The sequence below is a fragment of the Paenibacillus sp. FSL H8-0079 genome, from assembly GCF_037991315.1.
Lineage (GTDB): Bacteria > Bacillota > Bacilli > Paenibacillales > Paenibacillaceae > Paenibacillus.
On record NZ_CP150300.1, the window covers coordinates 4,266,443 to 4,381,785 of the forward strand.

Genomic DNA, 115,343 nt, shown 5'->3' on the forward strand with positions numbered 1-115,343 from the left:
GTTCAATAACGGTCACACTGTTACCTTCAGTCCGGCAGATAATGAGGATGGTGTCATCTCCACAGATCGTGCCCATGACTTCATTCCACTCAATATTATCAAGTAAAGCTGCAATGGAGTTGGCTGTTCCCGGCAAACATTTCATCACAACCAGATTGTTCGTGTGATCAATGTGCAGGAAGTTGTCCACGAGTGCACGCTTCAACTTTTGAATCGGATTATATCGTTGATCTGTCGGTAAAGAGTACTTGTACCGTCCGTCATCCATCGGTATCTTGATTAACAGAAGTTCCTTGATATCCCGGGATACCGTCGCCTGAGTCACCTGAAAACCTGATTGGCGCAATGATTCAACCAGATCATCCTGGGTCTCAATTTCATTTTGACTAATGATTTCACGAATCTTGATGTGTCTTTGTCCTTTCATACATGCCTCCAGTTAAATGTATTGCAATAAAGCAGCTAGTGTAGTTCGCCGCAGATTTCGCCAAACCATGGTTTTTTACTTTATTAGTCCAGATCATCCCCATCATACACATCTTCCTGGTAGTCCATGAGCCTGATTAACTTAATATCGGAATCTTCCACGTCAACATACAGTAGTCCTTCACAGCCAGGGTATAACAACAGATAGTTGAGGAAGCGATCCCTTAGCGCAGGTCCAGTCAATTCAAGCGGTTGTCTGCGACGCGATGTCTTGACCAGGTATCTGAGATCCTCACGTTCTGCAACATAATCGATAAATAATCTGCTGTAAAATACGGATTCGTTGGTCTCAAAAGCCAAGGGGACTTTCATTTTGCCACCGATGACTTCGTAACCCTGAGCTTCAAGCAAATCCAATGCAGGGGAATCCTTAATCTTCACGTTCAGTTGCATTCCAGACAAGCTTACCGGCATCGGTCGGTTCACCCAATTACGTAAGCCGAAGAACAGCCACAAGATCAAACAGACAGCAAGTACACCTATAACGATTGTGTCATATTGTCCATCCATTATCGCTCACCTCGAAGACATATTCGAGGTTCAGTAACGATTTCCCTTTACACTAATCATCTTTCCAGCGAAAAGAAACCCATCTTATGATGAGTTTCCCGTAAATGTATGAGCCGCTTCCTTCGCAACTTGCTCCGCAAGTGCATCAAGTGAAGCTGGATCGTTCTCTGGTTGTGTTGCATCTGGTTCTTCCAGACGCCAATGTGCGAGAAATTCTATATTACCTTCTCCACCGGTTATGGGGGAAAAAGTTAAACTCTGCAGATGCAAACCAAGTTGACTCGCAAAATGGAGCATCGTCTGCAATACATCCTTGTGTACCTTCGTATCACGTACCACACCGGATTTGCCTACTTTTTCACGCCCTGCCTCAAATTGAGGTTTAATCAAAGCTACGATATCTGCAGGTTGTTTCAAAAGGGCCAAGAGTGGCGGCAATATGATTCGCAATGAAATGAACGACACATCAATGCTGGCAAAGTTCGGCACAGGTCCCGTCAGATCTTCAGGAGTCACATAGCGAAAATTGGTTCTTTCCATAACAGTAACCCGCTCATCATTACGCAAAGACCAGTCAAGCTGATTATAGCCCACATCAATAGCGTAAACGTGAGACGCACCATGCTGTAGTGCACAATCCGTAAAACCACCGGTGGATGAACCGATGTCGAGCATGACAAGTCCATTCATATCAAGGGCGAAATGACGGATCGCTTTTTCGAGCTTCAATCCGCCTCTGCCGACATAGGGATGTACCGAGCCTTTAACTTTCAGCTCGGCTTCCCTTGGAATTTTCATACCCGCCTTTTCGATCGGCTCATTATTGGCATACACCAGTCCAGCCATGATCGCTGCTTTAGCCTTCTCACGACTTTCATAAAAGCCCTGCTCAACCAGCAGAACATCAATTCGTTCTTTCGGGAGTGACATGTATTTCTCCTATCATGTAAATTTACGAAGGAAAACGTGTTTTGGGTATGCCGTAAGAAGATTGAACGGCCATGTTGCGCAGTTCAGCACATACATTCTCAACGGTAAGACCCACTTCCTCACGTTGTTCCTTGATACTGCCATGCTCGATGAAGCGATCCGGAATCCCCATCAGTTTTACATGTACATCATGCAATCCCTGTTCTGCGTAGAACTCCAGAACCGCACTGCCCATGCTACCCGCTTGAGAAGCTTCTTCAAGTACAATCAATTTGGTGCCTCGAACAGCCAAATCACGCAGCATTTGCTCATCCAAAGGTTTGAGGAAGCGAGCGTTGATTACGCCTGCTGTAATGCCTTCCCGCTTCGCCATCTCTGCTGCTTCTTCTGCAAGCTGCACCATTGATCCTGAAGCGATAACAGCATATCCTTCGGATGGACGCAACTGCTCCCATGTTCCAATTGGTATCGGAACAAGCACATCATCCAGAGGTACCCCCACCACATTGTTTCGTGGATAACGGTAAGCAATTGGACCTTCATTATAATCAAGCGCCGTTTTCATCATATGACGCAATTCATTTTCGTCTTTTGGCATCATCAGAACGATATTTGGAATATGGCGCATAAATGCCACATCGTATACCCCTTGATGTGTTTCCCCATCTGGACCAACAAACCCGGCACGGTCAATGGCAAACATCACGTTGGCGTTATGACGACAAATATCATGTACAATCTGATCATATGCACGTTGCATAAAAGTAGAATACACGGCAAAGACCGGCTTCAAGCCTTCCATAGCCAGTGCAGCACACATGGTCGCCGCATGCTGTTCTGCGATACCCACGTCAATCATGCGATCCGGAAATTCCTTACTAAAAGGAATGAGACCTGATCCCGTAGGCATTGCCGGCGTTACAGCTACGATCCGCTTATCCTGCTTCGCAAGATCAATCAGCGTTTGACCGAACACTTCCGTGTACATCGGTTTCCCCACTGCCTTCAACACTTGACCGGATTCAATTTTGTACGGAGAGATTCCGTGCCACTTGTGCGAATCGGCTTCTGCTGGCTGATAACCTTTGCCTTTGGTTGTAAGCACATGAACGAGCACAGGACCATCCACGTTATCCGCCTGTTTGAAGGTTTCAATCAATTTGGGAATATCATGCCCATCAATCGGTCCCAAATACGTGAAGCCCAGTTCTTCAAAAAGAACACCTGGTACCATCATATATTTGACACTGTCTTTGATCCAGCTTGCCGATTTGGCCAAACGGTCCCCAATAGCAGGGATTTTTTTGAGCATGCCCTCGACATCATCTTTCGCTTTCAGATAATGACGATCCGAACGAATCTTGCTCAAATATTTATGCATAGCCCCAACGTTTGGGGCTATGGACATTTCATTATCATTCAGAATAACCATCAGTTTTCTCTGCTCATGACCAATATGATTGAGGGCTTCAAATGCCATACCACCTGTAAGCGCTCCATCACCAATCATCGCGATGACTTGATTATCTTCACCCTTCAGATCACGCGCAAGGGCCATCCCCATCGCAGCGGACAGTGATGTACTGCTGTGTCCAGCTTCCCATACATCATGTTCACTTTCGTTGCGTTTGACAAACCCGCACAGGCCATTATGTTGACGCAATGTATCAAAGCGATCCATACGCCCTGTCAGGACTTTGTGCACATAAGCCTGATGCCCTACATCGAAAATCATTTTGTCTGCTGGACTGTTATAGCAGTAATGCAGGGCTACCGTGAGCTCAACCACTCCTAAGTTGGGTGCGAGATGCCCCCCTGTAACGGACAGTTTCTCAATCAGAAACTGCCGGATCTCTGCCGACAATAGCGCAAGATCATCCTGAGACATCGACTTTAGATCACTGGGTTGTTTAATTTGTGGAAGCAGCACGAGAATCTCCCCGCTTTCCTAGATTGTTTGATTGTTGTTGTAAATCCATATATACATTATGAATCAAATGACATTAAATCATTATAACATAAAAGAACAAGAATCATAATTTACTGCACTATACTCCCGATAACGAGCATTTTCGCCAGCAAGTTATATAGAATCCTTCTCCATATGTATTTCCGCATCCACTCGGAACAGACTTTTTCCATCCACTCAGAAAAAGGACATTACATTCATTACACGGTTATACAGGTTTTGAAACAGCGCGCACCGTCAGAATCTAATGGTCTCGACTCATCAGATAATCCGCAATTTCCATTAATCTGGATGCATCAGGTAACTCGGCTCTTTCAAGCGCATCTTTTGCAGATTGAGTAAGGGTTTTTACCTCAGCTACAGAAGCTTCCATGCCAATAAAATAAGGATATGTTACCTTCTGCTGATTCACATCGCTCTGTGTTTTCTTACCCATCTTCTGCTCGTCGCCCGTCAGGTCGAGAATATCATCCTGAATCTGGAACGCCAGCCCCAGATCACGGCCGAACACACGCAGTGCTTCCAACTGTCCTTCTGTTGCTCCACCAATTCGTGCTCCAGCAATGAGGGAGAAAACAATCAGATCACCCGTTTTGTGCAAATGAATATATTGGAGCTGTGAAAGATCGGTCATGCCTTGCTCGCCTTCCATATCAGCAACTTGGCCGCCGACCATCCCTCTTGCTCCAGCAAGTTCGGACATGTCCTCTACGATGGACAGCAACGCATCTGCCGTCACACCACTGCGGCGACCCGCTTGAACAATGCTATAAAAAGCATGAGTTAGCAACGCATCTCCCGCCAATATGGCAGTTGCTTCACCATATACCTTGTGATTCGTTAATTTTCCCCTGCGGTAATCATCATTATCCATAGCAGGCAGGTCGTCGTGGATCAGTGAATAGGTATGAACCATCTCCACGGCGCAGGCTACCGGCATTGCAGCTGTACGCTGTGCACCGAAGGCTTCCGCCGCAGCAACGACCAGAAGAGGACGAAGGCGTTTGCCTCCGGCCATAAGTGAGTACTGCATCGCATCCGTCAGCGATTGGGGTACATCCCAGTGATCGGGAAGAGTGTGTTTCAACTCTTCTGTCACCTCAGCTGTGATCTCCTCCAGGTATGCTTGAAACGAAGGACGATTACTCATGGATTTCACCGCTCTCATCGTCAGCAGTTCCGAAGGGCTTCTTGCGAAGCTCTCCATCTTCTTCTACGATCATCTCGATCTTGCGTTCCACTTGTTCCAGCTTCAGACCGCAAAGTTGCGAAAGTTTCATCCCGCGTTGAAACAGATCAATGGCCTGTTCCAACGGAACATCACCATGCTCAAGCTGACCTACGATGTCTTCCAATGCCGCCATTGCCTCTTCAAAATTCAATTCCGGTTCATTCGCCATGGGTATTGTCGTCCTCCTTCATTCCCCAAACCTGACAGTCCAGCTGTCCGTCTGTTAATTTAATCTTAATTGAATCTCCAGGCTGTACATCCTTCGTAGACTTGATCAATCGCTGTTCCTGCTCATCATAGACAAGGCTGTATCCACGTGACATGACTTTAAGCGGGCTAAGCGCATCCAGATGCCGCACAGATGATTTCCACTGTTGCTGCTTCGATCTGGTTATGGACCTGATCGCAAGTTCCAGTTGTCTGCGTGCTGCCGCATTTTCACGGCGTGCTGCATTGACTTGATCACGAGGATTGAATCGTTGCAGCGCGGCCCGCAGACGTTCCTGCTTCTCTCCCGTCCATTTCATACGTGTATCCACTGTTCTCAAAAGCCGTTGGTGCATCATATCCAGTCGTTCCGTATGCTGCATCAAGGTACGTCTTGGATGAACAAGCACTGGCGAACGCTGTAATCTCGCGAGCCGTTCACGATTATGAACAGCACGCTGACGCAAGCTGTGCTGTAATTGGCGCTGACGTTGTGCAATCTGATCGAGCAACTCAGCTCGATTGGGTACAGCCAGTTCAGCAGCTGCTGTAGGTGTAGCCGCACGCAAATCCGCCGCAAAATCAGCAATGGTGAAGTCCGTTTCGTGCCCAACCGCAGAAATGACAGGAATATCCGAAGCGACGATTGCTCTTGCCACAATCTCCTCATTGAAAGCCCACAACTCCTCCAGTGAACCGCCTCCGCGTCCAACGATAAGTACATCGGCTTCTCCCATCCGGTTCAGGTTGCCAATCGCTTTGACAATGGAAGGTGCTGCACCCTTGCCTTGAACCAGAACAGGATATAAAACAACTTTGGCAGAAGGGTACCTGCGCTGGAGTGTGATCATGATATCCCGCACTGCCGCTCCCGTCGGTGAAGTTACAACCCCGATGGTCTGTGGATAACGTGGGATCTGTCTTTTTCGCGAAGGTGAAAATAACCCTTCATCCTCGAGCTTTTTCTTCAGCTGTTCGTAAGCCAGATACAGACTCCCAATCCCGTCCGGTTGCATATGGGTAGCGTAGAATTGATACTGCCCATCCCGTTCATACACCGAGACATTACCACGAGCAATAACCCTTGCACCCTCCTTCGGTACAAAGGGTAATCGCTGGTTATGGGATGCGAACATAATCGACTTAATCCGGCTGTCCTTATCCTTCAATGTAAAATACATATGGCCGCTGGAGTGATGTGTGAAATTCGAAATCTCCCCGCGCAGCCAGACGTCCGACAGGACCTGATCCGATTCCAGTTTCATTCGAATGTATCGGTTCAGGTCTTTGATGGAGTAGATCTTTTGATCTGCCACAGACAAAACCCTAGGCCAATCCGTGAGCGCGCTTGGCAGCGATCAATGTATTTTGCATCAGCATTGTGATTGTCATCGGACCAACACCGCCAGGAACGGGTGTAATTGGACCAGAAACTTCTTTCACACTCTCGAAATCAACGTCTCCTGCCAGTTTGCCATTATCCAAACGGTTCATGCCGACATCGATAACAACAGCACCTGGTTTCACAAAATCAGCATCCACAAAATTAGCACGGCCGATGGCTACAACTAAAATGTCCGCCTGACGTGTAATTTCTTTCATGTTGGCTGTACGGGAATGACACATGGTTACCGTCGCATTCTCACGTTGGAGCAACAGCGATACCGGTTTGCCAACGATGTTGCTTCTACCGATAACCACTGCATGTTTACCGGACATTTCCAGTCCAGTACGTTTGATCAGTTCAATTACACCCGCTGGGGTACATGGAAGCAGACTATCGTCTCCAATTACGAGATTACCAACATTGACTGGATGGAATCCGTCTACGTCTTTATCCACGGCAATCGCATCAATAACCGCTTTCTCTTCGATGTGTTTAGGTAGTGGAAGTTGAACCAAAATTCCGTTAATGGATTGTTGATTGTTCAGCTTGTCCACCAGCGCAAGCAGATCTTCTTGGGACGTATCTGCATCCAAGCGATGCACTTCGGAGTAGAAACCGAGGTCGTGACATGCTTTTTCTTTATTACGCACATATACTTGGGATGCCGGATCTTCCCCGACGAGCACAACAGCCAGACCAGGTACTACCCCCTGTTCGCTAAGCTGTTTTACTTCTGTTGTCATGCTTGCGCGGATCTCTTGGGATACTTCTTTACCGTTAATAATAGATGCTGTCATTGTACTCTCTCTCCCTTATGTGAATATAAATTTAGAGGTTGTTCAAAAAGCCCGCTTTTGATTACGAAGGATACTGAAAACCGGTCTTTTTGAACACACACTATAATTAATCATAACTTAAGATAATTTTGCTTTAATCGCGTCAACTTCCTGAATCATGCGTCCAAGTACACCATTGACGAATTTACCGGATTCTTCTGTACCAAAATATTTGGACAGTTCAATCGCTTCATTGACCGATACCTTTGCCGGGATGTCATCACGGAATACCATTTCATACGTGGACAGTCGTAGAATCTGGCGATCTACACGTGACAGACGGCTGATCTGCCAACCTTTCAAATAATCCACGAGCAGCCCGTCAATGGCTTCCTTATTGTTCCAGGCTCCTTGTACAATCTCAGTAACATAAGTACGCATTACATCTGCATCGCGGATAACCACTTCGGTTTCGTTATCTTCAGCAGCTTCATTGATTAACATGTTTACAGCTTCTGCTGCACCTACCTCATTCATTTCCATCTGATACAGACTTTGTACTGCAATTTCCCTTGCCAAACGTCTTTTCATGTCCTGCCTCCTGCAGCGCTCCGTCTGGAGCGTCATCATGCTTATTTTAAAATCATGCAACCATCACATCATATCCTGTGTCGGATAGATCAATGGCTTCCATGGTATTGTTATTGTTATCCCTTTTCACAAAAAAACCTGCAATACGTTTCCTCCAAAAAACGGGCAACCTAAACTACAGCTCTATTTTCGGAAGAAACATATTGCAGGGTTCAGGTAGGTCACTTAAACGGACGCCAGCGATCGCCAAGCCATTGTCCCCACTCCCTCCAGGGAATGGACGAACCCAACTTCGAATCGCTTCGTCTGCCTAACGTATAACCAATGAACACCAAGAGTGCAAAGAACAACATATCCCAAAAACCGATCCATACATAAAGAAATCCAAAAAAGATGCCGCCGATAATTCCGGTAATTCGGCCTCTGTGACTATCCCAAATCTCTTTCCACAGCATCAGTGAAACTCACCTCATTCCACTCGACTCTTGTAGTTAGGCGACTGGGTTACATTAGCGATATACACCGTGACAAAAGATACCGGGATGCCCGTAATCTCTTGCACATGATCATGAATCGCCTTTTGCAGATCAGAAGTCAGCGCAGGAATAGGTGTCTCACCATCCACTACCGCACGGATCATAATCTCCAGTCCTGACTCAACCACCCGTATGCGTGCCTTGACATCACGTACTCCCCGGAAACGGGAAGTCGCCTTCAAACAGAGATTCTCAATCGTCTCCATCGAAATCTGTACATCACCAAACTCAGTACGTTGATCCACAGACGGCAACGATGCACGCTCACGCCGAACCGAGATGTAGAAAAATCGCAAACTCAGGATAAACAAAATCGCTGCTGCAATAACCGACGCAACAATAACGTTTTGTTCCTGCTGGTAATTCAATTCGTAAGGCAGCACACCGCTGATCAGAAGAATGACGGCTGCCGATATTGCTCCAACGCTTATGCTGTATATAAACAACAGAAGCCGATCCAGTATTTTAGCCACGAACTGCACAGCCTCCCTTGCTCACTAACATTACTTAACCTGTTCACTAGCAAAAAATCAGATCCTCATCTAGCTTTCGCTATAATGAAGACCTGTCCAAGACGGGATAACCCCCGGCAGATGATGCCGGGGGAATCTGTCTTCTTTTATTTTACGCGCTGACTGTTCAGGTCGATCTCTTCCACTTTCTCGGTGCTCTTGAACTGAACGTCATGAATGTGCACATTCACTTCATTCACATTCAAGCCTGTCATGTTCTCGATGGAACGTTTCACGTTCTGTTGAATCTCTGTAGCCACCTGTGGCAGACGGTATCCGTACTCGATAATTACGGAAACATCAACTGCAGCTTCACGTTGGCCTACTTCAACTTTAACGCCTTTGGAAAGGTTTTTGCGACCAAGCAATTCAGCAAATCCGCCAGCGAATCCGCCACTCATGCCTGCAACACCTTTCACTTCAAGGGTCGCCAATCCAGCAATCACTTCAATAACTTCAGGTGCGATCTGGATTTCACCGATATCCGTTCGTTCAAATTCAGTCGGTAGTGTACTCATAACTGTTCAACACACCTTTCGCGAGATAAGTTTGCGGCCATCCGTCAGGGCGCTGGACTCAGGTCAATCGACCTTCAGAACCCTTCCGGTCCGGCTTTACCGGAACTCCTGCAAACATCCGCGAGGTGCGGGCTTATCCTTTGCAGGAGACATGCGCTCTTATTATTCATACTATATCATTTGGGCTACATTATGACAAACAAGCCCAATATACCTTTTAAATCTCGTTTTCCTCAAGGAATTTGATATCAAAGTCCCCACGAATGAACGTTGGGTGCTCCAGCAATTTTTGATGGAAAGGGATTGTTGTGGATATGCCTTCAATGGCAAATTCCCCAAGCGCACGCTTCATCTTGGCAATCGCCTCTTCACGATTCGCTCCCCACACAATCAATTTTGCAATCATGGAGTCATAGAAAGGTGAAATGGTATAACCCGGATAAGCAGCACTATCTACACGGACGCCCGGTCCTCCAGGTGCAAGGTAGAATCCGATTTTGCCTGGTGATGGCATGAAGTTACGATCCGGATCTTCTGCATTGATACGACATTCTATGGACCAGCCATTGATAACCACGTCTTCCTGACGGAATGAAAGTGGGTTGCCTTCAGCTACCGAGATCATCTCACGAATCAGATCCACGCCAGTAACCATCTCGGTTACCGGATGCTCTACCTGAATACGCGTATTCATCTCCATGAAATAGAACTCGCCATTCGGGCTAAGCAGGAACTCCAATGTACCCGCTCCCGAGTAATCCACGGCAAGGGCTGCCCGTACCGCAGCTTCCCCCATCAGTGTACGCACATCTTCAGAGAGAATTGGACACGGAGCTTCTTCTACCAATTTCTGGCGACGACGCTGAACCGAGCAATCACGCTCTCCCAGATGAGCTGCATTTCCGTGTTTATCAGCAATGATCTGGATTTCCACATGTTTCATGCCTGTCAGGAATTTCTCCAGATATACACCTGCATTGCCAAATGCCTTTTGTGCTTCCTGCTGAGCAGCTGTAATCTGCTTAATCAGCGTTTCTTCATCTTCGGCAATACGAATTCCCTTACCTCCGCCACCAGCAGTAGCTTTAATAATGATAGGATATCCGATATCTCTAGCAATCATGATGGCTTCATCCATATTTTCAACGAGGCCGTCTGATCCAGGAATAACAGGTACTCCTGCATCTTTCATCGTTTGTTTGGCAACAGCCTTGTCTCCCATTTTGGTAATGGCTTCAGGTGAAGGCCCGATGAATGTAATGTTGCAGGAACCACAGATTTCTGCAAAATCAGCATTCTCAGCCAAAAAACCATATCCAGGGTGGATTGCATCACATTCCGTCAGTGTGGCTACACTCATCAGGTTGGTGAAGTTCAGGTAACTGTCCTTGGACAGTGTCGGTCCGATACAGTAAGCCTCATCTGCAAGACGAACATGCAGAGAATCCTTATCCGCTTCTGAATAGACAGCTACCGTTGAGATGCCGATTTCGCGGCAGGCACGAATAATACGTACCGCAATCTCTCCACGGTTCGCAATCAGTATTTTTTGAAATTTCATTTCGTTTTGTCCTCCTTCGAAGCTCATGCGGTTAGCTGTTAACCAGCTATAACGGTTATTCCGGTTTCACCAGGAAAAGGGGCTGCCCATACTCGACCAGCTGTCCGTTCTCAACCAGCACTTCAACGATTTCTCCCTTGATGTCAGCATCAAGCTCGTTCATCAGCTTCATGGCTTCGATGATACATACCGTTGTTTTTTCAACAACTTTATCACCTGCGCTCACAAAAGGACCCGCTTCCGGCGAGGAAGCTCTGTAAAAAGTACCTACCATCGGAGATACAATTTTATGTAAATGACTTGTAGTATCGACCTGCGGTGCAGCTTCACTTACCACTGCTGCCGGCTGTACTTGCGGAGCAGCAATCATTTGCGGTTGCACAGCAGCTGCTTGAACATACTCCGTTTTGCCCGGTTTGCGGATCGATAACCGTGATCCTTCATTTTCAATTTCCAACTCTTGAACGGAACTTTCATCTACCAGTTTGATCAGTTCTTTGATCTCACTCAATTTAAACATTTCCATTATTCACTCCTTCGGCATCATGCCAGTCTCACTAGGACGGTCATATGGCTTTATGTATTATATCATAATCGTTAAAAATGGAAAGAGCCCGAGAGTACAACCAGCTCCCGGGACTGCATTTCCATGATTTGAATTACTGTTCTGTAACGTATTGAACACTGATTTTATTCTGGGAAACAGCCAATTCTTTCATCACCAGATCCACAATGGATACCGCCTGTTTTACATCCAGTTTGTCACTGAGGACCACGACTTTATACTTGTCGGCATCTTCTTGAACGATCGCATTAGCGAACTGTTGAGAGAGTGTCTCCTCAATGCCAGTGATTTTAGCTTCTTTTTCTTCCAGTGTACGGAGTTGCTCCGTTGCTTTCGCATTCTCCTCTGGCGTTTTGCTCAGATCACCTGCCACAGTCATCAGTTCCTCATACTTACGATTGTTGCTTTCCTCACGTTGCCACTGGTAGTTCTGGAACTGGCTGCTCGCAGATGCTGTCGTATTCTGCTCTTCCATTTCCTTGAGGACTTCCTCGTCCGTCTTCGTTGCAGTGCCTTCTGTCTGACCTTCCGTCTCTGGTGTGGTTGCTGCACCTTTGTCGGTTGCTTTGTCAGCTTCTTTTCCTGCTTCACCCTTATTCTCGCCTGGTTCGACAGCAGGTGTTTTCTCTGTATTTCCAGTTTCTTTACCTTCCGTAGCCACCGGATCTTCAGCAGTGCCAGCCGCACTTGGATCACTTTCAACTTCGCCGCTATTCACCACTTCATTCACAACCAAACCTTCTGTAGGATCAAGAATGCCTGCTGTCTCCTTTGCTTCCCCTTGCTTGATTCCATCAACTTGCTGACTATCAGCCACCGGCGCATTGACTGGACCAGAATCCTCAGTGAACAGATAATACGCGGACAAAATGACCATCAGACTCAGCATGGAAACGAGCCATACCGTTTGACGTTTGTTATTCATTAGAACTTCCTCCTCAAATTGGCTTCAATCTATGAGAATTGAATCTTGTGATTCAACTAACCAAATTAGTCTTGTTTGCGCGGTACAACCGAGATTCGGTAGGCTGCCACATTCAGTCCTTTTTCCACAGCATCGGTTATCAGGTCCTTTACAACCTTGTTCTCTGCACCTCTCGCAACCACAAGCACACCACGGATCTGCGGTTTGAGCTTTTTGGTCACTATCGGTGTCTGATCCCCTGATATTTCGTACGTAATAATCTCGCCATCGCGGGTATATTGCGTCATATGTCGCTTGCCCCCGTTAGCATCCGTTTCTTCGGTAAGTTGCTGAGAATCCTTCACATTCCGCTGAACGACCAGTTCCTCTGTGGAATCCACGGTAACCATTACATCGACCGTTCCCACACCAACAATGTTTTCCAGCACACCTTTGATTTTGTCCTCAAATGCCATTTCGATTGCCTGAAAAGGGTTCTGATCCATCGGATCACTCTGTATGGATGCCATGGATGTTGCCGGGTCCGGTGGTTCCCGACCGATATTTTCGGAATCAATTTTTTTGACATTGACGAAGGAATTGAACAGCATGATTCCCACCCCGATCAAACCGAGGATAATCAGCCAACGAAAGGTTTGGCTCCGCCTTGCCCCGCCTTCTCCGCCACCCATCCAGGTTTCCATCTTTTTGAACCATTGTTTCATCGGACACCCTCCTTCTCAGAGCACTTCAGCACTTTTCGGTTCTTTCACTTGAACTTTGTTCGCATCAACATCCCACTTTTCAGTCAACAATGTAATAATCTGCACCGCATGTTCAGACCTTGCGGATGTCTCACCTTGCTGCTTCGTCTCATCCGCCTGATCTCGTATAACGGGTTCGGAAGACGCTTCATTTCCATCATGTTGACTTTTACTCACATCAACCTGTACATCAGGCACTTCTATCTGACCAATCTGGATGGGCTGCTGTGTTTGCTGCGATTCATTCTTCTCTGACTCTGTATCTGTTCCGAATATGGGCTGTGTATTTGCAACAACTTCTTGCTGGCTTGATTTCACTTCTCCTCCTGCATTCTCTCCCGCCATCTCGACCACTACACGCTGGATCACAGGTAATTCGACTGACGAGGCGGCTTCCATTTCCGTTTCATATTTACTCATTGCCAGCTGTACCTCTACGGACCGAACCTTCGCTCCTGTTGTTTCTTCAATCTGGCCTTTCATGACATTAGCCAGTTCTTTAGCTGTCCATTGCAGCGATTGTTCCTGTTCGCCCGCTTGCAGTCGCTTACCCTGAGCCAGAATCTGTTCGAGCGTTGCATTTCCATCCGAGGGAGCATCCATTGCCGTCATTGCTCGTTTCAGTTCCCCAACCGGATCACTTCTGAGCAGCTTTGTTATCGGTGATAAAAGGGTTAGCAGAATGAGAAGGCTCAGCACAAGCTTCACATAACGTTCCATGGATCGATTGGGCAACAACATATCCACGAACGTCGCCAGTAGAACGATCATAATCAATTCCTGGAGCCAGTTGCTCAGCCACCCCATCCTTTCCATCCCCTTTCTTGACAACATACATTCAGCGCATCATTACAGTCAGATTCCCCGCAGTCAGCAGGATGGTGATCGCCAAGAAAAACATCAGCCCGACGGCTGCCAGCGCCGCAAATACGTAGATCATGCTCTTGCCAATGGCCTGCAGACATCCTACGATCGGGGTGTCTCCGAGCGGTTGCATAATGGCACCAGTAACGTTGTATATCAGGGCAAGAGCCAGGATCTTGAGTGCCGGAAAGGCACATAGAAACAGAATGATGATCACTCCAGTGAGTCCAATTGCATTTTTGACAAGTAAAGAAGCTGTAATTACCGTATCCGTCGCATCCGCAAATGTTCTGCCTACAACTGGGACAAAGTTGCCTGCGATGTATTTGGCGGCCTTCAGGCTGACTCCATCCGCTACGGAGCCCGATGCTCCCTGAACCGAGATTACGCCCAGAAACATCGTCAGCAAGATACCCAGCAGCGCCACGCTAATATTGCGCAGGAGGTCTGCCAGCTGTGTCAGCTTGTACTTGTCAGATAATGAACTGACGAGATGCAGTACAGCTGAGAAAAAGAGTAGCGGGAATACCAGCATGTGAATCAATGTACTCACCAGATGGATCATGAAAATGATGAGTGGATGAGTCACAGAGACGGTGATGACGTTACCCATGGACGCGAGCAGTGTGAATAACAAGGGAACCATCGCCATCATGAAGTTGATCATGCCCGTTATGGCATCCTTGGCGTATCCTATCGCCACACTGAAGCTGTTGATCGCAATGATGATGATGACCATATAACAGATGGAATAGGCAATTTTGCTAATATTATTTTTCTCAAATGCGGTCTGAAGGGTCTCCAGAATCATGCTCAGTACGCTTAACATCACAATTGTGACCAGAAGCTTGCCGTTATATAAAATTTCATGCAGCATGAAGGTTCCTATGGCTACAAATACCGATTTCAGGCTGAACCCTTCATTGCCGGGGATTAACATATCCATGAAGGAAGGGGTCTTCCCATCCGGGAAGAAACCACCGTATTGTTGCATCAGTTGATCCCAGTATTTCTCCACCTGATCCTTGGGAAGCTGATCGGCCTGCTGCTCCATCCACTCACCGGAAGGCGAGGTTGCAGTAACCTGTCCCAGGATACCAAACAGAAAACAGAGCATCAGCACAACCGTAAGGCGCCACTGCGGCTTATGATGCATTGATTTCATATGAAGTCCGCACGCCCTTTCTACACCGGCATCAGCTTCATGACGGTTTCGATAATAATGCTGATGATCGGTATAGCAAGTACAAGGATCAGTACCTTACCAGCCAGTTCGATTTTGGAAGCAATGCTTTCCTGGCCTGCATCCCTTACAATCTGTGCACCAAATTCAGCAATGTACGCTATGCCAATAATTTTCAGCACCGTTTTCAGATAAATACTCTCCATGCCTGAATTCTCAGCAAGCCGCTTCAACACCTCGATGACTGCACCGATCTTGCCAATCAACAACATGAAGATGACGATGCCAGTCGCGGCAGCAATCAGAAAGGCAAACATCGGCTTCTGTTCCTTAATGACCAGAATGAGCACTGTTGCGATGAGCGCCAAACCTACAACTTGTATAATTTCCACAGGTCACCACCATCCGGCTTCATGACCGTTTTTCATTGAAAAAGAAATATCGATTTGATCTCTTGTAGCAGGCTGTCCAGCATCCGGACCACCATGAACAAAACAACGACAAATCCGATTACGGTCACCCAGTGAGCCATATCTTCCTTTCCCATTTGTTTCAGTACCGTGTGAATCATGGCAATAATGATTCCGATACCCGCAATTTGAAAGATTGCGTTCACTTCTAGATTCATGACCTTGGCACCTCACTATCCCGGCTATTTCAGAAGATCAGAATGACGATTAACGCTCCGACAAGCATCCCGAGGCTTCGGCTCATTCGTTCATATTTCATTTGATCGGCCTGGGCCCGGGATTCCTCATGCATTAGTTGTTGAATGGCTAACGATATATGTTTGGTCTGATCCTGACGGTCACTTGTGCCAAGGCTGAAGCTTAATTGCAGCATCACTTCCCGCTCGTCAGCCTTCATGGCCGATCTTCCCCAAGCCAGATCTACACCGGACTGCAGACTTTCCCGGGCAGTGAGTCCATGAGGAGGTTCCATCTGTGTGGCTGCATGAAGGAAAAGCGTCTTTACAGGTTCTTTGGTCTGTGCTCCCATCTTGCCCATGGCATCGGGAAGGGGAGTGAGCCCATAATTAATCTCTGTCATTAGTCGCTGGAGGGCTGCAATGAGTTCTCGCAACTGTCTCGGTCTTAATGCATATTGTCTGGCCTTGTAAAAACCGGCGAGGGTGCTGGCTAGCAGAATGATTACCGCACCAAACATGTTAACCAAAGGCTTCACCTCCTGCCCCGGTCTGCTGCAACACACGCATTTTGCCATCAGCCAGCCGAAAGGTCATGCCTCGGCTCGTCCGTTGCAGTTGTACATACCGTTGAAACATCTGCTCCGCAATTAAGGTTCTGAGCGCGGGTCTGGCCGACAGCTCCGACAGGTCACGGCCATGAGCAGTCGCGATCACAGAGACGCCTGCATGCAGGGCTTCCATTACCGCCTCAGCATCCTCCGGACGACCAATCTCGTCCACAATCAGGACATCGGGCGACATGGAGCGGAGCATCATCATCATGCCCTCAGCCTTCGGACAACCGTCCATCACATCTGTTCTTGGGCCCACGTCGAATCCAGGTACTCCTTTGTAGCTACCGGCGATTTCGGACCTTTCATCCACAATGCCCACTTTCAGACGCGGACGTATTCCCTGAAGCAGTTCACTGCCCCCCGTAAGCTTCGTCGTACCACTGCTAATCTGTCTCGCCAGATCTCGCAGCAACGTCGTTTTTCCCTGTTGAGGCGGTGAAAGGATCAATGTATGGAAGACCTGTCCGCTCTTCATATCGAGAAGATAAGGAAGGATACGATCAGCCACTCCATGTACCTCACGTGCTACCCGAACGTTAAATCCGTTGATGTCGCGTAGGTATTCTACACGTCCACCGCTTAGTACGGTTCGGCCAGCAAGTCCAATTCGATGTCCCCCGGGTATGGTGATGAACCCTTTACGCAGTTCCTCTTCCAATGTATAAAGTGAATGGTTACTGATCAGATCCAGCAACCTATGCGTCACTTCTTTCTGAGGAACATATGCTTCTTCCGGGTTCCCTGTCGGGCTACCTTGAGGTGTCAGGAAGTGGTATGTGTTGCCTGCATTTATCTCCAGGGGTCTGCCTTCACGAATACGTACTTCCTCCACTTGGTCCAATAGAGCGGGTGGCATTCTTCCGAGAATGGTGCGGATCGGTTCCGGAAAAAGTTCCTTCCAGTTCACCTTCATGAGTAGGCTCCTCCAACCTTGAGATCATATGGTTCACGCTTCTGGCGCTTGTTCATATCTCAAGTTTATGCCTGTACATTTAATTTATGACGCTGAAATCTATCATTTCTTCAGAATACGGATGAGAGTTGAAACCATAGATCAACCTCCTGCTCTAGGCACCCGTCTAGATGTGCATGCATATGGTAATTGCAGATAGGTAAGTTCCATTCCCGTTCAAATAGAACTACCGATCCCCAGATACAGAAAGGAGTTGTGGGGAGTGCGAGTTGATGTCGTAGGCAATGTGAATGAGTTACGCACCATTGATGTTGCAGGGCGTAGTGCGGTTGTCATTGATGTATTATGTACGACCAGTACAATTGTTACAGCCCTGGCATATGACGCTGCGGCTGTGATTGCCGTAGAGACGGTTCCACAAGCCAAGCAAATGGAAATGAAAGATTGCATTCGGGGCGGGGAGCGTTTTGACAAAAAAATTACTGGATTCGAGGTGGGTAATTCCCCCTATGAATATATGACTGAAGACATTGCAGATAAAACCATCATATTAACTACAACCGATGGGACCCGGGCCTTGATCAAAGCTTCCAAGGCGAAACATGTACTCGCTGGATCATTTCTGAATGTGCAGGCTGTCGCAACAGTTCTATGCGAGCTGCAAAGAGATGTATTGCTGTTGTGTGCGGGGACACAGGATGAATTTGCACTGGAGGATGGCTTATGTGCTGGATGTATTATCGAAGAGCTACACCGACAATCCTATTCTCCCATTCAATTGAACGATCTCGGTATTGTACTTCATCAGGCGATATCCCAATGCCAGGACAGCATCCCGGATATGATGAGAATATCATCTGGTGGGCGAAGGCTTGAAAAGTTAGGCAGGGTTCATGATATTTCGTATTGCTCTCAGTTAAATCTGCTGGATTGTGTTCCCTTGATGGGAGAAGGGAACCGTATGGCGCCTTATCGTGGGATACGCGGGGAGAAGATATTCAAGTTGCTGTGAGAATGGCTATGAGAAAAACAAAAAGGTGCACTGCTGCCCGTTGGCAACAGTACACCTTTGCTAATTTAAATACACAGAAAATACTTATCTGCGATCTTGAGGTCCGCCAATAACGGCTTGCTCAGCAGTGTCAAGATCATATGCTGTATGCAATGCCTTAATGACGTCATGCAGCTTATCTCCGTCAATGACACAAGATACTTTGATCTCGGAAGTACTCACCATCTTGATGCTCACGCCCTCAGCAGAAATGACTTTGAACATCTTGGCAGCTACACCTGGGTGACTAACCATGCCTGCGCCAACAATGGAGATTTTAACGAGGTTCTCTTCAGATGTGACTTCACGGTAAGGCAAGCGGCTGTGAAGGCCTTCAATGACACGCAATGCGTCCTCACGATCAGACAGAGCAACAGAGAACGAGAAGTCCGCTTTGCCATCCATCACTCCGCTCTGAACGATAATGTCCACATCCAGCTGATTGGATGCAAGCGCACCAAATACTTCAGCCAGAACTCCTGGTACATCCGGCACACCCAAAATACTGATGCGAGCCACATTTTTGTCATAGGCAATACCACTAACCACTACGCCTTGTTCCATTGCTGCTTCCTCCTTCACAACCGTTCCTTCATTATGGTTAAAGCTGGATCTTACAATTAAAGGTACACCGGAATGCTTCGCGTACTCTACTGCACGCGGATGCAGCACCGCTGCTCCCAAATTAGCGAGTTCCAGCATTTCGTCATACGATATTTCCTTCAACTTACGCGCAACCTTAACGATCCGCGGGTCTGTAGAATAGATTCCATCTACATCCGTATAGATCTCGCACGCATCCGCCTTAATGGCTGCGGCCAGCGCGACAGCTGTTGTATCCGAACCACCACGACCCAGTGTTGTGATCTCGCCGTCTTCCGTCATGCCCTGGAAGCCTGCAACAATAACAATGTTGCCTTCAGCAAGCGCTGCATTCACACGGTCGGGATGAATATCATGAATACGTGCTTTTCCGTGAACCGGCTCTGTGCGGAATCCCGCTTGCCAGCCCGTAAACGATACTGCCTTACGTCCAAGCGCTTGAATAGCCATCGATAACAAAGAAATCGAAATCTGTTCTCCTGTCGTTAAGAGCATATCCATCTCACGAGCAGGCAGTTCACTATTCAATTGTTTTGCCTGATCAATCAAATCATCTGTTGTATCCCCCATGGCCGAAACCACGACTACACATCGATGTCCTTCATCAGCTTTTTCTACAACACGTCCGGCTACACGCTTCATGCGTTCAGTATCTCCGACCGAGCTGCCCCCAAATTTCATGACGTACAATGACAACGCAAATCCACTCCCTACCTTGTGCAGTATGCATAATTGATGTCCATCGTCATTATTCTCTACGAGAAATGACTTTAACCCAGTATATTACGAAAGCGACTGATAGGCTAATCTTTTTTCGAAAAAACCCTCTGCCAAAGGAATGGCAAAGGGTTGTTAATAACCTTTTTTAGCTTACAGACTGTGAAAGTTACGCACGGGAAGAGTATTTACCTTCACGTGTATCGATCAGGAGAACATCACCTTCGTTAATGAACAAAGGAACTTGTACGTTCAAACCTGTTTCCACTTTTGCATTTTTGGTAGCGCCTTGTGCAGTGTTACCTTTAACGCTTGGCTCAGTCTCGATAACTTTCAACTCAACGCTTGTTGGCAAGTCGATTCCGAGGATTTCACCTTGGTAGCTAACGATCTTAACGACCATGTTTTCTTTCAGGAAGTTCAATTCCCATTCCAGTTGATCACTAGTCAATGTGAACTGATCATATGTTTCGTTATCCATGAACGTGTGCTCTGTACCACTTGCATACAGGTAGGATACGCCACGGTTTTCGATGATAGCACGACCAATCGTTTCGCCTGCACGGAATGTTTTTTCAACGGTGTTACCGTTACGCAGGTTTTTCAATTTGGAACGTACGAAGGCAGCGCCTTTACCTGGTTTAACGTGTTGGAAATCAAGCACGGTATAGATATCGTTATCTACTTGCACGGTCAAGCCTGTTTTAAAATCGTTTACTGAAATCACAAAAAATCCCTCCTGATATGGTTGAAAAGTAGGTGATATAAGACGATGGGTTAATGTAAAGGTGGGTTCATTCTGAATTGATGACCATGTGCAAACGTGACCGTTACGGGTTCGGATCGTTCCTCCGATCGCTGTTGTCTCCTCATTTTCCCGACTAGATTTTAATAAGGTTTAAAATGAGGAGACAAAGGCGAGCGCTTCGCTTCTTCAGAATCGATTCCGCTCCCTTCACTACTTTTGCAATGGTCCATAACAATCAGAAATAACCCGTACCTTTATATTAAAGATCGTCTTATATCCCTGTGGCTGTAATTTAGCCGATTACGGTGAACTTCTTGTCCGACTTCGTGAGAATATGAATACCCGTCTCGGTAATCACTACGTCATCCTCGATACGCACGCCGCCAAGCCCATCAATATATATACCCGGTTCAACGGTAACAACCATCCCCGGTTTCAATACATCGTCGCTAAGCTTGGACAAGCGAGGAGCTTCATGAACTTCCATACCTAGACCGTGGCCTGTGCTATGTCCGAACTGATCTCCATATCCGTGACCTGCAATGATATCACGAGCCAGTGCATCTGCTTCCCGTCCGGTCATACCCGGTTTCAGGTTCTCCAGCGTATGTAACTGAGCTTCCAGTACAATGTCATAAATTTTGCGCAGTTCAGGTACAGGTGTGCCTGTTGCAATGGTACGTGTCAGATCTGAACAGTATCCGTCCAAAAGTGCACCGAAGTCAAATGTAATTAACTCATTTTGCCCGATGACCTTGCTGCTCGCTACACCGTGAGGCATAGCGGAACGTTCACCAGATGCTACAATCGTGTCGAACGAAGAGGACGTTGCTCCATGTTTGCGCATGAAGAACTCCATCTCCAGATCCACTTCACGCTCCGTCATACCTGGTTTTGCAAACTGCAAAACGTGGCTGAACGTGGCATCCGCCAGATCTGCTGCTCTCTGCATGACTGCGATCTCATCTTCATCCTTGAACATGCGAAGTTGTTCCACGATTCCGGATACAGCTTTCAGTTCAATAGACTGAAGTGCTTCAGCATAAGCGGAATGTGTGCCGAATGTGACACTATCCTGCTCGAAGCCCACTTCTTTGATATTCGCGGATGCAAGCAGTTCGCGCACCGTATCCATCGGCTTAGCTCCATGCTCGACAACAGTAAATCCTTTGGCTTGCTGAGGCGCTTGTGACATGTAACGGAAATCTGTCAGCAAGAATGCATCCTGTTCCGTAATCAGCACATATCCCGCCGAGCCTGTAAAGCCCGTCATATAACGACGGTTAATCGGGTTTGTAATCAGCATTGCTGCGAGTTCACGCTCACGCATGGCTTCACGCAACTTATTTACTCGTTTGTTTTCCATCGGTAACCCTTCTTTCTCTCACATTCCCGGGTTCCCGGCTCAGGTTTGTTTGTCCAGATGACGCACAAGAGCCAGCAATCCCAGTTCATAGCTTACTTCGCCAAATCCGGCAATCTGCCCGATTGTTTCCGCTGCAATCACTGAATGATGTCTGAACGCTTCGCGTGCATGAATGTTGGATAGATGTACTTCCACTGTAGGGACTTTAACAGCATTGATTGCATCACGTATAGCATAGCTATAATGGGTAAATGCTCCGGCATTCAGTATGATTCCGTCTGCCTCACCCATCGCTGCATGAATGCGGTCAATGATGTCCCCTTCATGGTTCGATTGATAAAAAGCGATGGAGACGCCAAGTTCATCAGCCTGTCTGCGAATTTTGTCCTCAATATCCTTCAGACTAAGCGTTCCATAGATGCCCGGTTCACGTACACCAAGCATGTTCAGGTTCGGACCATTGATCACAATAATTCGTTTCATCGCTGCTCCACCCTCTCTGCAAATAACCATCTGCTATTTTAACACAGGCATTGCCGGATTGAGAAGCTTTTTTGCGCTATGCCCCCGCTTGCTCTGGCTCGCGTTTGCGTTCGTCCGTGTACTCCATGGCTACCGTGTAACCAATGAACAGCCCCCATAGCAAAAAGAAACAGAGTTCTGTGATGATCGAATCCCACGTTAAACCGTTCAAAGGCTTCATCATCCCCAGTTTTGGTCCTACCAGTATAAAGAGAATCAGCCACCAGACGATTCCATACACCATGCCGGGTAATGGCCCTTTCAGTTTTCTAATCGTGAACGTGTAGAGCAAGGATGCCAAGATGGAAAAGACGATAAAAAACAGCCAGCCTGTCAAATGCCCAGCTGCGGTATATATATATTCATGTTTGAAAAAAGGTTCGGCCAGAAATCCCACCGGCACAATTGTAAAATGTAGCAGATAGAATAGCCAATGTAGCCCACCCCAGATAAAACCGGCAAAGAAGCCAAGCTCTAACGCAAAGGAAAATGGCTTGGTGTAGTAGTGTGCTTGACCTTGCCTCTGGGTAGCGCGTCTGCCTTTGTCTTTTTGCTGCCGTTCTTTCGGACGTTGACCTTCATCTTGTGATGTATCTTCATGCTTACGCTCTGTCATCGATATTCTCCTTCATTCAGTTGATAATCCCGCATTATGCCTCGAATTTCCGCTCCGATTCTACGAGGTAGTATGTTCAAAACAGGACAATCTTAACAACATCCTTCAAGGTTTGACTCACAAACTAGAAATTGCTCTTAAAATTCGATACAATAGGGTTATTAAACTGCCTTTGATCGCGAAGGCTTAGAACAGAATAGGAAGGTGAATAATTTGCCTCAACAATCCAAGCCTGTCAGCTATGGGGGGCAAGCTGTCATTGAAGGCGTAATGTTCGGTGGGAAACATGTCAACGTTACAGCTGTTCGTAGAAAAGACGGCGAAATTACGTATCTGGAAGTTCCCAAGCAAGACAAGTCCTGGGTCACAAAATTGCGGCGGATTCCTTTATTACGCGGAATTGTCAGCATTATAGATTCAAGTGTCAAAGGTAGCAGACATCTCAATTATTCTGCTGACGCCTATGCTGATGATGAACTGGAACCGGAAGAGAAAGCCAAGCAAAAAGAGAAAGAAGGTTCGGGCTGGAGCCTTAGCATGATCATCGGTGTAACTGCCGTAGCTATCCTTTCATTCCTTTTTGGTAAAGTTGTGCTGACATTGCTTCCTGTTGTTATCGAGAATTTTCTATTTAAAAATGCATTCGACAATCAGTTTTTGCATAATTTACTGGAAGGCGGCATTAAGCTGATCCTGTTACTCGCCTATCTGTGGTTAATTTCACAGACGCCGATGATCAAACGTCTCTTCCAGTATCATGGAGCGGAACACAAGGTGATCAGCGCACATGAGGCTGGCGAAGAATTGACACCCGAGAATGTGCAAAAGTACAGCCGACTGCACTACCGTTGTGGAAGCAGCTTTATTATGTTGACTGTCATTATTGGGGTGTTTCTCTACTCCCTCTTCACGTACGATAACCTCTGGGAACGGATGGGTCAGCGTTTGCTATTGTTGCCTGTTGTACTGGGCATTTCTTTTGAACTGTTAAAGCTCACGAATTCAGTACGTGATATTCCTGTACTGCGTTATCTCGGATACCCGGGATTGTGGCTGCAATTGCTGACAACAAAAGAACCGACTAATGAACAGGTAGAAGTATCCATTGCTTCGTTTAATCGTATGCGTGAGTTGGATGCCAAGCTCGCCAATGTCTCTGCTACATCAGAAGTACCTGTTGCAACACTCGATCCTGTGAAAGGGTGAATGATATGAACAAGCAGGCAATCTTATTTTGGACGTTCATCGCACTAGCTGCTGTTGGAGTCTTGACTTGGTTGGGGAGCGCTAGCCCATCCAGGATCATTATTCCACTGGTCGTGTTCGGAGCTGTATTCCTGCTGTATAAGTATCCGCCTCGTCGCTGGGCACGCAAAGCCAAATCACCGAAGATTAAGCCATCGGCACGTACCATGGCGAAAGTCAATGCACAGTCCAGTGCCAGAAAGAGCAGCGGCTCTTCTAAGAAACGCAAGGATTATCCTTTCCAAGTGATTCAGGGACAAAAAGGTAAAAGCGATGAAGATGTACCTAAATTTCACTAAAAGTTATTGAACATACAAAAAAGCAATTCTCTCAATACGCGGAGAATTGCTTTTTTCACGTTTATACAGGGATCAGAGGTGGGGCTTCCCCCTGTTTCTTGCGCAGTTCTTTTCTTTGTTTGTCCAGCTGATCATCATACATTTTCGTATTCCATCCATTGAAAAATTCAGTTCCTGCGGTAGCTCCTGATCGATATAAAGCTGTGCTGTCCTGTACCGATAAATGAAACTGCGTCGGTTTAATCCCAAGCGTTGGTATCTTCACTGTACGAAACCGGTTAATCTGTTCGATATAGCGCTCATCATGAGCGGTCAGCATCGTCTCCACAAGAGCCTGAAGCATGCTTAGCGGTCCTTTAATCCGGGCAGGTTCCACTTCCGTCTTACCCACCATCTTGAATCCGACAACCGGAATAACATCTCCCCATCGTTCCGAACGATCCCCATCGAAGAGCCACAACGGAAAATTGCTAAGCAACCCACCATCTACGACATATACGAACTGATCTTGAAAAGCTAGACCTTTGGAGAATACCGGCGATTTGCGTATCACGACCGGATCGAAAAAATACGGAATACTGCAACTCATACGTACCGCTTTCGCAACATCCAGCTTGGAAGGATCAATGCCGAATCGCCGAATATCGTCCGGCAGCACCAGAATGGTCCCATTGGATATATCTGATGCGGTAATGAGCAGCTTGCCTTGCGGCAAGTCAGCAAACGTGCGAATCCCTTTCTGCTCCAGCATCTTGCGAATCCATGATTCTAGGGCTTCCCCCGAATACAAACCTTTTTTCAAGAACAGCCTCGCTGCGGGTCCGATCCATCGGGTATTAAATATGGGGGAACGACGCAGCAATGAAGCAAACGGCGTATTCTCAATGATGACTTTCATCTCTTCGGCCCGGTAACCGGCCGCTAGCAGGGCTGCTACAATGGAACCGGATGATGTGCCTGCTACTCGATTAAACTGAATGCCGCAGTCTTGAGCACCCTGTACAGCACCCGCAAGCGAGATTCCTTTGACGCCTCCACCTTCAAACACCGCGTTAATTAACACAACAAAACCCCCGTTCTCCAGGCAGCCACGTTTCTACTGCCACTCTATGAGAACAAGAGTTTGTCTTATAACTGTATTGTTAAAATATTTTAGAGACCATAGTAGGCTTTCAATTTGGCAATCAAGCCGAGAGGATTCTTCGTCAGGTACTGTGAACTAAAGTAAATATCCCCTTTAACTGAAGCATACTTCTTGTTGTAGTTTAGTTGATCGATGATCTCCTGTGATGTCTGCCAACCAATTTCAGGGGTACCTAACTTATAAGGAGAGTGGCCGATATACAATTTTACATTCGTGTTAGCCACTTCATTCGCCCACCAGTCCACGACTTTGTCGTATCGGGCTACGCTCAGTGTCATACTCCAATACACCTGAGGAGCGACATAGTCGATCCACTCCTGGTTAATCCATGTCCGCACATCTGCATTCATGCTATCATACGCGGTTACTCCTGCTTTGGTATCAGAGCCGGTCAGATCAACGGATTTGTTACGCCATACACCAAACGGACTAATTCCATATTCAACGTTAGCTTTCACTCTGTGAATGCTCTGTCCGAGCTGCTTGACGAATTGATTAATATTGTCCCGACGCCATTCAGCACGATCTTTGGTATTTAAGGTGTTATAGGTTTTGAATGCTGCATCATCATTAAAAGTCACATTGGACGGATAGAAATAATCATCCAGATGTACACCATCAATATCATACTGATTGACCACTTCCATGATCGTATCGATAATATGCTGTCTGGCTTCCGGGATACCTGGGTTAATGTACATTTTGCCGGATGCATTCACAATCCAGTCAGGATGAAGCTTGGAGATGTGGTTTGCAGCCAAATTGGTTGTACTCGCTGAGTTCGTTGCTCTAAACGGATTAAACCAAGCGTGGAATTCCAGGCCCCGTTTGTGTGCTTCCTCGACCATAAACGCAAGGGGATCATAACCTGGGTCTTTACCCTGTGTTCCTGTTAGTACGCTGTTCCAAGGTACCAAACCTGAAGGATAGATGGCATCCCCGTTGGCTCTCACTTGGACAAATACGGCGTTAATACCCATACCTTGCAAAGTATCAAGCTGTTTAGTGTATTCCTGCTTTTGCTTCTCTACATTTCCCTTGGCACCGGATGAAGGCCAGTCTCCATTCACAGTGGAGATCCAGGCTCCCCGCATCTCTTCAGTAGCTGGTACAGTACCCGTGCCTCCAGGCTCTGCTGGGGTTGCGGGAGTTGGTTCAGGAGTTGGTACTGATTCATCTCCTGTGTACAGATCAATGGTTTGGGCTGCCTGATTCCAGTTCACCCGAATACCAAGGTTCTCACTGACGAATCGAATGGGTACCATGACCCGACCTTGCTTTAATTCTACTGATGCATCCAAACCAACTATAGCGTTATCCACGGTTGCCTGCTGGCGTCCGCTCGTCATTGAGATAACCGAGTCGGATTTCTGAATGGTCACGGTACGTGTAGCCTGAGACCACAGTACAGATGCACCAAGTCCTTCGCTAATCACACGCAGAGGTACCATCGTTACATTTACTTTGGGCAGAATGTAGGGAGATACATCCGATTCCAAACGGTTGCCATCTAGAAAAATAGCGATTTCCTTCTGCCCGGCTGCTTGTGCCGTCATACCTGCTGTCTGTAATCCAAGTACAAAAATAAGCAGCATCATCAATCCTTTACGAAGCTTCATTAGTGCAGTCCTCCAAAATCATTATAAATTTGCGGTAAATTCTACTAGTTTAATAGACGCTCCTAACGTTTGTTTAGTTGCGATAATCACCAAATTATGGTGTGATTGCACATAAAAAAATGCTTCCTGCCATTGAAACGGCAAGAAGCATCCTTTGATCATAGGATACGATTCATTGTATATCACCCTGTTTAAACCACTGCTGAAACTTAAGACTCCGTATTACTCATGACATCCTGAAGATTTTTGAGATCACGCAACCGACTCTCGTCCTGACGGAAGTATTCGACCAAAGACTCAATACATGTAATGGAGTCCCAGCTCAGGTGATGTTCAATGCCTTCAACATCATTGTAGATATTTTCTTCCTGAACACCAATCGTCGTCAAAAACTGTTCAAGCAGATGATGGCGTTCCATCAAACGTTTGCCCATCTTTTTGCCTTTTGGCGTAAGCACCAATCCGCGGTACTTCTCATAAATCAGGTACTCGTCTTTGTCCAGCTTTTGGATCATCTTCGTCACCGATGAAGGATGTACTTCCAGTCCTTCAGCTATATCAGACACACGAGCATAGCCCTTTTCATCAATTAATTTGTATATACGCTCCAAATAATCTTCCATACTGGGCGTTGGCATCTGCTTCCCTCTCTTCTCTCTGACCGGCCCCTATTCGTGCCTGGTCCCTATCTTATAATGATACATGTTATCAATACGCATTGGCAAGTCCTGCACAATTCGGGGCGTATTGTTACGCAAGTAATTGGCAGGCGTGACATCTCCCCAAACGAGGCAAACTAAGCAAAGTTCCGCATCGAAAGGAGTGATTTCGTGAGTACAAGTGTTGCCTCACCGCCAGTTCGTAAAGCAAAAGGTACTAAACCCTTTATTCCCGATTTGGTGTACTTTGAACCCGGTGCGCTGGAATATGATAAAGGTAAACGAATTATGGAATGGGTCACATCCAAAAACATACCCTATCAGATGACCACATCCCATAACCGGATCACGAACCTGCCAGGTGAAACCGAACAAGAAAAGTACCGGATGGCGAAGCGTACTCTGGTTGTTGGTGTGCGCAAAACACTCAAGTTCGACCAGTCTAAACCTTCAGCGGAATATGCCATTCCCATCTCTACAGGCTGTATGGGGCACTGTCATTATTGTTATCTTCAAACTACACTTGGCGCCAAACCTTATGTCCGTGTGTACGTCAATACGGATGAGATCATTCAGGCTGCGAAAGGATACATCGAAGAACGCGCGCCTGAAATTACACGATTTGAAGCTGCCTGTACGTCTGATCCCGTAGGACTGGAGCATATCACGGAGAATTTAAGTGACTTGATCCGTTTTATGGCGGAAGAAGAATATGGACGCTTGCGCTTCGTAACCAAATATCATCACGTTGATCCGTTGCTGAACATTAAGCATAACGGCCACACCCGTATCCGGTTTAGTGTCAATTCGGATTATGTTATCAAAAACTTTGAACCGGCTACCTCCAGATTTGAGGAACGCATTGAAGCTGCTGGCAAAATTGCACACGCCGGTTATCCCCTGGGATTCATTATCGCTCCGATTATGTGGTATGAAGGCTGGGAAGAAGGATACTCGGATCTGTTGCAGAAGCTGGCAGATACGCTTCCAGAGGAAGCAACCAAGGATCTTACCTTTGAGATGATCCAGCACCGTTTTACCAAAACGGCCAAAGCAACCATTGAGAAACGTTATCCTAAAACCAAGCTGGAGATGGATATCGAGAAACGTAAGATGAAATGGGGCCGCTGGGGTCAGTACAAGTATGTGTATAAGGATGACCAGCAAGATGCGCTGCGCGAATTCATTACGGAACGGATCTTTGAACATTTTCCACTAGCCAATATTGATTACTTCACCTAAACAAAAAACAGGATTTACCACAATCATATGCTGATAACTGCATTCCCTACAAACGATTAAAAAGCAGGTTACATGACCCAGAGTGACTCTGGTTAACATGTAGCCTGCTTTGTCATGCATTTTTAAAATTAAATTCAGTTGATGCGTTTAAATAATCATCCAGTCTGGTGTAATCTGCTGCAACCATATGGTAATCTTCGTCATCTGATCTGTAAAGAGCAATATGCCAAGGAACAGCATTAATGCTCCCCCAATTTTCATCATGACATTGGAATAACGTAAGATCCAGCGTGTCGAACCGATGAAAAACGCCAAAATGAAGAACGGTATGGCAAACCCTGCGGTATAACCTGTAATCAGCGCCAGCCAGGTCGTGGGCTCACTCGCAGCCATCGCAATAATCGCTGTTAGAATGGGGCCAATACAGGGGGACCAGCCTGCCGAGAAACCTATGCCAAATATAAATGAACCCAGATATCCTGCCGGTTTCCATTTCATATCCAGCTTGCGTTCCTTCATCAAAAACTGAGGTTTGAATACACCAAGTAAAAATAATCCCATAAGCATAATTAAAATCGCAGACAATTGACGAATCAGAGCACGGTTATCATTGAAAAACTGGCCAAACAGTCCGGCACCCAGGCCAAGCGAATAAAATACAGCCGAGAAGCCTAAAATAAACGCCAGTGTGTGCGTCATCGTCTTAAAGCGGACTTCTCTCTGATTGCGGTCATCCTTCAATTGTTGCACCGTCATACCTGTGATATAGGAAAGGTATGATGGATACAGCGGAAGACAACATGGTGATATAAATGAGACCAAACCTGCTACAAAAGCCATCCATACATTAACATCAGGCATGAAGCGGATGTCTCCCTTCCCCGGGCTCACGTGCTTACTCGTTCAGTCGTCAGGCTCGGAACCCTTTTTTTCCAATCATCGTCAGAATCAGCATCATGATCAGCAATAATACGATCGTTGCTCCAGGTGCGAGGTTCCAGATACCTGCTACGACCAGTCCAAGGACTACGGCAATTTCGCCTATAACCACGGACAGAATAATGGCAGATTTGAAACTTCGGGCCATCAACAGGCTGACCGCTACCGGAATGGTCAATAACGCTGACACCAGAAGCGCACCGACAATCTTGATCGCTGTGCTAATGACGAGTGCCGTCATCACAGTAATTAACATGTTCAGAATTCTCACAGGCAACCCTGTAACCGCTGCCGCATCTTCCTCAAAGCTGAGCAGGAAAAATTCCTTATGTAACAACGCCACTACGATGACCACGATCAGTGTAACCACACCTACCAGCTTCAGATCTGTAGCGTCTAATGTATATATACTGCCGAACAAGTAACTCATGACATCTGCATTGTATCCTTTGCCCAGCGTGAAGAACAATGAAGCCAGCGCCACGCCTCCGGACATGATAATGGCAATCGATAATTCGGCGTAAGTCTTGTACGCTTTGCGCAGCTTCTCAATCGCAAATGATGCAAGCACGGCAAATATCAAACCTACCGCAATGGGATACACTTCAATCAGGAATCCGAGTGCAACGCCGGCGATGGTCACATGAGACAAGGTGTCTCCGATCATGGATAACCGCCGTAACACCAGGAACAGTCCGATCAGCGGAGCGGTGATGCCAATTAACAATCCACCCGCCAGTGCACGCTGAAAAAAATCACTCATTAATATTTCCAAAACAAACACGACTCCTTCGGCCTTACTCTAATCTAATGGGCCATAAACACGGCTAGCGTACCTGTGCAGTAGTATGTTGCAGGTTGGTTTCAGCACAATCCTGTACCTCATGCGAATGACGGACATGGAAATTAATTTTGCCATTCGTTACCGCAGCTTCAGAACCCAGATAACTCTCCATCCGATCCATATCATGCGACACCATCAGAAAAGTCATGCGGTGATGTTCATGCATATGCGTAATCAGTTCAAAGAAACTGGCCTGTGATTCAGCATCAATACCTACCGTTGGTTCATCCAAAATCAGCAGATCCGGGTGATTGATAAGCGCTCGTGCCAAAAATACACGCTGCTGCTGCCCGCCGGACAACTGCCCAATACGTTTGTTCGCCAGATCCTCAATTCGCATGACTTGCATGGCATCCGTACACTGCTGCTGACATTTGCGAGACATACGACGGAACATGTTTTTGTTATTGTACAAGCCGGACATGACCACTTCACGGACCGTCGCAGGAAATAACGGGTTAAATGCATTTTTTTGTGGCACATACCCGACCCGGTCCCAGTCCTTGAACTTGCGGATCGATTGTCCGAATAGTTTAATATCTCCTTGCGCAGGAGGCAATAATCCTACCAGCATGCGCAGTAGTGTCGTTTTACCTGCCCCATTGGAACCGATAATCCCGACAAAGTCCCGTTCTTGGGCCATAAAATCGAGATTCTCAATCACTCGCTGGTCCCCATAGGAAAATGATAGTTTCTCGATCTCTATTATTGGATCATGACATAGTGGCATGATTTGCTGCATGGCAAAGCCGCCCTTCATTATATATAAGAATCCCATAGCGTCCTAAGAGCCTTCACCGCGAACGGTAAAGACTCTTAGTTCTGAATCCTTCATTCTATCTTATTTTAATGCGATCAGCAGATTTTGCAAATTTTTCTCCATCAGGGTGAAATAATCGTCCCCGTTTGTTGCCTGCTCTTTGGTCAACCCCTCAACCGGATTAAGGACCATGGTTTCCACGCCTGCTTCGCTTGCCAGTGTTTTCGCCAACTTGTCAGATACCAGCTCTTCGAAGAAAATGTATTTAATGCCTTCATCTTTAACGAGTTTCGCAAGCTTCACGATATCCTGTCCTGTCGGTTCAGCATCCGGGGAAAGTCCCATAATGGCATGCTGGCTTAATCCATAATCACGTGCAAGGTAGCCGAACGCTTGGTGCGAAACAACAATTTCCTTGTTCGGCACTGTAGCCAATTCATCTGTAAAACGCTGATCCAGCGTCTCAAGCTTCATACGAAGCTCTTCATAACGTTGTTCATAACCTGCTTTGTGATCAGGATCTGCCTCGACCAGACTATTTTTGATGTTTTCAGCCATGATCATGGCCGATTTAGGACTAACCCACGTATGTGGATCAATATGATGATCAGCAACATCTTCACTGGTAGCCTCATCTGTGTGTTCATCTGCATGCTCGTCTTCATGCTCTTCGCCGTGACCATGCCCATCATCACCCTCAGCGGTTAACAGCTTAACGCCTTCGCTGACGGCAACCGACTTCACCTGTGTATCACTGTTCAGCGACTTCAGGAAATTCGGTACCCATCCTTCCAGTCCAGCTCCATTATAGAAAAACAGCTGTGCCTTGGACGTATTAACAATATCCTGACTCTTCGGAGTCCAGTCATGTGGCTCTACTCCCGTTGGCAGCAGGTTAATGACATTGGCATCTTCACCACCGATTGCAGTCGTAAAAGCATATACAGGATAAAATGTCGTCACAACATTTACTTTGCCTTCCACCATCTTGGCACTATTGGAACTATCCTGCCCACACGCAGACAATACCAGCAAACTGAGAATAAGCAGACCCGTCCACAGCAACTTCTTGTTGCCTCTTTTGCTCATCTTGCCTATCAGGTTAGCCTGAACTTGATGTTGCTCTTTATAAAATATCATTATCATTCACTCCGCATCTCTTAATCGTAAACATTACTGAAAGAATTATAGGTAACCTGAACCTACTTGTCAAGCTATCTCGTCCTATTCATTCTTTCCTGAAGTACGGAGTTCATAACAGTATATGGTTGTTCTCTTCCCTTCAGATGAGAATTCTTCCAACAAAAAAAGGGGCCCGAATTAGATCGGACCACCTTGTGTCATAATTATGACAGTATTTATATATTCTTATTTCACTTGTGCGCCATTAGGCATGCTGTCTGGTACAGTAGCCAGTGTAAGCTGATCGCCATGGGACGCTGCAAGTATCATACCCTGAGACAGTTCACCACGGAGTTTCACCGGTTTGAGGTTGGTCACACAGATGACTTTGCGTCCGACCATCTCTTCTGGTGAATAGAACTTCGCGATTCCCGATACGACCTGGCGCTGCTCATAACCCAGATCCAGCTGCAATTTTAGCAACTTATCTGCTTTTTTGACCGGTTCGCAGGCAATAACTTGAGCGACACGCAATTCAACTTTGGCAAAATCGTCAATCCCGATCTCTTCCGTGCCCTCAGGTGCAGTTACCGGTTCAACAGCTGCCGAAGCTCCAGCATCTGCTTGATTTGCTTCAGGCTGTGCCGCTTTTTGTCCGCCAGTCATTGCTTCGGAGATATAAGCAATTTCCTGTTCGGAATCCAAACGCGGGAAGATTGGATCGCCTTTTTGCAAGGCATTTCCAGCTGGAACCAGGCCCCATTGCTTGGCTGAATCCCAAGCCGTGAGTTCGCCTTCCTGAATGCCGAGCTGAGCCCAGATTTTATGAGGAGCACGTGTCAGGAACGGTTGCAACAAGATGGAAGAAATCCGCAAGCTTTCGATCAGGTGAGACATAACGGATGCCAATTCATCGCGTTTCGCTTCATCACGAGCCAGCGCCCACGGCTGCGTCTCATCAATGTATTTGTTAGTGCGGCTGACAAACTGACTGATCGCCGTCAGTGCTACGGAAAACTGCAGGTTTTCCATCGCCTGTTCCACTTTTTCTACCGTGGTATGACCTGCTTCTTCGAGTGAAGCATCAAATTCAGTACCATTCGAAACAAACGCAGGGGCTTTGCCTTCGAAATACTTGTCTACCATCGCAACGGTACGGTTCAACAGGTTACCCAGATCGTTCGCGAGGTCAGAGTTGACACGATCTACGAAGCTCTCCGGTGTGAATGTACCATCGGAACCAAATGGCACTTCACGCAGCAGGTAATAACGCAGTGCATCCAAACCGTATCGATCAATCAGAGTTACTGGATCAACGACATTGCCTTTTGATTTGGACATTTTGCCGTCCTTCATCAACAACCAGCCGTGTGCAAAGACTTTCTTCGGCAAAGGCAGATCCAGCGCCATCAACATAATTGGCCAGTAAATTGTATGGAAACGAACAATTTCTTTACCTACCAGATGAACGTCCGCAGGCCAGAACTTGTTATACAGGGATGCATCGGATGAACCGTAGCCCAGAGCTGTAATATAGTTGGACAACGCATCAATCCACACGTAGACCACGTGTTTTGGATCGCCTTTGACTTTGACGCCCCATTCAAATGTAGTCCGCGATACAGCCAAGTCCTCAAGACCTGGCTTGATGAAGTTGTTGATCATCTCGTTCTTACGGGATTCCGGCTGAATAAAGCCCGGGTTCTCTTCGTAATATTTCAACAAACGATCTGCATATTTACTCATGCGGAAGAAGTAGGATTCTTCTTTGACCAGTTCCACGGGGTGTCCGCTATCCGGACTCTTGGCCGAGATAATCTCGCCCTTCTCATTCTTCTCCACATCCACCAATTGGGTCTCTGTGTAATACGTCTCATCCGGAATGCTGTACCAGCCTTCATACTCGCCTTTGTAGATATCTCCCTGTTTCAGCAAACGATCAAAGATATCCTGAACCACGGTTTTGTGGCGCTCTTCTGTTGTACGGATGAAGTCGTCATTGGAGATGTCCAGCTTGTTCCACAGTTCTTTGATACCAACAACGATATCGTCGATAAAAGCTTGCGGTGACTGTCCTTTCTCTTGTGCCTTGCGTTCAATCTTCTGGCCATGCTCATCGGTTCCTGTCAGATAGTGAGCATCATAACCGCGCAGACGCTTGTAACGAACCATCGCATCTCCCGCCACTGTTGTATACGCATGCCCAATATGCAATTTGTCACTCGGATAATAAATCGGTGTTGTCAGATAAAATGTTTTTTGGTCAGCCATGAATGACTTCTCCTCCTTCAAATGTTCCTGCTTCATGTGATCCCTTAGTCAAAAACAACTAAAAAAGAACACAAAAAACTCCCGCCCCTATGGGACGAGAGTTGCTCTCACGTGTTACCACCCAAATTCCCCATGTTTTTCGCAAAACACAGGCTCTGTCGGTCCTTCGACCGCCCATTAACGCTGGATCACGCCTCAGCCTTACGACAGCAGCTCTGAAATCACTGTCTGCACGCTCGAAAGAGGTTCCTCCAGGACCATGTTCCATCCTCCTCCCAGACCGGTTCTCAGCTCATCCGGCTCTCTGCACTGGGGGTGTGTCTGTACTTATCCCTTCACTGGAAAATCATATAGAAGTTGTTCAAAAAGTAAAACTAGACTTTTTGAACTTGCACATATAGGAAAAATATACTGAAATGCGGGCCCCTTTGTCAAGTGGACAGCATACTCAAGTTCAATCCTGGCCTGTTTCCAGGCCACCCGAATGCTTTCGGCTAATATCGTTACTCTGATACCATCATGGACTTCTCCGCCTTAGGTGGTACCAGATCTACACCGCCTGGATGAAACGGGTGACATTTGGCAATGCGTTTCGCTGTTAGCAACGAGCCTTTGAGCGCGCCGTGCACTTCTATCGCCTCCATCGCGTAAGCCGAACAGCTTGGATAGAATCGACATGTTGGCGGCGTCAATGGAGAGATATAGTTGCGGTACACCCGAATGGGTGCCTGAGCTATTCTACGCGATAACTTCATGGTCAGTGCTTCCCATGAGCGTGTTGATGTCCAGACGCCGCTTTGGCCGGCGCATGCTCAGCACAATCCTTGCAATATCCAAATACCTCGAACTTGTGATCCACAACCTGAAATTGCTCAGGCGCATCCGCAAGCTGCATCGGGCAAAAAACAATAGGATATGTCTTCTGACACTTCAGACAGATCATATGATGGTGATGATGATCTTCACTACAGTGTGCTCTGAATTTAACGCCATCTTCAAAGATGACCTGTTCCAGTACACCCAGTTCCTGCATCACACGCAAATTCCGATATACCGTGTCAAAACTCAGTCCGCTATAAGTCTTACCCATATATTCATAGACGTCCTTGGGTGTAAGATACCCGGGCGACTCGGCAAATAACCGGGCCAATGTTTTCCGCTGATCGGTAATGCGGAGCCCCTGTGAGGACATGGTCGAAATAATCTGTTCTGTCGACAGCATGATCTAAAGCACCTCCTGTCATACGAGCATTTTGCATCATTCATAGAGCGACAGTTTATTCCGCAAAAACGAAAATTTTGCTTTCTTGTATACCTCTAATAATGCATCAAATTACGATTAGAGTCAACGAAGCTACCGGGTTCTCCCATTCCAACAACATTTAAAAAGGACTCCACACATGCAATGCCATTACGTTTAGCCTTAAGCTAATGACATTGCATGGACACGGAGTCCTTTCTTGACGGTTCAGATCATTAATCGTTCGGGCGACTTTTGGGGTGAACGGGTATATATGATATAAGCTTTCACTCCAAACCGTCCGTGCATGTTCATGATATTACTTTTCAGCTGGTAGCGGCGTAAATAGCAGGTTGACAGGCAGGTTACTTCCTGGTGCCGCCGAGAAGAGGATGGTTACACTCTCACCGTACGAACCTGTGCGATACATCACGCTTTGCTCATTAGGCGCAGTTACAGATTTACCTGTAGAAATCTGAACGACCTGTCCATTCACAAGTGCCACACCTGAGTATCTTCCCCCACGAGGGTTGAAAGAAATCAACGTGCGCGGAGCAACGTTATTCAATGTAATTTTGTACAATACACCGAAGTTACCTGCGTTGGACGCTTCCGTGTACGCCATAGGGTCCGTTCCTACAAGGTTTGGATCACTAGCATTATCTCCAAGCGGAAGACGTACAGGCTTCGATCCCACTTCTTGATCGTACGTAATAATCCGTGTTGCATTTGGATACGTTCCACGGTTGTGAACCCCATCACGATCGAGAACCGGCAGGCTCGACAACACTTCCATCGGGACCTTGTTCTCTTCGATCATGATAATGTTGTAATCCAATTCATAATCACTGAATACATCCGAATACAAGGAGATAACTTGTCCCTGTTTCATCGGAAGAACGCTCAGATCATTGAGAATCAGTTTGCTTTCTCCTGGCTGGATGTACACTTTCTTTTGTCCCGTGCCATTCTGCATGGACTGGAACCAACGGTCAATCGACAACTTTCCAGCTACCGTTGCAAAAGGAGACGGTCCCGCAAAGCCCATGTTTTGCTGCTCAATGGACGCCGTGTAAGCATTGTTGTTCGTCGCTACAACGTACATTTTCACGTTTTTGCCCGTGTTGTTCACATGGTGAATCATGAAACGCGTCTGTCCGAAAGAAGATTCCTTGTATACAATGCCTTCCGTATTCACGGTTTCCGGGCTGTTACTACGGATCAGAAGACTTGGTTCATCATAATATGTGAAAGGAACTTTCTCCAATGCCGGTACGCCGCCACCGTCGAAGGTAAATTTCTCACCTACTGGTGTGAACAATTGATTGAAGTCGGTCAGACTGTATAACGTTTCGCCCGTAATATTGATCATCTTGGTGTAGCTGTCGCTAGCGCCATGTTTATCGGTAACTGTAATCGTTACGGTCTTCGGTCCTGGAACAAAGAATGCCAGTGCATTGTTATCCCATTCTGTTTTTACAATCGCATTCTCATCATCTGTGCTTTGATCAATATAAGTGATTTTCTCACCCATTTTGTATTCTTCTTTATCTGTCGTAAACATCGCGACAGGTGGCAGATTCGGTCTTTCAACCTTAATCGTAACCGAATACGGATCACTCCACTGACCACTTGAATCCTGGACCGCATAGGTTACTGTGTATACACCTGGTTGGTCAAATGAATCCTGACGGCCAGTCCAACGCTCATCAACAATGCTGAGTCCCTTGGGTGAACTGGATCTGGTTGTATAGGTTACCTGGTCTCCAGCAAAAACCTCTTTTTGTACGGTGAAGCTGGCTACCGGTTTGGTACTCAGCTTCAATACAACCGTTTTCGCAGGCTGGTTTACATTATATGTGATGTTCAGGGCCTGCGTAATCGACGTCAGTGGCACCATGAACGTATTCTTTTGTTGATAAGCAGGGCCCTTCATCGATCTGGATACGCCATTAACGGTATAAATTGTGCTGTTTGTTTTGAAACGCAGCTCATCTTCACCACTAATAATGATCGTTTCTTTAGTTGTGTTATCATATTTGACATCATAGCCAACCCGATCAACGAGAGCACGGATCGCTACATAGGATACACCATTTTTAACAGCCATCGGCTGTCCAGCAAGATACGTCTTGCCATCCTGCATCATTTTATTACTGTTCATATAAAGAGTGAGGTCTCCAACCCCGCCTCCAGCGACAGATGAATTCCCTGTAGACGGCTGCTCCACTTCTACTGGTGCAGGTGCTGGTGTTTCCTCTGCTATACCTTCTTCGTCCGTCTGTTCCGTTACCGGATCAACTGGAGTAACGTCTGTTCCTGTAGGAACATTGGTTTCGGGATTCACTTCTTCAGTTGTTTCATTATTTGATGTTGGAGTGTCTGTTCCGGATTTCACTTCGGATTCCGCGATGGTTTGTTCTTTCTTCACAACCTCCACGGATTTAACTTTGGCTGTATTCACTGGTGTAGTATCGCTCTGATCAGCTGATTGTGCATTCGCAGGAATCACTGCAAACGCCTGAAAAACAGCAAAAGCGGTAAGTATGGACAATTTCTTCTTAAAATTCATTCTTTGTCTTTGGCTCCTTCTGCTCCCATTTTATAAATATCCCCCTCAAAAAGTCATATTATTAGACGCTTGGGACCGGGAAAAGTTGCTAAAAAGTTAAGAGGAGAATTGTAAACTTTTAATAGAAGGAAAATACTATGATAATAGTTATCTATCAATGTTTATATGTGTCATTCGTACAAAAACATCCTCTACACGAAAAAAATGCTTCAAATATAAAAGCAGCCCTTGCGAAACAAGTTCGCAAAGACTGCTTGGTTGGTATTTTTTAGGTTGCTATATAAAGGTTAGATCACTTACCGGAACAAGCCATACCAGCCGTTTCCTGGCGACCTTGTTCGATCAGGCGATACGCCCGCTCCACTTCTTCTTCACTTGGTGAAGGAACACCATCCAGTGGATACACTTTGCCAAGCGCTTCCCATTTGTAGATCCCCATCTGATGGTATGGAAGAATTTCGAACTTCTCGACGCCATTTAATGTTCCAATAAACCGTCCGAGGTTAAGCAGATCCTCTTCCTCGTTATGAATACCAGGCACATACACGTGGCGTATCCACATTTTCCGGCCTTGCTCTGAGAGCCACTTGGCCGTTTTCAACGTTCTCTCGTTGGATTTGCCTGTCAGCTTGATATGTTTCTCATCATCAATATGCTTGAGGTCCAGCAGAACCAGGTCTGTGTGATCCAGCAGATCTTGAATCCGATCCGGTTCGTTAAACCCGTTGCTATCCAGTGTCGTATGCAAGCCCCAGCGGCGCTTCACTTCCTTGAAGATCTCGGCTACAAAATGAGCCTGTAACGTTGGTTCTCCCCCAGATATCGTGAGTCCGCCTCCGGAGCTGCGGTAGTAAGACAGGTAAGGCTCAATTTCAGCCAGTACCTCCTCAAGCGTCATTTCTTTTCCGCCATCTAGTGCCCATGTATCAGGATTGTGGCAATATTGACACTTGAGTAGACATCCTTGCATAAAAAGCACGAAGCGGATGCCTGGGCCGTCAACCGTCCCGAAAGTTTCGAGTGAATGAATATGTCCTTTAACCATGCTGCCTCTTCCTTTCTGTATCCGCATCCGCTGTGCGTTTAATATGATTTGGAATGCCTTGTTCTAGCGGTCTTCTACTTGCAAATTACTTACATCGAGCCATGGAACGTACGGTTGATGACATCCAACTGTTGTTCACGAGTCAGTTTAATGAAGTTAACCGCATATCCGGATACCCGTACAGTCAGTTGCGGATAATTTTCCGGGTGATCCATTGCATCAATCAGTTGTTGACGATCAAATACGTTAACGTTCAGGTGATGAGCGTTTTGACCAAAGTAACCATCCATCATCGCAGTCAGATTGGATTTACGTGTAGTTTCCTCTTTACCCAGTGCTTTTGGCACGATGGAGAAGGTATTGGAAATACCGTCAAGGCTGTGTTCATAAGGCAATTTGGCTACCGAGCCAAGGGATGCCAGTGCACCTTTTTTATCACGACCATGCATTGGGTTCGCACCTGGAGCAAATGGTTCACCTGCTTTACGACCATCCGGTGTAGTCCCTGTTTTCTTACCATATACCACGTTGGAAGTGATCGTCAGAACGGATTGTGTTGGAACTGCGTTACGGTAAGCTTTGTGCTTGCGAATCATGCCCATGAAGTTCTCGACCAGTTCAACAGCAATGCTGTCTACGCTGTCTTCATTGTTACCGTAACAAGGGAAGTCTCCTTCGATTTCGAAATCAACAGCGATGCCTTGTTCGTTACGAATTGGTTTTACTTTGGCATATTTGATCGCACTCAGTGAGTCGGCTGTAACCGACAGACCAGCGATACCGCAAGCCATCGTACGTACAATGTCACGGTCATGCAATGCCATTTCGATACGCTCATAACTGTATTTATCGTGCATGTAGTGAATGACGTTGAGGGTGTTCATATACAGCTTCGCGAGCCACTCCATCATTGGTTTGAAGCGTTTCATAACCTCATTGTAATCCAGCACGTCGCTTGTAATGGCAGGATACTCAGGTCCGACCTGTGCACCGGATTTCTCGTCACGACCACCGTTGATCGCATACAAGAGAGCTTTCGCCAGGTTGGCACGAGCACCGAAGAATTGCATTTGTTTCCCGATCTTCATCGCTGATACACAGCAAGCAATACCGTAATCGTCACCGTAGATCGGACGCATCAGATCATCATTCTCATACTGGATTGAACTGGTTTCGATGGAAACTTTGCTGCAATAATCTTTGAAAGCTTCCGGAAGTTTCGTGGACCATAGAACAGTCAAGTTCGGTTCTGGTGCAGGTCCCAGGTTGTGCAGCGTATGCAGGAAACGGAAGCTGTTTTTGGTTACACGTGTTTCACCATTCACAGACATACCACCGATGGACTCGGTTACCCATGTTGGATCTCCACTGAACAGTTCGTTGTAATCTGGTGTACGCAGGAATTTAACAATCCGCAGTTTCATGACGAAATGATCAACCAATTCCTGAGCCTGTTCTTCGGACAAAATCCCTTCTTGCAGGTCACGTTCAATGTAGATGTCCAGAAAAGAAGATACACGTCCCAAGGACATCGCAGCACCATTCTGTTCTTTGATCGCAGCGAGATAACCGAAGTACAACCATTGGAATGCTTCTTTTGCTGTAGTCGCTGGTAAGGAAATATCGAACCCGTGCATATCGCCCAATTGCTTCAATTCTTGCAATGCACGAATCTGCTCAGACAATTCTTCCCGTAGACGAATGACATCTTCATCAATGACATCAACTTCGAGTGCATTCAATTCACCTTTTTTGTTACGAATCAGGAAGTCTACCCCGTACAGAGCTACACGGCGATAGTCACCGATGATCCGTCCACGGCCGTAAGCATCTGGCAGACCTGTGATGATTCCTGCTTTACGCGCTGCACGCATGTCGGAAGTATAAGCATCGAAAACCCCTTGGTTATGCGTTTTGCGAATGTTTGTAAATATATCAATGACGCCTTGTGGCATCTCAAAGCCATATGCCTCACATGCGTCAATCATCATGCGAATTCCGCCTGTTGGTTGAATGGAGCGTTTGAACGGAGCATCGGTCTGAACGCCGACAATCTGCTCTTTGGATTGGTCCAGATAACCTGGTTGGTGAGAAACAATAGTTCCTGGTGTGTTCACGTCAACGTCAAGGACACCGCCGTTATCACGTTCTTTTTTGGTCAGATCAGATACGATCTCCCACAATTCTTTGGTATTCTGAGTTGCACCTGCAAGGAACGCTTCATCGCCGTAATACGGAGACAAGTTGTGTGCCAGAAAATCATTCACATCTACGGATTTGGTCCATGTTCCTTTGGTAAAGTTTCTCCAGCCTGTTTGTTGTTTGACATCTTTTTCAATCACCGACATCGTAATCCCTCCACTAATTTGGATTTCTGGACACATAACATATTGCTTCATTCGTATCATTGTGTGCCCAGAGCCGCGATTAATGTGAATTGTTTCACATAAACCGGAACATGTTCTCTCTACTTGGGAACCGGAACCGCGGGATGAATGTTTTTCTTACATTTTCAGTATACGACTTGGCGCTTTCATCATCTGTGATTTTTATCACAAAGTCAGTGAAGTAACTCACTCCACCTGCGCTGTGTCCCATTGAACCGGAACTTTACACAGGATCACTGCGTGGCAGAACAACCTTCCAATCGCTGTTATCCCCAGATTTTTTTGATTCCCTTTTGAAAAGGGAAAATCCGGGGATAAAGGCGACCGCTTCGCTTTTTCAGGTTATTTCTGCCCCTCCGTTGTCGTGTAAAGGGTTCGTTCAAACGGCCACATCACGGATTCCGTGTAACCTCTATAGGAACCGAACCATTGCTCCTCTATACTCGGAGCAAACCAAATCTTAGAATACTCCTGAAAAACAGGTGCTTCACTCTTCTGTTTTTCTGCCCTCTCGTTATTGTGTGAAAGACGGCAATCGGGGCTCCCCTTTCGGGGAACCCTGATCTTCTTGCCGTAAGGCACGCTTCGTTCTAAATTTATTATTCAAACTTTCCGTAGAAAGCGTTGCGGTATACATCAGCCAGTTCAGTTACCAGCGGCAACTTCGGATTGGCGGTTGTACATTGGTCTTCGAAGGCACGGTCTGCCAGATAATCCACATGTGCTTCAAAGTCTTTTGCATCAAATCCGATTTCCTGGAACGATTCTTCAATGCCCAAGATTTTGTTCAGGTTACGGATGGCATTGATGAGACTGGTCACACCTTCTTCTGTCGTGCGAGCAGGCAATCCCAAGATACGGGCAATTTCGGCATACCGCTCATCCGCTACAAAGTGCGAATATTTCGGGAACGATGCGAATTTGGTCGGTTTTTTCGCGTTGTAACGAATGACGTGTGGCATCAGGATTGCATTGGTGCGTCCGTGTGCGGTGTGATACTGACCGCCCCATTTGTGCGCCAAGCTGTGGTTAATGCCCAAGAATGCGTTGGCAAACGCCATACCTGCAATCGTGGAAGCATTATGCATTTTCTCACGTGCCAGTTTGTCGCCTTGCAGCGCAGATTGCTCCAGGTATTGGAATACTAGTTGAATGGCTTTAATCGCAAGTCCATCTGTGTAATCATTCGCCATAACAGACACATAAGCTTCAATCGCGTGAGTCAGTACGTCCATACCTGTATCCGCAACCGCTGTTTTAGGCAGGGAGTATACGAATTCTGGATCGACAATCGCTACGTCTGGTGTCAGCTCATAGTCGGCCAATGGATATTTGGTGTTACCTTGATTTTTATCTGTGATAACCGCGAACGATGTCACTTCAGAACCTGTACCGGATGTGGTTGGGATCGCTACAAATTTTGCTTTTACGCCGAGACGTGGATATTTGTAGATCCGTTTGCGGATATCCATGAATTTTTGTTTCAGGTCGTTGAAGTCCGTGTCTGGGTATTCATAGAACAACCACATGGCTTTGGCAGCATCCATCGGTGATCCACCGCCGAGTGCAATAATGCAGTCCGGTTGGAAGCGACGCATCATTTCCGTTCCGCGATCTACTGTCGTTGTGGACGGATCGGGCTCTACATCGGAGAACACTTCGATTGCTACAGGCATCTGGCGTTGACGCAGATAGTGCTCTACTTTTTCCACATAACCAAGTTTCACCATCATCGCATCTGTAATAATTGCCACACGTGTGATGTCAGGCATTTTGGCAAGGTACTGCGTTGCCCCTTTTTCGAAGTAGACTTTGTTCGGCACTTTGAACCATTGCATATTCACGGTACGGCGAGCCACCCTTTTCACATTGATTAAGTTCACAGCGGTTACGTTGGAAGAAGTCGAGTTACGTCCGTATGATCCGCATCCCAGTGTCAATGACGGCATGTTTGTGTTGTAGATATCCCCGATGGCACCGTGTGTGGATGGTGAGTTCACAATAATCCGTCCGGTTTGCAAACGATCTGCGAATTTGCCGATCACTTCTTCATTTGTTGAGTGGATAACAGAGGAGTGACCCATGCCGCCAAAAGCAACCACTTCTGCCGCACGCTCAATGCCCTCCGCTGCCGTTTTGACTTTGTAACAAGCCAGTACCGGGCTTAATTTCTCAGCCGACAATGGGAATTTTGTACCTACCCCTTCAATCTCGGCCACGAGAATTTTGGTGCCTGCTGGAACTTCAATACCGCACAACTTCGCAATACTCACCGCAGATTGACCAACAATCGCCGGGTTCACCGCACATTTCTCGGCATTAATCGCTCCTGCTGTCAATTTTACTGCTTCATCTTTGTTAACAAAGTAACAGCCATTTGCGATCATTTTTTTCTTCACTTGATCAAAGATCGGTTCTTCAATGATGACCGCTTGCTCGGAAGCACAGATCATGCCGTTGTCGAAAGACTTCGACAAGATCAAATCCGTAACTGCCTGATTGATATCCGCGCTTTTCTCGATAAAGCAAGGTACGTTACCCGGTCCTACGCCCAGTGCAGGTTTACCACAGCTGTACGCTGCACGTACCATGCCTGATCCGCCTGTTGCCAGAATGAGAGCCACATCATTGTGATTCATCAGTTCGTTCGTACGATCCATGGAAGGATCATCAATCCACTGAATACAATCTGCTGGTGCACCATGTTTCACAGCTGCTTCCAGTAGAATTTTAGCAGCTTCCCGGCTACAATTCTGTGCAGATGGGTGGAAACCGAAGATGATTGGGTTACGCGTCTTGATGGAGATCAGTGCTTTAAACATCGTCGTTGATGTTGGATTGGTCACTGGTGTGATCCCCATGATGATGCCGACCGGCTCCGCAATTTTCTGGAAGCTCTCATATTCGTTATCTTCAATCACACCTACGGTTTTGTCATACTTGATGCTGTGGTACACATATTCTGTTGCAAATATATTTTTGGTGATTTTATCCTCATACACTCCGCGGCCTGTTTCTTCTACGGCCATTTTGGCGAGCATCATGTGTTTATCCAGACCCGCAAGCGCCATTGCTTGCACAATCCGGTCAATCTGCTTCTGGTCCATCTTCATGAATGCGGCGTGTGCTTTATTCGCTTTGTCGATTAACGTTTGAATATACTGACCTGCTGTCGGTTCTTTTGCTGGGGCGACTTCGTTCTTTACAGCCATCTCCCTCATCCTCCTAAAGGTTCGTATTAGTTTGTCTCTCTCGTTTACATTCACATCGTACCATAGCCAAAAACGTAATCATGTGATTTTTTTCACAAAGTATAACAAATTTAAATTTAGTTTTGTAATGTCCGCTAACAAGTTGATTTCCACTTCCTATAATAAATGTTGTACTATCGAACACATCCTTCCCTAATAAAAGTGAATTTAATCACAATGTTTGAAATTTCGCCATTTTTGATGCCTTCCCATGCCCCCTAAAAGGTAAGTTTAGGTATATACTGAACTTAAAAATTGAACCACCGCAATTTGTACCGTCCTTCCTCCCGGCCGAGATGACCCTGATCAGGACGGCAACGGTTTGCGGCGAACCTCGGAGGCTACTGCAAGTTACAGAAGGTCGTCCGACGGACATAAAGGGGAGATAGACTTATGAGAGAACTAACGACTGTACTGGAAAAGCGCGGCAATACCAATTGTTTCTCGGAAGCGAATTTCAACCATCTGCTGGTTACCATGAAAGATAGAACCTATCCCGAAGGTACCCATCTGTACTGGGAAGGAGACGTCTCCGACAAACTTTATTATATGAAACGGGGTCGTGCCCAGATCACCAAATCAACTGATGAAGGTAAGGAACTGATCATGTACATGTATCAGTCCGGTGATATGATTGGTCAGGCCGATCCCTTCTTCGGCTCCAAACACAGCTTCTCAGCGGAAGTACTGGAAGACAGTGAGATTGGTGTACTGGAGCACAAAGACCTGGAAATGCTGATATGCCAGCATTGTGACTTTGCGATCGACTTTATGAAATGGATGGGCATCCACCACCGTTTGACACAGACCAAGTTCCGGGACCTCATGTTATATGGCAAACCAGGTGCGCTCTGTTCTACTCTCATTCGGTTGTCGAATTCGTATGGTGAGCCTCACGGAGAGCATGTCATTATACACAAAAAAATTACCCACACGGATCTGTCCAATATGATTGGAGCCACCCGTGAAAGTGTAAACCGCATGTTAAGCGATCTGCGCAAGAAAGATGGTATAGAATATGACAATGGCATGATCGTCATCAAAGATCTGAAGATGCTGCAAGGCATCTGTCACTGTGAACTTTGCCCGAACGAAATCTGTCGTATTTAATGTTTGAATATGCTAACAAATGTTTGCTTTCAAAACAAATTCATCAATAAAAAAAGCCCAGTTCTCTGCATATAAAGTGTACCCTTTGTAAAGGACATTTTGAAAAAAAACTAGGCAACTTGTTGAAGCTGCTGTCTGTATTTTACAGGCGGCAGCTTTTTCAAATTCCATTGCCCTCGATAATGATTATAGTACGTCATATAACTCTTAATTTCTCGTTTTACTTCTTCTAATGTTTCGCATTCTTTGATATTCGTTTCATCCTTAAAATGCCCAAAGAATGATTCTTGGGGAGCGTTATCCCAACAGTTTCCTCGTCGTGACATGGATTGAGTTAACCCCATTTTTTTCACTACGGATTGGAATTGTGGGTTCGTATAATGAAAGCCTTGATCGGAATGGATTAACGCATCTTTTGTGATATGTCGGTGTTTCTTCAATTGATGAAGCGTGTTCAGCGCAATGTCTATGCGTAACGAAGAAGACACTTCATACGCTAAAATCTCATTCGTCTGTGCGTCTTTCATGGTTGATAAATAAGCTCGCTGGTTGCCTTTGTACGTTAAATAGGTGATGTCGGTTAATAACACCTTTCCCGCCTCGCCTGGCTTAAAATTGCGCTGTAATTCGTTTGGACATGTGCGATGTTCTTTCGTTGCTTTTGCCATTCTACGGGCTGGATTAGCCTTTCGAATGGGACAGATGATTTCAAATTTCTTCATGATCCGACGAATCCGCTTCAAGTTGTACGTCATCTTGTACTGATTTTCTAATGTCATTTTAATTTGGCGTGCTCCTTTTTTACGTCCACGGAATCGATAGGCCTTTAAAATCATTTCCTTTACCATCTCATCTGCTTCGGCTTCAGCTATACGCTTTTGCGCTGATTTTTCAGTGAAGTAATTGTAATAACCCGAACGTGATACTTCCATAATATCGCATAGATAGCTGACCAACCGCTTCAATTTATACGTTCTGATCGTCCGATAAATGAGTTCAAACTTCAGCTCTACAGCCACTTTTATTTCTTTTTCAACATCTGCCTTTCGAGTAGATCGAGCTTTTTTAGCAGTTCATTTTCCGCTCGTAACAATTGATTTTTTGCTTCTAATCGTTCAATCTTTTGTTCTAATGTTAATTCACGTTCCGAAGGGCGACCTGAATTCGTTTTACGTGTATCCTGTAAGCCTTCTACACCCGCTTCACGATACGAAGCACGCCAACGTTTTCCAGAAGAACGGACACGCTCTAAACCAATACATTCAACATCTAAGCCCGCTTCTTCAAAAATGTCTCGTGGCAGTTTACCCTGTTCATTTTGTGCAATGAAATGGCGCTTAAATTCATCGGTATACGTAATCGCCTTTTCACTAACAGCGATCACATTTGGATTCCGTTTTAGTTGTTCTTGTTCTTTCTTCGTCAGTAATCTTTTCGTCATAACATTTCCGCTCCAACATCGTTTTTTTTCATTATAAACAAAGTACCCTATAAGATGGGCTTTTTTCAAAGTGTCCATCTTATAGGGTACATTTTATAGAGATTGGGCTTCTTTGTATGCTAGGATGCATTGGTCAATTCAAGCTTTACCGCATCACGTGGATTCAATTTCATATCCAAACCATTTTCCATTAATTCCTTATCGTTCACCATAATGACCCACCGCTGATTCATGCGGGGCGTAACATTCTCGACGGAAACGACGAATTTGTTGTTCTCCGACATTCTCACAATCCCGCTGGACTTCAAAACATCGCGAACTGTACATTCCTGGACATAGACGCCAGCATATTGACGATTAAGAGTTGGCATAATGTTGCCACCGCTCACCTTGAGTAACGTTGTCTGATATGCAACGCCATCCCCCCCAATGTCAGCGGCTTTCACGTAAATGATCACTTCATCTTTGGCATGAAGCTCCATGTCCCAATCTTCCTGTTCAATATCCTTGCCATTCAATTTCACAGCCCAGCTCAGCGAAGAATCAAGAGAAACTTCACCCACGGATTGGATCCGCTTTCCATCTGCTGTAAAATCAACGAGTCCGCTATTAAGTAATGCTTTTTTGAGTGTCAAACCCTCACTAAAATCTCGCTTAATGGACTTCGTTGCATCAGGCAAAAACGTACTGCCATCTACAGCCACTGTAATCGTATTCGCTGTTTCCGTCTCTTTGACAATTGGCTGCTCTGAAGGCTGCGTCTCACTACATCCCGCCAAGATCGCCAGAATGAGCAAACATACACCTATGTAACCGGGGATTTTCTTCTTCATGTAGGTAACACCACCCTGCGTAAAATCATTCACCCTGTTGTCCATAACCTCTATTATGGCACAACACTCAACAAAAAAAAGTGTCAAAGCCGTTACTTTTATGGCGCGTGCCCTCTAGACAGGGCTTGTACAACAAAGAGAGCCTGCACACAGGCTCCCAATCTAAATCATTTTTACGTTATCATTGGTTACGTTATCATTGGACACTAGCCTGCATGTATGTCCGTCCTCCATCGCCATCTTTCAGATATGGATTAAGCCCGAAGAACTGCTCCTCAGATACGTATACCCCTGTCAGCAATCGCCCTTCAAGCAATCCACCGTCCACCTGCACGCAGCATGAAGGTGCGTCTACATACTCCTGATACAAAGGAATCTGCCCATATTGTTGATGGACCTTGAATACCTTGCCTTGCTCATGCAAAGGCCGTTCCGAGAAATAGGTAGGCACAATATAACGGGCAATGACATCCAGTTCCTGCACGCTATAAAAGGGTTCATCACCAAGCCATGGCGCAAACATTCGAATCTTCTCATATTGTGACCAGACAACCGCCTGAATCAGCATTTCTGCCTGAACCAACCGACCTTCTCCCACATCTAAAGCCAATTGCTTAGCATGCATAGTTTCTTCCATCTGAGACATCGTTGAATCAGGTTGTCCCAGCTCACATCCGATACACTTCCAGCCCCTGGACGTTTGAATCCATTTTTGCAGCACCGCCGGAGCTAATTTCGGACCATCGCTGTTCACAGAATGCGTATTCACTTCGGCAAGATCATCCTTAACCGAACGGGAATATGCTGTGCGCTTAAACAACTCTGCAGCTTTTTTGTAAATTAGATGGACTTGAATGGATGCGCTCTCAAGTTCTGCAATATCTTTTTTGCCGTAGCGTACTTCATGGGATAAGCTTTCTTCTCTCATGACAAGTGGGCCTCCTTCGCTCCGGCCGTCTGTGGCCATTTTCTATAGATTATACTACAACTCATGACAACATGTGCATAGCCCAAGAGAAAAACGCCGATCAACATAATACTTAAGACAAAAACCCCTGATTTCCACGGAAATCAGGAGTCTATGTCACTCATGCAACGAAAGTGGGTGATATTGCTTATACGTTAGTCAACCCACTGCTCAGCCCAGTCTTGAATTTGATTCATGACGGGCTGGAGCGCTCTACCTTTATCCGTCAGTTCATATTCAATACGAACTGGCGTCTCGGGATAGACGTGACGAACCAGAATACCTTCACTCTCCAGATCTTTCATCCGTTCGGATAACATCTTATCACTCATGGATGGAATCAGATTGGAGATATCCTTGAATCGCTTCGAACCACTCATTAACGTTTGAATAATTAAACCATTCCAGCGCTTGCCCAAAAACGAAAACGCCGTCTCAAAACGCGGACACATCCGCAAGTCTTGACCTTCCACATTAATCACCTCTTTAGAGATCACTCAACTTACATTTTGTTAGTATATTTCATAATAACATATTTAAGCTTCAAAGAAAACGCCTGCAACTAAAAAGTTTAAATTTTAGAAGCATAACATCCAAAATGGATCATACATCCCAGTATACATTACACGCTGCGTCGTAACCATGGGAAATATCGTATAACTTCCCCATAGTACTATCTTACCCAAAAAGAACCCAACTGCCACAGTCATCATTGACTTGGAGAAGGGTTCCTTCGTGTACATTATCAGTATAAGTTCAACTAAAGCATATTTACACTAGCACTGCGACGTCAGAACAACTTTCCGATCGCTATTATCCCCAGATTTTTTTTGAATCCTTTCTAAAGGGAAAATCCGGGGATAAAGGCGCACGCTCCGCTTCTTCAAGTTATTTCTGCCCTCTCCGTTATTGTGTAAAGGTTAGTTGAACTTATATATATCTTTCACGAAGCAATTAGTGAATTAAACCAGCACGCCACCAAATGGTCTTACAGGTTCGCTCTTGCCGAATTCCGGCTTAAAGCTACGGGCAGGATATGCCCACTTCACAGCGTTACTGATTACTCTTAATATTTCCGGTTTGTAATAGGTCGGATACGTCTCATGACCTGGTCGGAAATAGAAGATTTTACCTTCACCGCGCCGGAACGTGCATCCGCTCCGGAATACTTCCCCACCTTGGAAGTTACTTACAAACACCAGTTCATCCGGTACTGGAATATCGAAGAATTCCCCGTACATTTCTTCTTTTTCCAATACAATCTTGCCTTCGATGCCATCCGCAATTGGATGAGATGGGTTAACGCACCATACAATTTCCTGCTCGTCAGCTACACGCCACTTCAGATCGCAGCTTGTTCCCATCAGTGCTTTGAATGGTTTAGAGAAATGACCTGAATGAAGCACAATCATTCCCATGCCGTTCAGCACTCGCTGCGCGACCTTCTGTGAGATCTCATCGCTTACGCGATCATGTGCCATGTGTCCCCACCATATGAGCACATCTGTGGAATTCAGCACTTCATCACTTAATCCGTGTTCAGGCTGATCCAGTGTAGCCGTCCGAATAGCAAAGCCTTCGCCGCCAAGTCCGTCAGCCAGCGCTCGATGCAGACCATCCGGGTAGACTTCCCTTACTTCATCGTGAATTTTCTCATGGACAAATTCATTCCAAATGGTGACGTTGATCATATTCAATTTCCCCCTAGTGTAGCTCTAAACCCACCACATATCGCCCAGCGGCTCTTCAATCAATACTTGCTGGAGATTTTGCACGGCTTTAGAGAATCCTTCTTCAACCGACATCAGACCGTCCTCGTGTTCAATACTTACCACATAATCATATCCGACCAGACGCAAGGCACTCATAATATCTGCCCAAGTCTTGTTATCATGTCCATAACCAACCGAGCGGAACTGCCAAGCCCGATCCAGCATATTAGTATAATCCTGCATATCCGTTACACCGTGTTTGTTCACGTTGATCGGATCAATCGTTGTATCTTTTGCATGGAAGTGATGGATCGCTCCTTCACGTCCCAAAATGTGAATCGCCTGCACCGGATCAATGCCTTGCCACCACATGTGACTTGGGTCCAGATTGGCTCCGATCACTTCACCTGCTGCTTCACGCAGTCTCAGCAACGTTGCTGGTGTATGAACCGAAAATCCACCATGCAGCTCCAATCCAACTTTTACGTTACGATCTGCTGCAAATTTACCCCACTCTGTCCAGTAAGGGATAACTTTGTTCTCCCACTGCCACTTCAGGATCTCCTGGAAGTCATTCGGCCATGGTGCAACAGGCCAGTTCGGATATTTGGCATCCTCATGGTCTCCCGGGCAACCGGAGAATGTATTCACTACAGGTACTTCCAGCTTCTCAGCCAGTTCTACCGTTTTAACAAAATCATCGTGAAATCCTTTGGCAATATCCTTTTGCGGATGTAGCGGGTTACCGTGACAGCTAAGTGCGCTGATCGTCAAACCGCGTGATTCCACTGCATTTTTGAAGTTTTTCAGTGCTGTAGGATTGCTTAACAATTCATCCGGCTTACAATGTGCATTGCCTGGATGTCCACCTGTTCCGATTTCTACTGCTTTTAATCCCTTGGATGCTACATAATCAAGAGCATCCTCCAATTTACGTCCTCCGAATAGTACCAAAAATACGCCGAGTTTCAAGTGCGATTCCTCCCTGGATTAGATATCGTATGATTGCTGAATTCATGAATATTGAACTGTAGACAATTACCGTTCAGATCACGTGCCTGTTTAATTAGTGTGGAAAATCGAGAGTGTTTCTATCCTGAAATTGAACGTAAGAATACTGGTTATTCTGCTTCACTCGTAAGAGCATCAAGCTTCGAACACTTGGTACTCCGAGCTAGTGCGATTCCACGGTTTCAATTTCAGTTTGAACTGAGCGAGTTACTGCAAAAGAATCATAGCTGCTCTCCAGATGTACGTGCTTGCCTTCAAGTGAAGAACGCTGGAATGAATGCATGGCTTCCAGTACGTGATAAGCAAGCTTGCCACTGGCTTTGTGTTCTCTTCCGGCACGAATGGATTCGACCATTTCCGTTACGCCGATGCCTCGTTCGTTTTGTCCACTTTCGAAGACTGGTTTGACCGTCTCCCAAGTGTCTTGACCGTATCTGCGAACCTTCACTTCCCCGTTAAAATAATTGGGGTCCGGTACACTAAGCGTACCTTCTGTACCATAGATTTCAATACGTGGCAGATCCGAAGCTCCGCGAATATCGAAACTGGTGATCATGGTTGCAATGGCACTTTCTGCAAAATCAATGGTTCCTGCCAAGTGAGTAGGCGTCTCTACTTGCAGTGCTGTACCTTCCTTCGGCCCAGAGCCAATCTTGCGATCTGCAATCTGTATCCCTGCCGAGGCACTGATTCTGCGTATCGGTCCAAGCAGCGTAATCAGAGCGGTCAGGTAGTAAGGTCCCATATCAAACATCGGTCCGCCACCTGCAACATAAAAGAACTCCGGATTAGGATGCCAAGCTTCTGGTCCTCCACCCATGAAGAATGAAGTCGCTGCAACCGGCTTACCAATCAGCCCATCCTCAATGGCTTTACGAGCTGTTTGGATGCCTGAACCAAGGAAGGTATCCGGTGCAGAACCAACATACAACCCCTTTTCCTCAGCCAGCTCAACAACCTTGCGGCCATCCTCAAGAGAAATGGCCAGCGGCTTCTCGGCATACACATGTTTGCCTGCTTCGAGTGCAGCCAGATCGGTTATGGCATGACTGCCAGGAACCGTAAGGTTCAACACGAGTTCAATTTCGCTATTTTGCAGCAACTCATCTACATTGTAAACGTTTGCGATATTAAATTCATCTGCCCGTTCCTGAGCGCGTTCACGAATCAAATCCGCAACAGCCACGACTTCAATGACCGGATTGTTTTTGAGATTTTCCAAGTAGATGGCACTGATGTTACCGCACCCGATGATGCCTGCTTTCATTTTCTCCACTGTGATGTTCATCTCCTTACGCATGGTGAACCCGCGTTTGAATGGTTGATATACATATGTTTTGTTGGATGTTTCCTGTTCCTTGAATCTAATACTATGGTATTCCGTTTCCGCTTCAATTAAAATGAATAATATGATTGAAACATGAACTATCTGGTCATAATTTTCAAATTGCAAGGAGTATGCCCATGCCGACAGATCATTCCTGCCAAGTTCTTACAGCAGGCTTTTCATTTCATCGTAAACCCTACGCTATGGTGCAGCCTGAAGGGGTGAAGAACTACCTGTTAAGACTGCAAACAGACGGACGCTGCCGTTCACGTATTGACGGGGACATGTCCCTGGTAGATGCGGGCGATCTGCTTCTTTTTGATCCTGATGAGCCTTATGAGCTGAGAATAGACAATGAAATCAATCCGATGGGAGAACGACTGGTGGAAAGTGGCGACTATCACATCTTCTTCAATGGTTCATGGGTGGATGAGTGGTGGAAGCGTCACAAACGGCCAACCCGGATCAAAGTTGAACTGACTGAAAGTCTGTTAGTGCTGTTTCGACAGCTCGTGCTGGAGCAACGCCGCATTTCCAATCCTTATCCGGAAATTTCAAGTTATTATATGCGGATTTTATGTCTCGAAGTGGATCGTCTACTGTCGGAGCATCCGACGATAACCAACACCAATTATGTGGCTTATGAGATTAAGAACTACATTGAAGAAAACGCTTCCTCATTGTTCAAGCTGGATGATGTGGCAACACATATTGGTATCAGTGTCTCACGGGGGGTTCATCTCTTCAAAGAAGCGTTTGGCAAAAGCATCATGCAATACACGCTTGACGTACGGTTGAATATGGCCAGGGAACGGATTATTTTCAGTCCAATGACCTTGGAGCAAGTATCTGAGTCTTCCGGCTTCAACAACTATACCTATTTCCATCGGGTATTCCGTTCCCGGTTCGGCATGTCGCCGAAGGAATTCCGCGTCATTCACCGGGAACAGATGTAATCATACCAGTATACGTAAGTTGAACTTATTTGCGCGCGGCTATGGCCTCAGATACAACCATCGCCAGATCTTCATTGCCAAACATGGACAATACGCCAAGTACCGTATCATCCGGGATCTCGCCGGCTTCCTCCTTGGAAACAATCAGCTTCTGCACCTGTTGCAAACGCTCGTTGCTTTGCTGATTCGGGTAGGCTTGCCGGTACATCTCTTCCGGGTCCAATCCATGATTGACACACCACTGGGCAAATACGAGGATCATCATCTCTTCTTCCTGTTTATAGGTTTCTACAACAGCTTCCTCGATCTGTTTATTACGTTCCTTTTCATATTCATCCATGACTTGTATTCCTCCGTATGTGTATTCTGCAACTATTTGCGGATTAATTGTTCAGCTAGCTCATGGCTGTCCATGACATGACTTGCACTGATCAGGCAATCATCAGGCGAGTCCAGACAAGCCAGGAAATGATCGACGGCTCCGCTAAAACCTCTGCGTGCTAACACAGTGTCCCAGCTCCCGAACGTTTCTTTGGTTTCCAGACTCCCCTGTTCCATGTAGCTGATCGTGTCCATGTTCACGACTTCAACAGATCGTCCACCACCATGCAATTCGACCTCCTCCAGATCTGCCCCAGCTTCACGCACCATATCGAATCGACCGTAGGCTGTTCTGCCCAGTTTGGCCGTTCCGGTTGCATGCAGCAGTCTGTCCAGATCATTCTTCCGAATCCATTGATGAAGCAGCTCCACGTTGTGATCCGAATACCACATCATTAGATCCAGCATATGGATGAGATCATCATAGATGGTTTCTGCCGCAGGACGATCCTGAATGCCTGTACGATGTTTGGTCACTGTCAGGGATTCAAAACCTTTTCCATCCTGCATCCATTCTTTCGCTTTTTGGTACATCGGTGCGAATCTGCGATTGAAGCCCACTGCCAGTAACAGACCTTGTGCCTCGGCAAAAGCCGTCATCTCTTCCGACTCCCGAAGCGTATAGGATAACGGCTTATCTACATAAACGGCCAATCCCTGTTCCAAACATTGCATGACAATGTCAAAGTGTGCTTCTGTTGCTGTATGTACAAACACCGCATCCAGGTCCCAGGACAACAGTTCTTTCAGATCCGTTGTTCCTCGTTCTAATCTATACGCCTCCTGAACGGCTTTGACCGGCTCCGGAGATCGGTTCATAATCCCCACAATCTCCACGTTCGGATGAGCGGTCAACAGCGGCAAATACACTTTACGTGCAATACCGCCGAGGCCGATAATTGCAATTCGTTTACGTTTGGTTGTTTCCATTATGATCATTCCACCTTCAGTTCGGTTCTATATTTCCACGTCCTATAGTGTAACCCTTCGGACAGCAACTTGCCAGTGATTGCAGCAGACTTCGCTCGAATTGTTCAGACAATGGGCGAACGTGGTAAACTTATGAGGAACAGCAGTACAGATTGGGACACGACTAGACCTGCCTGATCTGAAAGGAGCGTTTGGAATTTTGCGAAAATGGTTATGGCTTCTGTTATATGTTTTACTTGCAGGAGTCACGTTTATTTACAGATATGAACTGCTGGCCTGGACCGATCTCCATCAGTCCATCCCGCTGTTACTCGCCATGGCAACATTGTTTGCTCTTGTGCCTGTAATTCCTTATAAGTTTGTTATTATCGCCTTTGGTTACAGTTACGGTACCACAACGGCAGCCTGGATATGCTGGCTTGGAACCACACTTGCTGCAATGCTCGTCTATGGCGGAGCAAGAACCATCTTCAGACATCAGGCGAGATCGTACCTCGAACGCATTCGGGGTCTGAATCGTTTTACCACATGGATGGAAGCACATCCGTTCATGGGAGTCATGTCAATGCGCCTGTTGCCGATCGTGCCTCAGATGGCCGTTAATATTTACGCAGGTATAACGTACACACCATTCTGGGTCTTCATGGTTGCCACGGCCATTGGCAAAATGCCAGCGATTTTTGTATTTGCCTATGCAGGTGCACAGGCTGAAACCTCCATCTGGCTAAGCCTGGGGATCCTTGCCGGATATCTGGTGCTCATGGCCATTGTATTGCTCTTATTTCGCTTTCGGTCACGTAAAAAAGTCTGAATACAGAATCCGTAAGCCGTTCAGTTCCAGCTTGTTTTCATTCCGGCTTGGTTGGCTTGCCAATTCAGGATATAATAGAAGAGCAAGCCCAATGCTTGCGTAACATGTTTTAATAAAACGGTAGATTGCTGGAGCTCGAACACGAGCGCTAGATCTTCATCAGAAATGGAGTGACTATAGCATGGAACAACATTCAAGTGAGTTAGCAACTTTTGCAGGCGGATGCTTCTGGTGTATGGTATCCCCCTTTGAAGAACTGCCCGGTATTCATAAGATCGTATCGGGTTATACAGGAGGACATACCGAGAATCCAACATATGAAGAGGTCTGCTCGGAGACAACAGGACATGTAGAGGCTGTGCAAATTACGTTCGACCCTGCCATCTTCCCTTATAAGAAACTGGTTGAACTGTTCTGGCAGCAGATTGATCCTACGGATACAGGTGGGCAATTCCATGACCGCGGTTCTTCCTATCAGACGGCCATCTTCTATCACAGCGAAGAGCAGCACGAGATTGCGGAAGCTTCCAAAGCCGAGCTGGGACAAAGCGGACGTTTTGACAAACCGATCTTCACACCCATTTTGCCAGCAAAACCGTTCTATGAAGCGGAAGAACATCACCAAAATTATCACCGGAAGAACCCTGCCCACTACAAACGCTACAGCAAAGGTTCTGGACGCGTAGATTTCATCGAACGCAACTGGTCCGGTAATGTAGACAAAGACGGGCTAAAAGAGCGTCTGACGCCGATTCAATATGAAGTTACACAGAACAGCGCGACAGAGCCTGCGTTCCACAACGAATTCTGGGATCACCACGGTGACGGTATCTATGTGGACATCGTATCTGGTGAGCCATTGTTCAGTTCTACCGACAAATACGACTCCGGCTGTGGCTGGCCGAGCTTCACACGTCCATTACGAGACTACAACGTGAAGGAAAAAACCGATCTCAGCCACTTCATGATTCGTACCGAAGTGAGAAGTCGTGAGGGCGATTCCCATCTGGGTCACCTGTTCAACGATGGTCCTGCCGAAGCAGGTGGAATGCGTTATTGCATCAACTCTGCGGCACTTCGTTTTGTACCCAAAGAAGACATGCAAAAAGAAGGATACGGCGAGTACACCGTCCTTTTCCAATAAGTTTTAATACAAAATAAAGAGCAGTGGGATGATCCCGCTGCTCTTTTGTATACATCCTTGTTTTTAGATAGATCAACTATTGTTTCACGAGAATGCGTGGATTAGGTTTGGCTCGAAGTGATTTCTGAAGAAATTAATGTACTGGCAGGAGCAATCTGATCATTACGAATTTGAATTCGCATCGCTGGAATGATACCCAGGATCATTACGGTAACCGAAATGGCATAGACGATAAAAATGGATGTGCTGTTCATCAATACACCTGCCATGGAAGATCCGAGAAGCATGGTCCCAATGAATAAGGGTGTGATGGTCCCATTAACTCTCCCAATCAAGTGCTCATCAATCCGAGTGACCAAGTACGTGGAGATGATGACGTTGATAAATGCCAAACTAATGGAACTCAAGAAACTGATCAAAAGGGGCAGCCAGAACCAACTGGATAACACTTCCCCCATCGTGGCTACAGCCAGACACAGCACACCTACGATTAGAGTTAAAGTCTGATTCAACTTGCCACTTACAGCAGCCGCAATACCTCCTCCAATCAATAAACCTATTCCGGACGCTCCAGAGAGAAACTGTAACGACGTTGCTTCAAGTCCCAGACGTTCGGTGATCAGAAATATTCCAAGTGGGCTGATGAGACCCGCAGAAAGCCCTATACAGATGAATACCAGACTAAGCATTTTTAACGAGCGAGATCGAGCAACATATTGCCAGCCCTCTTTGATATCCGCTAATAATGAGGTATTTATTTCTCGCTGAGTGGCGTCTTTAGGCAGAAATGTGAGTAGAACCGCGGAGATCAGGAATAGAATGAGTAATGCGTACATGGATGCCTGAATTCCCATTGCAGTGTATATAAACGTTCCAACGATCGGTCCGAGAATTAAAAACAACGATTGACCACTCTGTGTAATAGCAATTGCAGATTGCAAATGTTCTCCTTTTACATTTCGCCTCACAATCTTTAGAGAGGATGGTTGAGAAAACTGGCTAACGATAGAGGATACAAACGTGGCTACGTATAGAATCTGCCAATACCCGGAAGATAAGACGCCAATAATCATGACAATAGACAACGCACTCAGAATATCGCTCAGTATCATCGTACGTTTGGGATTCCAGCGATCAGCAAGTGCACCGCCAATGATGGAGAAAACAAAAATTGGAGCATATTCAAGTACGGTAATCAGCGAGATGGCTATTGGACTTCCCTGAGTTCGATCCATTACATAATAGAGGATCGCCATATTCCGGATCCATATCGCCAGATTTTGCAGCAGATCAGACCCTGTAACGATTAAAAAAGCTTTGTTTTTGAACAATGTGTTCATTCTCCATCTCCTCTTTTAAACCGACTGTCCGGTTTATTAATATTCAAAAAGAAAAACTGACGTTACATCAGCTTTTCATGGTTAACGTTGTTGAATGCCCGCCAGCAAACTGGCCATGCCTTTGTGGTAAATACGACGAATATCCGTCAGGTCCTTCTCATAATAGAGTGTAGTCAATCCGCTAAACAGACCGTAGATAATGTGCATTACATCCTGTGGGTCATCCGGTTTTAACTCCCCATCTTCCATCCCTTTAGTAATAATGGACTCATATGTCGCATATGGAATACGGATCAGGGAAAGCATCTCATCGAGCATCTCCTGACTGACGACCTGACCTGAGACAAATTCGTTAATCGCGTGATTCAGCGGGTTCGCCAAATCATCCACGTAATGATCAGCAAGTCCATACAGTTTATCTACAGCTGTCTCATACCCGGATTCTTTGTCCAGCCAAGCATCCATCCAGTCTTCATTATTAAGCTTGATTAGATACATGAATAGCTCTTCTTTACTTTTGAAATGATAATAAATACTGCCTTTACTCCGATTGTTAATCGTACATATGTCTTCCATGGAAGTTGCACTATATCCCTTTTGGGCAAACAGTTCCTTGGTATTACGTGCAATGTCTTTCTTTATCTGGGTAACATCTTTTCTTCGTTTGACTTCGATTGGAAAAACCTCCATAAACTAAACCGACTATTCGGTCTAATAGTATCACAGCTAAAATACCCCGTCAATTCAATGTGCACAGGCACCCTCTTATTTGCCTCAGAAGATATACAAGAGAGTACCTGATTACATTTCAGGAAAGAGGCCGTCACATCATATTTACAATCCAACCAATCCAATACGCAAATGGAATTAATAACAACTGTGCCAACAGTGTGCCGAATAAACGGGATACAAGCATGCAGCCATAGATCTGATTCATGCGATCCAAACGGATCTCTCCACGTAATGATTTGTCACTGAGCAGGGAAATTCGCGGATCAATCAGGATGGTCAGCAAAATGGTGGCAATTCCGTTAATCAGCCCGGTTGATTGGGATGCAGCTACAGCCTGACCTGGGTAAAGATACGCTGCGTATAAGCTGGACAGGACACCTGTGGTGTAGATTGCAGTTACCGCTACATTCAGCATCATTAACCGTCTTGGCATCCCATGTTGTACCAATCGTTTGGCCATCTTCCAGGATGGCGGGGTGATGTAATACGTCGCATTTCTAATCTTGCTTCGCTTCAGCATACCGCGAACCATCGCAGGGATGGAACCAGCTGCTTCAAAATGTACAACCATTCTTGATGAGAGCTTCACCATGGTTGGAAAACACAATATGGCTAATGCCGTTCCAATTGTTGCCGCACCCATTAACCAGTGCAGCTGCGCCGCAAAGTGTGGATTGGCTCCACGTGTTGCAGTATCCACCAGATTACCTACCATTGGGCCCTGGGCCATATTCGAGGTTCGAGAAACCAGCAGCAAGATACCTGCCAAAGAAATGGCCAGCGCGATTCTGCGGGTGCGTAAACCACCAAGGCGGAGCGCGTATGACAAGCTGTCTGCGGCATGAATCAGCATGGTGAACAGCATAGGGATTGCCAGACTAAGACTAAACATATGTATGTACTCCTTTATCTTCCTGTTATTGAACTTATTTCTTTCATGGACAGCATTATACTCCTCTGGCTTGCAAAAGTATAGGAACGAGATCCTTTTATATAAGTTGAAATAAAGAATGTTTACACTGGACACTCCGATGACAGAACAACCTTCCGATCGCTGTTATCCCCAGATTTTTTGATTCCTTTTAGAAAGGGGTAAATCTGGGGATAAAGGCGAACACTTCGTTTCTTCAGGTTTTTTCTGTCCTCTCCGTTTCGTGTAAATGTTTATTTCAATTTATATAGATCATCGGTAAATGCACTTACGACCTCGGCTGTTCATCGTTTATCCCTCCCCTCACAGGGTAATATACAACTAATCCATTATTGTACAGGAGGGGTTCATATGCCTTGGAACAAACAGGATTATCCGGTATCCATGAAGAACCTGGAACCACGTGTTAGACATAAAGCAATTGAGATTGCCAATGCTCTGCTCGATGACGGGTATGAGGAAGGGCGCTCCATTGCTATAGCGACAGCTAAGGCGGAAGAATGGGATGAAAATCATCCTACACCGGAAGGTTCGAAATCGGACTCCACATCTTCTTCTGATAATTCCAACCCTAAAAAGTCGTCTTCCACGGAACGTCGTCATTCCGAGCCCGTTTCTTCGTCCAAAAGTCATGATAACATCCATGTCGTGCCTACCGACTCCGGTTGGGCGATCAAGGAAGAAGGAAAGTCTACCTATCTGTCCACATTTGATACTAAAGCAGAAGCTGTAGATAAGGCCAAAGAACTGAGTAGCAAACAAAATATTCGAGCGATTATCCATAATCAGGATGGTCAGATTGCTTCTTCGATCAAGTCTTGAATGAATCGGAAAACAATAAAATCCCTTTTGCTGCTGAAGAGCAGACAAAAGGGATTTTGTATGAACTTTAACTATCAAGACCTGAATATGATGCATACAGGTTATGGTTGTTCTGAAACGTATGGTTAATTGGATACCCCTCTAGCCACCGTAGTCCGTTGTGAAATAGCAGCAGCGTTAACTGCCTTGGCTGCAGCCGATGGCATCGGCAATTTCACAGCTGAAGTCGTAACAACGGTTCCGCGAGCCGGAACACTAACGACGTACGTAATGACTTTGCTGGCGATCCATACGGCCAGAATCGTATATAAAGTTTCTTTTACCGGAAGAAAGAAAAGCGACAATCCCAATACAAAAGCATCACTGACAAAGAAAACTGTTCCCAGCTTCCATCCCTTCCAGCGGCTAACCAACACGGCGAGAATATCGTCTCCACCTGTCGCTCCACCAAATCGAAGCACGACCCCAGCGCCTACCCCTGTCAGTACACCGGATAGAACTGCCGGAATCCACAGATTTCCGTTAAACGACATCACCAGTGTGGAGTATCGTTCAAAGCCGTCATAGAATAGGGAAAATGCACCGACGCCAAGCAATGCCTGAATCATGAATTTCCAGCCTTTGAGGAACCAAGCCAGGATCATGACCGGAATGTCCAGTAGCAACATACCGATAGCAGGTGATAAGCCTGTTGCGTATTTTCCGAGCAGGGCCAGACCGACAAATCCGCCCTCCGATAAATGATTCTGAAAGTTAATGTGATAATAGGCAAAAGCTAAAATAAATGTACCGAGTAGCATAATGGCGAATTTGATCGCCTCTGTTTTAACGTGTTGTAAGGTTAACGATGTTCTCTTCATTCAGGTTCCCTCGCAGTTTGTAGGTTGGTTTTTAGACCGACCGTACCCTGCAAAAGGTAAGCCTGGAAGAAATCATCGTGTACGTCCTTCGAATATTCATTCCAATCCCCTCTTTCGCAGAGTCAGCCGTTTTTTTGAAACCGGTTGGTGTACTCTACAAGGGGCGCTATGTGTATGAGAGATCGTAACGTTTCCAGATCGTCCTTGGGGAGATTGTCCTTCGGGAACTCATGGTATCCTGATCCTTTCTGTTCTGTTGTGGTTAGCTGTGCTTAGTTAAACTGAAAAATAACTACAATGCATAAGCTTGAACATTTAATTGTACACTTACCACTTCAATTGCAGTACCCTCTTTTGATCGCTGTTATCCCCGGATTTTTGGAATTCCATTTTCCCTCTGGGGAAAATCCGGCGATATCTTATGCTTCCGAAGCTTTCTATCAGAAAGCTTTCAGACGAACGCTTCGCTTCTACAGATGGGTTCTGCACTCTTCGTTCCTGTGTAAATTGTAAATCCAACTTACAGCAGTTGCAAGTTCATTCAGTTTAAACACCAAAGCTAACTTGCTTGTTCTTCTATTATATAACACCAACGTGACCGGGTCTAAACAGCAGACCCCTCAAAAACGCGCATAAAGCAGCCTCTGGACTGCTCCAGCAGTCATACGGCAACACCAGGATAAGCAATGCTTGCTAATGGTGCAACCTGCTCCTTTATTCTATGACCAAAGCTTCCAAAAATAACTGTCAGTCACCCAACTGTGACAAATCGGGGCCTTTTTTTATTTTCTTGCGCTTTTTAAAGGAATCATTTTCCCTTCGCACATACACTATAGCAAACGTAATCGGCTTTATTCTTTGTCCAGCTCAGACGTTTCCAGACTTACTCTGCTTTTTATGGTATAATATAACAATTGAATCCCACTACCGTTTAAGCGAGGCGGATTGATGAAAACGTTAAAGCCAAGAGTCTTTATTGGCTGCTCGCTGGAAGCGAAGCCGATTGCAGCCGCAGTACACGAAAACTTACGTTTTTCAGCCGAAGTTACCCCTTGGTATTCCGGGGTTTTTAATCCAAGCAGCTATACGATGGACGATCTGGAAACAGAAGTCCGTACGACAGACTTCGCCATTTTTATTTTTCATCCGGATGATATATCCAAAATTCGCGGGAAGTACTACGCGTCGGTCCGGGATAATACAATGCTTGAAATGGGTCTGTTTATGGGCCGTCTGGGACGAAAGCGTATTTTTTTCATTCTTCCTGAAGATATTACGGACATCAAGGACACAACCAAGGTCGAAGGATTGCGTATGCCTACAGATCTGCTGGGATTAAATCCACTTGTGTACGAAATCCGTTCTGACGGAAAGTGGGCGCCAGCCGTGTCCGTGGCATGTTCCAAAATCGCAGACAGTATTGAGGAACAGGGACGCTGGAGTGATCCAGAATTGGAGAGCATCATAGAGAAGCATAAACGTACTGAGGGAGAAGCAAGGTTACAACTGCTCAAGTTGCTGCGGTTCTTTAGGGAATTGCTGCGTACCCGCAAAGCAGATGCCAAGATGTTGGAGCGAATGAGCGATGCCCTGCGTACTGCCTTTGTCTCTCATCCTCCATTTGCCGTACGTGGCACAGCCATATACCGTACAGATGACAGTGGTTATATTGAGCAATTATGTGGTAATGTTGGAGAACCGGGGAGAAAGTATGACTTGTCCGCTAACGACGACAAACTACCGGATGATCCCAAGCGAATCCTAGTTATTGATTCTTACCGGGAGAATAAAATCAAGATTAACCTGTATGATGATTACCTTGAGAAAGAGTATCTGCTATGCTATCCTGTAGCCAAGAGGTATGTAATCACCGTTCACATTATTGGACATATTGAAGCGGATGAGGCGGTATTTCAGCAGATTGACCTACAGAATCGTCAACTGTTCAACGCCATCAACGATTTGTTAGGAGGCGAACCGGAATGAAACCGGAAACGAAAAAAATAAGCAAGCGCTGGGGCAGCGAAAAAAAGGTACGTCTCAGTTCTGCGCCCGAATCATCACGACCGGTTCCGGAACCCAAGGAAGAAGATCGTTTCCACAAGCCGGCCGTACCGCTAACGACCATTGGGCCCTCCCTGAAGGGCAAGGAAAGACCCTATAAGGTCATTCTTGAAAAAGAGGCGTTCTACGAGAAGCCTCAATATCTTGCTTAATTTCTGAACACATCATCTAGCCTGCCGCTGAATCGGCAGTATTCCATAGGCCCCGCCGCCCAAGGCAGGGGCTTTTTTGTTGCTCATTTTTAGTAAAAATAAGTAGTAGCTTCTCGTTAACTTGGCGTCATCGTGTTGCGGGAAGTCATCCTGATTCGTTATTGTAATTCATAGCTTTATTTCATTGCTTGTAATTACTTCTGTAGCAGACTGTATTGTATAAAGGTTCATTTGTTTATGGCCTTAGGTTTCCTGCAAAACCCATAAATTATACCTTATTTTGGAGCATGCTTGTCCTTAAATCCCTAGCTTCATTCACTATCTGTACCTTTAGGAAAATGCGGTAATGTGTGCTTCCAATATTTCTCGGTTGTATTGTGTATCTCCATTACATATATTGATTATAATATAGGAACACATGTTCTGTAAATATAAAATTCCAATTAAAGGTTAAGGAAGTGAACATATGACATCCTCAACTTCCGCCCCATCCCCTGCGGATGAAGACCATCGTCTGATCAAAGGTCTGGTTGTGCGCACGCTTTTGCTGGATGTACTTGAACGAGATATTCACACACTGGATACGTTGCTGCTGAAGATGCCCGAAGTCTACATTCTGTCGCTGACCCGCATTCAGAACAATGTGCTCAAGGAGATGTTGGCCCTTCGTAAACAGATGAGAACACGCGGTGTCAAAGTACTGGAAGAGAAACGGGAAGCCGAGGGAATCGAAACTCTGTATATGTGCAGAGGGTATTGGCAACGCTTCTATATGCTGTGGACATTCGCACGCAATGAAGTCAAAAAAGAACTCAGTCGGCATCTGCAGATGGACTTGGCGCAGACTTGATACAACTCTAACAATATTGAACCCATCCCCAGCAAAACAAGTTGACCACGGAAGGTTACGTTCATTAAGATGGAGAAGAGATATCCAACCATTCCAATAAGTCATGAATCGATTTCAATCGGATAAATTCTCAACGTCTTATCAATCAAGGAGCTGTACTTCATGGATTTGAATACACATTCGATTAAACAAACAACCGCACATACAGGCATTGCCGCAGATGTAACCGAACTGATCGGCCAGACACCTGCCGTTAAACTAAACAGACTCACAGACAGTGACTCCGCTGACGTATATGTGAAACTGGAATACTTTAACCCAAGCGGTAGCGTCAAAGACCGTGCCGCCTATAACCTGATCGTTCAAGCTGAACGTGCGGGACACTTGCTCCCTGGTGCTACCATTATCGAACCGACGAGCGGCAATACCGGGATTGGTCTCGCGATGAATGCCGCTGCCAAAGGATATAAAGCCATTCTGATCATGCCGGACAATATGTCCAAGGAACGCATCAACATTCTGAAAGCCTACGGCGCAGATGTGGTGCTCACCCCTGCTGCGGAGCGGATGCCAGGTGCGATTCGCAAAGCGAAAGAGCTTCAGGCAGACATTCCGGGCAGCTTCATTCCGCAGCAGTTCGAGAATCAGGCGAACCCGGACATTCACCGGATCACCACGGCTCCCGAGATTATGCAACAGATGGATGGCAGGCTGGACGCCTTCATCGCCACGGCGGGAACCGGCGGAACCATTACCGGAACCGGGGAAGAACTGCGCAAGCAGTTGCCCGATATCCGCATCTATGCGGTAGAGCCCAAAGGTTCTCCGGTGTTGTCCGGTGGCGAGCCCGGACCACACAAGCTCGTCGGTACAAGTCCGGGGTTCATTCCGGACATCCTGAATACCGACGTGTGGGATGCCATCATCCAGGTGTCCGATGAGGACGCACTGGATACGATGCGGCAGCTTGCTGCTCGGGAAGGGCTGTTGCTCGGCCCTTCCTCTGGCGCTTCGGTGTGGGCCTCCCTTCGTATCGCGAAGGAACTGGGGCCGGGGCACCGGGTGCTCTGCATTGCGCCGGATACCGGGGAACGGTATCTGAGCATGGGTATTTTTTAAAACAGCATAAATCTGTACACATCAAAAAGGGGCTTCCATGTCCCATAAGTCATGAGCATGACAGAGGCCCTCCCTTATTAGCGCTCATTGGTCATTGGTTCTAATGAACCTGACACACGCTATTCGCTCCTATTTGCGCAGGCCTGACGTGTAACGAATCACAGCGACGTTATTTCTCCAAATTCGGTCGTCGATTTACAGGCTTAAAAGCTATTTTCGGCGGGATAACGTTACTGAGATTCGTTAGAATTTACATCTCTTCATTATCACTCTAATAAGGTTCGGTAGAATGTTGGAGCTATTGGTAGCGAGGAGCGAGGGAAAATCCCTCGAAAAAAGGGAAGAAAAGTACATTGGAGGAACCAACAAAATAAAAAATAAGCTCTTGCTCCCATACGGATGGTGAATCCGCAGAGAACAAGAACTTATTTTGGCAAGAAACCTTATCATCAAAAATAAAGTAAGAACATTTAACGTAAGCTGGTTAGTGTGTCAGGGTTGTCCATTCCACACCTTCAGGAAGCAGGGCCGCAATGCGGTCTTTGGCTTCCTTTTTGGTATACAGCGATTCATCGAGAATGACCGCGGAACCGGAATCCGTGCTTGTCCGAATCAGACGTCCGAGACCTTGCTTCACACGCAGGAGCATATACGGAAGATCGATCTCTTCGTATGGTGCTGCCGACGCACTGCGTTTTGCATTGAAGACAGGGTCCTGTGGCGGATACGGGAGCGACCAGATCATGACATTGGATAATGATGGGCCTGGCACGTCCAGTCCTTCCCACAGATTAACGGAGCACAACACACTCTCCTCATCCTGCTGGAACGCTGCGATCAGATCACTGATCTCCCGGTCGCCTTCGTACATAAAGCGCAAACCTTCTGCTTCAGGTACATGAACGATGTCCTGCTTGAATGCCCGTAGTTCTTCCATCGTACGGAACAGAATCAGCGCACGTCCTCCACTCTCCTGAAGCATGGACACCGCGTCCCGCATACGATTTTCGTTCTCCGGGTGACCCGGTACAGCTTCATTGGTAATTTTCATCTTCATTTTGTCCGCATAATCATACGGAGAAGCCACCGAGAATGATACAAAATCATCAATACCAAGGCTGTCCGCCACATAACGGAATGAACTGTCCACAGATAACGTGGCAGAGGAGAACACGATTGGAATACCTGTGTTGAACACACGCTCGTTCAGCATTTCCTTCACAGTACGCGGCATGATCGATAAGGTCGTCTCATCCTCGCTCTCTTCCGCCCAACAGATGTAACCATCTTCCTTGCGGAACAAGGCAAGCGCAGACTGAATCATATCGAGATGTTCTTCCACGACACGCATCTGGTAACCATCCAGCGAGAACAATCCGCTCTCAAATACCAATTCTTCGCCGATCGCATCCAGCACACTCGTCAGACGTTCAATCTCACGCAGCAGTGGCGGCTCTACCCGAACTTCTTTCCGTTCAGATCCCGGAATTGCCACCGTATACGTATCCAGCAACGCAAACAGACGCTCACTGCTCTCAATTGCTTCATCCACACGCTCCGCGAGGGATTCACGAATCTCTCCTTCAAGCAGGCGAGTCACGAGCTCCTCGAAGATACGGTGTTTCAATTTGTAGCTCAGTGCGTTCAGGGCTGCTTCTTCCAGCAAATGCCCTTCATCAAATACAACCGAGCTGTGATCAGGCAACAGGGGCAATTGTCCCTCGCGTTTGCGCGCATCATAGGTCCATACATGCTCCATGTAATAATCATGGGAACAGATGATGATGTCTTTGGAACGTCGGTAATGGTCACGTGACAGCGTTAGGCCACAGCGTTGACGTTTTGGACATACAAAACAATCCTGGAACGGGTCCCAGTTGATTTTGTTCCACTGACGATCGTTCAGATGCGGATATTGTTTGCGGTCACCATACGGATGGAAAGCCTGAAGTGTACCCGGCGTATTCACAAAATCCGGAAGGCTCTCATGCACTTCTTCAATAACAGGCGCATCCTCATCTGCGAACCGCACAGCACTTAATTTGTTCAGACAGACGTATTGGTCCGGTGATTTACCAAGACGTGCATCCACTTCCAAATCCAAATGTGCAGCCAGCTTCGCAATATCTCCACCAGGCTTCACGAGCTGTTCAATCAAGGACTCATCGGCACAGGCGATCACTGCCGGTTTGCCCGTATAACGTGCATAACAGACCGCGTAGAGCAGATAGACTAACGTCTTACCTGTTCCGACACCGGCCTCAGCCATAATGGTCTTTTTATCTCCATAGGCCCGTTCGAGCTGGTACGCCATAAAAATCTGTTCATCCCGTACCTCGAAGCCGGACTCTGGCAAAATATCGTAAAAAACATCGGCAACCCATTCCCCGAGACGGGATACAAAAGGTTCAGCCGGATCATATGCAAAAGGATAACGTTGTGTAGACAATCCTAGGTCAGCCTCCATTCTTAGACGCGGTCCTCTTTCATTTTCCGTTCAAAAAAGGCCGCAGGGCAAAAGTTAATTATCTCACGCGATGAAGCGGGTGACAAGCTTTTTTTACGAGATTATTTGCGAGGTTTAATGTATAGAACCAATTTTCAGGGAAAATATATACAGGAATCCACTTTAAGGAAAGGCGGTGCTCCACTCCATGAATCATCAGTCTTCACAACCAGAGCATTCCTCAGACAAATCAGCTGAGACATTAACGGATCGACAAGGGCATCCCATTACGGACAATCAGAATGTACGAACCGTTGGCAGCCGGGGACCGACTACGCTGGAGAACTATCATTTTCTCGAAAAGATTACTCACTTCGACCGCGAACGTATTCCGGAACGTGTGGTCCATGCCCGCGGTGCTGGCGCTCATGGCATATTTGAAGCGTATGGAACAGCCGGGAGTGAACCAGTATCGAAGTACACACGTGCACGTCTATTTCAGGAAAAAGGCAAACAAACGCCCGTGTTCGTTCGCTTCTCTACCGTTATACATGGCGGACATTCACCGGAGACACTGCGGGACCCGCGCGGGTTTGCTGTAAAATTCTATACCGAAGATGGCAACTGGGATCTGGTGGGTAACAATCTGAAAATCTTTTTCATTCGTGACCCGCTTAAATTCCCGGATATGGTACATGCCTTTAAGCCAGACCCGTTGACCAATGCACAGGATATGGAGCGGTTTTTCGATTTTGTCTCACTAAGTCCTGAAGCTACCCATATGGTGACATTCCTCTTCTCTCCATGGGGCATTCCAGCGAATTATCGGCAGATGCAAGGCTCGGGCGTCAATACATATAAATGGGTCAATCAGGAAGGCAAGGGCGTACTCATCAAATACCACTGGGAACCGCTCAATCAAGGGATACGCAACCTGCTGCAAAAAGACGCAAGCGAGATTCAGGGACTGAACTTCAACCATGCGACGTTGGATCTGTATCACGCCATTGAACAAGGGGACTATCCCGAATGGGAGCTGTGCGTTCAAGTGATGGAAGACGGCGAGCATCCGGAGTTGGATTTCGACCCGCTGGACCCGACCAAGTTGTGGCCGCAGGAGCAGTTTCCTTTTCTACCTGTGGGCAAAATGACGTTGAATCGTAATCCCGAAGATTATTTCAATGAAGTGGAGCAAGCGGCGTTCGGCACAGGTGTCTTGGTGGACGGGTTGGATTTCTCAGATGACAAACTGCTGCAAGGACGGACCTTCTCCTATTCAGATACCCAGCGTCACCGGGTAGGTGCGAATTATCTGCAACTGCCTGTGAATGCGCCGAAAAATCGGGTGGCGACCAATCAGAGCGGCGGGCAGATGCAGTATCAAGTGGATCGGGCGCCGGGTCAAAATCCGCATGTGAACTATGAGCCTTCCTCGCTCGGTGGACTAAAGGAAGCGGCGCCACGTGGTAAGGAGCATGAACCATTGGTGGAGGGCAGGCTAGTGCGTGAGAAGATCGAACGTACGAATGATTTTGGTCAAGCCGGTGATACGTACCGGGCGTTCGAAGATTGGGAGCGGGATGAGCTGATCAGCAATATGGTTGGCGCATTGGCACAATGCAAACCGGATATTCGGGAGCGCATGATCTCTTATTTCACCCAAGCCGATGCAGATTACGGTCGTCGCGTCTCTGAAGGACTGGCCTCTGTACCAACCGATGATAGTGCGACGGTCCAACCGAAACATGAACCCAGTGTCGAGCAAGCAGAGAAACGCAGTCGTGAGACGAACGGATATTAAGGTGGATGGACAGCGTTTGGATCGCTGAGTCTGACACTGTTAGTACATTTGAGTATTTTGAGTAAGCAAATTACGTTCTGAATTAAGCATAGCCCTGATCGTCAAGTTGCCAGTTGCAGCTGCTATCAGGGCTTTTCCATGACTAGCTGGAGTGTAATCTCCACTTCAGGATACATGCAGCTATGTATTTTTAATTAAATGAAGTTCATATGAGTGGATCGAAGGTAAGACTTGTGCTCGGGGGATGGAAAAGCGTACTTCTCTACGTTCATTTCAGATGATCCTTCGTTAAATGAGAGCTATCACCCAATGGAAAGATTACATAATTCACGTGATATTACAGGCATTGGAAGCTTGCAGGCCTGACCTGCCTGCATGTAACTCCATCTGATCAGATGATTATTGATGATAACGCTTACAACATTTACCATAAAGCTGTGTCCTAGAGATTACATTTAACCAGCCGGCATGACCTATCTCATAGGTAACGGTCTGGTACACGGCTACCACATGCTCTTCATTCTATTCCCAATTAAACAAGGAGGTCTACGTAATGAAATTATTTCCATCCACATCCACTCATGTATCTGCACGATCTGCACGTTCTCTGAAGGAACGCTCCCTCAAATCCAAAATGGCCCATATCTGTCTGAGTGCCGCGTTCCCTCTATTATTGATTGGTGGTGGATCGGTTAGCGCGGCGGATGTAATCGAGAGCAGCTTGCAAAATAATCCGTCAGAAGCCGTGGCTACCTCAAGTGTGACACTTGCTGCGGGTGATCTCTATGTCTCCCCTAACGGCTCAGCCAGCAATCCAGGAACCATAAATAGTCCAACATCGCTGGCTAACGCATTGACCCAGATCGCCCCCGGCAAAACGATCTATTTGCGTGGCGGCACCTACAGCTTCTCGCAGACCATTACCATTGAACGTGGTAACAGCGGCACCTCCTCACAACGTAAAAATCTGGTGGCGTATGGATCGGAAAAACCAGTCTTTGATTTCTCCGCTCAAGCCTTCGCTTCCACCAATCGTGGACTGCAAATGTTCGGAGACTACTGGTTCGTCAAAGGTCTTGAGGTGAAAGGTGCGGGCGACAACGGAATCTTCATCGGAGGCAGCTACAACCGCCTGGAGCAGATCGAGGCCCATCACAATCGGGATACGGGGATTCAAATGGGACGTTATGCTTCCACCGCCGCCAAGAGTGAATGGCCTGCATATAATGAAGTGATTCGTTCCTACTCCCATAACAACTATGACCCAGATGACGGCGAGGATGCAGACGGTTTTGCGGCCAAACTGACCGTTGGCCCAGGTAATGTCTTCGACGGTTGTATTGCCGCCTATAACGTGGACGATGGCTGGGATCTGTATAGCAAAACGGACACAGGCGCCATCGGCGCGGTTATGATCCGTAACAGCATCGCCTATGCGAACGGGGCAACATCAGACGGCACCTCTACCTCCAACAGCGATGGCAACGGCTTCAAGCTCGGCGGCGAGAAGATTGCAGTGAATCATATCGTTGAGAACAGCATTGCGTTTAATAATAAAAAGCACGGCTTCACCTACAACAGCAATCCCGGTTCGATCCAGATGAAAAATAACACCTCCTGGAACAATGGGCAAAGCAACTTTGCCTTTGATGTAGGCACCCACATCTTCACCAACAACCTGTCCTTCCAAGGCGGCGCCAGCGACAAAACAAGCGGAACCGACGTCAGCAGCACTAACGTCTGGTGGAAAAACAAAAAAAGTGAGAACGCCAAAGGCCTGCTCGCCAGCGCAGCCGACTTTGTCTCCCTCGCGCCTTCGGTAACGCGCAGCGCAGACGGAACACCTGTCTTGGGTAATTTCCTGAAGCTTGCGGGTGGCAGTGATTTGATTGGTTCGGGTACGCCAGCGGGTAAGAATATTGGGGCACGATAAGTAGTAGGTAATATGATAAAAGAATAATTTAAAAGCAAGTCCCCTTCCCCATTCCGCCTAAGCGGTGGTAATGGAGGAGGGGATTTTTGAATTGCTGTGCATTGTCTGCCGCTGGCTTATGAAGTAGGTAAATACTCACGGTTTAGCTAAAACCTCAATCATCAGTCTACCGCCTGTGCGAAAACCTTGCTCAAACGCCGCTTCCACATACATGGACGTGGATTGTCCGATCAAGTCTATCAGTTGCTCCAAGGCATCGTATTCGTTCCCCGTAAGCTGTGTTTTGTAATCCTGCATGAGGTCCGATATCTGGCGATTGATCTCCTGATACTCTTCTTGCTCAGGATGAATCGACTCGTCCAACCGCAGGTTCCCGTGAAACAAATCTTCGATCAGGTTTGACATGTTATCCCCACCTAGTCTTTTTACCAACTATTCTTACTATACTTTAGCGGATTTTACGCTAAAAATCAATAGCGGATAACACGCTAAAGTATGATGTTGATGAGGTGATGAACATGTATGCTCGTATACGCAATTTGCGTGAAGACAAAGACTTATCCCAAACTCAAATGGCAGCCTACCTTGGCTGTAGTCAACGTGTTTATAGCAACTATGAACGTGGTGAATTGGATATTCCAACGGCTATATTGATTAAACTGGCTGATTATCATCAGACCAGTACAGATTATCTTTTGAATCGGACAGATGTTAGGGGACCTTATCCATCAAAATGATTCGACTTGAGTTTTACATACTCGAGGCTAAGTCCACTCATGTTGAAAACAAAGCCAAACTAGTACCCTGGTAATGTATTCCCCCTTTCAAACTTGCTATGGGCGTTCGTCCGTAAGGATCATCAACCATAAGATCGTACTCTCTATAGATGAATGTCGGCGTATTAAAATTTTTCTATTGACCAACCATTCCTTAACAGCACGGGGACGTGGATTTTTTGATGTATTTCCAAGGAACAAGTCGATTCATATCCTCTTCTCTCCTGAACCAAACAGGCACGATATCAAACAGATGTTATAACGCTGATTCAGAACTATTTCACCAGAACAAACCACACGTACCATGATCATCATCCGCTGAATCGTATCAAGCTTGTACCTTCCATGCTGATAACCAGCTGACGGAAGTGGAGGGTCCAGTAAGTTCTTGATTGCATCTAACGATGTTGCCCGTTCTTGACGTCACTACCACTCTGCTTCTTAGCTGTAAATGTAAGTGGAGTGTCACCCATACGTAAAAAATTGTAGAGCGCATGCGAAATATCGGGATGAACAGACACAAGAATCTCAAGCAATTCTTCTGCTGTATGATTCTGTAGTTTGGTCAGATCAATATTATGAACACTCTGGTACTTTTTCGGGAGCCAATTGAATATATCCCATCCGTTTGATGATCTTGGTGATGTCATCCTGCCAAAACCCATCATCTGTCGCTTTACAGCAGCCGGAAGAACCGAATTCGCAAATGAAAAATGGCTTTATGATACCATTTCAATGTTTCACCTCCAGACATAAAAATAGAAGGCAGGAAAAGTTTCCTTACCTTCTACATTTCTTAATACTTCTATGGATTTATAATATCATCGAGTTACTATAGCGTTACTACGGATTTATTCAGCAATACCATACATTCATCACCACCCCCAACAAAGAAGGACCGTGACAGACACTCGTCACAGCCCCTATTTCACTACAGTGTATTCAGCTTCGAATTCAGCCTGCTTCATATGTTTCAGTGTCCCGGTTGCGTCCTTAACAATGTAATCCCCGACAGGTACCACCAATGGATTCAATGGATCGACGATCACTCGAAGCTTTACAGTGCTACCCGCAAGGTCAATCGAGATTGGCACCTGAACAAAAACGAAGGTCTCATCTGCATGTGTCGAGCTGTTTCCCTCGAACTGAATGGCCGTAGCCGGAATGATCTTCTGATAGCTTTTAACGGACATTTCATCCCTCCATCGTTATTATATCTTCGATATTACTCAAAATTAATAATTATCTAAATACTTCCGATATATCTTAAAACAGAATTTGGAGGTAGTTAGATGAATTCATTTCTTATAATAGGGGTTTTGATTTTGCTGATTGTTATTACTATTCTAGTTGAAATCCAAAGATTTAAAGTTTTAAAATTAAATATTGAGAAAAATTTACCAAGTGGGGCCTTGAAATCCAACGTTGTTTCACAAGAAGATATTAAATTGTTACTAAGAGCTTATAGAACACTACAAACTAATGATAGTCAGAAGTTAAAAGTAGCGCGCATTTATCTGAAGATTCTAAAAGAAAAACAATCTGATAATAGCCCCTTTGAGGATATTATTAAACTAATCACCATCTTTATAACGCTTGTTGGATTAATGATCACAACAACTCTGAAAATCCCCAAAGAAACTATTGAACTGTTATCTATTATAAAACCTATATCCGAAATAGTACTTTTGTTGATGCTCATCGTTAGTAGTGTGATATTTATTTCTTACATATTCAAATTTTCTACAAATCGATCTACAGAGTTAATCAACATTCATATTGTAGCTTCTGACGAAATAACATCAGATTCAGAGTTAGTTATAAATGATATTACTCCTGAAAATCTTAATCAAGACAACGCAGGAATCGCATCATCATCATAACAACTCGTCCTGCTGAAGCTTGATATCCAATTCGATGAGACGTTCCAGATCCTGAACGGTCTGCATCTTTATATTTCCAGCCTGTGGGTCACGAACCTGCAGGCTGCTGCATTAATCTGATCGATCGGCACGATTATGATGTTCATGTTCTCTGCCTCCACAAAAAAGAGCAGAATAATTCTGCTCGAAAGTTAAAATCAATAGTCTTGATAATAATAGTTACCATCTTAACTTGTCATACATAAACCAATGCTTAATATTAATTAAATAACCTGGATTCATGTTGCCAACGTCAAATATATGATATTTGTCAGCGTAACTTTTAAACTCTCTGGAAGTAAGTAAGAAACAGTAGTAAAAAAGCATTATATATTCGTATAGAGACAATTGAGCATTAACCAGCTTTATATATTCATTTCTTTCATCTGTACTAAGAGAGGCATTTGCGTCAATCATTCTATAAATATTTGTTAAGTTTCTAACATACGTTCCTAACGCCTGTTCATTTAATAAAATAGCTCTTTGAATTGCATGCGTTAAGCTATAGTTAACCTTCTGTTCGTGAAGAATAGATTCTTTAATATAATCATCGTCCAACTCTCTATTGATGTCTGCCGGAAAATCGATTGTTTTAATACCATATTCCTCATCTAGAACTAACATATATTCTTTTATTAACAAATTATAGAAAGTAAAAAAGGCACCTCTTCCTGACGTACCTTTGATATTAATGTTCTTCACTATATCGTGATGCATTTGAACGGTTAAGAAAAGCGTACTTTCAAAACGCTGAACATTTGAGAGTCTAACCTGCTCCATCATCTTCTCATTCATATCTTTAGCTTCTTGTTGTTGGCGTCTGTTCTCTGCCATTTGCAGAAAAATTGTGTATATTAATCCCCCAAATGCAAGACCAGAGAACAACGCGTTCACCGCTCCAAACATATCACCGAATGTTCCCCGATAACTGGCATTAATCAATCCGTTTATAGCAATTCCAGAACCGGCCCACACTACAAAAACCCCACACACAATGAGTGCGATATGTTTTTTATTCATTACGACCACTCCTATTCTATATCTGATACAACATCTTCCAGTATCAGACAATAAATAAGGTCGGTCAAGATATAAAAAAGGACAAGCGTCCTAGCTCGTCCTCGTTGATTGTATTTAGCTATTGTGTCTTCTTAGTGCATCTTCTAAGCGTTCTATTAAATCACTGTACTGTCCTTTGGTTACTTCATCCGTTTCAATATTTACGAACTCTTGCACAGATCCTCCATAGGTTACATGTGCTAAAGTGCTCAATGCTTGAAAGTAATCAAAATTGCTTGTTTTTAAATAATCTTGTATTTCTTGAAGGTCACTACCTTCCAACATCAATGTTTTATTATTCATAGGCTGCATCCTGCCACCTCCTCCCAGAACTATCATACTCAAATTCTGGAAGTTAAACAAAAGGGAATTGTGTTGAGTTGGTTTCAATGTTTGGGGACCATCATATACATTCGTAGGCTCACTCAGATGCTGTTCTCCGCTCTTCAATGGATTGATCCCTGCAAACGACGTTCTCATACAAACAAGCTTAGAATGGCTCACATTTAGTTATACGAAGGCAAAAGAAAAAGCACCATAGAAGGTGCTTACTTGAAACTACTTCAGTTTCCCCATTGAACTAAATCTAAAATATTTTAGCAGATCGAACTGGGCTCTCATTAATTCGGAACTAAAAAGGAGTATTTTATGCGAGTCTATCTCTTCGCTTTCTAAATACAATTCTAACTCCCTGTTAAGATTATAAATTTTTGAAGTATACTTACTCGTCTCTTCTGGAACTGATTCAAAAAAATCATAGGAATAGAACTTTGGGATTAAATTTAAGGATTTTCTCAATTCACGAATATCTCCCGCCGTATAACTATCTGAATTTTCCCGGATTTCTTTTAATTCAAACCTAATTGTAGTGATATAAGTACTCATTGCTTGTTTTTCTTCTCTAATCAGTCTCCTTGCTTCTTGTGCCTTGTCCCTTCTGCGAAAATATATTGTTACGAATAAACCTGAAACAAGTCCTGTTACTAATCCAATCGAAATATTTGAAGCTAAATCTATATAATTCATGTCCTCCCCCTCCTGTCAACATCATTCGACAATTAAGAAGGTTTTCCCTCCTTAGTGCATTTAGGTCTACTACAAAACTGCTGCACTTCATCCCATCTACCCCAAACACAACCTTTACATTTCTCAGGCTGCTTGTTGAGACGGATGCGTTGCTTCTTCCGTCTTCTGCTGCTGATCACTTCAATTCCTCCAACAAAAAAAGCCGATCCATAAGGAACGACTTTAAAATGATATGTATTATGTTGGTGATACGTCTTAAAAGCATGCGCCCGAAACGGTCGCCGCAAAAACGCTACGCTCTTTGCTTTAAATGCATACGTACTATGTAACTTTAGAGGAAGAACAAGACCATTTTACTGAAGCTACCAAATGCAGGTCAAGGAACAGAAAACGGGTGAGTCCCGATGAGCTGGAACAAACCCGTCATTTACTACGGATTGCTTGCTAATTCGTAATTAGTCCAACATGCTATTTCCTCTTTCTGCTAAAATGTAATTTGCACACAACACTTTATTTAAGGAGAGATTAAACATGAGTTTTGAATTTGATTTTGATAGAGTTACAAAGGAATTGGTTTCCGAATTAACTGATGCTATTGTAGACAATCTTAACGAAGCGATAAAAGGACCTAATTATGCAAATTTACAATCACTTGTAGGTGATCGCGCCGAACTAATTATGCTTTCGTCTATTACATTAGCTGCATCAGCTTCATTGACAAACAAAGTTCTAAAACAATATCACAAAGAACTTACAGCTTATTTAGAGACTCAGAAATAGTCTTACATATTAATTCTTTTATTTGTGGTTGCTGGAGCTTTTGAACATAATGTTCAGGGCTCTCTCCAGCTCCCTGATCTCTTAAGCGAGTAATTATAGTGCAAGCTACTTCTGAAACTTGAGGGACCAAATTCATTGTTTCGAAATTAGCTGGCTCATTCTCAAGCGTGTTTCTAGCCCACTTTAGAAATGCAATTGCTGTTTCTTGTAATTCCTCATTAATAGTTGAATCCATTATCTTTCTCCTCTCTCAATGGAACATCTTCTTGCTACATATCATACCGAGCATTACCTCGACATGATCATATCGTTGAAGCTCACGGAATGATAATCCTGAAAATAGAAAAGGCGAGAATAGGAACGTCCCAGTCATATGCCGTATGTGCGGCTGTGCATTTCATTCGCGCCTTTTTCTATGTTCCTAATGTATCACGGGAAAATAGTCATGTGGGGTTCAACATGATCTCTAAACGAGGTCATGTAGGGTTCTCATTTGGGTCAATAATTCCCTCTCTTAATTACATACTAAGATGGACTATAATGGTATTGTTGTGTTTAATAGAAAAAGAATAGAGGTAGAGATAATGATAATTCTTAACGTTCGTATTAAAAATCACAAAAGTATCGATGATTCAGGAGAGATTAAATTACATAATAAAATGAATGTTTTAGCAGGTAAAAATAATACAGGTAAATCAGCTTTCATTGAAGCGTTGTATAAAGTTCTACAAGGTATGCTAAACTCCCCGGCCTTAGATACTCAATCAACCGAAATTGAATTAGAATTATCCTTGTCAGACGAAGAAGTAAATTATCTAAATGATAATGTACCTCCAGGATTTACAATCCAGTATTCGGAAAAGTTCAGACTTTTTTTAAGATATTTCAATAGTCATAATGTGACAGTTTTTAATAAAGTACAAGGATACTACAACGATCATTTTCAAGATGTTTACATTAACAGTAATTATCATAAAGTTGGAGTAGCTCCAAAATATATGTTCGTGATACCCGATCAAGAAGACAGCGTATTAGTCCCCAATAGTACATTTATTTCTAATTTCATGAACCTTTTAAACAAGAAAATTGTTTATATAACTGGTTCTAGACATGTACCTTCGACTGAGACTTCAACTTTAAACAATTACTTAAAAATTGATGGGACAAATCTTAATGGGTTTCTTTACTCTATGCACAATAATGAAGAAGAAACTTTTGATAAAATTGTGGAAACGTTTAAACAAATATTTACTGACGTTATAACTATTAGGACTCCTATTGATGGAGGTAACCAGACTTTTATAAGTGTATCCTTCGAAGGCTTAGATACGCCAATTCCCTTATCAGATTGCGGAAGTGGCTATACTCACGTTTTATTACTATTGTGTGTACTCTATACAAAAGAAAACAGTATAGTTCTATTTGATGAGCCACAAGTATTCTTACATCCTTCTGCCGAGAAGGCCATCTATGATTTAGTAAGCGATAGCAATGAACACCAGTTTGTATTCACTACGCATTCCCCTATTTTAATTAATTATCCATCTGATAAATATTTAATTCATGTAAGTAAGTTGAATGGGATAAGTTCCTTCACACAGTTAGAACATATTCAAGAAGTGTTGTCTGATATAGGTGTTAGTAATAGTGACTTTGCTTTATCTGATAAAGTAATATTTGTAGAAGGACAAACTGAGGAACTTGTAATTCCGATGATCCTCACTCATTTCGGCTTAAAACAGATTGGTTATAATTACAGAATATTAAATATGAAGGGAACTGGTAATTATTTTAATAAGAATTCTTCTATGCGAGCGTATAAAGGCAAACTTGACTTAATTCTAAGTGGCATATCAGAGAGTCCAATACCTTATAAAATAATTATTGATGCAGATAACAAAACCGACGAAAAACTTCTCACATTAAGAGAAAGCTATGGAGATAGTATAATTATCTTGGGACGACGAGAGTACGAGAACTACTTTTTAGACTGTTATCATGAGCTTTCTGAAATCATTAATCGAAATTCATCAATAGCTGTTGCAGATCCAGATCTAATAAAGAGCAAAATCGACCATTTATTATTATCAATCGATGACAATAAATTATTCCCTAAAAAAGGTTCTACAAATGTATTAAAAGATGTCGTTGGAAGTGAAGTGTTAGAACGCTTATTTGAAAGCTACTCTTTACACTACAATAAAATAGTTCATGGAATGGAACTGACTGAATTAGTGTTAAACAACACTCCAGAAAAATTGGAATTCTTTAAGAGCGAACTGCAAGATTTCATTAAAGGATAACAGTGCAAAAAAGAGAAGCTGACGATTAATCGTCAGCTTCTCTTTTAGAATTCAGCATCATCTTGCTCAAAAAAGCCGATAAGCTTCAAAATATTTGCCACACTCTCCAGTCCCTCATCGATCTTGCGCTTGATTGTACTATCACTGAGAGCGCGCCGGAAGAAGAGTATCGTTTCTTTGCGTGAATACCCTTGAATGTATCTGTAATCAACGGCTTTACGGGCTTCTTCGTCTTTGATTAGCCGCTGCGCCCTTTCCAACTGGTGTGTATAGAAGTCATATCTTTTGTACACCCAGCGCTGTTTCTCTATAAGAATCGTAGCGTTTGCCGTCTTGCCCGCAGCAGATCAGTTTTATTGAAGATTCAAGTTACTTTATAATCACCCTCCCTCTTAATATGATTTCAAAGTTTCTTGTTATCTTTTTATTGATACACCTCCTATTGTTGGAAGCATAATAGACTGAGGGGTTCCCATCAAATATTCACCGAATGTGAGAACATATGCGTCAGCTCGGTCAGGTGACTTTAATCCACGCTTCTTCATGTCCTTCTTACTTTCAAGGAGGATCTTCCCCTTACTGGTCATTGACCATTTTCTTGCGGTCAATTGGGAAGTAAGTACATCGTCATCGGGTAATTGTAAGACCGCAGGGTCATTGTTCATATAATTGCTCATGTGTTCAAAAAGCCCCATAATATACGCCCACATCTTCGAGCCTAAGTTTCCATAATGTTCATCTAAAGATTGCTCAAATTTACTAGGGATTTGAATATCCATTAATCGCCCATAATGTTGAATAACGAAATAGGATGTTATACTTGCTGTACAAAAACTTAATTGCAATAAATTCAGTATTTATTCAACATATCCAAAATACGGAACTAGAACAAACTATCGTAGTACAAATTATAGTTTACATAAGCAGATTCGTAGTATTTAGCATTCAAGTTGATTGGAGGAAAGGGTTCATGAATATAATAATTGAGAAGTTAAAAGATACAGATATTGAAGACTTGTATGAATTCGAAATTGAAAACAGAATTTTTTTCGAGGAAATGGTACCGTCTCGAGGAGATGATTATTACATACCTGAGGTTTTTAAAGTAAGGAATGCATCTCTGCTTGATGAACAAGTCAAAGGACTCTCCTTTTTTTATTTAATAAAAGACGAAAATAACTCGATTCTTGGAAGAATAAATTTAGTTGATATTGATGATTCAGATAAAATAGGATTTCTCGGCTATAGAGTGGGACAAATCCACACTGGAAAAGGTGTTGCTAAAAAAGCATTAAAATTATTACTCAATACAATAGTTGATTTAGATATAAAAGAAGTTAAGGCAAAAACAACCACCAACAATATAGCATCTCAAAAAGTTTTAGAGCAAAACGGATTCGAGCATACAGAAACTAGTGATAAAGAATTTGAAATGAATGGGCAAATGTTAAAATTCATTACTTATACATGGATAAATAAATCATTATTTTAATCACCCATCGGACGCGACTGTTTAAGCTGAAGACCATAAGCCAAATTCCTCGTTCAAGATACTGAGGGGTTAGGCTTTTTTGTCTTTTAATATTCCTTATATTGTGAATTTCGCGTTCTTGATGTTATTCCATTGGGAAACTCATTGAGTATTGCAGATGAATTGGTTCTTACGCGCATTTAGTGAAACAAACTAGGTATATGTAATGGATCTATTAATTACTTACTTGATATAGTATTAACCGTTGACTCGCACACGTTTTTCCGAATTCGCTATACTGCAGTAACTTTTGAGCAATGAAAAGTTTCACTTTTCTCCGCAAAATATTACAGATCTATTGTTCATACCATTCATTCAATCAATTTCAAATTGTTGATACGCTCGATCTTTTGACCCAAAACTAAAACCTCAATATATTTTTCGTTTAACCACTCTAATGCTACTTGCCCTTCTTCTTTCAAGATAACGCCTCGCTGGCTTTTATACTGAAAGTTCTCTTTTGCCCATAACAATAGTATCTTTACATATTCTAACGTCTCAATTTCACATGTACTGTCCTCTTCATCTTCTTCTGCAAAGATATCTTCAAAAGTTGTAAAAGACTGGTCAGATCTTATTAAGTTCACATTCCCTCCACCTTCGTATAACGTTATTTCCCCTTTCAGTAATTCGATTAAGTTTCCGATCTCTTCCTGGATCGTGGCGAAGTCTCCAAATATATCCGATCCCAAAGAATTGCTAATCAGATAACCATTCTTTAACGATGAATCGATGCCTAATTCCACGATAACTTCGTTGAAATCTTCTTTATATTCGATTGTATACCTATATTTAATCATGTTGATATCTCCAATCAGTTGTGTCCAAGTCATTTCTTAAAAAACGCAGAAGAACCAAGGTAACAAAAAAACAGATCAATCATAGTGATATCTAACCATAATCGACCTGTTCGATGTAACAGAGTAACATTAATTAGGGATGCACCCAAAGCCTTTTCCTGTGTACAACTCAATTGATTAAGTCTTTATACAGATCTTATGTTATTGATTGAATGATGGATTCACTCTGCACTGGGTAGTCCCATCAAACTGTAACATGACTAATAACCTATCTATCCTATAAAAACAACAGCATCTTTGCGCTGAAATGCTAGGGGCAATTTATTTTGAAGAATTGTTATTCTTTCGAACATTTTATCCCTTTTTTCCTCAGTTAAGTTTTTTACCGCCCAATCTTTGATTTGAATTAGTTCCTCAATAATTGACGGTACATCTTCCTCCTCTACATCAACACCTGATGAAAAAAGGTCTGTCCATTGTAACCCTAGTGCTTCAATCGCAGGTTGCCAACATTCTTTAAAAAACGATTCTGTAGCAATGGGAACAAAGAAACTCTGTTCAAAATCATTTTGTGGTTCATATATTACAGCACTGATTGACATGCACTTATTCACCTCCAAAAGTAGCACTAAATTTGTAGTCTGGAAACTCTTCTTTTAGTTTATTAATGCTTTTGTTAACAGCTTGCCTCAATTTAGGTGTATCACCGTCTAGTCTAAAAACGAACTCTTTAATACCTTTTATTTCTTGAAGTGCCGGTATTTCCTGCGACCCATGCACAGTTGTTCTTGTCGATGTGGCGTTCTCTAGAGCGAAAATCCGATTTCGCGTTTTGGTAAATATTTGTTTGTCCGCGAATTCTTGTGGTGTTTGTGCAGGTAGTCCTGTTTTAGGATTAACTTTATTAAGACCTTGGGCAGACTTATCTTCATAGAAGACCCCTTTTTTCAAATCAATTTCATCAAATTCACCAAGAGATTCTCCCCTTTTATTAATAATTTCAACCTCTTTTGCACTCTTAATCCCTGAAATATCACCCGTCCCCTTAATATTACTTGCTTTCCTTGCTTCAGCCGCTTCCAAATTCTTTTTAATCTTGGCCACAGCTGGATGAGAAGAAGGTAAGCGAAACGGCCCTTTGCCACCCGGCATACTCCCACGAACCATCTGAAATGCCATGAATAGCTGGCTGAACTTTAGTGAAGTTAGCATCATCTGAGCATACTTATCGGATACAGGTTCGCCTGTCATCGGATGAATGCCCATCTCAAACGCCTTGATCTGCATCGCATAGATATCTTCCCCAGGGGGTTCTACATTCACAGCTTGCATGCGATTGATATCCAGATGCCCCTGATCCCTCTGATAAGCCTGAAGAGCAGCCTGATCCGCAACACCCTCCTTATTGACAGGCATCCACATTAACTTTCCAAACATATTAACTTGTGCCATTCGATAGCCCTTATCATTCGAGCCTGTGTTACTTACCGAATTTCTCATCATCGCTGCCGCACCCGCGGCCCCAATAGCACCGACCAGACTCACCTGCTCAGCATCTGTATTCTCAAAACGCGTAGCAATATCCTTCAATTCCTTGGAGGTCTTCACCATACTCTCCAGCGCTTTATCCAGTATAGGGCGTGACCGTTCAAACTCATAGAAAAATCGCTCCTGCGTTGCCCCCATCCACAATGTCTGAATAAACATGATCTGTCTTGTCAGATTCCCCCGTATACTCTCCATCTGTTGTCTGGCCTGATCCACCTGATTCGACACGTGATGTAGTTGCTCTGGGGTAACTTTAATTGTACTCATACATTTTCACCGCTCATCTGAAATATGATAAGACTATGTTAGCAGAAGTTGTATGGTAACTATATCCGGCTAACCTCCTGATTTCACTTCATGAACCCACTCACAATATGTTATTGTTTCATACTACGGTCCTAACTCACTTCTCAACTCTGTGAAAGATACTGAAATACAATATCAAAACAAAAACCAGCCCATAAGCTGAGCTGGCTTGCTAACTAGCACTTTTTTTTATAGCAAAGTTGAAATTTTCCCTATTTCTCCTCTGAATATATAAATACATAATTACTCTCATCCGACTTCTCTTCTAAAAAAACAAAACCTAACCGAACAAAATTTCTGATATCCTTCACATCTGTAATTTTCCGCTCTGCCATATATCGTACCATCTCACCTCTGGCACCTTGGCCCGGGTTGCCTTTTCAACAAGCTTCCGATCAACCATTTGTCCAAAAACACAAGCGAATTAGTTGATGATAATTAGTGATGACTTGATTCACATTAATTTCTATATTATATATTTTATTATTTTATCATACATAAATCCCAAGGAATCCACTCCGCAAGCCACACTTCATTACCTGCATAATAAAAAGGAATTCCTTCTGCTCTTGCTTTGACCGTATCAATTGTGAGAATTACTAATTCACCTCTGCGACTGCCTGCTAATGCTGCAAAATCTGTACTCTGGGATAAATGTACATATTGTCTACCTACAGGATCTAAGCCGTCCGTCATAATAAAAGGTAAAGCCTGCTGATTCGTCCCATGATATAAAATATCTGGTGGGTTACCAGCATTATATTCTATTTTTTGATAGCTATGTCCATATCTAGCTCTAATTCTGCCGTTATTGATTTCAAAACGCTGCTTATCTGAATTGCGAACGACTCGCTCTATATCAGTGAGCTTGACTCCAGTCCAGCCCGGTAAACTTTGAATGATTTTTAAAAAACTTGCTATAGTGCAAGAACCATCTGTTAGTTCTAAATCAAGCCCTGATTCCTCTGGCTTATGACGTAGCATTTTGGACATGATTTTACTTAGCTTCACATCTTCGGTTTGCTTCTTCATGGAGTTCCCTCCCTATGTAAATTAAATTTATTATTTAGTTACTCAACTTTCGCACCTGGAAAAATGACTTAAACCCTTGAGTGCGTAAGAAGAATTCAGTAAGTTTACTCGCATTGACAAAAAACACCTCACTTGTTTGGTATCATGGAAGTGCGACCAACCATGCCAACAAGAAAGGTGCGTAACTCTATGTTACAACAACATTCTCTGTCTGAACAGTCTCGCTTTTCCAAACTTTTTGTCAATCTTCACATCGGAAAAACCTTGCGACAAGTAGGGATTTCTAAATCATTCGGTCTTTCAAGTCTAGCCATTTTTCAAATCATTTTCTCTTTGGTCTTCGAAGGAAAGAACTGGTTTCGCCTTCTGGAAAGCGACCGCGCAGCAGATCTTCCTGGCAAAGATGTTATTTACCGTTTTTTAAATCAAACTTCTTTTGCTTGGCGGCGCTTTTTGCAAACCCTGAGTCTTCGCATCGTGCGTCATTTTGAATCGCTTATTTCCTCGCAGCGCGTACGCGTATTCATTATCGACGATTCCGTTTTGAGCCGGAACCGGAGCAAAAAAGCAGAGTTGTTGGCACGTGTTTTTGACCATTCCACCGGAAAATTCATTAAAGGCTACACCATGCTAACCTTGGGCTGGTCGGACGGTTTTAGCTTTGCTCCACTTGATTTTGTCATGCTTTCTTCTGCCAAAATCACGAATCGGTTGTGTGAAATGGCTTCGAATCTGTCCAAACGAAGTCATGGCTATAAACGCCGGATGGAGGCCTTTTCTCGCAAGCCGGATGCGGTCGTAGCTTTACTGGAACGCGCTTTACGTGCAGGGTTCACCGCCGACTATGTGCTTAGGATAGCTGGTTTACGCAAGCTCCACTACTTCGTGAGCTTGCCGTCAAAGGGCTTCCAGTGATTGGCATGGTGAAAGAAATGAAACAACGCTATCTAATGCAAGGCAAGCGAATGATGCTACGTGAAGTGTTTAAAAGCCTTCCTGCTTCGAAGGCAAAAGACATTAAAGGCTCCATCATCGTACAAACGGCTTGTGGGCTACCCGTTAAGCTCGTTTTTGTTCGCAACCGGAATAAAAAAAGAGAATGGCTTGCCATTTTAAGTACCGATGTGACGCTAGATGCTGCTGAAATGGTAAGAATTTATGGCATGCGCTGGAGTATAGAGACCTTTTTCAAAGTTACCAAAAGCTATTTGAAATTGGGAACCGAATTTCAAGGGCGTTCCTTTGACGGGCTAATCAGTCATACGACGATTGTATTCAGCAGATATTTGGCAATGGAATACGAACGGCGTCAATCGAGTGATGAACGAACACTAGGTGGACTCTTCTTTCTCTTTGCCGATGAGGTCCGCGATTTGGACTACCAGTCTGCGCTTCAACAGCTCATGAGTTTATTTCTCGAAATGTCTCAAGCAAAAACAAAAGAGAACAAAACAGCTGTTTTTGTCAACTACAGGAATGGATCTCCGGTTTACCTAGCTATATCAAGGGTTTGTTTGGAGATTTGAGCTGCGAAAGTTGAGTTAGTTATTTATATTATATAATATTTTTTGTAAGAACGACGATATCGTTATGAATTGCATCTTTTGCCAGAGATAAAAAAAGCCGCCGATTGGCGACTTTTGAGTGAAGTTGGAGAGCAGTTCTCCTTCTATAGTACAATAAGACGAAATTGACTATTTCTCCTCTAAATATATAAACACATAATTACTCTCATCCGACTTTTCTTCTGAGAAAACAAACTCTAACCGATCAAATCCCTTAATATCCTTCACATCTGTAATCTTACGCTCTGCCATATACCGTACCATCTCACCCCTAGCCATTTTAGCTCGGGTTGCCTTTTCCACAAGCTTCCCATCAACCATTTGTCCAAATACACAAGTGATAAAACGTGTCTCCTCATTCAGAAAAGGAGTGATGTTTTTGCTATACTCTTTGGAAGCCAGATTCAGAATACAGTTGCTGTCCGCTTGAAGCTGATCTGCCAATTTGCTGCCCCAGAATTGATAGAGCGATTTGAAACCTGGGCCTTGTAGCTTGCCCTGCATCTCCAATCGATAAGGTGTAACCCCATCTAAAGGCCGCAACATGCCATAAAAACCGGATAATATGCGTAAATGCTGCTGAAGATACTCTAATTCCTCATTTTGAAAAACACCCGGAGCCATATACTGATACTGAATACCCTCATAGGCATAGATGGCTGGTGTAAGATTTGCCTTTATATTCATATTCCGAATCCGCTCCACGTTCTGTTCGGCGATTGCATCGTTACACTTCCACAACGTTTTGAGCTCGTCATAGGATAACTTTTGAAGCAGACTTAATAGCTGTTCTGACTCATTAATAAAATGCGGCATCTGCGCGATAGCCATAAGATCGGTATCGATCTTCATCTTTTTCGCGGGTGATATGATAATTCTCATCATGCTGATCCATCCTTAATCTACCGTTGTTATTGTCGTTATTCATTGTACAGGATTGGCTAGGTGAATCCAATGTCAAGGCTTAACTAAATCCCTAATCGTGCCTTTGAAAGACTCAAAAATGAACAAGTCAGCCCACAATTGGACCGGCTTGTTCATTAGAATTCAACACATTCAATTGGTGAGAAAGCAAGGCGTGCATTTCAAACCGCTATTAGGGAGATACGCTACCCGCGCCGCTATTTTGCTCTGTTTTTGTAGTCGGCAATTGAATCATTGGCGTATTTGACCCACTCACATATGGAAGGGCTCCATCCCATTTCTTGATGGTTTCATATTCAACGAGTTGACTCGATAAGGATTGTTGAAGCTCTTTATTTGCTTTAGCTTGACCTTCTGCTTCAATCAATAGTTTGTCTGCATTACCTTGCGCTTCCACGCGCTTACGATCTGCTTCTTTTTTGGCGATCTCAAGTTCAGTCGTTTTACGTTCCAGTTCTTGAGAAGCTTCGACACGCTTATCGATTGCTTCCTGAGTCTTAGCGTCAGGTTGAGGAACACCTACGGTAACGTTGGATACAATGAAGCCTAGCTCTTTAACATCGTCAGAAAAACGTTGTTGCACGTCTACTCCTGCTTCGGATGACTTTTCACCATAAACATCAATGACTGTAAACTTGGAAATCCCCTTACGAGCTGCGTCACGGAAACGTGTTTTGAGATATGTATCCTCAATTTCTTGAATGCTAATTGGCCCAAATGTATTAAAGATAGAAGATACTTTACTTGGTTCTACTTGGTAGTTGTAGGCAAAATCGATTGTGATGTTTTTCCCGTCAGAAGTAGCAATCTGAATATCTCTGTATTCAACCGTTTGAATTCGGATCGGATATTTCGTCACTTTATCAAACGCTCCAACGAGTTTCCACCCTTGACTCAGTGTGCTATCTTTTACGCCTCCATTTGGTGAATAAACGACCCCAACATATCCATTAGGAATTCGTGTTAAAAAGAAAGTCACCAATAACACGCCCACAATAATAACTAATGCAACCGCAATTGCCCCTACTCTAAACGTCTTTGAATTTTTCATCTACATTCTCCTCTTGTTTGAATTTATTGTATTTCTTCAAAATTCTATTACCTATTTTATTGAATAGCGGGAACATTAATGACCATAGAATAAATGCTAGGATAAAAATTAAAATGATTCCCCCAATAAATGGCATATTCGTCCTCCCCTCTATGGATGTAACCGAGTACAAATTTATAAATGGTAACTAATTATATCCTCCTTTATATATACTTTGTAAATTCGTATTAGGTTTCAGTTGATATCCAGTATTTGAACTACTATTAGGTTAAGTAGTGAAGAAAATGGTGAGTGAGGGACGTCCAGTACACGGTTATTCCTATTAAGAAAGTGATCATCCATTCATCTGGTAATTATGGATCAGGAGTAAGTTGTACCCATTGCTCTTCTCTGTAGGTGTATACAAATGATATAATATGACACTTTTTTATACGTATGTATTTGAAAAAAAGGCTTATTCATATTTCTATAGAATATACAAATCTAAATCAAACTCTGCGTTCAAGTCATAGGCTATACCGATTGCCTTTTGCTCGATAGTAATCGCAGGGGTCTCATTATCCATAATCCTGATCGAGAAGCTAAACAAAAAATTCAAATTATGCTTCGTTCTCAAGGTTTTCAACTTTTCAATATGTGGCTCCAAAAGAATGAGTATGTGGTTCAATTGCTGATTGATATCAAAAGATTCCTGATAGTCCGTCTCCAAGAACCAACAGGTTTCCTTTCGATACAAATCTCTATCATCAATCTTTTCTCCTTTTATATAGGTTCCTGATGGTTCGATTCCAATCTGTTCTGTGATTAACTTTGTTTCGAAATGATCTCCTGTAATGATAAATTCAGCCATGATATTCGTTTTTTCCATTAAGATCTCCCAACTTATTCATATTCATATAACAGAAACCACTTGATATTATTCAATTATTAAATTTTCAATTGATAGTAAAGTAATAATAATGAGTATCTTCTAACACAAATATGGTTTATCTCGTAAGATGATTTCTCCCGATAAACAATTCAATTTCATCCGAAAGTTTTTTGGTCTGTTCACCCATATATTTCTGTGCTTCTTTATATATATTCAGATCATCACCGATTCTTGCTAAAATGGTTGTTGTTAATACTTGCCTACTGTATAGGTCTCCTTCTTTTGCGACTTTCTCAAAAAACACAAAATATCTATCAACTGCACTGTTGAGTTGAGCTTGATCTAATTGCTTAATTATCTCTCCATTGACGTTATCACCGAAAAAAACATGCGCTAATTCTGTGTCATAATCTAAAATGTGTTCTTGATACGCTGCTTCAAATTCAGGAAACATGTCTAAAAACACTTTCGTTATTGCACTTTTACACATAACACACCTTATCCTTCCATTTCTTTATCCATTTCCATCTTTCGCTTATAGAATATTTCTAAATCTTTCTTGTTTCTCTCCATAATTCCTTGTTCGTGCTCATCATCTATTACAATTTCCTTATACCCCCATATTAATGAAAGGTCATTTTCATCGCTTGGAGCACTATGGCTAAAACTCCACATCTTAGGAATCGTATGATCCAGTATTTCAAACCATTCATAGGGATACCACACTGGATCAATATTCAAATCAGGCTCTTCATGATCGGGTTTAATTAAATAATAGAGGTAGTTATCCCACACAGCCATTGAATATACGACATATTCCTTATCTATCACAAGTGAAAGTGATGTGTAGTCTTTAGGATATCCTGCTCTCTCTGCAAGAGTACTGCCTTCTTTATTGATACATTTTATTATCATAATTTGAACACCTTACTTATCTTAAAATTTATGATTAGCGACTTGGAAAGGACCACATTTTGTCCCTTAACATATTCCCCATGTAGTAAGAATTATATATTCTTTCTATTCCTCACCTATACTTTGCAACATTAATTTATTTTCCTCTTTAATGTTATTAATCAAATTCGAAAAACTAATTTCCATTTCTAAATGATCGCCAAGCGCATGTGGAACTGAAATACTTATTCCAATAGAATCTGGAGTAATATAGCTAAATGTTCCTGATTCATTTAATTGATCCACTTCATCTGAGTGTTTAAGATAATTTAGTAAATCTTCATTATTATATCCGCTCAAGATTTCTTCATTGACTCCATGATCAAACAAATCTAAATTTCCATCATAACTTTTGTATTTCCCCTCCTTAAACTCTTTTACGAAAGATTCGTTAATCTCAATTAAATCCATTAATTTAACTCTTGTTCTTTTATTCAGATCAATATTCGATGTGTAAAAAACATTCAAAGGATAGGCTGCTCCTTCAGTAAATCCTGAACCGTAGTATTTAATACTTATTAATTCGTTACTTTTTAGCATAATTCGATAATTGATATCTAGGTTATCTTTCTCTTGTGGATATAGATTAATTATTCTCTTAGCTTCTTCTCGAATCAATACATTAATATTCTCTACATATTTATTATTAGGAAAATCAACTATCTTTGGATACACTATATTAATATTATTATTGGAATATTTATCACTTTCAACATGGTACATTGTTTCACTACTCAAATCATTACTACTTTTTTCTTTATCAGGGTCCACCTCAGCATTCGTGCTACAAGAAATTAATAATATAAGTGCTATTATAAGAATCATCCATTGTTTCATCCTTTCTCATCCCCAGTTCAAGTAATATTAATCTTTACAATATTAGTTGATAACAACATGAAATATGAATGCTTTGTAAGCATCTGTTGAAGAAAGAAAATAATAGTGTATAGCATCTAGGTGATCTTCCCTTACATAAAACGTTGAATTATATTGGAGAAATTGAACTAAAGAATTGAAAATCTCTTTAGTAGTCACTCTATTGAGTTCTCTTAGTTGAATCCTCAAATTATATTGTTCTTCTTTAAAAAACAAAGAGAAACTCTCAACGTTTTCTTGGCGTTCCATAAAATCCATTGTTTCGGACCATATCCCTATTTCATACTGACAATCTAATTTCTTTGAGAGTTCAAGTAATGTACTTTTATCCATGTTTTCTAAACTTCCTTTTTATCATTTTGTGTAGTCGTATACCTTCTTTCAGCAACAGGTTAATCTTCAGATATGTATCGGTTGAACAATAGACCTAAATTAAATGAATAGGAAGTCCCCAAATATCCAAGTAAAAAGTAATATCCGATTTAATGTTGACTGTTCTCCAGTCCGATTTATCTATTAAGAAGATTTCTTCCCCTACACCAGGTAATTCAACGGAGATATACATATTTCTACCCTCCTCAAACTTCTTAGTTATTGAGCCAGACAGAGGATCTCTTGTTAGTTCTTTATTAATTGAAACGATGTGTAGATACTTACCTTGATTTAGAAATTGGTAGCTTATTGCATCTCCTTCTTTTAAATTTGTGCATGACTGACTTTCGAACTGTTCTGTTTGAGTACTCTCTGTAGACTTTTGAGGGTTATTGACGGTAACTAAGCACACATTACCTTTTAGTTCAACAGATTTTACATGCCTGCTAGTTTCTACGGGAACCGGATCTTTCATTATAACAAACACCAGAATGATTGCTGTAATCAATAATAAACCTATAAATAATCCTTTTCTCAAATATGACACTCCTTAACTAATTATGTATTCCCACTTAAATCCTCCAACTTCCATAATTCCTATATTCTAACACAAGCGATCCAGCCTGTAGAATCTGTTCAATCTGTTCCTCCGATAAATTTCATTGTTATTCTTCTAAAATGGTTCTATGTATCCACTCATAACCGACCCTGGTCCTTACCGAACAGAAATCCTCACTTTGTCGCATGGGTCCTTATATCTAAATCACTATATCCACTCGTCAATCTTCTATTACCTGAAGTTAGGTCGTTATTCTCATTATCTCAATACTCCATTTTGCTATGATTATTATTACTTTGACCGTAAATCTATTCCACCAATACCATATCAGGTCATATTATTTTCAGATAACAACTAGGTGGGTTGATGATCTTATTTAATTTTATTCTTAGAGAGAAAGGGTGTCTCATCCTATGTTTATTGTTCAACTACTGCTCGCTATCGCACTTCTGGGCAGCTCAGGCAGCTCAAATTATGCCACTTCTACACAACTAGAAATCAACCAAATTCAGCCTATGGATGCTTCTCCTGAACAAATCATGGAAACGGGTTTAGAACCTTTCCGGTCCGAACGCAATTATAATGGATGGGAACCAGAACTCGATCAATTCGAGCAGGCCGCCAGCAACCTTCAGAAAAAGCTATTTGAAAGTGTTGTGTCACCGATACTATCAAAACCTGGAGAGACAGGAATATTTGATTATGGCGGGAATCTGAAATTACTAAAGTCTGTGCCTCTGAATACACGTTTTGAACGTGGCCCACTAACCATTCATATTGTTCATGCCCAATTATTAGAGGCCAGTGACATTCCTGAGGATTCACAGAAAAACATTTCCATTCTAAATCGAGAAGATATCGGTTCCAAGATCACTTATATTAATATTCTCTACACTGTTGAAAATACTACGGATCAGAATATCGGTTTTTACGGTTTAAACTCCGTTCATCCAAACACGGGAAAGCCGATCTCCGCAGATCACAATTTTATGAGAAAATCATATGTCTATAATCAGTATGATGGCGTAGTTATTGATAATACGAATTACGGTTTGGTATATACCGATGACCCAAATGAGCTGGAATCCATTGAACTTGTGTTCAATAAAATCTATGACTACGACACTGGAAAAACCATTGTAGAGCCCACTTCGTTGAACATTCCTTTTAACTTTTAAGAGTAGTGTCCACCCACGTTTCAGCCCATTTTTCAAACAAGTAATATTCAGCAGTTTCCCTCAAATAAACAAACCCCGGCGATGCTTCTGCATTCAGCAGCGCACAGCCGGGGGTAATTTAATATTTACAATTATTTTTCTTAATTCCTCTACCTAATTTAACGTGTAAAATCATGCTGCCCAATGGTCAGCAGCGTCGGCCTGCTCTTACTCCACACCGACGTGGCAATCTTCGGATTGTAATAATAGAGCGCTCCGTTCGTCGGATCAGCGCCATTCAATGCCTTACGAGCAGCCCTGTAAGAAGTCTGGGTTGGCTTGGTATTAAACTGCCCATCATCTATAGCCGTGAACTGCCCTTTCTGGAAAATGACCTTCGAAATAGACGACGGGAATTCACTCGAATGTACCCGATTCAACACAACCGCTCCTACAGCGACTTGCCCTTCAAAAGATTCTCCGCGCGCTTCACCATGGATCAGCTTCGCCAACTGGCGTAACGTCTCGCCTTCGGCTTTGGCCTTTTTATTCAGCCTGTTCAGTGTCGCCGGACCTGCAACTCCATCTGCACTTAGTCCCTGCGCCTGCTGGAACTCTCGTACAGCACCTTTGGTAATCGAACCATAATATCCAGTCATTCCGGCGTCAAAGTACCCCAGATCGCTTAATTGCTCCTGCAATTGCAGTACATGCTCGCTACGAACGCCCTGTTCCAGCTTCTGTGCTCCCGCAGAAGGAGCTGCCACGGTCAATCCCAGCGTCAACGCACAGGCACCGAGAAGCATGCTGACCCGCCCTGCTCTTTTGCCAGCCGTGTCCCCCTTTCCATGAGTGACTTTCCGACTGACAGTGATAGGTTCCATGGTGTCAGCAAACGTTAATAGATCCAGCCCCTCATTTGTGCTATCAACTGTAGTCCGTTCATTACTGTTCATATGGCTAACCACGTTCATCTCTTTCATCTCACTCACGCTATCTAATTCACTTATCCTATTCTTTTCATCCATTTCATTCGTTTGATCCATTCCAATATTATTCTTCATCATTCCATTAACCTCCACTTTTCTGAATCCAGATCCCACATCTTCCTCCTGAATCCTCACGGTTGGACATCCCGAGTGTCATTATAGGATATAGAAAAAGTGAAGTCTATCGGACCGATGACGCAGTGAAAAAAAGACGCTGAACATAGCAAAAAGAGGCATGAGCCCATGGTCACACCATGGTCATGCCCCTTCTTGTATCAACCATATACCGCTTGTCCACCCCGCCATTTTCGTAGGCTGGCAGACCCGTACAAAAGTTGCGCCTGAATTTATTGACAATTACTCGGCCAGTTCCTGACCCTTCGTTTCCCGGCCCCAGAACAGTACAGCCGCTGCACCAATGAGGATTGTCACGAAGAAAATCGTGAAAATCAGGCTGATCGCCACTTCGCGCTGAACCAACATACCGACCATTAATGGAGCAAGTACGCCACCGATCCGGCCAACCGATGTAGCTAGACCCACACCTGTCGAACGAACGGAAGTCGGATACAATTCCGGGCTGTAGGCGTACAGACCACCCCAGGCTCCCAGATTGAAGAAGGAAAGACAGATTCCTGCGGTCAGGATTGTCGCTTCCGTTGTTGCCAGTCCAAACGCAATCGCACTGAATGCAGTCAATGTGAGGTACACAACAAGTACGAACTTGCGACCGTAACGTTCAATGAAGTACGCCGCGGTGAAGTAACCTGGCAACTGTGCGATCGTCATGATCAGCACGTATTGGAAGCTTTTGACCATTGTAAATCCTTTCGCCATCACAACCGAAGGCAACCACAGGAACATACCATAATAGGAGAAAATGACGGTAAACCACAAAATCCAGAGCATCAACGTTGTACGGCGATGTGGTGCTGACCAGACGGTAGCCACTTTCTCGCGGAACGTGATCTTATGAAGTTTGGTGTGATTCTTGTACCGCGGCGGGTCCTGAATGGCACGACGCAGATACAGTGCATAGAACGCCGGAAGTGCACCAATGGCAAAAGCAATTCTCCATCCGTACTCCGGGATAACAAAGTTCGCAATGAGTGCTGATACAATCCAGCCCCCTGCCCAGAAACTTTCCAATAATACAACGGCACGTCCACGTTCCGCTGTAGGCATCGACTCCGATACCAGTGTGGATGCCACGGGCAACTCGCCGCCAAGTCCAATACCAGCAACCAGACGCAGTGCACACAATACGGCAAATCCGGTCGCAAGTGCAGACAGACCACTTGCAATCGTAAAGATTAGCAAGGTCCACATCAGAATGGCCTTTCGTCCAAAACGGTCCGCAAGTGCACCTGCAAGCAAAGCACCGAGCGCCATACCAATCGAGTTAATACTCGTAAGCACACCGACTTGTCCGGGACTGAGACTCCATTCCTTGGCGAGTGCAGCCACGATAAAGGAGATCATACCAACTTCCATCGCATCAAACAGCCAGCTCATGCCGGCACTGAACAGCAGCTTGCGCTGCTTGGGATTCCGCAATACTTCCAGTTTGCTCATCACTTATAGCTCCCTTGATCTCTATGTAGTCATTCTGACACTAAATCATTATTATGCAGAATGCTCCAGAAATCAATGCAAAATAAGCTTTTCCTTCCGATTTCTGCGATACCTTACCCCTTGAGTGAACCCGCTGTCAGACCTGCAACAAAGTAACGCTGGAGCAGAAGGAACAACGCAATCATCGGAATGGCCGTTACCAGCACACCCGTAAGCATCATCGGATAGTTCGTCACGTATTCCCCGCGGAACTGCATAAGCGCGAGAGGTAAAGTGAGCTTGGACTTACTGCTGAGCATCAGCATCGGAATAAGCAAGTCATTCCAGACCATGACGAGCAGGAACGTAGCCGTTGCCGCCAGCGAAGGTGCAGCCAGTGGCAGTGCAATCCGCGTATAGAGCCTCCACTCGCTGGCCCCATCCATACTGCCCGCTTCCAGAATCTCCGAATTGAGCATGCGCATGAAGCCTGTCAACATAAATACAGAGACAGGCATCAGCATCGCAGCGGATACGACAATCAATCCCGTGAGACTGTCCGACCACCCGAGCGTACGCGTGAGGGAATAGATCGGCAGCATACTCACTTGGGATGGAACGATCAGACCGGCTACGAACAGAGCAAACACGATTTCACCTACACTACCGCCCCAGCGGACAATGGCGTAAGCAATCATGCTGCTCAGCAATAACTCAATGGCAACCGTGCCGAGCGTCACGACCAGACTGTTCCCGAAATATTGCCACATCGGCTGATTGCGAAACATGCCCGTGATGTTATCCCACGTAAACGGGTCCGGCCAGCTGAATGGACTGGTGAAGAAGTTGCTGCTTGTTTTGAACGAGGATACAAATACAAAGTACAGCGGCACCAGAATCAGCAGCGCGTACACCAATAAGATCAGGCGATTGAACCATTTTAAAAACATGTGAACTCCCTTCTGCCTCGGTTGCAGGATGAATGCCCCAGCATCAACCTCAATAGCTTACCCGGTCGGCACGCAGTGCCTTGAACTGCAACAGCGTCAAGAGCGCGAGCAACACCAGGAAGATCATGGAACCGGCAGAAGCCAGACCAAATGAATAGCTGCCAAAGGCGGTATGATAGATATATGTTGTCAAAATTTCAGTTGCGTAGTTCGGGCCTCCGTCCGTCATTGTGAAAATGAGGTCAAATGCCTTGAACGATTGAATGGTCGTATAGGCCACAACAATTGTTGCCGAAGGTGCTAGCAGTGGCCAGGTCACGGTACGGAATACCTGCCATTTGCTGCCGCCGTCCATACGAGCCGCCTCATACAGTTCTGCCGGAATGCCTTGCAGACCTGCGATGAATACGATCATCATCTGCCCAGCATGTGCCCATACCTGTACCGCAGCGATGGAATAGATGGCGATCTTGGGATCACCAATCCAGTTACGAGCGATGCTGCTCATCCCTGCTTCATTCAGTCCATAGTTGATCAATCCAATGGATGGATCATACATGAATGCCCAGATCAGTCCAACCGATACGGAGGACAGAATCGCAGGCAGGAAATACAATGCCCGAAGCACAATGCGTGTCTTGGTATTACGTACCAAGAGCAGAGCCAGGACAAGTGAAATAAAGGTTTGTGCAATAACAACCGTTAACATGAACTCCACGTTGTTACCAAAGGCTTTGCGGAATACGATGCTGCTGAGACTGTCCTTGTAATTATCCAGCCCTACAAATGCATACGACGGGGATACCCCATCCCAGTCCGTAAAGGAATAGAACAGCCCCGTCAATGTAGGAAATACGAACAATCCAACGTACAGCAGCAACCCGGGGATCAGAAACAGGGATAGCTGAAGACGGTTTTTCATCGTTTATTTCCCAATATGCTGATCAATGATCGCTTGTGCCTGCTGTGCTGCTTCTTCTGGAGAAGTTCCGCTTAGCACAGCCTGAATGGAGTTAGTCACTGCTTTTTGATTGTCTCCGTTCAGGATGGTGAACCGTGGCTGGAACACGGTCTTTTTGCTCGCCCATTCTCCCGCTACCTGAAGCTCAGGCGTATCGTACTTCACATCATTCACCGTTACATTCTGTCCCGTCTGGTTGGCATACTCGCTCGCCACTTCCGGATTGCTCAGGAATTCGAGGAACTTCTTCGCTTCTTCCGGATGTTTCGATTTGCTGTTCACCGCGAGCATGAATGTGGTGGTATGCACCCCTTCATACTTCGCTTGATTTGCACTTACTGTAATCGGTGCAAGCAGTTTTTGCTCCAGGTTCGGATTCTGCTGCTTGTTCTGAGCCAATTGATACGATCCACTTGCCAGCATCGCTGCTTTCTCTTGAATAAACAGTGCGCCCGCCGCAGGGTCCTTCGTACCCAGTGCATCCTGTTGGAAGTAACCTTTATCGTTCAGTTCCTTGATTTGAGTCAACGTTTTCACCCAAAACTCATCCGTCAGTTTGGCTTCGCCAGCTTCTACTTTGGTAAAAATGTCGTCACTCGGTGCATTGTTCATCACCATCGTATTCATGAATTGCCCTGGGCCAATGTCCGCTCCGGCAAAGGCAATCGGAATGATGCCATTGTCTTTCAGCTTCTGGCAAAGTGCCAGGAAGCCTTCCCAATCGGTCGGCGGCGTCAAGCCGTATTGTTCAAACAGTTTTACGTTATAGATGGGATCGTTATATACGAGTTGGTACGGGATCGCATATTGCTTGCCATCATGCTGTCCTGATTCAATCAGCTTCGAATTGTAGGCCGACAGGAATGATGATCCGGTCAGATCCGTGAACAAGCCGGCTTTGGTGAAAGCTTCGAACTGTGCACCCGGGAAGGAAGCAAATACATCCCCTACCGAACCGTCACTGATTTTGGATTGAACGGTGGACTGGTATTGATCGGAGGGCAACGTCTGCATCTCCACGTTGATGTTCGGGTTTTCTTTTTCAAATGCGTCAATAGTCTTGTTGAGTGCTTCGGAATCTTCTCCACGCCAGTGCATGAAGCTGATCGTAACTTTGCCTGAACCCGAGGAACCGTTCTCTCCAGATGACGCGTTATCCCCGCCGCCGCAAGCCGACAGCAGGATGGACATCACCAGCATACTGACGAGCGGCAGGATTAATTTTTTATTTTTTTTCATGAAAGACGACCTCCTGAGGATGCTTGATATTTTAACTAAAGAATGTTTATACTGACCACTCCGATGACAGAATAACCTTCCGATCGCTGTTATCCCCAGATTTATTTGATTCCTTTTTATAAAAGGAAAAATCCGGGGATAAAGGCGAACGCTTCGCTTCTTCACGTTATTTCTGTCCTCTCCGTTTTCGTATAAAAAAATTAGTTGAACTTACTTAGTTAGTAGTAACTTGATGCTGCTTCTGTCTTGTTTTCCATTTCTCGCGAATGATGGGCATCACGGTCCGGCCGAAGATTTCGGCTTCTTCCAGATGCGGGTAACCGGACAGAATGAAGGTTGTAACACCCAGATCTCCATATTCCATCAAGCGCTCTGCGACCTGTTCGGCTGTACCTACAATGAGGATCGCACCGCCGGAACGCACAACGGACAAGCCTGTCCACAGGTTGGGACCTACGACAAACTGCTGCTTCTCGGACAGTTCCCGTAGCTCGTTCTGTCTGCGTTGGTTGGTTGCATCCGTCTCGGCAAAAGCGGCTTTGGCTTTCTCGATCGCTTCTGGTGGTACTTTGCTAATAATCTCCCAAGCTGCTGCCCATGCTTCTTCTTCGGTATCCCGAATGAGTACCTGAGCACGCATGCCGTAACGGAGCTGACGATCTTGTCCCGTTTCCTCTTTCACCTGCTGACGGATGACCTCGATCTCTTCGATCTGCTCCTGAATCCAGTCATGAGGCTCGCCCCACATGAGGAACGTATCTGCATGTTCAACAGCGACCTTCTTGGCAATCGGTGAACTTCCTCCCAGATAGAATGGTGGATGCGGATTTTGCACCGTCTCCGGCATGCCTACCGGTCCTTTGAAATTGTAATACTGCCCGTTGAATTCAGGATTGGGATCGCTGGGTGCATCTGCACTAGATTTTGAACCGCTTCCAGCAAACTCCGTCAGATTCAGTCCCGTCGATTGAGTCCATGAACGCTTCATGACTTCCATATACTCGCTCGCCCGCACATACCGCTCATCATGCGCATGTGCCAGTGGATCACCGAGTTCCTCCAGATCTCGAACGGAACTGCCTGTCACCACATTGATCATGGCGCGACCACCAGAGAGCTGATCCAGTGCCGCTCCCATTCGTGCAGCGAGTACGGGTGTAACCAAACCCGGGCGAATGGCGACAAGGGGACGCAATGTCTTCGTATGACTCATCACAGCCGAGCCAACCACCCACGCGTCCAGACAGGCTCCCCCTGTCGGAATCAGTACAAATTCGAATCCTGCCTTCTCCGCCGTCTGTGCCACATCGACGAGATAATCCAGACTCGGCTCCCGCTCTGGGGCAACCCCTACATACTTACCATCCCCTGCTGTAGGCAAAAACCATCCAAACTTCATGTCTTCCTGTTCGCTCACAAAAGTCAATCCCTTCTATGAATAAATAAAGTCTCATGTTAAAAATAAGATCACTGTTCTGCCACTCCGCCGTTCCGGTTACGAATCGTTCTTACGATCACTGTTATCTCCAGATTTTTTGATTCCCTTTTCTAAGGGAAAATCCGGAGATAAAGGTGAACACTACGTTTCTTCAGAATCGATTTCGTCCCCTCCACTACGTTTGCACTCGTTTAAAACTTATTTTTAAAGTGTGCCTAATTTCTAATTCCTTTTCAAAGTACTCATCCAAATGCCGATTAATTAACTTGGTTTAATAGGTATGGACATCATATCAATTGATTTGTCTGTGATCAATGTCATTTCGCGGCAATTTTATTTTGTCATTTTGTGGTCTTTTCTCAGATTTAGGTCTTCCTGATCTTGAATATGTATAAAACCCACCTGTATAATAGGTTATAAATAAAACTTTTAACGATACTTATACAATAAAGAGGTGTTCCTGATGACCGAGAGCATGAAGGAGGACCACCATGAGTTTTTGGATATTATTTTCTTCACTCCATCTGAATTCGAGAAAGCTGGTGGCGCCTGGCCGATTCGCATTGGCCGCAACGTAGCCAAGACCAACTATCATATTGGCCCTCGTACCACACCTTATCATTATTTGCTATTTGTGCTGGAGGGGGAAGGTACATTCATACAGAACGGACAGCGTCACGCCCTTCGAGCCAGGGATGCGTTCTGTCTATTTCCGCATGTTACTCATGAGTACTGGACGGACCCGGAGGACACGTTGCAGAAAATATTTATTGCCTTTGACGGTACATATGCAGCCGAACTGCTGTCTCGAATTGGACTTACACCCGACTCACCGTATCGTTCAGGTGTACTTACTCCGGAGACTGCAAGCGCCATGCGCTCGTTCATGGAGGATGTTCGCAAACCTCAGGATGGAGCCAGCGATCTGGGAAGACTCACCCGGTTTCTAAGCCTATTTGACCGGATTGCCCGTTCCCCTGCGACCAAAGGATTGCAACCGGATTCAGCCACGCCTTGGCTTCAGAAAGGCAAGGAATACATGGACATTCATTTTGCAGGCGGCATCTCTGTGGAAGGTGTGTCCGCTCATGCGGGTGTAGATCGAACCCATTTTGCCAAACAGTTCCGCAAAGCCTATGGTCTGTCTCCCGTGCAATATATCCAGCAATTGAAAATGACCCAAGCCAAACGTCTGCTCGTGCAGACGCCGCTAAGCTTAACTGAAGTGGCTCATTCCGTAGGTTACCCGGACTTGTTCTCCTTCTCCAAAGCGTTCAAAAAGCAAGTTGGGCTACCTCCCAATCGCTATCGTACAGCGGAGAGCACGAAAGATTGAGGGAGCGACCTTTCGCTCCCCAGCCTATAACTCAGTCTCGTGTACCATGCCTTGTGTACGATACCGCGTCTACCAAATAGCAATGGACTCCTGATCTTCATATCCTGCATATCATAGTGCTGCAAAACCCATTACAAAACCCACCACCAAAGAAGGCAAGCCCCTTTAACCCGGGACTTGCCTTCTTTCTATACTATATTCTTGACGCACGTACCAAGAATCAGGAACTTTTTTACGTTGACCTAACGCTATTCTTTCTCCTTATCCTTACGCGCAAGCGGAATTCCGTTCTCTTTGGCATACCATGCTTCATAATGATGCACAGCCACACCTGCAAAAGAAGAATGAGAGGAACCGAGATCGAACACCTTCGCCATCTCTTCATTCATATTGCTAACCGGTTTACGGAAAAAGGTCAGGTGATCCCCCTCGTGTGTATCCGCGAGTTCCGCTCCGATCCAGACTTTCTTGCCGAGCTCATCCGCTTCGTCCAGTTCTTCCTTGGACAGATCATACATCTGCTGCCCACTATCCCGGTAAGCCATGATCGCCACTGCATCGAAGTTGGAGATCACCCAGCGACTGAATGTACCCTCACCTTCAGCCGACTGACGGGCATCTAGCCAGAACGGAATGGCCGCGCTCATGTACAGTCCGGCATCCTCTCCGGCTTTTGTCCAGGCCTTCATGTTGTTCTGCCACTCTGCAATGACGCTGCTCTCCTCGTTCTCCCAGCGCTTCAGCTGATATGGCTCCACATCCAGTTGAATGCCTTGGAAGCGTTCATTCTTGGCCGAAGCCGCATTGTATGCTCGTACTCGCTCGATAAAAGCAAGTCCTTCATCCCGCTTCTCCTCATAGGCCCAGTCTGCATGACCGTTAAGTCCATGCACTTCAATCTCAGCCTGTCGGGCAGCCGCAATGAATTTGCGGTATGTTGCGTCAGGCACCTCATCCTGAATTTGCAGGAAGATGGTATCCACGCCCTGTTCTTTGGAAAAGGCAATAATCTCAGGCGTCTGCTCCGCAATAATGGACGCGTCCCACAGCCAGGTCGCTTTATGCTCCTCCGCCGAGAACCATTTGAACATCCAGGACAGAAGCAGCAGGCACAACACCACAGCCAGAATGGCCCATTTCACCATACCCACCAGTTTGCCCCGTTGCCTCATATATTTCCTCAGACGAGCAACGCTTCACTTGGCTCAAGCACAGGATGCTGTACCGAGTGACCAATCTTGTAGATATGCGGATGTGTGTATGAACGGAATGCATTACGTGTATCCAGAATCGGTACACCCATCTCGGCAATATCAAAGTAAGGCAAATCGCTGTGGTTGGTGATCAGCACGATGCAATCGTACTTCTTGAACTGCTCCAGATTGAACGCTTCGCTGTGTACGGTCTCGCCATGTTTATCCTGGAAGGAATCCGCATGTGGATCGTAGTAGCTAACGTTAGCTCCACTTTCCTTGAACAGTTCATATACTTCCAGTCCTGGTGATTCACGCAGGTCGGCAATATTAGGCTTGTACGACATGCCAAGGAGCAGAATATTGGATTTACGTACGGATTTAGCGTATTCGTTCAGAATCGTTGACGTTTTGTTCAATACATAATATGGCATGTTGTCATTGGTGGATTGCGCCAGCTCAATGAATTTGCTATAGAAACGGAAGCCTTTGGCCTTCCATGACAGGTACATCGGATCAAGCGGGATGCAGTGTCCACCGATGCCTGGGCCTGGATAGAATGGCATGAAACCAAATGGTTTCGTCGCCGCCGCGTCAATAACTTCCCAGATATCGATACCCATACGGTCACACATCATCGCCATTTCATTTACAAAGGCAATGTTCACACTGCGGAATGTGTTCTCCAGCAGTTTGGACATCTCAGCCACTTTCGGCGAAGATACCGGTACTACGGTTTCTACATATTTGCTATATAGCGCTGTTCCGAGCTTCAAGCAAGCTTCAGTTGTGCCCCCGATTACTTTCGGCGTATTAAATGTTGTGAAACGTCCGTTCGACGGGTCCACACGTTCAGGTGAGAAGCAGAGGAAATAGTCTTTACCTGCTTCTTGTCCGATCTTGTCCAGCTGCTGCTGGATCAGTTCTTCGGTAGTACCCGGATAAGTGGTGCTCTCCAAGGTAATCAGCATGCCTGGTTTCATATGCAGTTTGATCTGATCCACAACGGTCTCGATGTAAGATGTATCCGGGTCCTGATTCTCACTAAGCGGTGTCGGTACGCAGATACTGAGTGCATCGATCACACGCAGCATACTGTAATCTGTCGTTGGCTGGAAACGACCGCTTTGCATTACTTTTTTCAACTCTTCGGACGAAATATCGTGAATATAGGAATCTCCTTGATAGATACTTTCTACTTTGGACGCATCCAGATCAATTCCGATTACCGTGAAACCTTGATTGACCATTTCCACGGCAAGTGGAAGTCCTACGTAACCGAGCCCGACAACGCCGAGTACAGCTTCTTTATTTTCAATCGCATTCAGTAATGTGTGGAATTGTTGATTCTCCATGATATTCCCTCCGGGCAGTGTATTTGGTGGTGCTTAAAATCCATATAAATAGATGAGTGTCTGTGCTCTAAATGTTGCTCTAATCTATCTTCTAATGCAGGCAGCGTCTGATTCGGGCATCCAGTTCTACAGGTGAGAACGGTTTGGTCATGTAATCATCCACGCCGCTGCGGAAGCATTGACTGATCGTCTGCTCGACACGTTGCTCGGTCAACACGACAATTTTCGGCGGCTGCTCCATCTCCAGGTTCTGGATATGATGGATGAACGGCAGACCGTCGATGCCATACAGATTCAGCTCCGTGAGCACCAGGTCTGGTGTGACTTTCTCGATCAACTCCAGTGCAGCCAGTCCATCGACGGCTTCATAGGTTTCGTATCCCTGCATCTTCAACCGCAATTGCAGGAATTCGCGTACCGTCGGATCGTTATCCACAATCAAAATTCGTTCCGGCTCGTCCGCCGTATTGTCCAGCGTGTAGATATGAATCTCCGCCGAATCTACGAGCTTCGAGGATTCAGCCATATGCTGAATAGTTGCCTTCGAAGGGCGCTCCCCTTCCGGGAAACTGGCCAGTGTAATCTGTGGATCGGCACCGGGTACAGTCTCTTGCAACTCATGTTTGATCCGAAGTCCTTCATAATGAACTTCATCCAATGACAAACCTGGTAGCAGGACGGCAATCGCTTGGGTAGCCCCATCCTTCCACACCTGGAAGGCAGACTCACTTGTTTGCTCCAGATGTGTCCTGACCTGCTGCTCAGGTTGAGAGTTTCCTGCACAATGGATGAACATTAAGCCGCATGTTTCGGCACCCGTTTCCTTCAATCCCTGTTCTACACTTCGGTACACATTAACGGCAGCCTCACGCTGCAATGTCGCCGTATTTGGCATGTTCTTTTCCACCCTTCTCCTCGATTATCTATATAAGTCCAAAAAATATTATTTACACTTACACTCCGATGACAGAACAGCCTTTCGATCACTGTTATCCCCAGATTTTTTGATTCCTTTATACAAGGGGAAATCCGGAATAAAGGCGAACGCTTCGCTTCTTCAGGCTTTTTCTGCCCTCTCCGTTATCGTGTAAATGTCTAGTTGGACATATAATTGCTTTGATTATTCTTTACTCAAGCAGCTTCGCTTGTTTTCTTCTCATCCTCGGACCAGCTTTGGCGTGTCATGGTACCCCATGAGTTGTTGTTTTGCATGAACTGCACATGTCCCTGCAATCTCCACAGTACGCCCAGCTGATGGTAGCCGACGAATTTCAGCGCGGAGTAGACCAGCATTTTGACCAGATCGGAGAGTTTGTTATAACGTTTGAAAGCAATCTCCTCCAGGACAAGTGCGCCTACACTCAGCAGATAACCACTCACGAAGTTCAATAGTCCGAACAGAACCAGAATCGGCCATTGCGTCATATCCAGAAGCACATATCCGGCGAGAGCCAGAAGTCCGGTAATCCGGAAATACGGGTTCAATGCTTCAAAAAGAACGTTATATGGCATGGTCACCATACCCATAACTTTATATTTTGGATTGAACAACATGCCGCGATTCTCGATCATGTTCTTCAGATTCCCACGGCCCCATCGCTTGCGCTGACTGGACAAAATCCGGTAGGAATCCGGTGCTTGTGTCCAGCATACGGCCTCAGGACAGAAGGCAATGCGGTACTTCAATTTGTTTTCCAGCATGTAACGGTGAAGTTTGATGATGATGTTCATGTCTTCCCCAGGATAACCATCCCGGTATCCACCTACGGCGATAACAGCGTCCTTACGGAACATGCCGAAGGCACCGGAGACAATGATCAGACCGTTCATGTGACTCCAGCCAATCCGTCCACCCAGGAAGGCTTTGAGATATTCAATCGACTGGAACATGGGCCAGATCTTGCGTGGCAGCGATACATCTTGCACTGCCCCGTTTTCAATTTTGCAGCCATTGGCGATCCTTACATCTCCACCGATGGCTACCGTCTCTTCCGGATTCTCCATATACATGCGTGCCATGCGGATCAGGGCATCCTTCTCCAGCAACGAATCGGCATCAATGGAAGAGATCAACGGATAATGGGACAGGTTAATCCCGGCATTGAGGGAATCGGCCTTACCGCCGTTTTCCTTATCAATGACATACAGATCCGGGAACTCCGGGTTATGGTAGATCCCACGAATTTTCTGACAGGCGATCTTGCCCCGAATCTTCGTATTGGGTACTGGCTTCAGACGATATTCTTCCAACAGGATATTCAGTGTCGCATCACTGGAGCCATCATTCACAACAATGACTTCATACGTTGGATAATTCAGCGTCATCAGGCAGTTCACATTCTCAATAATCGTCAGTTCCTCGTTGTATGCCGGTACCAGCAGAGAAACCGAAGGCACCAGTTCCGAGCCTGACAATGTATTGTATTTGGAATAATGCGACCGCCGGAAGATCGTCCAGATATTACGAAACGATAAGGCCAGAATGGAAAAATAGAGCGTATTTACAAAAACAACATAGTAGATTGCGACCATGCCGTAGATTAATAGTAGATCCCTAAGCAGTGTAATCCCCTCCTACCGTAGCGACACCTGTGCGCTTCTTGCTCGTTCTGTTCTCTCGTACAGGGCCAAAATAGCGATCGTACAGCAGTCTTTTTTTGTTATGTGCAATCATCTGCTCTACAGCTCTGTCATCGGTTCTCGTATGCTGCATGGTGCTCTCAATCTGCTGCATCGCAATCTCACGCTCAGCACCTGTACCTTGCACCGCAGCCTGACACAGTGCTTCGAATCCCGGTTCACCGAGCTTGCTCAGACTCTCCGCACTGTTATATCGAACTCTCCAGTCTTCATCCCGCAGCGCTTTGCGCAGTAATGGAATGCTGCCAGATGCATGTTTCGAACCAAGCGCTTGTACCACTTCGGCGCGAACTTCCGGATCAGGGTCCTGAATCAGCTTCAGAATCGTCTCATCCCGGAGTGCCGGACTTGCGCTAAGATACAGCTTCACCGCTTCGGCACGTACATCCTGATGTTCTGCGCCTACCAGTCTGTCGAGTGCAGGCATCACTTCAGGTACAGCCTGTCCCCACATGGCAACCAGTCCGACTTTGACAAAATCAGGATTCCGGTCCTCCAGCAATTCAATTAGAATTCTGCTCGTATCCAGACTCGTTTCGAGCAGAATATCTGCTGCCAGATGGTGAATGGACTTACCTTTGGTTAACAGCAAAGCGAGCATGTCTTTCAGTTCACCTTGCCGAGTCGTACATCTGGAGATGGATCGACCAATCATAATGGCCATCGGGCCTGGCTTCTCATCCTTCAGCAATTCCATCAAGCCCGGAACGGCTTCGGGACAACGCATGCCACCCAAGCGATAAGCCGCATCAATCTGGCGGCCGTAACGCAGACGACCCAATTCCTTTAGATCATGTTCTACGAATCCTGCCTCACGGCATAGTGCGATTAATTTGTCGCGATACTCACCCTTGAACTGGTCAATCCATTCAATCAGCCTGTCCTGAATGACTCTGCGTTCCAGCGGAGCCAGCTTGCCTGGTGGCAGTCTGAGCGGACTATTCTCGGTCAAGGCTGTTTGCAGATAGGTAAAGTAGTCACGCTGTTTCAATTCATAGAACGCCGTCTTGCGTCGTTTGCCATTGTGGGACATTTTCATGGCAAACAATACGATGACGCCTACAACCACGAGTGCGATACAAATGTACAAAAACAGATAGGCCAAAGCCAAACTTGGAAACATGTGAAAAGGTCCTCCTTTATACTCATTTATTCGATATGAAAACTAGGAATTTTTTCGTAGCTCTTCTTCATTTTGTCGTAGCTTAGCTTCAGCCGTTCACTATACTGCACCTGCTCCCAAGGCTGCCAGCTATATACCGGCAATGTCTTCAGGTCCAGAGTTATCTGTTCACCCCCAGGCCAGGATACCTTCTTCGTGGCACGGTCCGTTAACCACGGAATGAGGGTAACGCCTTCCACAGCAACTGTGGAGAACTCACGTCCATTCTTGAGCGGTCCATAGTCGATCGCTTGCAACGAACTCGGATCACCGAACCCAAGCAGCATCCAGGGAATTCGCATCTCCACTTGATTGCCATTATACTGCCATGCCGTTAATGAATCCGTATCAGGTTGGCCGGGAGCCGTCGTTCCTCGCTTCAATGTTCCGACCTTTTCATTCATGAACGGTTGAGCAGATCGGGTATCCGGCGGTGTCATCCTCAGGCTGACTGCCAGATTCCATGGGTGGAACGGATCTGTGGAATCAGACTGCTGATCTGGCAGCATGTCGTATCCTTCCTTACCGTACAGACGCTGATTAAAGTCATAATCTTTGGCGATCTCCACCTGTGATTCTTCATCCTGCCCCAGTGTAATCACTGTCTCAAGACCATCACTGAGCGTCCGGCCCGGGAGTAACTTATCTGGTTGACTGCCTCCAGCAAGTGTATCTGTGCCAATTCGCAGCAATGTCTTCTCCGGGTCAAAAGGTTGATCCAAGGTCAATCCAATATACAGATAGGCTTCATCATGGGTCATCTTCATCTCCTGAATGCCGTCCACTTGGCCCTGCCAGGTAGTAACTTCTTCATCCTTCAGATCATCCCAGTCATCTAGTGTGCCATCGATGGTTAACTGTTCCTGTTTACCAGGGTCCATGGCAAGCAGACCAAACATCTTCTCGTTCGTCAGCACGTTCAGCCAATATGCACGGCGATCAGCGGGGATTTCCAGTGGCATCGTGTTCCATGTTTTTTTGAACCACTCATCCTGCCACATGAACACAATCGCTCCCGAATACCCTTCATCATAGATATCCTGCGTCAGTGACGCGTCAATATCTCCCTGCTCTACTTCGTTATGTCCACCCTGATTCCGTCCTCCCATACCCAGATGGGAAATGCCAAGAGAAGAGGGTACACCATACTCTGTAATCATTACAGGCATATCGGAAAACTCGGCTTTCAGTTTGCGTAGATAACTTTTGTACGTGTTGTACTCACCGTTCTCGTCCTTGATCGTTTGGAGTGTTTTATCAATATGGAACAGATCCGGGTAATACGGGTACACATGGTAGGCTGCAAAATATCCACCATCCCACGCCTCCGGCTGAATATGACGGGCATCCACACTCACGAGATCCTCTTCATACAGCGGCTCCCCGGGATGATCCAGCACATCGGTCGTTACCCAGTTGGTGAAGGTCATCGGATGCTCCCACCCGTACTTCTTCTCCAGGACCGCCGTATGATCCAGCAGCTCTGCCAGCCAGTTCTCAAACGGTGACGCTTCTGGACTCGCCGAGAAATGAACTCCCTTGTACTGCGGTACGTCCGCATGTTTTGCGTTCGTGTTGTCTACCATCGCCGGGTCCCATTCCGTACCCACATGCCAGGCCATCAGGTATTTTCCTGCATTCGTCTTGTATTTGCCGCTGGACTCTCCCTGCTTGGCAGGAATGTCCGCATCACCATAGACAGCAGATACGGCCTTTTCAATCTCCTGCTTGAACGTCTGCTCAATATGGGCCGCATAGGCATCCTGCTTCTCAATCAACTCTTCTTCAGGTGACCATATGCCCTGTATAAAATATAACGGTTGCTCCCGGCCGCGGTTATATTCGACCAATGCGGAGTAGAAAATCGGTTCGTGAACCGTGTATACCCGGATTACATTGGCTCCCAGATCCTCGATCTGCTGGAACCACCGCAAGTAATCCTCTTTGGTCAGCGGGAATTCTCCCGGGTAATGCCCCGGTGAAGTTGCGCCCAGGTTGACACCTTTGACGAACATCTCCCTCCACGTTCCATCTGGCCCGTATTCCATGAACCGGTCTCCATCGGTCTTGAATTTCATCTCCGTGCCGTTCTCCGCTGTGTACGTAACGAGCTTGGGTTGCATATAGTGCCATCCGGCAAATATCCCACCGGTCACCACCACTGCTCCTGTCAACACCGTTAATAGCCAGCGTCTTCGTCTTTGTCTGCTCATGTCTTTAGATTGCTCACCTCTCTAATATGCATCCTGCTTCAACATCGAATGGTCCAACGTGAAGTTTACGAATCTTTCCGCTTCGGATGTCCGCTTGGTAGAGATGTCAGCGGTGTAGTTCTCACTATAGCGCTAAGACTCTGCATTTGTAACTAGGCTGATGGAAGCAAACATGAAATGGAACATTCTGCCCATAATTCGTAAAAAGAGCCATCAACTAGCACCGGGATGCCTCTCGGACATGTCTGATTCCCGAACACTAATATCTACTGGAATCGCATGGTTTGGATACCCTGCTGATCTTGCAATTCTGGAACCTTTATTGTTATGTGCAACGCGGGTACAGGCAACGTTTGCCGTTTGAACACATACCCCATTAAACGCGAGTCATATTTTAAAGTTGCGGCCTATTTTACAGTATTAACCATAAAGATTACAAAATTGATACTATAGTCCGATAACGCATCAGCGATATTCCGCGTCACATCAAGGTTTTCTGAAAAATGCAGAAAATCAAAAAAGGACGTCAGTCCCCCTCTATAGGACTGTGCCCATTTATAAACCTTTTACAAAAAGCTAAATGAACTACCGGTCATCACCCAGAGGTCACAGATCTCTCACATTAAATGTAAAAAAGCACATCTTATTTCCTAATTTCTGCCTCTAATATGGCGAACCACTAATTGTGTCCAATTTGCAAAATAATTCCGGTTGCTGCATTTCGAATTGTCGGATATGCTTATAAAACAGGAACACTTGTTCCACACTGTAAATGAACTGTTAAATATCGATGTTAAAATGGACATAATCGACGCTTAACAGATGAGCACAGCATCACGGATAAGGAGAGAAGTCTTATGCCCCGCCAAGACAGACGTATCATCATGCTGGCCGACTGCCAGTCATTCTATGCCAGTGTGGAGAAGTCTGCACATCCCGAATACAAGGACCGCCCCCTCGTTGTCGCGGGAGATCCGGCGCGCCGTTCGGGTATTATTCTTGCGGCCTGTCCACTTGCCAAATCCTATGGAATCACGACAGCAGAACGACTGGGCGAAGCGCTCGCCAAATGTCCGAATGTTGTTGTCGTTCGTCCCCGGATGGCCGAGTACATTCGGGTGTCCCTTCATATTACGCGCATCCTTCAGTCTTACACCGATCTGGTGGAACCCTATAGTATTGATGAACAGTTCCTCGATGTCACCGGAAGCCTGGATCTGTTCGGCAGTCCTGAGACGATTGCACGCAGCATTCAATCCAGAGTGATGGATGAGACGGGTGTGTACATTCGAATCGGTATCAGTGATACCAAGGTCGTTAGCAAGATGGCCTGTGACCTGTATGCCAAAAAAGTCCCTGATGGCATCTGCACACTGCCTCGCAAAGATCTGCCGTCCACCATCTGGCAGAAGCCTGTGAGAGACATGTTCATGGTCGGGTCCCGCATGGCACAGCATCTCTACAAGATGGGGGTTCACACCATCGGTGATCTGGCTCAGACTCCACTGTCACGACTGAGAGAACGTTGGGGTGTGAATGGCGAGGTACTGTGGCGTATCGCCCGCGGTATTGACGATTCCCCGGTCAAACCCGGGACATATGCTCATCAGCAGCAGGGTATCGGACATCAGATGACACTGCCCCGGGACTATGACTCCTGGGAAGATATCAAGGTGGTACTCCTCGAACTGGCGGAACTCGTCAGTCGACGTTCCCGGGACAAATCACTCATGGGTCATGTGGTCTCTGTTGGCTGTCGCGGACAGGATTATGATCGGCCTACCGGTTTTTCCCGCCAGATGAAGGTGAATGAACCCACCAACATTACGGATGAAGTATATGATGCGGCAGCAGCTCTGTTCCTGCGCCGTTGGGACGGATTACCCATCCGCCGCATCAGCGTATCATTGACCGGACTTGTGCCTGATTCCGAAGTGCAGCTATCCTGGTTCGATGACCGTGAACGTAAAAGAGAATTGGAACGTGCCACGGATGATATCAAACGCAGGTACGGAGATACCGCCATCATGCGGGCATCCTCCCTCTGCTCGTCCGCCCAGGCACAGGAACGTTCTCATAAAATTGGAGGTCATTATAAATGAGTAAGAAATTGCAGCAAAACGGTATCTTCGAGTCCTCACGCATGATGCTCCCCGAACACCGGGAAGCCTATATTCTTCATCAGGAACAACTCGCTCCTCGCACCCGCCCATCCCTCGATGCCCAGGCGGCCGAAGAAATGTCCCGTTTGCTCAGCAACTCGATGATGCTTGGAGATAGGGTCACTATTGCCGTGTTTCACGAACATGACGATATCCGTTACACCGGGCAGGTGCTTCGACTGGACCGTCCTGCCCGTACCCTCCGATTACTGATGGAGAGCGGGTCCCGGGATATTCAGATGAACCTCATTACGGATGTGGCGCTAGCCAATGAATGAAGGGACGTATACCCACTCCGATGTTGTGGATGTTCCATGATAGATGCAGCATGGTCGTTGCCATACAGGACTGACTTCCTAGACATCCTGGTGAATACCAAAAGCAGCCGACGAGACATATCCGGACCATTCACTTCGTTCAAAAGAAGCAAAATATCGGATACGTGATTCATCGGCTACATATGAGGGTAAGGATTCTTTTTTCAGAAAACTTTTTAGAAAAAGCTCCAATCGAATTCCTTGGACAGACGTTCGAGCAGATGCACGCCGGCAATACTATTGCCTTTGCGATTCAAAGCCGGGCCAACAAGACCAATGCCGAATTGTCCCGGTACAAGGGTCAAAATCCCTCCGGATACACCGCTCTTGGCGGGCAAACCGACTTCGATGGCAAATTCGCCTGACGCATTGTACATACCGCAGGTCGTCATAAAGGTTTTGGCAATCTGTACATAACGGCGAGGAATGAGTTCGTTGCCCGTAATCGGATCTGTTCCATCATACGCCAGAACCAGTGACATTCGTGCCAGATCTGCGCAGGTGACTTCAATGGAGCAATGACGGAAATACACGGCAAGCACATCCTCCACGTCATCCTTGATCACACCATTATGCTTCAGAAAATAACCAAGCGAACGGTTCAAGTGACCGCTCTCCGATTCGGACTCGAATACCGCTTCGTTATAGCCCAGCTGATCATTATTCGCCAGCTTGCGGAAAAACTCCAGGATGCGTCGTGATTTCTCTTCCTTGCAGTCACCTCCGATCAGGGAGGACACTGTAATCGCACCCGCATTAATCAAGGGATTGAACGGAATTCCGGGTTCGACCAATTCAAGCTTGATCATCGAATCGT

General features: G+C 45.2%; 113 protein-coding genes and 2 pseudogenes (2 of these 115 running past the window's edge). 26 read left to right on the top strand and 89 right to left on the bottom strand.

Going from position 1 to position 115,343, the window contains the following annotated elements; all coding sequences use genetic code 11:
- The 22 genes from argR to spoIIIAA form a co-directional block, all read right to left on the bottom strand.
- Positions 1–427 carry the 5' portion of a transcriptional regulator ArgR gene (gene argR / locus MHI06_RS19030; RefSeq protein ID WP_169482013.1) on the bottom strand. The gene continues 23 nt to the left of window position 1, outside the view, so 427 of the gene's 450 nt are visible here — the first part of the coding sequence; its start codon is at positions 425–427; its stop codon lies off the left edge, out of view.
- 83 nt (positions 428–510) lie between these two features.
- Positions 511–996, bottom strand: coding sequence for a hypothetical protein (locus MHI06_RS19035; protein ID WP_340398758.1), 486 nt, complete (start codon positions 994–996; stop codon positions 511–513).
- An 84-nt stretch (positions 997–1,080) separates the two neighbouring features.
- Positions 1,081–1,926, bottom strand: coding sequence for a TlyA family RNA methyltransferase (locus MHI06_RS19040; RefSeq protein ID WP_340398759.1), 846 nt, complete (start codon positions 1,924–1,926; stop codon positions 1,081–1,083).
- 22 nt (positions 1,927–1,948) lie between these two features.
- Positions 1,949–3,856, bottom strand: a complete 1,908-nt coding sequence (gene dxs, locus MHI06_RS19045; protein WP_340398760.1) for a 1-deoxy-D-xylulose-5-phosphate synthase — start codon at positions 3,854–3,856, stop codon at positions 1,949–1,951.
- A gap of 283 nt (positions 3,857–4,139) precedes the next feature.
- Entirely contained in the window at positions 4,140–5,063 is a 924-nt protein-coding gene (locus MHI06_RS19050; protein ID WP_340398761.1) for a polyprenyl synthetase family protein, read from the bottom strand.
- Positions 5,038–5,295 (bottom strand): exodeoxyribonuclease VII small subunit, encoded by a 258-nt coding sequence (gene xseB / locus MHI06_RS19055; protein ID WP_169482008.1) that lies wholly within the window; start codon positions 5,293–5,295, stop codon positions 5,038–5,040. The genes MHI06_RS19050 and xseB overlap by 26 nt, the downstream gene beginning before the upstream one ends.
- Positions 5,285–6,649 (bottom strand): exodeoxyribonuclease VII large subunit, encoded by a 1,365-nt coding sequence (gene xseA / locus MHI06_RS19060; protein WP_169482007.1) that lies wholly within the window; start codon positions 6,647–6,649, stop codon positions 5,285–5,287. Before xseA ends, xseB begins: the two co-directional genes overlap by 11 nt.
- 10 nt (positions 6,650–6,659) lie before the next feature.
- Positions 6,660–7,517, bottom strand: coding sequence for a bifunctional methylenetetrahydrofolate dehydrogenase/methenyltetrahydrofolate cyclohydrolase FolD (gene folD / locus MHI06_RS19065; protein ID WP_036675001.1), 858 nt, complete (start codon positions 7,515–7,517; stop codon positions 6,660–6,662).
- A 117-nt stretch (positions 7,518–7,634) separates the two neighbouring features.
- A complete protein-coding gene (gene nusB / locus MHI06_RS19070; RefSeq protein WP_017687596.1) occupies positions 7,635–8,087 on the bottom strand; it encodes a transcription antitermination factor NusB in 453 nt (150 codons plus the stop codon).
- 221 nt (positions 8,088–8,308) lie between these two features.
- Positions 8,309–8,542, bottom strand: a complete 234-nt coding sequence (locus MHI06_RS19075; RefSeq protein ID WP_017687595.1) for a DUF2273 domain-containing protein — start codon at positions 8,540–8,542, stop codon at positions 8,309–8,311.
- Positions 8,543–8,556: 14 nt separating this feature from the next.
- Entirely contained in the window at positions 8,557–9,096 is a 540-nt protein-coding gene (amaP, locus tag MHI06_RS19080) for an alkaline shock response membrane anchor protein AmaP (RefSeq protein WP_017687594.1), read from the bottom strand.
- Positions 9,097–9,242: 146 nt separating this feature from the next.
- Entirely contained in the window at positions 9,243–9,653 is a 411-nt protein-coding gene (locus MHI06_RS19085; RefSeq protein WP_017687593.1) for an Asp23/Gls24 family envelope stress response protein, read from the bottom strand.
- Positions 9,654–9,870: 217 nt separating this feature from the next.
- The gene (gene accC, locus MHI06_RS19090; protein ID WP_091018133.1) at positions 9,871–11,214 is read right to left on the bottom strand and encodes an acetyl-CoA carboxylase biotin carboxylase subunit; all 1,344 of its coding nucleotides are present in this window, start codon (positions 11,212–11,214) and stop codon (positions 9,871–9,873) included.
- Positions 11,215–11,269: 55 nt separating this feature from the next.
- Complete coding sequence (gene accB / locus MHI06_RS19095) at positions 11,270–11,734, bottom strand: acetyl-CoA carboxylase biotin carboxyl carrier protein (RefSeq protein WP_036614903.1); 465 nt, start codon at positions 11,732–11,734, stop codon at positions 11,270–11,272.
- 139 nt (positions 11,735–11,873) lie between these two features.
- Positions 11,874–12,704, bottom strand: coding sequence for a SpoIIIAH-like family protein (locus MHI06_RS19100; RefSeq protein ID WP_340398762.1), 831 nt, complete (start codon positions 12,702–12,704; stop codon positions 11,874–11,876).
- Positions 12,705–12,769: 65 nt separating this feature from the next.
- On the bottom strand, positions 12,770–13,408 hold the full coding sequence (gene spoIIIAG / locus MHI06_RS19105; RefSeq protein WP_169482003.1) for a stage III sporulation protein AG: 639 nt from the start codon (positions 13,406–13,408) through the stop codon (positions 12,770–12,772).
- 15 nt (positions 13,409–13,423) lie between these two features.
- Positions 13,424–14,254, bottom strand: coding sequence for a stage III sporulation protein AF (gene spoIIIAF, locus MHI06_RS19110; RefSeq protein ID WP_340398763.1), 831 nt, complete (start codon positions 14,252–14,254; stop codon positions 13,424–13,426).
- A gap of 31 nt (positions 14,255–14,285) precedes the next feature.
- A complete protein-coding gene (gene spoIIIAE / locus MHI06_RS19115; RefSeq protein WP_169482001.1) occupies positions 14,286–15,476 on the bottom strand; it encodes a stage III sporulation protein AE in 1,191 nt (396 codons plus the stop codon).
- Positions 15,477–15,496: 20 nt separating this feature from the next.
- Positions 15,497–15,886 (bottom strand): stage III sporulation protein AD, encoded by a 390-nt coding sequence (gene spoIIIAD, locus MHI06_RS19120; protein ID WP_017687586.1) that lies wholly within the window; start codon positions 15,884–15,886, stop codon positions 15,497–15,499.
- 32 nt (positions 15,887–15,918) lie between these two features.
- Positions 15,919–16,122 carry a stage III sporulation protein AC gene (gene spoIIIAC / locus MHI06_RS19125; RefSeq protein WP_017687585.1) on the bottom strand — a complete coding sequence of 68 codons (204 nt, stop codon included), beginning with the start codon at positions 16,120–16,122 and terminating at the stop codon, positions 15,919–15,921.
- Between the two features lie 29 nt (positions 16,123–16,151).
- A complete protein-coding gene (gene spoIIIAB, locus MHI06_RS19130; RefSeq protein ID WP_211083536.1) occupies positions 16,152–16,670 on the bottom strand; it encodes a stage III sporulation protein SpoIIIAB in 519 nt (172 codons plus the stop codon).
- The gene (spoIIIAA, locus tag MHI06_RS19135) at positions 16,663–17,670 is read right to left on the bottom strand and encodes a stage III sporulation protein AA (protein WP_340398764.1); all 1,008 of its coding nucleotides are present in this window, start codon (positions 17,668–17,670) and stop codon (positions 16,663–16,665) included. The genes spoIIIAB and spoIIIAA overlap by 8 nt, the downstream gene beginning before the upstream one ends.
- Before the next feature lie 262 nt (positions 17,671–17,932).
- Here spoIIIAA and MHI06_RS19140 point away from each other — a divergent pair, with 262 nt between their 5' ends.
- Positions 17,933–18,682 (top strand): 2-phosphosulfolactate phosphatase, encoded by a 750-nt coding sequence (locus MHI06_RS19140; protein ID WP_169481998.1) that lies wholly within the window; start codon positions 17,933–17,935, stop codon positions 18,680–18,682.
- A gap of 84 nt (positions 18,683–18,766) precedes the next feature.
- Here the strand turns inward: MHI06_RS19140 and MHI06_RS19145 are convergent, their stop codons facing one another.
- The 5 genes from MHI06_RS19145 to MHI06_RS19165 form a co-directional block, all read right to left on the bottom strand.
- Positions 18,767–20,020, bottom strand: a complete 1,254-nt coding sequence (locus MHI06_RS19145; protein WP_169481997.1) for an aspartate kinase — start codon at positions 20,018–20,020, stop codon at positions 18,767–18,769.
- Positions 20,021–20,210: 190 nt separating this feature from the next.
- Positions 20,211–20,768 carry an elongation factor P gene (gene efp / locus MHI06_RS19150; protein WP_017687580.1) on the bottom strand — a complete coding sequence of 186 codons (558 nt, stop codon included), beginning with the start codon at positions 20,766–20,768 and terminating at the stop codon, positions 20,211–20,213.
- A gap of 313 nt (positions 20,769–21,081) precedes the next feature.
- The gene (locus MHI06_RS19155) at positions 21,082–22,155 is read right to left on the bottom strand and encodes a Xaa-Pro peptidase family protein (protein ID WP_340398765.1); all 1,074 of its coding nucleotides are present in this window, start codon (positions 22,153–22,155) and stop codon (positions 21,082–21,084) included.
- A 39-nt stretch (positions 22,156–22,194) separates the two neighbouring features.
- Complete coding sequence (gene aroQ, locus MHI06_RS19160; protein WP_062835278.1) at positions 22,195–22,638, bottom strand: type II 3-dehydroquinate dehydratase; 444 nt, start codon at positions 22,636–22,638, stop codon at positions 22,195–22,197.
- Positions 22,639–22,714: 76 nt separating this feature from the next.
- On the bottom strand, positions 22,715–23,293 hold the full coding sequence (locus MHI06_RS19165) for a YqhR family membrane protein (protein ID WP_340398766.1): 579 nt from the start codon (positions 23,291–23,293) through the stop codon (positions 22,715–22,717).
- 213 nt (positions 23,294–23,506) lie between these two features.
- On the opposite strand from MHI06_RS19165, the gene MHI06_RS19170 reads away from it, so the two are divergent.
- On the top strand, positions 23,507–24,499 hold the full coding sequence (locus MHI06_RS19170; protein ID WP_062835280.1) for a DUF1385 domain-containing protein: 993 nt from the start codon (positions 23,507–23,509) through the stop codon (positions 24,497–24,499).
- A gap of 5 nt (positions 24,500–24,504) precedes the next feature.
- Entirely contained in the window at positions 24,505–24,837 is a 333-nt protein-coding gene (locus MHI06_RS19175) for a hypothetical protein (RefSeq protein WP_264927756.1), read from the top strand.
- 61 nt (positions 24,838–24,898) lie between these two features.
- Here the strand turns inward: MHI06_RS19175 and MHI06_RS19180 are convergent, their stop codons facing one another.
- The 3 genes from MHI06_RS19180 to mntR all read right to left on the bottom strand — a co-directional run bounded on the left by MHI06_RS19180 (position 24,899) and on the right by mntR (position 28,238).
- Positions 24,899–25,900, bottom strand: coding sequence for a patatin-like phospholipase family protein (locus MHI06_RS19180; protein ID WP_340398767.1), 1,002 nt, complete (start codon positions 25,898–25,900; stop codon positions 24,899–24,901).
- Positions 25,901–25,989: 89 nt separating this feature from the next.
- Positions 25,990–27,600 (bottom strand): family 10 glycosylhydrolase, encoded by a 1,611-nt coding sequence (locus tag MHI06_RS19185; RefSeq protein ID WP_340398768.1) that lies wholly within the window; start codon positions 27,598–27,600, stop codon positions 25,990–25,992.
- A 209-nt stretch (positions 27,601–27,809) separates the two neighbouring features.
- A complete protein-coding gene (mntR, locus tag MHI06_RS19190; protein ID WP_062835284.1) occupies positions 27,810–28,238 on the bottom strand; it encodes a transcriptional regulator MntR in 429 nt (142 codons plus the stop codon).
- Positions 28,239–28,430: 192 nt separating this feature from the next.
- Between mntR and splB the strand changes: the two genes are divergently transcribed.
- Positions 28,431–29,501, top strand: a complete 1,071-nt coding sequence (gene splB, locus MHI06_RS19195; RefSeq protein WP_340398769.1) for a spore photoproduct lyase — start codon at positions 28,431–28,433, stop codon at positions 29,499–29,501.
- Between the two features lie 147 nt (positions 29,502–29,648).
- On the opposite strand, the gene MHI06_RS19200 is transcribed toward splB, so the two are convergent.
- The 11 genes from MHI06_RS19200 to adhE form a co-directional block, all read right to left on the bottom strand.
- On the bottom strand, positions 29,649–30,362 hold the full coding sequence (locus MHI06_RS19200) for a cytochrome c biogenesis protein CcdA (RefSeq protein WP_340398770.1): 714 nt from the start codon (positions 30,360–30,362) through the stop codon (positions 29,649–29,651).
- Between the two features lie 49 nt (positions 30,363–30,411).
- Complete coding sequence (locus MHI06_RS19205) at positions 30,412–31,215, bottom strand: metal ABC transporter permease (RefSeq protein ID WP_062835287.1); 804 nt, start codon at positions 31,213–31,215, stop codon at positions 30,412–30,414.
- A 52-nt stretch (positions 31,216–31,267) separates the two neighbouring features.
- Entirely contained in the window at positions 31,268–32,026 is a 759-nt protein-coding gene (locus MHI06_RS19210; protein ID WP_340398771.1) for a metal ABC transporter ATP-binding protein, read from the bottom strand.
- A 99-nt stretch (positions 32,027–32,125) separates the two neighbouring features.
- The gene (locus MHI06_RS19215) at positions 32,126–33,133 is read right to left on the bottom strand and encodes a metal ABC transporter substrate-binding protein (RefSeq protein ID WP_340402151.1); all 1,008 of its coding nucleotides are present in this window, start codon (positions 33,131–33,133) and stop codon (positions 32,126–32,128) included.
- Between the two features lie 279 nt (positions 33,134–33,412).
- On the bottom strand, positions 33,413–35,473 hold the full coding sequence (gene metG / locus MHI06_RS19220) for a methionine--tRNA ligase (protein WP_340398772.1): 2,061 nt from the start codon (positions 35,471–35,473) through the stop codon (positions 33,413–33,415).
- 467 nt (positions 35,474–35,940) lie between these two features.
- The gene (gene yidD, locus MHI06_RS19225; RefSeq protein WP_017687565.1) at positions 35,941–36,192 is read right to left on the bottom strand and encodes a membrane protein insertion efficiency factor YidD; all 252 of its coding nucleotides are present in this window, start codon (positions 36,190–36,192) and stop codon (positions 35,941–35,943) included.
- Between the two features lie 2 nt (positions 36,193–36,194).
- A complete protein-coding gene (locus MHI06_RS19230; RefSeq protein ID WP_145322670.1) occupies positions 36,195–36,659 on the bottom strand; it encodes a Fur family transcriptional regulator in 465 nt (154 codons plus the stop codon).
- Between the two features lie 337 nt (positions 36,660–36,996).
- Positions 36,997–39,249 carry a stalk domain-containing protein gene (locus MHI06_RS19235; protein ID WP_340398773.1) on the bottom strand — a complete coding sequence of 751 codons (2,253 nt, stop codon included), beginning with the start codon at positions 39,247–39,249 and terminating at the stop codon, positions 36,997–36,999.
- 292 nt (positions 39,250–39,541) lie between these two features.
- Positions 39,542–40,294: a pyruvate formate-lyase-activating protein gene (gene pflA, locus MHI06_RS19240; protein ID WP_340398774.1), complete on the bottom strand. Its 753-nt coding sequence runs from the start codon at positions 40,292–40,294 to the stop codon at positions 39,542–39,544.
- A gap of 89 nt (positions 40,295–40,383) precedes the next feature.
- Entirely contained in the window at positions 40,384–42,642 is a 2,259-nt protein-coding gene (gene pflB / locus MHI06_RS19245) for a formate C-acetyltransferase (RefSeq protein WP_169481986.1), read from the bottom strand.
- 638 nt (positions 42,643–43,280) lie between these two features.
- Positions 43,281–45,893 (bottom strand): bifunctional acetaldehyde-CoA/alcohol dehydrogenase, encoded by a 2,613-nt coding sequence (adhE, locus tag MHI06_RS19250; RefSeq protein ID WP_340398775.1) that lies wholly within the window; start codon positions 45,891–45,893, stop codon positions 43,281–43,283.
- Between the two features lie 432 nt (positions 45,894–46,325).
- Between adhE and MHI06_RS19255 the strand changes: the two genes are divergently transcribed.
- Entirely contained in the window at positions 46,326–47,042 is a 717-nt protein-coding gene (locus MHI06_RS19255) for a Crp/Fnr family transcriptional regulator (protein ID WP_169481984.1), read from the top strand.
- A 110-nt stretch (positions 47,043–47,152) separates the two neighbouring features.
- Here the strand turns inward: MHI06_RS19255 and MHI06_RS19260 are convergent.
- From MHI06_RS19260 to MHI06_RS19290, 7 genes are all read right to left on the bottom strand, one after another.
- Positions 47,153–48,483 (bottom strand): IS3 family transposase gene (locus MHI06_RS19260; RefSeq protein WP_340402059.1). Its coding sequence is split into 2 segments (ribosomal slippage): positions 47,153–48,102 and positions 48,102–48,483, totalling 1,332 coding nucleotides; the frame shifts between segments, so codons are not numbered across the junction.
- A gap of 119 nt (positions 48,484–48,602) precedes the next feature.
- Positions 48,603–49,316, bottom strand: a complete 714-nt coding sequence (locus MHI06_RS19265) for a hypothetical protein (protein ID WP_340398776.1) — start codon at positions 49,314–49,316, stop codon at positions 48,603–48,605.
- A 196-nt stretch (positions 49,317–49,512) separates the two neighbouring features.
- Complete coding sequence (locus MHI06_RS19270; RefSeq protein ID WP_340398777.1) at positions 49,513–50,244, bottom strand: hypothetical protein; 732 nt, start codon at positions 50,242–50,244, stop codon at positions 49,513–49,515.
- 194 nt (positions 50,245–50,438) lie between these two features.
- Positions 50,439–50,735: a helix-turn-helix domain-containing protein gene (locus MHI06_RS19275; RefSeq protein ID WP_074096966.1), complete on the bottom strand. Its 297-nt coding sequence runs from the start codon at positions 50,733–50,735 to the stop codon at positions 50,439–50,441.
- 510 nt (positions 50,736–51,245) lie between these two features.
- Positions 51,246–51,974 carry a trehalose utilization protein ThuA gene (locus tag MHI06_RS19280; protein WP_017687549.1) on the bottom strand — a complete coding sequence of 243 codons (729 nt, stop codon included), beginning with the start codon at positions 51,972–51,974 and terminating at the stop codon, positions 51,246–51,248.
- 24 nt (positions 51,975–51,998) lie between these two features.
- Positions 51,999–52,967 (bottom strand): sugar phosphate isomerase/epimerase, encoded by a 969-nt coding sequence (locus MHI06_RS19285; RefSeq protein ID WP_062835305.1) that lies wholly within the window; start codon positions 52,965–52,967, stop codon positions 51,999–52,001.
- 202 nt (positions 52,968–53,169) lie between these two features.
- A complete protein-coding gene (locus tag MHI06_RS19290; protein WP_340398778.1) occupies positions 53,170–54,282 on the bottom strand; it encodes a Gfo/Idh/MocA family oxidoreductase in 1,113 nt (370 codons plus the stop codon).
- Positions 54,283–54,470: 188 nt separating this feature from the next.
- On the opposite strand from MHI06_RS19290, the gene MHI06_RS19295 reads away from it, so the two are divergent.
- Positions 54,471–55,289, top strand: coding sequence for an AraC family transcriptional regulator (locus MHI06_RS19295; protein WP_169481981.1), 819 nt, complete (start codon positions 54,471–54,473; stop codon positions 55,287–55,289).
- Positions 55,290–55,314: 25 nt separating this feature from the next.
- On the opposite strand, the gene MHI06_RS19300 is transcribed toward MHI06_RS19295, so the two are convergent.
- The gene (locus MHI06_RS19300; protein ID WP_127545610.1) at positions 55,315–55,629 is read right to left on the bottom strand and encodes a hypothetical protein; all 315 of its coding nucleotides are present in this window, start codon (positions 55,627–55,629) and stop codon (positions 55,315–55,317) included.
- 32 nt (positions 55,630–55,661) lie between these two features.
- The gene (locus MHI06_RS19305) at positions 55,662–56,600 is read right to left on the bottom strand and encodes a Gfo/Idh/MocA family oxidoreductase (protein ID WP_340398779.1); all 939 of its coding nucleotides are present in this window, start codon (positions 56,598–56,600) and stop codon (positions 55,662–55,664) included.
- A 199-nt stretch (positions 56,601–56,799) separates the two neighbouring features.
- Between MHI06_RS19305 and MHI06_RS19310 the strand changes: the two genes are divergently transcribed.
- Positions 56,800–57,411 (top strand): VTT domain-containing protein, encoded by a 612-nt coding sequence (locus tag MHI06_RS19310; RefSeq protein ID WP_340398780.1) that lies wholly within the window; start codon positions 56,800–56,802, stop codon positions 57,409–57,411.
- Between the two features lie 181 nt (positions 57,412–57,592).
- Complete coding sequence (gene msrA, locus MHI06_RS19315; RefSeq protein WP_340398781.1) at positions 57,593–58,555, top strand: peptide-methionine (S)-S-oxide reductase MsrA; 963 nt, start codon at positions 57,593–57,595, stop codon at positions 58,553–58,555.
- Positions 58,556–58,656: 101 nt separating this feature from the next.
- Here the strand turns inward: msrA and MHI06_RS19320 are convergent, their stop codons facing one another.
- The 3 genes from MHI06_RS19320 to MHI06_RS19330 all read right to left on the bottom strand — a co-directional run bounded on the left by MHI06_RS19320 (position 58,657) and on the right by MHI06_RS19330 (position 61,519).
- Positions 58,657–59,895, bottom strand: coding sequence for an MFS transporter (locus MHI06_RS19320; protein WP_340398782.1), 1,239 nt, complete (start codon positions 59,893–59,895; stop codon positions 58,657–58,659).
- Between the two features lie 81 nt (positions 59,896–59,976).
- Positions 59,977–60,585: a TetR family transcriptional regulator C-terminal domain-containing protein gene (locus MHI06_RS19325; protein ID WP_340398783.1), complete on the bottom strand. Its 609-nt coding sequence runs from the start codon at positions 60,583–60,585 to the stop codon at positions 59,977–59,979.
- 133 nt (positions 60,586–60,718) lie between these two features.
- Positions 60,719–61,519 carry a lipid II flippase Amj family protein gene (locus MHI06_RS19330; protein WP_340398784.1) on the bottom strand — a complete coding sequence of 267 codons (801 nt, stop codon included), beginning with the start codon at positions 61,517–61,519 and terminating at the stop codon, positions 60,719–60,721.
- Between the two features lie 390 nt (positions 61,520–61,909).
- On the opposite strand from MHI06_RS19330, the gene MHI06_RS19335 reads away from it, so the two are divergent.
- Entirely contained in the window at positions 61,910–62,380 is a 471-nt protein-coding gene (locus tag MHI06_RS19335) for a DUF2188 domain-containing protein (protein WP_340398785.1), read from the top strand.
- Positions 62,381–62,505: 125 nt separating this feature from the next.
- Here MHI06_RS19335 and MHI06_RS19340 read toward each other — a convergent pair whose 3' ends face one another.
- The gene (locus MHI06_RS19340; protein ID WP_340398786.1) at positions 62,506–63,240 is read right to left on the bottom strand and encodes a YitT family protein; all 735 of its coding nucleotides are present in this window, start codon (positions 63,238–63,240) and stop codon (positions 62,506–62,508) included.
- Positions 63,241–64,188: 948 nt separating this feature from the next.
- Here MHI06_RS19340 and MHI06_RS19345 point away from each other — a divergent pair.
- The 4 genes from MHI06_RS19345 (at position 64,189) to cysK (ending at position 67,425) form a co-directional block, all read left to right on the top strand.
- Positions 64,189–65,226 (top strand): nucleotide-binding protein, encoded by a 1,038-nt coding sequence (locus MHI06_RS19345; protein ID WP_340398787.1) that lies wholly within the window; start codon positions 64,189–64,191, stop codon positions 65,224–65,226.
- Positions 65,223–65,456 (top strand): hypothetical protein, encoded by a 234-nt coding sequence (locus MHI06_RS19350; RefSeq protein WP_017687536.1) that lies wholly within the window; start codon positions 65,223–65,225, stop codon positions 65,454–65,456. Before MHI06_RS19345 ends, MHI06_RS19350 begins: the two co-directional genes overlap by 4 nt.
- Before the next feature lie 466 nt (positions 65,457–65,922).
- A complete protein-coding gene (locus MHI06_RS19355; protein ID WP_036674948.1) occupies positions 65,923–66,306 on the top strand; it encodes a hypothetical protein in 384 nt (127 codons plus the stop codon).
- A gap of 162 nt (positions 66,307–66,468) precedes the next feature.
- On the top strand, positions 66,469–67,425 hold the full coding sequence (cysK, locus tag MHI06_RS19360) for a cysteine synthase A (RefSeq protein WP_340398788.1): 957 nt from the start codon (positions 66,469–66,471) through the stop codon (positions 67,423–67,425).
- Positions 67,426–67,909: 484 nt separating this feature from the next.
- Here cysK and MHI06_RS19365 read toward each other — a convergent pair whose 3' ends face one another.
- Positions 67,910–69,874: an ATP-dependent DNA helicase gene (locus tag MHI06_RS19365; protein ID WP_340398789.1), complete on the bottom strand. Its 1,965-nt coding sequence runs from the start codon at positions 69,872–69,874 to the stop codon at positions 67,910–67,912.
- 205 nt (positions 69,875–70,079) lie between these two features.
- Here MHI06_RS19365 and MHI06_RS19370 point away from each other — a divergent pair.
- Positions 70,080–71,570, top strand: a pseudogene (locus MHI06_RS19370) (catalase); the annotation flags it as partial.
- 655 nt (positions 71,571–72,225) lie between these two features.
- The gene (locus MHI06_RS19375; protein WP_340398790.1) at positions 72,226–73,605 is read left to right on the top strand and encodes a right-handed parallel beta-helix repeat-containing protein; all 1,380 of its coding nucleotides are present in this window, start codon (positions 72,226–72,228) and stop codon (positions 73,603–73,605) included.
- Positions 73,606–73,740: 135 nt separating this feature from the next.
- Here the strand turns inward: MHI06_RS19375 and MHI06_RS19380 are convergent, their stop codons facing one another.
- On the bottom strand, positions 73,741–74,010 hold the full coding sequence (locus tag MHI06_RS19380) for a DUF6809 family protein (protein WP_338706509.1): 270 nt from the start codon (positions 74,008–74,010) through the stop codon (positions 73,741–73,743).
- Between the two features lie 113 nt (positions 74,011–74,123).
- Between MHI06_RS19380 and MHI06_RS19385 the strand changes: the two genes are divergently transcribed.
- Entirely contained in the window at positions 74,124–74,342 is a 219-nt protein-coding gene (locus MHI06_RS19385) for a helix-turn-helix transcriptional regulator (RefSeq protein ID WP_340398791.1), read from the top strand.
- A gap of 437 nt (positions 74,343–74,779) precedes the next feature.
- Here MHI06_RS19385 and MHI06_RS19390 read toward each other — a convergent pair whose 3' ends face one another.
- Together MHI06_RS19390 and MHI06_RS19395 are read right to left on the bottom strand one after the other, a co-directional pair.
- Positions 74,780–75,031 (bottom strand): hypothetical protein, encoded by a 252-nt coding sequence (locus tag MHI06_RS19390; RefSeq protein WP_340398792.1) that lies wholly within the window; start codon positions 75,029–75,031, stop codon positions 74,780–74,782.
- A 273-nt stretch (positions 75,032–75,304) separates the two neighbouring features.
- On the bottom strand, positions 75,305–75,574 hold the full coding sequence (locus tag MHI06_RS19395; RefSeq protein ID WP_340398793.1) for a hypothetical protein: 270 nt from the start codon (positions 75,572–75,574) through the stop codon (positions 75,305–75,307).
- Between the two features lie 99 nt (positions 75,575–75,673).
- Here MHI06_RS19395 and MHI06_RS19400 point away from each other — a divergent pair, with 99 nt between their 5' ends.
- Positions 75,674–76,264, top strand: coding sequence for a hypothetical protein (locus MHI06_RS19400; protein WP_340398794.1), 591 nt, complete (start codon positions 75,674–75,676; stop codon positions 76,262–76,264).
- A gap of 219 nt (positions 76,265–76,483) precedes the next feature.
- On the opposite strand, the gene MHI06_RS19405 is transcribed toward MHI06_RS19400, so the two are convergent.
- The 3 genes from MHI06_RS19405 to MHI06_RS19415 all read right to left on the bottom strand — a co-directional run bounded on the left by MHI06_RS19405 (position 76,484) and on the right by MHI06_RS19415 (position 78,388).
- On the bottom strand, positions 76,484–77,323 hold the full coding sequence (locus tag MHI06_RS19405; RefSeq protein WP_340398795.1) for a putative phage abortive infection protein: 840 nt from the start codon (positions 77,321–77,323) through the stop codon (positions 76,484–76,486).
- A gap of 114 nt (positions 77,324–77,437) precedes the next feature.
- Complete coding sequence (locus tag MHI06_RS19410; RefSeq protein ID WP_340398796.1) at positions 77,438–77,674, bottom strand: hypothetical protein; 237 nt, start codon at positions 77,672–77,674, stop codon at positions 77,438–77,440.
- A 246-nt stretch (positions 77,675–77,920) separates the two neighbouring features.
- Positions 77,921–78,388: a hypothetical protein gene (locus MHI06_RS19415; RefSeq protein ID WP_340398797.1), complete on the bottom strand. Its 468-nt coding sequence runs from the start codon at positions 78,386–78,388 to the stop codon at positions 77,921–77,923.
- A gap of 531 nt (positions 78,389–78,919) precedes the next feature.
- On the opposite strand from MHI06_RS19415, the gene MHI06_RS19420 reads away from it, so the two are divergent.
- Positions 78,920–79,168 carry a hypothetical protein gene (locus tag MHI06_RS19420; protein WP_340398798.1) on the top strand — a complete coding sequence of 83 codons (249 nt, stop codon included), beginning with the start codon at positions 78,920–78,922 and terminating at the stop codon, positions 79,166–79,168.
- Here the strand turns inward: MHI06_RS19420 and MHI06_RS19425 are convergent.
- Positions 79,140–79,403 (bottom strand): hypothetical protein, encoded by a 264-nt coding sequence (locus MHI06_RS19425; RefSeq protein WP_340398799.1) that lies wholly within the window; start codon positions 79,401–79,403, stop codon positions 79,140–79,142. The genes MHI06_RS19420 and MHI06_RS19425 overlap by 29 nt on opposite strands.
- A gap of 349 nt (positions 79,404–79,752) precedes the next feature.
- On the opposite strand from MHI06_RS19425, the gene MHI06_RS19430 reads away from it, so the two are divergent.
- Positions 79,753–81,471: an AAA family ATPase gene (locus tag MHI06_RS19430; RefSeq protein WP_340398800.1), complete on the top strand. Its 1,719-nt coding sequence runs from the start codon at positions 79,753–79,755 to the stop codon at positions 81,469–81,471.
- 44 nt (positions 81,472–81,515) lie between these two features.
- Here MHI06_RS19430 and MHI06_RS19435 read toward each other — a convergent pair whose 3' ends face one another.
- A complete protein-coding gene (locus MHI06_RS19435) occupies positions 81,516–81,764 on the bottom strand; it encodes a hypothetical protein (protein ID WP_340398801.1) in 249 nt (82 codons plus the stop codon).
- Between the two features lie 123 nt (positions 81,765–81,887).
- Positions 81,888–82,250, bottom strand: a complete 363-nt coding sequence (locus MHI06_RS19440) for a hypothetical protein (protein ID WP_340398802.1) — start codon at positions 82,248–82,250, stop codon at positions 81,888–81,890.
- 191 nt (positions 82,251–82,441) lie between these two features.
- On the opposite strand from MHI06_RS19440, the gene MHI06_RS19445 reads away from it, so the two are divergent.
- Complete coding sequence (locus tag MHI06_RS19445) at positions 82,442–82,963, top strand: GNAT family protein (RefSeq protein ID WP_340398803.1); 522 nt, start codon at positions 82,442–82,444, stop codon at positions 82,961–82,963.
- A gap of 350 nt (positions 82,964–83,313) precedes the next feature.
- Here the strand turns inward: MHI06_RS19445 and MHI06_RS19450 are convergent, their stop codons facing one another.
- From MHI06_RS19450 to MHI06_RS19465, 4 genes are all read right to left on the bottom strand, one after another.
- Positions 83,314–83,802, bottom strand: coding sequence for a hypothetical protein (locus tag MHI06_RS19450; protein WP_340398804.1), 489 nt, complete (start codon positions 83,800–83,802; stop codon positions 83,314–83,316).
- A gap of 272 nt (positions 83,803–84,074) precedes the next feature.
- Positions 84,075–84,404 (bottom strand): hypothetical protein, encoded by a 330-nt coding sequence (locus tag MHI06_RS19455; RefSeq protein ID WP_340398805.1) that lies wholly within the window; start codon positions 84,402–84,404, stop codon positions 84,075–84,077.
- A 4-nt stretch (positions 84,405–84,408) separates the two neighbouring features.
- Positions 84,409–85,617: a WXG100 family type VII secretion target gene (locus MHI06_RS19460; protein WP_340398806.1), complete on the bottom strand. Its 1,209-nt coding sequence runs from the start codon at positions 85,615–85,617 to the stop codon at positions 84,409–84,411.
- A 522-nt stretch (positions 85,618–86,139) separates the two neighbouring features.
- Complete coding sequence (locus MHI06_RS19465) at positions 86,140–86,688, bottom strand: RNA 2'-phosphotransferase (protein WP_076333294.1); 549 nt, start codon at positions 86,686–86,688, stop codon at positions 86,140–86,142.
- Positions 86,689–86,877: 189 nt separating this feature from the next.
- On the opposite strand from MHI06_RS19465, the pseudogene MHI06_RS19470 reads away from it, so the two are divergent.
- Positions 86,878–88,228 (top strand): annotated as a pseudogene (locus MHI06_RS19470) (transposase).
- 154 nt (positions 88,229–88,382) lie between these two features.
- Here the strand turns inward: MHI06_RS19470 and yaaA are convergent.
- From yaaA to MHI06_RS19510, 8 genes are all read right to left on the bottom strand, one after another.
- Complete coding sequence (yaaA, locus tag MHI06_RS19475; protein ID WP_340398807.1) at positions 88,383–89,138, bottom strand: peroxide stress protein YaaA; 756 nt, start codon at positions 89,136–89,138, stop codon at positions 88,383–88,385.
- A 211-nt stretch (positions 89,139–89,349) separates the two neighbouring features.
- On the bottom strand, positions 89,350–90,228 hold the full coding sequence (locus MHI06_RS19480) for a prohibitin family protein (RefSeq protein WP_084174706.1): 879 nt from the start codon (positions 90,226–90,228) through the stop codon (positions 89,350–89,352).
- 466 nt (positions 90,229–90,694) lie between these two features.
- Positions 90,695–91,096 (bottom strand): DUF4279 domain-containing protein, encoded by a 402-nt coding sequence (locus MHI06_RS19485; protein WP_340398808.1) that lies wholly within the window; start codon positions 91,094–91,096, stop codon positions 90,695–90,697.
- Between the two features lie 118 nt (positions 91,097–91,214).
- Positions 91,215–91,589, bottom strand: coding sequence for a hypothetical protein (locus tag MHI06_RS19490; RefSeq protein ID WP_340398809.1), 375 nt, complete (start codon positions 91,587–91,589; stop codon positions 91,215–91,217).
- A gap of 8 nt (positions 91,590–91,597) precedes the next feature.
- A complete protein-coding gene (locus tag MHI06_RS19495; RefSeq protein WP_340398810.1) occupies positions 91,598–92,014 on the bottom strand; it encodes a hypothetical protein in 417 nt (138 codons plus the stop codon).
- 105 nt (positions 92,015–92,119) lie between these two features.
- Positions 92,120–92,890, bottom strand: a complete 771-nt coding sequence (locus MHI06_RS19500) for a hypothetical protein (RefSeq protein ID WP_340398811.1) — start codon at positions 92,888–92,890, stop codon at positions 92,120–92,122.
- 42 nt (positions 92,891–92,932) lie between these two features.
- Positions 92,933–93,262, bottom strand: a complete 330-nt coding sequence (locus MHI06_RS19505; protein ID WP_340398812.1) for a hypothetical protein — start codon at positions 93,260–93,262, stop codon at positions 92,933–92,935.
- A gap of 94 nt (positions 93,263–93,356) precedes the next feature.
- Entirely contained in the window at positions 93,357–93,839 is a 483-nt protein-coding gene (locus MHI06_RS19510) for a hypothetical protein (protein WP_340398813.1), read from the bottom strand.
- A 434-nt stretch (positions 93,840–94,273) separates the two neighbouring features.
- On the opposite strand from MHI06_RS19510, the gene MHI06_RS19515 reads away from it, so the two are divergent.
- On the top strand, positions 94,274–95,038 hold the full coding sequence (locus MHI06_RS19515) for a hypothetical protein (RefSeq protein WP_340398814.1): 765 nt from the start codon (positions 94,274–94,276) through the stop codon (positions 95,036–95,038).
- A 158-nt stretch (positions 95,039–95,196) separates the two neighbouring features.
- Here MHI06_RS19515 and MHI06_RS19520 read toward each other — a convergent pair whose 3' ends face one another.
- The 6 genes from MHI06_RS19520 to MHI06_RS19545 all read right to left on the bottom strand — a co-directional run bounded on the left by MHI06_RS19520 (position 95,197) and on the right by MHI06_RS19545 (position 102,109).
- Complete coding sequence (locus MHI06_RS19520; protein WP_340398815.1) at positions 95,197–96,084, bottom strand: cell wall hydrolase; 888 nt, start codon at positions 96,082–96,084, stop codon at positions 95,197–95,199.
- A gap of 279 nt (positions 96,085–96,363) precedes the next feature.
- Positions 96,364–97,581: an MFS transporter gene (locus MHI06_RS19525; protein WP_017687489.1), complete on the bottom strand. Its 1,218-nt coding sequence runs from the start codon at positions 97,579–97,581 to the stop codon at positions 96,364–96,366.
- 113 nt (positions 97,582–97,694) lie between these two features.
- A complete protein-coding gene (locus tag MHI06_RS19530) occupies positions 97,695–98,510 on the bottom strand; it encodes a carbohydrate ABC transporter permease (RefSeq protein WP_340398816.1) in 816 nt (271 codons plus the stop codon).
- Positions 98,511–98,559: 49 nt separating this feature from the next.
- Complete coding sequence (locus MHI06_RS19535; RefSeq protein ID WP_017687487.1) at positions 98,560–99,432, bottom strand: sugar ABC transporter permease; 873 nt, start codon at positions 99,430–99,432, stop codon at positions 98,560–98,562.
- A 3-nt stretch (positions 99,433–99,435) separates the two neighbouring features.
- The gene (locus MHI06_RS19540; protein ID WP_340398817.1) at positions 99,436–100,710 is read right to left on the bottom strand and encodes an extracellular solute-binding protein; all 1,275 of its coding nucleotides are present in this window, start codon (positions 100,708–100,710) and stop codon (positions 99,436–99,438) included.
- Positions 100,711–100,924: 214 nt separating this feature from the next.
- On the bottom strand, positions 100,925–102,109 hold the full coding sequence (locus tag MHI06_RS19545; protein WP_340402152.1) for an LLM class flavin-dependent oxidoreductase: 1,185 nt from the start codon (positions 102,107–102,109) through the stop codon (positions 100,925–100,927).
- A 502-nt stretch (positions 102,110–102,611) separates the two neighbouring features.
- On the opposite strand from MHI06_RS19545, the gene MHI06_RS19550 reads away from it, so the two are divergent.
- Entirely contained in the window at positions 102,612–103,484 is an 873-nt protein-coding gene (locus MHI06_RS19550; RefSeq protein ID WP_340398818.1) for an AraC family transcriptional regulator, read from the top strand.
- Between the two features lie 248 nt (positions 103,485–103,732).
- On the opposite strand, the gene MHI06_RS19555 is transcribed toward MHI06_RS19550, so the two are convergent.
- From MHI06_RS19555 to MHI06_RS19580, 6 genes are all read right to left on the bottom strand, one after another.
- Complete coding sequence (locus MHI06_RS19555) at positions 103,733–104,656, bottom strand: hypothetical protein (RefSeq protein ID WP_340398819.1); 924 nt, start codon at positions 104,654–104,656, stop codon at positions 103,733–103,735.
- Between the two features lie 8 nt (positions 104,657–104,664).
- Complete coding sequence (locus MHI06_RS19560; RefSeq protein WP_340398820.1) at positions 104,665–106,032, bottom strand: nucleotide sugar dehydrogenase; 1,368 nt, start codon at positions 106,030–106,032, stop codon at positions 104,665–104,667.
- A gap of 91 nt (positions 106,033–106,123) precedes the next feature.
- Positions 106,124–106,927, bottom strand: coding sequence for a response regulator (locus MHI06_RS19565; RefSeq protein WP_340398821.1), 804 nt, complete (start codon positions 106,925–106,927; stop codon positions 106,124–106,126).
- A gap of 236 nt (positions 106,928–107,163) precedes the next feature.
- The gene (locus MHI06_RS19570; RefSeq protein WP_174806433.1) at positions 107,164–108,564 is read right to left on the bottom strand and encodes a glycosyltransferase; all 1,401 of its coding nucleotides are present in this window, start codon (positions 108,562–108,564) and stop codon (positions 107,164–107,166) included.
- Positions 108,565–108,586: 22 nt separating this feature from the next.
- A complete protein-coding gene (locus tag MHI06_RS19575) occupies positions 108,587–109,795 on the bottom strand; it encodes a HEAT repeat domain-containing protein (RefSeq protein ID WP_340398822.1) in 1,209 nt (402 codons plus the stop codon).
- 26 nt (positions 109,796–109,821) lie between these two features.
- Positions 109,822–112,047 (bottom strand): hypothetical protein, encoded by a 2,226-nt coding sequence (locus tag MHI06_RS19580; RefSeq protein WP_340398823.1) that lies wholly within the window; start codon positions 112,045–112,047, stop codon positions 109,822–109,824.
- Between the two features lie 241 nt (positions 112,048–112,288).
- Between MHI06_RS19580 and MHI06_RS19585 the strand changes: the two genes are divergently transcribed.
- The 3 genes from MHI06_RS19585 (at position 112,289) to MHI06_RS19595 (ending at position 114,487) form a co-directional block, all read left to right on the top strand.
- Positions 112,289–112,411, top strand: a complete 123-nt coding sequence (locus MHI06_RS19585) for a hypothetical protein (protein WP_282435684.1) — start codon at positions 112,289–112,291, stop codon at positions 112,409–112,411.
- Positions 112,412–112,904: 493 nt separating this feature from the next.
- Positions 112,905–114,149, top strand: a complete 1,245-nt coding sequence (locus tag MHI06_RS19590) for a DNA polymerase IV (RefSeq protein WP_340398824.1) — start codon at positions 112,905–112,907, stop codon at positions 114,147–114,149.
- Positions 114,146–114,487: a YolD-like family protein gene (locus MHI06_RS19595; RefSeq protein WP_340398825.1), complete on the top strand. Its 342-nt coding sequence runs from the start codon at positions 114,146–114,148 to the stop codon at positions 114,485–114,487. Before MHI06_RS19590 ends, MHI06_RS19595 begins: the two co-directional genes overlap by 4 nt.
- Before the next feature lie 215 nt (positions 114,488–114,702).
- Here the strand turns inward: MHI06_RS19595 and glsA are convergent, their stop codons facing one another.
- On the bottom strand, positions 114,703–115,343 hold the 3' portion of the coding sequence (glsA, locus tag MHI06_RS19600; RefSeq protein ID WP_340398826.1) for a glutaminase A. It continues 301 nt past the right edge of the window; 641 of the gene's 942 nt are visible here — the last part of the coding sequence; its start codon lies off the right edge, out of view; it ends in the stop codon at positions 114,703–114,705.

Excerpts from the sequence above, each read along its gene's own strand:
- pflA (WP_340398774.1), bottom strand. The coding sequence starts at position 40,294 with ATGGTTAAAGGACATATTCATTCACTCGAAACTTTCGGGACGGTTGAC.
- MHI06_RS19305 (WP_340398779.1), bottom strand. The coding sequence starts at position 56,600 with ATGGAAACAACCAAACGTAAACGAATTGCAATTATCGGCCTCGGCGGT.
- MHI06_RS19540 (WP_340398817.1), bottom strand. The coding sequence starts at position 100,710 with ATGAAAAAAAATAAAAAATTAATCCTGCCGCTCGTCAGTATGCTGGTG.
- MHI06_RS19320 (WP_340398782.1), bottom strand. The coding sequence starts at position 59,895 with ATGAACACATTGTTCAAAAACAAAGCTTTTTTAATCGTTACAGGGTCT.
- adhE (WP_340398775.1), bottom strand. The coding sequence starts at position 45,893 with ATGGCTGTAAAGAACGAAGTCGCCCCAGCAAAAGAACCGACAGCAGGT.
- mntR (WP_062835284.1), bottom strand. The coding sequence starts at position 28,238 with ATGCCAACGCCCAGTATGGAAGATTATTTGGAGCGTATATACAAATTA.
- MHI06_RS19425 (WP_340398799.1), bottom strand. The coding sequence starts at position 79,403 with ATGGATTCAACTATTAATGAGGAATTACAAGAAACAGCAATTGCATTT.
- MHI06_RS19085 (WP_017687593.1), bottom strand. The coding sequence starts at position 9,653 with ATGAGTACACTACCGACTGAATTTGAACGAACGGATATCGGTGAAATC.
- MHI06_RS19270 (WP_340398777.1), bottom strand. The coding sequence starts at position 50,244 with ATGAGAGAAGAAAGCTTATCCCATGAAGTACGCTACGGCAAAAAAGAT.
- MHI06_RS19500 (WP_340398811.1), bottom strand. The coding sequence starts at position 92,890 with ATGAAACAATGGATGATTCTTATAATAGCACTTATATTATTAATTTCT.
- accC (WP_091018133.1), bottom strand. The coding sequence starts at position 11,214 with ATGAAATTTCAAAAAATACTGATTGCGAACCGTGGAGAGATTGCGGTA.
- spoIIIAG (WP_169482003.1), bottom strand. The coding sequence starts at position 13,408 with ATGAAACAATGGTTCAAAAAGATGGAAACCTGGATGGGTGGCGGAGAA.
- MHI06_RS19595 (WP_340398825.1), top strand. The coding sequence starts at position 114,146 with ATGAGTAAGAAATTGCAGCAAAACGGTATCTTCGAGTCCTCACGCATG.
- MHI06_RS19275 (WP_074096966.1), bottom strand. The coding sequence starts at position 50,735 with ATGTGTCCGCGTTTTGAGACGGCGTTTTCGTTTTTGGGCAAGCGCTGG.
- yidD (WP_017687565.1), bottom strand. The coding sequence starts at position 36,192 with ATGAAGTTATCGCGTAGAATAGCTCAGGCACCCATTCGGGTGTACCGC.
- spoIIIAA (WP_340398764.1), bottom strand. The coding sequence starts at position 17,670 with ATGAAGGTGAACTGGAAGGAACTTTTTCCGGAACCGATCCGCACCATT.
- MHI06_RS19495 (WP_340398810.1), bottom strand. The coding sequence starts at position 92,014 with ATGATAATAAAATGTATCAATAAAGAAGGCAGTACTCTTGCAGAGAGA.
- MHI06_RS19565 (WP_340398821.1), bottom strand. The coding sequence starts at position 106,927 with ATGCCAAATACGGCGACATTGCAGCGTGAGGCTGCCGTTAATGTGTAC.
- MHI06_RS19575 (WP_340398822.1), bottom strand. The coding sequence starts at position 109,795 with ATGTTTCCAAGTTTGGCTTTGGCCTATCTGTTTTTGTACATTTGTATC.
- aroQ (WP_062835278.1), bottom strand. The coding sequence starts at position 22,638 with ATGAAACGAATTATTGTGATCAATGGTCCGAACCTGAACATGCTTGGT.
- MHI06_RS19550 (WP_340398818.1), top strand. The coding sequence starts at position 102,612 with ATGACCGAGAGCATGAAGGAGGACCACCATGAGTTTTTGGATATTATT.
- MHI06_RS19415 (WP_340398797.1), bottom strand. The coding sequence starts at position 78,388 with ATGAATTATATAGATTTAGCTTCAAATATTTCGATTGGATTAGTAACA.
- MHI06_RS19525 (WP_017687489.1), bottom strand. The coding sequence starts at position 97,581 with ATGAGCAAACTGGAAGTATTGCGGAATCCCAAGCAGCGCAAGCTGCTG.
- MHI06_RS19585 (WP_282435684.1), top strand. The coding sequence starts at position 112,289 with ATGTCTGATTCCCGAACACTAATATCTACTGGAATCGCATGGTTTGGA.
- MHI06_RS19345 (WP_340398787.1), top strand. The coding sequence starts at position 64,189 with ATGAAAACGTTAAAGCCAAGAGTCTTTATTGGCTGCTCGCTGGAAGCG.
- MHI06_RS19340 (WP_340398786.1), bottom strand. The coding sequence starts at position 63,240 with ATGAAGAGAACATCGTTAACCTTACAACACGTTAAAACAGAGGCGATC.
- MHI06_RS19325 (WP_340398783.1), bottom strand. The coding sequence starts at position 60,585 with ATGGAGGTTTTTCCAATCGAAGTCAAACGAAGAAAAGATGTTACCCAG.
- xseB (WP_169482008.1), bottom strand. The coding sequence starts at position 5,295 with ATGGCGAATGAACCGGAATTGAATTTTGAAGAGGCAATGGCGGCATTG.
- MHI06_RS19355 (WP_036674948.1), top strand. The coding sequence starts at position 65,923 with ATGACATCCTCAACTTCCGCCCCATCCCCTGCGGATGAAGACCATCGT.
- MHI06_RS19385 (WP_340398791.1), top strand. The coding sequence starts at position 74,124 with ATGTATGCTCGTATACGCAATTTGCGTGAAGACAAAGACTTATCCCAA.
- nusB (WP_017687596.1), bottom strand. The coding sequence starts at position 8,087 with ATGAAAAGACGTTTGGCAAGGGAAATTGCAGTACAAAGTCTGTATCAG.
- MHI06_RS19410 (WP_340398796.1), bottom strand. The coding sequence starts at position 77,674 with ATGCAGCCTATGAATAATAAAACATTGATGTTGGAAGGTAGTGACCTT.
- MHI06_RS19330 (WP_340398784.1), bottom strand. The coding sequence starts at position 61,519 with ATGTTTAGTCTTAGTCTGGCAATCCCTATGCTGTTCACCATGCTGATT.
- MHI06_RS19530 (WP_340398816.1), bottom strand. The coding sequence starts at position 98,510 with ATGTTTTTAAAATGGTTCAATCGCCTGATCTTATTGGTGTACGCGCTG.
- MHI06_RS19390 (WP_340398792.1), bottom strand. The coding sequence starts at position 75,031 with ATGACATCACCAAGATCATCAAACGGATGGGATATATTCAATTGGCTC.
- MHI06_RS19580 (WP_340398823.1), bottom strand. The coding sequence starts at position 112,047 with ATGAGCAGACAAAGACGAAGACGCTGGCTATTAACGGTGTTGACAGGA.
- MHI06_RS19515 (WP_340398814.1), top strand. The coding sequence starts at position 94,274 with ATGTTTATTGTTCAACTACTGCTCGCTATCGCACTTCTGGGCAGCTCA.
- MHI06_RS19265 (WP_340398776.1), bottom strand. The coding sequence starts at position 49,316 with ATGAAGAAGAAAATCCCCGGTTACATAGGTGTATGTTTGCTCATTCTG.
- MHI06_RS19230 (WP_145322670.1), bottom strand. The coding sequence starts at position 36,659 with ATGCTGTCGACAGAACAGATTATTTCGACCATGTCCTCACAGGGGCTC.
- spoIIIAF (WP_340398763.1), bottom strand. The coding sequence starts at position 14,254 with ATGGGGTGGCTGAGCAACTGGCTCCAGGAATTGATTATGATCGTTCTA.
- MHI06_RS19430 (WP_340398800.1), top strand. The coding sequence starts at position 79,753 with ATGATAATTCTTAACGTTCGTATTAAAAATCACAAAAGTATCGATGAT.
- accB (WP_036614903.1), bottom strand. The coding sequence starts at position 11,734 with ATGTTTAAATTGAGTGAGATCAAAGAACTGATCAAACTGGTAGATGAA.
- MHI06_RS19075 (WP_017687595.1), bottom strand. The coding sequence starts at position 8,542 with ATGCTGTGGAAAGAGATTTGGGATAGTCACAGAGGCCGAATTACCGGA.
- pflB (WP_169481986.1), bottom strand. The coding sequence starts at position 42,642 with ATGTCGGTGATTGAAAAAGATGTCAAACAACAAACAGGCTGGAGAAAC.
- MHI06_RS19460 (WP_340398806.1), bottom strand. The coding sequence starts at position 85,617 with ATGAGTACAATTAAAGTTACCCCAGAGCAACTACATCACGTGTCGAAT.
- MHI06_RS19375 (WP_340398790.1), top strand. The coding sequence starts at position 72,226 with ATGAAATTATTTCCATCCACATCCACTCATGTATCTGCACGATCTGCA.
- MHI06_RS19255 (WP_169481984.1), top strand. The coding sequence starts at position 46,326 with ATGAGAGAACTAACGACTGTACTGGAAAAGCGCGGCAATACCAATTGT.
- MHI06_RS19570 (WP_174806433.1), bottom strand. The coding sequence starts at position 108,564 with ATGGTCGCAATCTACTATGTTGTTTTTGTAAATACGCTCTATTTTTCC.
- MHI06_RS19560 (WP_340398820.1), bottom strand. The coding sequence starts at position 106,032 with ATGGAGAATCAACAATTCCACACATTACTGAATGCGATTGAAAATAAA.
- MHI06_RS19210 (WP_340398771.1), bottom strand. The coding sequence starts at position 32,026 with ATGCAGCAAATCATGCCACTATGTCATGATCCAATAATAGAGATCGAG.
- MHI06_RS19520 (WP_340398815.1), bottom strand. The coding sequence starts at position 96,084 with ATGATGAAGAATAATATTGGAATGGATCAAACGAATGAAATGGATGAA.
- MHI06_RS19165 (WP_340398766.1), bottom strand. The coding sequence starts at position 23,293 with ATGACAGAGCGTAAGCATGAAGATACATCACAAGATGAAGGTCAACGT.
- MHI06_RS19400 (WP_340398794.1), top strand. The coding sequence starts at position 75,674 with ATGAATTCATTTCTTATAATAGGGGTTTTGATTTTGCTGATTGTTATT.
- MHI06_RS19445 (WP_340398803.1), top strand. The coding sequence starts at position 82,442 with ATGAATATAATAATTGAGAAGTTAAAAGATACAGATATTGAAGACTTG.
- MHI06_RS19175 (WP_264927756.1), top strand. The coding sequence starts at position 24,505 with ATGAACAAGCAGGCAATCTTATTTTGGACGTTCATCGCACTAGCTGCT.
- MHI06_RS19420 (WP_340398798.1), top strand. The coding sequence starts at position 78,920 with ATGAGTTTTGAATTTGATTTTGATAGAGTTACAAAGGAATTGGTTTCC.
- MHI06_RS19100 (WP_340398762.1), bottom strand. The coding sequence starts at position 12,704 with ATGAATAACAAACGTCAAACGGTATGGCTCGTTTCCATGCTGAGTCTG.
- MHI06_RS19505 (WP_340398812.1), bottom strand. The coding sequence starts at position 93,262 with ATGGATAAAAGTACATTACTTGAACTCTCAAAGAAATTAGATTGTCAG.
- MHI06_RS19335 (WP_340398785.1), top strand. The coding sequence starts at position 61,910 with ATGCCTTGGAACAAACAGGATTATCCGGTATCCATGAAGAACCTGGAA.
- spoIIIAE (WP_169482001.1), bottom strand. The coding sequence starts at position 15,476 with ATGAAATCAATGCATCATAAGCCGCAGTGGCGCCTTACGGTTGTGCTG.
- MHI06_RS19300 (WP_127545610.1), bottom strand. The coding sequence starts at position 55,629 with ATGGATGAATATGAAAAGGAACGTAATAAACAGATCGAGGAAGCTGTT.
- MHI06_RS19405 (WP_340398795.1), bottom strand. The coding sequence starts at position 77,323 with ATGAATAAAAAACATATCGCACTCATTGTGTGTGGGGTTTTTGTAGTG.
- msrA (WP_340398781.1), top strand. The coding sequence starts at position 57,593 with ATGGAACAACATTCAAGTGAGTTAGCAACTTTTGCAGGCGGATGCTTC.
- MHI06_RS19450 (WP_340398804.1), bottom strand. The coding sequence starts at position 83,802 with ATGATTAAATATAGGTATACAATCGAATATAAAGAAGATTTCAACGAA.
- MHI06_RS19465 (WP_076333294.1), bottom strand. The coding sequence starts at position 86,688 with ATGAAGAAGCAAACCGAAGATGTGAAGCTAAGTAAAATCATGTCCAAA.
- MHI06_RS19185 (WP_340398768.1), bottom strand. The coding sequence starts at position 27,600 with ATGAAGCTTCGTAAAGGATTGATGATGCTGCTTATTTTTGTACTTGGA.
- MHI06_RS19490 (WP_340398809.1), bottom strand. The coding sequence starts at position 91,589 with ATGTGTAAAAGTGCAATAACGAAAGTGTTTTTAGACATGTTTCCTGAA.
- cysK (WP_340398788.1), top strand. The coding sequence starts at position 66,469 with ATGGATTTGAATACACATTCGATTAAACAAACAACCGCACATACAGGC.
- MHI06_RS19040 (WP_340398759.1), bottom strand. The coding sequence starts at position 1,926 with ATGTCACTCCCGAAAGAACGAATTGATGTTCTGCTGGTTGAGCAGGGC.
- MHI06_RS19050 (WP_340398761.1), bottom strand. The coding sequence starts at position 5,063 with ATGAGAGCGGTGAAATCCATGAGTAATCGTCCTTCGTTTCAAGCATAC.
- MHI06_RS19035 (WP_340398758.1), bottom strand. The coding sequence starts at position 996 with ATGGATGGACAATATGACACAATCGTTATAGGTGTACTTGCTGTCTGT.
- MHI06_RS19440 (WP_340398802.1), bottom strand. The coding sequence starts at position 82,250 with ATGGATATTCAAATCCCTAGTAAATTTGAGCAATCTTTAGATGAACAT.
- MHI06_RS19535 (WP_017687487.1), bottom strand. The coding sequence starts at position 99,432 with ATGAAAAACCGTCTTCAGCTATCCCTGTTTCTGATCCCCGGGTTGCTG.
- MHI06_RS19480 (WP_084174706.1), bottom strand. The coding sequence starts at position 90,228 with ATGAAAAATTCAAAGACGTTTAGAGTAGGGGCAATTGCGGTTGCATTA.
- MHI06_RS19235 (WP_340398773.1), bottom strand. The coding sequence starts at position 39,249 with ATGAATTTTAAGAAGAAATTGTCCATACTTACCGCTTTTGCTGTTTTT.
- MHI06_RS19200 (WP_340398770.1), bottom strand. The coding sequence starts at position 30,362 with ATGCCTGATGTTAATGTATGGATGGCTTTTGTAGCAGGTTTGGTCTCA.
- MHI06_RS19215 (WP_340402151.1), bottom strand. The coding sequence starts at position 33,133 with ATGAGCAAAAGAGGCAACAAGAAGTTGCTGTGGACGGGTCTGCTTATT.
- MHI06_RS19155 (WP_340398765.1), bottom strand. The coding sequence starts at position 22,155 with ATGGAAAACAAACGAGTAAATAAGTTGCGTGAAGCCATGCGTGAGCGT.
- MHI06_RS19395 (WP_340398793.1), bottom strand. The coding sequence starts at position 75,574 with ATGTCCGTTAAAAGCTATCAGAAGATCATTCCGGCTACGGCCATTCAG.
- MHI06_RS19380 (WP_338706509.1), bottom strand. The coding sequence starts at position 74,010 with ATGTCAAACCTGATCGAAGATTTGTTTCACGGGAACCTGCGGTTGGAC.
- yaaA (WP_340398807.1), bottom strand. The coding sequence starts at position 89,138 with ATGATGAGAATTATCATATCACCCGCGAAAAAGATGAAGATCGATACC.
- spoIIIAC (WP_017687585.1), bottom strand. The coding sequence starts at position 16,122 with ATGAATCTAGAAGTGAACGCAATCTTTCAAATTGCGGGTATCGGAATC.
- MHI06_RS19485 (WP_340398808.1), bottom strand. The coding sequence starts at position 91,096 with ATGGAAAAAACGAATATCATGGCTGAATTTATCATTACAGGAGATCAT.
- metG (WP_340398772.1), bottom strand. The coding sequence starts at position 35,473 with ATGAAGCAGGAACATTTGAAGGAGGAGAAGTCATTCATGGCTGACCAA.
- folD (WP_036675001.1), bottom strand. The coding sequence starts at position 7,517 with ATGACAGCATCTATTATTAACGGTAAAGAAGTATCCCAAGAGATCCGC.
- MHI06_RS19350 (WP_017687536.1), top strand. The coding sequence starts at position 65,223 with ATGAAACCGGAAACGAAAAAAATAAGCAAGCGCTGGGGCAGCGAAAAA.
- MHI06_RS19280 (WP_017687549.1), bottom strand. The coding sequence starts at position 51,974 with ATGATCAACGTCACCATTTGGAATGAATTTGTCCATGAGAAAATTCAC.
- MHI06_RS19590 (WP_340398824.1), top strand. The coding sequence starts at position 112,905 with ATGCCCCGCCAAGACAGACGTATCATCATGCTGGCCGACTGCCAGTCA.
- MHI06_RS19295 (WP_169481981.1), top strand. The coding sequence starts at position 54,471 with ATGCCGACAGATCATTCCTGCCAAGTTCTTACAGCAGGCTTTTCATTT.
- MHI06_RS19555 (WP_340398819.1), bottom strand. The coding sequence starts at position 104,656 with ATGAGGCAACGGGGCAAACTGGTGGGTATGGTGAAATGGGCCATTCTG.
- MHI06_RS19455 (WP_340398805.1), bottom strand. The coding sequence starts at position 84,404 with ATGTCAATCAGTGCTGTAATATATGAACCACAAAATGATTTTGAACAG.
- MHI06_RS19545 (WP_340402152.1), bottom strand. The coding sequence starts at position 102,109 with ATGAAGTTTGGATGGTTTTTGCCTACAGCAGGGGATGGTAAGTATGTA.